Origin of the sequence: Lysinibacillus sp. CD3-6 (genome assembly GCF_006351725.2) — a bacterium.
Classification (GTDB): domain Bacteria; phylum Bacillota; class Bacilli; order Bacillales_A; family Planococcaceae; genus Lysinibacillus.
The window spans coordinates 4,554,263-4,669,605 of record NZ_CP085880.1 but is presented as its reverse complement, the minus strand read 5'-3'; the positions used below and the strand labels follow the sequence as shown (position 1 = coordinate 4,669,605).

123 protein-coding genes, 6 tRNA genes, 3 rRNA genes, 2 pseudogenes and 2 other annotated features (1 of these 136 cut by a window edge) are annotated in these 115,343 nt (G+C 38.9%); of the genes and pseudogenes, 119 read left to right on the top strand and 15 right to left on the bottom strand.

Annotated elements, in window-relative coordinates; genetic code table 11:
• Positions 1 to 87 precede the first annotated feature (87 nt).
• Positions 88 to 690, top strand: a complete 603-nt coding sequence (locus tag FH508_RS23225) for a class I SAM-dependent methyltransferase (RefSeq protein ID WP_173479227.1) — start codon at positions 88 to 90, stop codon at positions 688 to 690.
• A gap of 180 nt (positions 691 to 870) precedes the next feature.
• Here FH508_RS23225 and FH508_RS24020 read toward each other — a convergent pair whose 3' ends face one another.
• Both FH508_RS24020 and FH508_RS24015 read right to left on the bottom strand, forming a co-directional pair.
• On the bottom strand, positions 871 to 1,800 hold the full coding sequence (locus tag FH508_RS24020; RefSeq protein WP_370635745.1) for a cryptochrome/photolyase family protein: 930 nt from the start codon (positions 1,798 to 1,800) through the stop codon (positions 871 to 873).
• Positions 1,801 to 1,827: 27 nt separating this feature from the next.
• A pseudogene (locus tag FH508_RS24015) lies at positions 1,828 to 2,217 on the bottom strand (deoxyribodipyrimidine photo-lyase); the annotation flags it as partial.
• Between the two features lie 131 nt (positions 2,218 to 2,348).
• On the opposite strand from FH508_RS24015, the gene FH508_RS23215 reads away from it, so the two are divergent.
• The 7 genes from FH508_RS23215 to FH508_RS23185 all read left to right on the top strand — a co-directional run bounded on the left by FH508_RS23215 (position 2,349) and on the right by FH508_RS23185 (position 8,455).
• Positions 2,349 to 2,792 (top strand): hypothetical protein, encoded by a 444-nt coding sequence (locus FH508_RS23215; RefSeq protein WP_173479229.1) that lies wholly within the window; start codon positions 2,349 to 2,351, stop codon positions 2,790 to 2,792.
• A gap of 297 nt (positions 2,793 to 3,089) precedes the next feature.
• A complete protein-coding gene (locus FH508_RS23210) occupies positions 3,090 to 4,310 on the top strand; it encodes an ABC transporter substrate-binding protein (protein ID WP_173479230.1) in 1,221 nt (406 codons plus the stop codon).
• Between the two features lie 214 nt (positions 4,311 to 4,524).
• On the top strand, positions 4,525 to 5,400 hold the full coding sequence (locus FH508_RS23205; protein ID WP_173479231.1) for a branched-chain amino acid ABC transporter permease: 876 nt from the start codon (positions 4,525 to 4,527) through the stop codon (positions 5,398 to 5,400).
• A gap of 13 nt (positions 5,401 to 5,413) precedes the next feature.
• On the top strand, positions 5,414 to 6,349 hold the full coding sequence (locus FH508_RS23200) for a branched-chain amino acid ABC transporter permease (RefSeq protein WP_139859971.1): 936 nt from the start codon (positions 5,414 to 5,416) through the stop codon (positions 6,347 to 6,349).
• Entirely contained in the window at positions 6,349 to 7,128 is a 780-nt protein-coding gene (locus tag FH508_RS23195; RefSeq protein WP_139859967.1) for an ABC transporter ATP-binding protein, read from the top strand. Before FH508_RS23200 ends, FH508_RS23195 begins: the two co-directional genes overlap by 1 nt.
• The gene (locus FH508_RS23190) at positions 7,128 to 7,835 is read left to right on the top strand and encodes an ABC transporter ATP-binding protein (RefSeq protein WP_139859965.1); all 708 of its coding nucleotides are present in this window, start codon (positions 7,128 to 7,130) and stop codon (positions 7,833 to 7,835) included. Before FH508_RS23195 ends, FH508_RS23190 begins: the two co-directional genes overlap by 1 nt.
• Before the next feature lie 122 nt (positions 7,836 to 7,957).
• Positions 7,958 to 8,455 carry a cupin domain-containing protein gene (locus FH508_RS23185; protein ID WP_139859962.1) on the top strand — a complete coding sequence of 166 codons (498 nt, stop codon included), beginning with the start codon at positions 7,958 to 7,960 and terminating at the stop codon, positions 8,453 to 8,455.
• A gap of 289 nt (positions 8,456 to 8,744) precedes the next feature.
• Here the strand turns inward: FH508_RS23185 and FH508_RS23180 are convergent, their stop codons facing one another.
• Both FH508_RS23180 and rluF read right to left on the bottom strand, forming a co-directional pair.
• On the bottom strand, positions 8,745 to 9,464 hold the full coding sequence (locus FH508_RS23180) for a DUF6904 family protein (RefSeq protein ID WP_173479232.1): 720 nt from the start codon (positions 9,462 to 9,464) through the stop codon (positions 8,745 to 8,747).
• 22 nt (positions 9,465 to 9,486) lie between these two features.
• Positions 9,487 to 10,188, bottom strand: a complete 702-nt coding sequence (gene rluF / locus FH508_RS23175) for a 23S rRNA pseudouridine(2604) synthase RluF (RefSeq protein ID WP_173479233.1) — start codon at positions 10,186 to 10,188, stop codon at positions 9,487 to 9,489.
• Between the two features lie 242 nt (positions 10,189 to 10,430).
• Between rluF and adh the strand changes: the two genes are divergently transcribed.
• The 6 genes from adh to FH508_RS23145 all read left to right on the top strand — a co-directional run bounded on the left by adh (position 10,431) and on the right by FH508_RS23145 (position 15,510).
• Entirely contained in the window at positions 10,431 to 11,951 is a 1,521-nt protein-coding gene (gene adh, locus FH508_RS23170; protein ID WP_173479234.1) for an aldehyde dehydrogenase, read from the top strand.
• Between the two features lie 21 nt (positions 11,952 to 11,972).
• The gene (locus FH508_RS23165; protein ID WP_173479235.1) at positions 11,973 to 12,335 is read left to right on the top strand and encodes a DUF779 domain-containing protein; all 363 of its coding nucleotides are present in this window, start codon (positions 11,973 to 11,975) and stop codon (positions 12,333 to 12,335) included.
• A gap of 440 nt (positions 12,336 to 12,775) precedes the next feature.
• A complete protein-coding gene (locus FH508_RS23160) occupies positions 12,776 to 13,120 on the top strand; it encodes a DUF3969 family protein (protein ID WP_173479236.1) in 345 nt (114 codons plus the stop codon).
• Positions 13,121 to 13,240: 120 nt separating this feature from the next.
• A complete protein-coding gene (locus tag FH508_RS23155) occupies positions 13,241 to 13,432 on the top strand; it encodes a DUF4003 domain-containing protein (RefSeq protein WP_228134203.1) in 192 nt (63 codons plus the stop codon).
• A gap of 101 nt (positions 13,433 to 13,533) precedes the next feature.
• On the top strand, positions 13,534 to 14,961 hold the full coding sequence (locus tag FH508_RS23150) for an aldehyde dehydrogenase family protein (RefSeq protein WP_173479237.1): 1,428 nt from the start codon (positions 13,534 to 13,536) through the stop codon (positions 14,959 to 14,961).
• 69 nt (positions 14,962 to 15,030) lie between these two features.
• On the top strand, positions 15,031 to 15,510 hold the full coding sequence (locus FH508_RS23145; RefSeq protein WP_173479238.1) for an acyl-CoA thioesterase: 480 nt from the start codon (positions 15,031 to 15,033) through the stop codon (positions 15,508 to 15,510).
• A 55-nt stretch (positions 15,511 to 15,565) separates the two neighbouring features.
• Here FH508_RS23145 and FH508_RS23140 read toward each other — a convergent pair whose 3' ends face one another.
• Entirely contained in the window at positions 15,566 to 16,876 is a 1,311-nt protein-coding gene (locus FH508_RS23140) for a globin-coupled sensor protein (protein WP_173479239.1), read from the bottom strand.
• Positions 16,877 to 17,210: 334 nt separating this feature from the next.
• Between FH508_RS23140 and FH508_RS23135 the strand changes: the two genes are divergently transcribed.
• A complete protein-coding gene (locus FH508_RS23135; RefSeq protein WP_139860492.1) occupies positions 17,211 to 17,420 on the top strand; it encodes a hypothetical protein in 210 nt (69 codons plus the stop codon).
• A 181-nt stretch (positions 17,421 to 17,601) separates the two neighbouring features.
• On the opposite strand, the gene corA is transcribed toward FH508_RS23135, so the two are convergent.
• Together corA and FH508_RS23125 are read right to left on the bottom strand one after the other, a co-directional pair.
• Positions 17,602 to 18,564 carry a magnesium/cobalt transporter CorA gene (gene corA / locus FH508_RS23130; RefSeq protein WP_139860491.1) on the bottom strand — a complete coding sequence of 321 codons (963 nt, stop codon included), beginning with the start codon at positions 18,562 to 18,564 and terminating at the stop codon, positions 17,602 to 17,604.
• A gap of 115 nt (positions 18,565 to 18,679) precedes the next feature.
• Entirely contained in the window at positions 18,680 to 19,357 is a 678-nt protein-coding gene (locus FH508_RS23125) for a class I SAM-dependent methyltransferase (protein WP_139860490.1), read from the bottom strand.
• Between the two features lie 124 nt (positions 19,358 to 19,481).
• On the opposite strand from FH508_RS23125, the gene FH508_RS23120 reads away from it, so the two are divergent.
• The 75 genes and pseudogenes from FH508_RS23120 to FH508_RS22750 all read left to right on the top strand — a co-directional run bounded on the left by FH508_RS23120 (position 19,482) and on the right by FH508_RS22750 (position 81,332).
• Positions 19,482 to 19,787, top strand: coding sequence for a DUF4870 domain-containing protein (locus FH508_RS23120; protein WP_139860488.1), 306 nt, complete (start codon positions 19,482 to 19,484; stop codon positions 19,785 to 19,787).
• A 301-nt stretch (positions 19,788 to 20,088) separates the two neighbouring features.
• A complete protein-coding gene (locus FH508_RS23115; RefSeq protein WP_173479240.1) occupies positions 20,089 to 20,559 on the top strand; it encodes a CtsR family transcriptional regulator in 471 nt (156 codons plus the stop codon).
• Between the two features lie 13 nt (positions 20,560 to 20,572).
• Positions 20,573 to 21,115, top strand: a complete 543-nt coding sequence (locus tag FH508_RS23110; protein WP_173479274.1) for a UvrB/UvrC motif-containing protein — start codon at positions 20,573 to 20,575, stop codon at positions 21,113 to 21,115.
• A complete protein-coding gene (locus FH508_RS23105; protein WP_173479241.1) occupies positions 21,112 to 22,221 on the top strand; it encodes a protein-arginine kinase McsB in 1,110 nt (369 codons plus the stop codon). The genes FH508_RS23110 and FH508_RS23105 overlap by 4 nt, the downstream gene beginning before the upstream one ends.
• Positions 22,211 to 24,655: an ATP-dependent Clp protease ATP-binding subunit gene (locus tag FH508_RS23100; protein ID WP_173479242.1), complete on the top strand. Its 2,445-nt coding sequence runs from the start codon at positions 22,211 to 22,213 to the stop codon at positions 24,653 to 24,655. The genes FH508_RS23105 and FH508_RS23100 overlap by 11 nt, the downstream gene beginning before the upstream one ends.
• A 111-nt stretch (positions 24,656 to 24,766) precedes the next feature.
• A complete protein-coding gene (gene radA, locus FH508_RS23095; protein WP_173479243.1) occupies positions 24,767 to 26,143 on the top strand; it encodes a DNA repair protein RadA in 1,377 nt (458 codons plus the stop codon).
• 347 nt (positions 26,144 to 26,490) lie between these two features.
• Positions 26,491 to 27,576 carry a PIN/TRAM domain-containing protein gene (locus FH508_RS23090; protein ID WP_173479244.1) on the top strand — a complete coding sequence of 362 codons (1,086 nt, stop codon included), beginning with the start codon at positions 26,491 to 26,493 and terminating at the stop codon, positions 27,574 to 27,576.
• 12 nt (positions 27,577 to 27,588) lie between these two features.
• The gene (gene ispD, locus FH508_RS23085; RefSeq protein ID WP_173479275.1) at positions 27,589 to 28,281 is read left to right on the top strand and encodes a 2-C-methyl-D-erythritol 4-phosphate cytidylyltransferase; all 693 of its coding nucleotides are present in this window, start codon (positions 27,589 to 27,591) and stop codon (positions 28,279 to 28,281) included.
• 221 nt (positions 28,282 to 28,502) lie between these two features.
• Entirely contained in the window at positions 28,503 to 28,979 is a 477-nt protein-coding gene (gene ispF / locus FH508_RS23080) for a 2-C-methyl-D-erythritol 2,4-cyclodiphosphate synthase (RefSeq protein ID WP_024364393.1), read from the top strand.
• A 124-nt stretch (positions 28,980 to 29,103) separates the two neighbouring features.
• Complete coding sequence (gene gltX, locus FH508_RS23075; protein ID WP_217270327.1) at positions 29,104 to 30,564, top strand: glutamate--tRNA ligase; 1,461 nt, start codon at positions 29,104 to 29,106, stop codon at positions 30,562 to 30,564.
• A gap of 49 nt (positions 30,565 to 30,613) precedes the next feature.
• Positions 30,614 to 30,831 (top strand) — a binding site (T-box leader).
• Between the two features lie 189 nt (positions 30,832 to 31,020).
• A complete protein-coding gene (gene epsC / locus FH508_RS23070; protein ID WP_139859448.1) occupies positions 31,021 to 31,671 on the top strand; it encodes a serine O-acetyltransferase EpsC in 651 nt (216 codons plus the stop codon).
• On the top strand, positions 31,668 to 33,068 hold the full coding sequence (gene cysS / locus FH508_RS23065) for a cysteine--tRNA ligase (protein ID WP_173479246.1): 1,401 nt from the start codon (positions 31,668 to 31,670) through the stop codon (positions 33,066 to 33,068). Before epsC ends, cysS begins: the two co-directional genes overlap by 4 nt.
• Complete coding sequence (locus tag FH508_RS23060; protein WP_173479247.1) at positions 33,053 to 33,493, top strand: Mini-ribonuclease 3; 441 nt, start codon at positions 33,053 to 33,055, stop codon at positions 33,491 to 33,493. Before cysS ends, FH508_RS23060 begins: the two co-directional genes overlap by 16 nt.
• Positions 33,493 to 34,245, top strand: a complete 753-nt coding sequence (rlmB, locus tag FH508_RS23055) for a 23S rRNA (guanosine(2251)-2'-O)-methyltransferase RlmB (protein WP_139859443.1) — start codon at positions 33,493 to 33,495, stop codon at positions 34,243 to 34,245. Before FH508_RS23060 ends, rlmB begins: the two co-directional genes overlap by 1 nt.
• Before the next feature lie 2 nt (positions 34,246 to 34,247).
• On the top strand, positions 34,248 to 34,760 hold the full coding sequence (locus FH508_RS23050; protein WP_139859441.1) for an NYN domain-containing protein: 513 nt from the start codon (positions 34,248 to 34,250) through the stop codon (positions 34,758 to 34,760).
• Positions 34,761 to 34,828: 68 nt separating this feature from the next.
• The gene (gene sigH, locus FH508_RS23045; protein ID WP_139859439.1) at positions 34,829 to 35,476 is read left to right on the top strand and encodes an RNA polymerase sporulation sigma factor SigH; all 648 of its coding nucleotides are present in this window, start codon (positions 34,829 to 34,831) and stop codon (positions 35,474 to 35,476) included.
• Positions 35,477 to 35,552: 76 nt separating this feature from the next.
• Positions 35,553 to 35,699, top strand: a complete 147-nt coding sequence (rpmG, locus tag FH508_RS23040; RefSeq protein ID WP_139859437.1) for a 50S ribosomal protein L33 — start codon at positions 35,553 to 35,555, stop codon at positions 35,697 to 35,699.
• Positions 35,700 to 35,747: 48 nt separating this feature from the next.
• Positions 35,748 to 35,933, top strand: coding sequence for a preprotein translocase subunit SecE (secE, locus tag FH508_RS23035; RefSeq protein ID WP_004233589.1), 186 nt, complete (start codon positions 35,748 to 35,750; stop codon positions 35,931 to 35,933).
• A 313-nt stretch (positions 35,934 to 36,246) separates the two neighbouring features.
• A complete protein-coding gene (nusG, locus tag FH508_RS23030) occupies positions 36,247 to 36,780 on the top strand; it encodes a transcription termination/antitermination protein NusG (protein ID WP_139859436.1) in 534 nt (177 codons plus the stop codon).
• A 231-nt stretch (positions 36,781 to 37,011) separates the two neighbouring features.
• On the top strand, positions 37,012 to 37,437 hold the full coding sequence (gene rplK, locus FH508_RS23025) for a 50S ribosomal protein L11 (RefSeq protein WP_004233593.1): 426 nt from the start codon (positions 37,012 to 37,014) through the stop codon (positions 37,435 to 37,437).
• Between the two features lie 116 nt (positions 37,438 to 37,553).
• Positions 37,554 to 38,252, top strand: a complete 699-nt coding sequence (rplA, locus tag FH508_RS23020; RefSeq protein WP_173479248.1) for a 50S ribosomal protein L1 — start codon at positions 37,554 to 37,556, stop codon at positions 38,250 to 38,252.
• A 54-nt stretch (positions 38,253 to 38,306) separates the two neighbouring features.
• Positions 38,307 to 38,453, top strand: a sequence feature (ribosomal protein L10 leader region).
• 32 nt (positions 38,454 to 38,485) lie between these two features.
• Complete coding sequence (gene rplJ, locus FH508_RS23015; protein ID WP_173479249.1) at positions 38,486 to 38,986, top strand: 50S ribosomal protein L10; 501 nt, start codon at positions 38,486 to 38,488, stop codon at positions 38,984 to 38,986.
• 73 nt (positions 38,987 to 39,059) lie between these two features.
• Entirely contained in the window at positions 39,060 to 39,419 is a 360-nt protein-coding gene (gene rplL / locus FH508_RS23010; protein WP_010860618.1) for a 50S ribosomal protein L7/L12, read from the top strand.
• 74 nt (positions 39,420 to 39,493) lie between these two features.
• Positions 39,494 to 40,096 (top strand): class I SAM-dependent methyltransferase, encoded by a 603-nt coding sequence (locus FH508_RS23005; protein WP_173479250.1) that lies wholly within the window; start codon positions 39,494 to 39,496, stop codon positions 40,094 to 40,096.
• A 241-nt stretch (positions 40,097 to 40,337) separates the two neighbouring features.
• On the top strand, positions 40,338 to 43,913 hold the full coding sequence (gene rpoB, locus FH508_RS23000; RefSeq protein ID WP_228134202.1) for a DNA-directed RNA polymerase subunit beta: 3,576 nt from the start codon (positions 40,338 to 40,340) through the stop codon (positions 43,911 to 43,913).
• A 205-nt stretch (positions 43,914 to 44,118) separates the two neighbouring features.
• Positions 44,119 to 47,805, top strand: coding sequence for a DNA-directed RNA polymerase subunit beta' (gene rpoC, locus FH508_RS22995; RefSeq protein ID WP_173479252.1), 3,687 nt, complete (start codon positions 44,119 to 44,121; stop codon positions 47,803 to 47,805).
• Between the two features lie 138 nt (positions 47,806 to 47,943).
• The gene (locus tag FH508_RS22990; protein ID WP_024364379.1) at positions 47,944 to 48,192 is read left to right on the top strand and encodes a ribosomal L7Ae/L30e/S12e/Gadd45 family protein; all 249 of its coding nucleotides are present in this window, start codon (positions 47,944 to 47,946) and stop codon (positions 48,190 to 48,192) included.
• A 98-nt stretch (positions 48,193 to 48,290) separates the two neighbouring features.
• Complete coding sequence (gene rpsL / locus FH508_RS22985; protein WP_010860613.1) at positions 48,291 to 48,710, top strand: 30S ribosomal protein S12; 420 nt, start codon at positions 48,291 to 48,293, stop codon at positions 48,708 to 48,710.
• A gap of 149 nt (positions 48,711 to 48,859) precedes the next feature.
• Positions 48,860 to 49,330 (top strand): 30S ribosomal protein S7, encoded by a 471-nt coding sequence (gene rpsG, locus FH508_RS22980; RefSeq protein WP_024364378.1) that lies wholly within the window; start codon positions 48,860 to 48,862, stop codon positions 49,328 to 49,330.
• Between the two features lie 42 nt (positions 49,331 to 49,372).
• Positions 49,373 to 51,451, top strand: a complete 2,079-nt coding sequence (gene fusA, locus FH508_RS22975) for an elongation factor G (protein ID WP_139860379.1) — start codon at positions 49,373 to 49,375, stop codon at positions 51,449 to 51,451.
• A 136-nt stretch (positions 51,452 to 51,587) separates the two neighbouring features.
• On the top strand, positions 51,588 to 52,775 hold the full coding sequence (gene tuf / locus FH508_RS22970) for an elongation factor Tu (protein WP_173479253.1): 1,188 nt from the start codon (positions 51,588 to 51,590) through the stop codon (positions 52,773 to 52,775).
• Positions 52,776 to 52,876: 101 nt separating this feature from the next.
• Complete coding sequence (locus FH508_RS22965; protein WP_173479276.1) at positions 52,877 to 53,560, top strand: response regulator transcription factor; 684 nt, start codon at positions 52,877 to 52,879, stop codon at positions 53,558 to 53,560.
• The gene (locus FH508_RS22960) at positions 53,561 to 54,583 is read left to right on the top strand and encodes a sensor histidine kinase (RefSeq protein WP_228134201.1); all 1,023 of its coding nucleotides are present in this window, start codon (positions 53,561 to 53,563) and stop codon (positions 54,581 to 54,583) included.
• A gap of 96 nt (positions 54,584 to 54,679) precedes the next feature.
• Positions 54,680 to 55,441, top strand: a complete 762-nt coding sequence (locus FH508_RS22955) for an ABC transporter ATP-binding protein (protein WP_173479254.1) — start codon at positions 54,680 to 54,682, stop codon at positions 55,439 to 55,441.
• Positions 55,431 to 57,410, top strand: a complete 1,980-nt coding sequence (locus tag FH508_RS22950) for an FtsX-like permease family protein (RefSeq protein ID WP_173479255.1) — start codon at positions 55,431 to 55,433, stop codon at positions 57,408 to 57,410. Before FH508_RS22955 ends, FH508_RS22950 begins: the two co-directional genes overlap by 11 nt.
• Positions 57,411 to 57,609: 199 nt before the next feature.
• The gene (locus tag FH508_RS22945) at positions 57,610 to 58,926 is read left to right on the top strand and encodes a Na+/H+ antiporter family protein (RefSeq protein ID WP_139859735.1); all 1,317 of its coding nucleotides are present in this window, start codon (positions 57,610 to 57,612) and stop codon (positions 58,924 to 58,926) included.
• A gap of 367 nt (positions 58,927 to 59,293) precedes the next feature.
• Positions 59,294 to 59,602, top strand: a complete 309-nt coding sequence (gene rpsJ, locus FH508_RS22940) for a 30S ribosomal protein S10 (RefSeq protein WP_004233624.1) — start codon at positions 59,294 to 59,296, stop codon at positions 59,600 to 59,602.
• A gap of 46 nt (positions 59,603 to 59,648) precedes the next feature.
• Positions 59,649 to 60,278 carry a 50S ribosomal protein L3 gene (gene rplC / locus FH508_RS22935; protein ID WP_139859733.1) on the top strand — a complete coding sequence of 210 codons (630 nt, stop codon included), beginning with the start codon at positions 59,649 to 59,651 and terminating at the stop codon, positions 60,276 to 60,278.
• Positions 60,279 to 60,304: 26 nt separating this feature from the next.
• Positions 60,305 to 60,928 carry a 50S ribosomal protein L4 gene (gene rplD / locus FH508_RS22930; RefSeq protein ID WP_139859731.1) on the top strand — a complete coding sequence of 208 codons (624 nt, stop codon included), beginning with the start codon at positions 60,305 to 60,307 and terminating at the stop codon, positions 60,926 to 60,928.
• Positions 60,928 to 61,212 carry a 50S ribosomal protein L23 gene (rplW, locus tag FH508_RS22925; RefSeq protein ID WP_036205532.1) on the top strand — a complete coding sequence of 95 codons (285 nt, stop codon included), beginning with the start codon at positions 60,928 to 60,930 and terminating at the stop codon, positions 61,210 to 61,212. The genes rplD and rplW overlap by 1 nt, the downstream gene beginning before the upstream one ends.
• A 47-nt stretch (positions 61,213 to 61,259) precedes the next feature.
• Positions 61,260 to 62,090 carry a 50S ribosomal protein L2 gene (gene rplB / locus FH508_RS22920; protein ID WP_173479256.1) on the top strand — a complete coding sequence of 277 codons (831 nt, stop codon included), beginning with the start codon at positions 61,260 to 61,262 and terminating at the stop codon, positions 62,088 to 62,090.
• 60 nt (positions 62,091 to 62,150) lie between these two features.
• On the top strand, positions 62,151 to 62,429 hold the full coding sequence (rpsS, locus tag FH508_RS22915) for a 30S ribosomal protein S19 (RefSeq protein WP_004233637.1): 279 nt from the start codon (positions 62,151 to 62,153) through the stop codon (positions 62,427 to 62,429).
• 22 nt (positions 62,430 to 62,451) lie between these two features.
• Positions 62,452 to 62,796 carry a 50S ribosomal protein L22 gene (gene rplV, locus FH508_RS22910; RefSeq protein ID WP_004233639.1) on the top strand — a complete coding sequence of 115 codons (345 nt, stop codon included), beginning with the start codon at positions 62,452 to 62,454 and terminating at the stop codon, positions 62,794 to 62,796.
• 3 nt (positions 62,797 to 62,799) lie between these two features.
• Positions 62,800 to 63,453 (top strand): 30S ribosomal protein S3, encoded by a 654-nt coding sequence (gene rpsC / locus FH508_RS22905; protein WP_069514333.1) that lies wholly within the window; start codon positions 62,800 to 62,802, stop codon positions 63,451 to 63,453.
• A 1-nt stretch (position 63,454) separates the two neighbouring features.
• Positions 63,455 to 63,889: a 50S ribosomal protein L16 gene (gene rplP / locus FH508_RS22900; RefSeq protein ID WP_010860599.1), complete on the top strand. Its 435-nt coding sequence runs from the start codon at positions 63,455 to 63,457 to the stop codon at positions 63,887 to 63,889.
• Complete coding sequence (rpmC, locus tag FH508_RS22895; protein ID WP_004233646.1) at positions 63,879 to 64,079, top strand: 50S ribosomal protein L29; 201 nt, start codon at positions 63,879 to 63,881, stop codon at positions 64,077 to 64,079. The genes rplP and rpmC overlap by 11 nt, the downstream gene beginning before the upstream one ends.
• An 18-nt stretch (positions 64,080 to 64,097) precedes the next feature.
• A complete protein-coding gene (gene rpsQ / locus FH508_RS22890; RefSeq protein WP_008181723.1) occupies positions 64,098 to 64,361 on the top strand; it encodes a 30S ribosomal protein S17 in 264 nt (87 codons plus the stop codon).
• Between the two features lie 43 nt (positions 64,362 to 64,404).
• On the top strand, positions 64,405 to 64,773 hold the full coding sequence (gene rplN, locus FH508_RS22885) for a 50S ribosomal protein L14 (protein ID WP_004233650.1): 369 nt from the start codon (positions 64,405 to 64,407) through the stop codon (positions 64,771 to 64,773).
• A 35-nt stretch (positions 64,774 to 64,808) separates the two neighbouring features.
• The gene (gene rplX / locus FH508_RS22880; RefSeq protein WP_004233652.1) at positions 64,809 to 65,117 is read left to right on the top strand and encodes a 50S ribosomal protein L24; all 309 of its coding nucleotides are present in this window, start codon (positions 64,809 to 64,811) and stop codon (positions 65,115 to 65,117) included.
• A 29-nt stretch (positions 65,118 to 65,146) separates the two neighbouring features.
• Positions 65,147 to 65,686 (top strand): 50S ribosomal protein L5, encoded by a 540-nt coding sequence (rplE, locus tag FH508_RS22875; RefSeq protein ID WP_024364365.1) that lies wholly within the window; start codon positions 65,147 to 65,149, stop codon positions 65,684 to 65,686.
• Positions 65,687 to 65,707: 21 nt separating this feature from the next.
• Positions 65,708 to 65,893: a type Z 30S ribosomal protein S14 gene (locus FH508_RS22870; RefSeq protein ID WP_004233656.1), complete on the top strand. Its 186-nt coding sequence runs from the start codon at positions 65,708 to 65,710 to the stop codon at positions 65,891 to 65,893.
• A 29-nt stretch (positions 65,894 to 65,922) separates the two neighbouring features.
• Positions 65,923 to 66,321: a 30S ribosomal protein S8 gene (gene rpsH / locus FH508_RS22865; RefSeq protein ID WP_008181717.1), complete on the top strand. Its 399-nt coding sequence runs from the start codon at positions 65,923 to 65,925 to the stop codon at positions 66,319 to 66,321.
• 30 nt (positions 66,322 to 66,351) lie between these two features.
• Complete coding sequence (gene rplF / locus FH508_RS22860) at positions 66,352 to 66,891, top strand: 50S ribosomal protein L6 (protein WP_079562361.1); 540 nt, start codon at positions 66,352 to 66,354, stop codon at positions 66,889 to 66,891.
• A gap of 32 nt (positions 66,892 to 66,923) precedes the next feature.
• A complete protein-coding gene (gene rplR, locus FH508_RS22855; RefSeq protein WP_173479257.1) occupies positions 66,924 to 67,283 on the top strand; it encodes a 50S ribosomal protein L18 in 360 nt (119 codons plus the stop codon).
• A 21-nt stretch (positions 67,284 to 67,304) separates the two neighbouring features.
• A complete protein-coding gene (rpsE, locus tag FH508_RS22850; RefSeq protein ID WP_024364362.1) occupies positions 67,305 to 67,808 on the top strand; it encodes a 30S ribosomal protein S5 in 504 nt (167 codons plus the stop codon).
• Between the two features lie 13 nt (positions 67,809 to 67,821).
• The gene (rpmD, locus tag FH508_RS22845) at positions 67,822 to 68,004 is read left to right on the top strand and encodes a 50S ribosomal protein L30 (protein ID WP_024364361.1); all 183 of its coding nucleotides are present in this window, start codon (positions 67,822 to 67,824) and stop codon (positions 68,002 to 68,004) included.
• Between the two features lie 34 nt (positions 68,005 to 68,038).
• Positions 68,039 to 68,479, top strand: a complete 441-nt coding sequence (gene rplO, locus FH508_RS22840) for a 50S ribosomal protein L15 (protein ID WP_173479258.1) — start codon at positions 68,039 to 68,041, stop codon at positions 68,477 to 68,479.
• Entirely contained in the window at positions 68,479 to 69,774 is a 1,296-nt protein-coding gene (gene secY, locus FH508_RS22835; protein ID WP_173479259.1) for a preprotein translocase subunit SecY, read from the top strand. The genes rplO and secY overlap by 1 nt, the downstream gene beginning before the upstream one ends.
• Before the next feature lie 69 nt (positions 69,775 to 69,843).
• Complete coding sequence (locus tag FH508_RS22830; protein ID WP_173479260.1) at positions 69,844 to 70,497, top strand: adenylate kinase; 654 nt, start codon at positions 69,844 to 69,846, stop codon at positions 70,495 to 70,497.
• A gap of 249 nt (positions 70,498 to 70,746) precedes the next feature.
• Positions 70,747 to 70,824 (top strand): annotated as a pseudogene (locus tag FH508_RS22825) (type I methionyl aminopeptidase); the annotation flags it as partial.
• Between the two features lie 88 nt (positions 70,825 to 70,912).
• Positions 70,913 to 71,131: a translation initiation factor IF-1 gene (infA, locus tag FH508_RS22820; RefSeq protein ID WP_004233690.1), complete on the top strand. Its 219-nt coding sequence runs from the start codon at positions 70,913 to 70,915 to the stop codon at positions 71,129 to 71,131.
• A 37-nt stretch (positions 71,132 to 71,168) separates the two neighbouring features.
• Positions 71,169 to 71,282: a 50S ribosomal protein L36 gene (rpmJ, locus tag FH508_RS22815; protein WP_000868344.1), complete on the top strand. Its 114-nt coding sequence runs from the start codon at positions 71,169 to 71,171 to the stop codon at positions 71,280 to 71,282.
• Positions 71,283 to 71,306: 24 nt separating this feature from the next.
• Entirely contained in the window at positions 71,307 to 71,672 is a 366-nt protein-coding gene (rpsM, locus tag FH508_RS22810) for a 30S ribosomal protein S13 (RefSeq protein WP_024364357.1), read from the top strand.
• A gap of 25 nt (positions 71,673 to 71,697) precedes the next feature.
• Positions 71,698 to 72,087: a 30S ribosomal protein S11 gene (rpsK, locus tag FH508_RS22805; protein ID WP_004233731.1), complete on the top strand. Its 390-nt coding sequence runs from the start codon at positions 71,698 to 71,700 to the stop codon at positions 72,085 to 72,087.
• A 139-nt stretch (positions 72,088 to 72,226) separates the two neighbouring features.
• Positions 72,227 to 73,171 (top strand): DNA-directed RNA polymerase subunit alpha, encoded by a 945-nt coding sequence (locus FH508_RS22800; RefSeq protein WP_004233733.1) that lies wholly within the window; start codon positions 72,227 to 72,229, stop codon positions 73,169 to 73,171.
• A 56-nt stretch (positions 73,172 to 73,227) separates the two neighbouring features.
• On the top strand, positions 73,228 to 73,608 hold the full coding sequence (gene rplQ, locus FH508_RS22795; RefSeq protein ID WP_010860588.1) for a 50S ribosomal protein L17: 381 nt from the start codon (positions 73,228 to 73,230) through the stop codon (positions 73,606 to 73,608).
• 385 nt (positions 73,609 to 73,993) lie between these two features.
• On the top strand, positions 73,994 to 74,839 hold the full coding sequence (locus FH508_RS22790) for an energy-coupling factor ABC transporter ATP-binding protein (RefSeq protein ID WP_139859716.1): 846 nt from the start codon (positions 73,994 to 73,996) through the stop codon (positions 74,837 to 74,839).
• Complete coding sequence (locus FH508_RS22785) at positions 74,815 to 75,687, top strand: energy-coupling factor ABC transporter ATP-binding protein (RefSeq protein ID WP_139859718.1); 873 nt, start codon at positions 74,815 to 74,817, stop codon at positions 75,685 to 75,687. Before FH508_RS22790 ends, FH508_RS22785 begins: the two co-directional genes overlap by 25 nt.
• Entirely contained in the window at positions 75,684 to 76,481 is a 798-nt protein-coding gene (locus FH508_RS22780; protein ID WP_139859720.1) for an energy-coupling factor transporter transmembrane component T family protein, read from the top strand. Before FH508_RS22785 ends, FH508_RS22780 begins: the two co-directional genes overlap by 4 nt.
• 12 nt (positions 76,482 to 76,493) lie before the next feature.
• Complete coding sequence (gene truA, locus FH508_RS22775; RefSeq protein ID WP_139859722.1) at positions 76,494 to 77,234, top strand: tRNA pseudouridine(38-40) synthase TruA; 741 nt, start codon at positions 76,494 to 76,496, stop codon at positions 77,232 to 77,234.
• Positions 77,235 to 77,504: 270 nt separating this feature from the next.
• On the top strand, positions 77,505 to 77,942 hold the full coding sequence (gene rplM / locus FH508_RS22770) for a 50S ribosomal protein L13 (RefSeq protein ID WP_173479261.1): 438 nt from the start codon (positions 77,505 to 77,507) through the stop codon (positions 77,940 to 77,942).
• Between the two features lie 25 nt (positions 77,943 to 77,967).
• Positions 77,968 to 78,360 (top strand): 30S ribosomal protein S9, encoded by a 393-nt coding sequence (rpsI, locus tag FH508_RS22765; protein ID WP_004233744.1) that lies wholly within the window; start codon positions 77,968 to 77,970, stop codon positions 78,358 to 78,360.
• A gap of 687 nt (positions 78,361 to 79,047) precedes the next feature.
• Positions 79,048 to 79,341, top strand: a complete 294-nt coding sequence (locus FH508_RS22760; protein ID WP_139860809.1) for a YxiG family protein — start codon at positions 79,048 to 79,050, stop codon at positions 79,339 to 79,341.
• A gap of 149 nt (positions 79,342 to 79,490) precedes the next feature.
• Complete coding sequence (locus FH508_RS22755) at positions 79,491 to 80,204, top strand: N-acetylmuramoyl-L-alanine amidase (RefSeq protein WP_139860807.1); 714 nt, start codon at positions 79,491 to 79,493, stop codon at positions 80,202 to 80,204.
• A 72-nt stretch (positions 80,205 to 80,276) separates the two neighbouring features.
• On the top strand, positions 80,277 to 81,332 hold the full coding sequence (locus tag FH508_RS22750; protein ID WP_173479262.1) for a P-loop NTPase: 1,056 nt from the start codon (positions 80,277 to 80,279) through the stop codon (positions 81,330 to 81,332).
• A gap of 56 nt (positions 81,333 to 81,388) precedes the next feature.
• Here the strand turns inward: FH508_RS22750 and gerD are convergent, their stop codons facing one another.
• Positions 81,389 to 81,997: a spore germination lipoprotein GerD gene (gene gerD, locus FH508_RS22745; RefSeq protein WP_173479263.1), complete on the bottom strand. Its 609-nt coding sequence runs from the start codon at positions 81,995 to 81,997 to the stop codon at positions 81,389 to 81,391.
• A 151-nt stretch (positions 81,998 to 82,148) separates the two neighbouring features.
• On the opposite strand from gerD, the gene FH508_RS22740 reads away from it, so the two are divergent.
• Positions 82,149 to 82,823 carry a KinB-signaling pathway activation protein gene (locus FH508_RS22740; RefSeq protein ID WP_173479264.1) on the top strand — a complete coding sequence of 225 codons (675 nt, stop codon included), beginning with the start codon at positions 82,149 to 82,151 and terminating at the stop codon, positions 82,821 to 82,823.
• A 46-nt stretch (positions 82,824 to 82,869) separates the two neighbouring features.
• Here the strand turns inward: FH508_RS22740 and FH508_RS22735 are convergent, their stop codons facing one another.
• Entirely contained in the window at positions 82,870 to 83,526 is a 657-nt protein-coding gene (locus tag FH508_RS22735) for a hypothetical protein (protein WP_228134200.1), read from the bottom strand.
• Positions 83,527 to 83,795: 269 nt separating this feature from the next.
• On the opposite strand from FH508_RS22735, the gene FH508_RS22730 reads away from it, so the two are divergent.
• The 3 genes from FH508_RS22730 (at position 83,796) to rrf (ending at position 88,797) form a co-directional block, all read left to right on the top strand.
• Positions 83,796 to 85,347, top strand: a 16S ribosomal RNA gene (locus tag FH508_RS22730).
• Between the two features lie 303 nt (positions 85,348 to 85,650).
• A 23S ribosomal RNA gene (locus FH508_RS22725) occupies positions 85,651 to 88,578 on the top strand.
• Between the two features lie 103 nt (positions 88,579 to 88,681).
• Positions 88,682 to 88,797, top strand: a 5S ribosomal RNA gene (rrf, locus tag FH508_RS22720).
• Together the 16S, 23S and 5S rRNA genes form the textbook arrangement of a ribosomal RNA operon.
• Positions 88,798 to 88,917: 120 nt before the next feature.
• Here rrf and mbcS read toward each other — a convergent pair.
• The gene (gene mbcS, locus FH508_RS22715) at positions 88,918 to 90,495 is read right to left on the bottom strand and encodes an acyl-CoA synthetase MbcS (protein WP_173479279.1); all 1,578 of its coding nucleotides are present in this window, start codon (positions 90,493 to 90,495) and stop codon (positions 88,918 to 88,920) included.
• Positions 90,496 to 90,767: 272 nt separating this feature from the next.
• Here mbcS and FH508_RS22710 point away from each other — a divergent pair.
• The 14 genes from FH508_RS22710 (at position 90,768) to glmS (ending at position 100,726) form a co-directional block, all read left to right on the top strand.
• Positions 90,768 to 90,844, top strand: a tRNA-Asn gene (locus FH508_RS22710).
• Between the two features lie 118 nt (positions 90,845 to 90,962).
• Positions 90,963 to 91,037, top strand: a tRNA-Glu gene (locus FH508_RS22705).
• A 74-nt stretch (positions 91,038 to 91,111) separates the two neighbouring features.
• Positions 91,112 to 91,187: transfer RNA gene (locus tag FH508_RS22700), tRNA-Val, on the top strand.
• 14 nt (positions 91,188 to 91,201) lie between these two features.
• Positions 91,202 to 91,285: transfer RNA gene (locus tag FH508_RS22695), tRNA-Tyr, on the top strand.
• 16 nt (positions 91,286 to 91,301) lie between these two features.
• Positions 91,302 to 91,376: transfer RNA gene (locus FH508_RS22690), tRNA-Gln, on the top strand.
• 12 nt (positions 91,377 to 91,388) lie between these two features.
• Positions 91,389 to 91,461: transfer RNA gene (locus FH508_RS22685), tRNA-Lys, on the top strand.
• A 181-nt stretch (positions 91,462 to 91,642) separates the two neighbouring features.
• Entirely contained in the window at positions 91,643 to 92,548 is a 906-nt protein-coding gene (gene rocF, locus FH508_RS22680) for an arginase (RefSeq protein WP_173479280.1), read from the top strand.
• A gap of 134 nt (positions 92,549 to 92,682) precedes the next feature.
• The gene (gene sigW, locus FH508_RS22675; RefSeq protein ID WP_004225410.1) at positions 92,683 to 93,246 is read left to right on the top strand and encodes an RNA polymerase sigma factor SigW; all 564 of its coding nucleotides are present in this window, start codon (positions 92,683 to 92,685) and stop codon (positions 93,244 to 93,246) included.
• Positions 93,247 to 93,259: 13 nt separating this feature from the next.
• Complete coding sequence (locus tag FH508_RS22670) at positions 93,260 to 93,883, top strand: zf-HC2 domain-containing protein (RefSeq protein ID WP_173479281.1); 624 nt, start codon at positions 93,260 to 93,262, stop codon at positions 93,881 to 93,883.
• Between the two features lie 149 nt (positions 93,884 to 94,032).
• Complete coding sequence (gene cdaA, locus FH508_RS22665) at positions 94,033 to 94,869, top strand: diadenylate cyclase CdaA (protein ID WP_173479282.1); 837 nt, start codon at positions 94,033 to 94,035, stop codon at positions 94,867 to 94,869.
• Complete coding sequence (locus FH508_RS22660; protein WP_173479283.1) at positions 94,862 to 95,938, top strand: CdaR family protein; 1,077 nt, start codon at positions 94,862 to 94,864, stop codon at positions 95,936 to 95,938. The genes cdaA and FH508_RS22660 overlap by 8 nt, the downstream gene beginning before the upstream one ends.
• A gap of 324 nt (positions 95,939 to 96,262) precedes the next feature.
• Entirely contained in the window at positions 96,263 to 97,615 is a 1,353-nt protein-coding gene (glmM, locus tag FH508_RS22655) for a phosphoglucosamine mutase (protein WP_173479284.1), read from the top strand.
• A gap of 118 nt (positions 97,616 to 97,733) precedes the next feature.
• Complete coding sequence (locus tag FH508_RS22650) at positions 97,734 to 98,255, top strand: type 1 glutamine amidotransferase domain-containing protein (protein ID WP_139859488.1); 522 nt, start codon at positions 97,734 to 97,736, stop codon at positions 98,253 to 98,255.
• Positions 98,256 to 98,923: 668 nt separating this feature from the next.
• Positions 98,924 to 100,726 carry a glutamine--fructose-6-phosphate transaminase (isomerizing) gene (glmS, locus tag FH508_RS22645; RefSeq protein ID WP_139859490.1) on the top strand — a complete coding sequence of 601 codons (1,803 nt, stop codon included), beginning with the start codon at positions 98,924 to 98,926 and terminating at the stop codon, positions 100,724 to 100,726.
• Positions 100,727 to 100,901: 175 nt separating this feature from the next.
• Here the strand turns inward: glmS and FH508_RS22640 are convergent, their stop codons facing one another.
• A complete protein-coding gene (locus tag FH508_RS22640; RefSeq protein ID WP_139859492.1) occupies positions 100,902 to 101,348 on the bottom strand; it encodes a helix-turn-helix domain-containing protein in 447 nt (148 codons plus the stop codon).
• A 561-nt stretch (positions 101,349 to 101,909) separates the two neighbouring features.
• Here FH508_RS22640 and FH508_RS22635 point away from each other — a divergent pair.
• Positions 101,910 to 102,797, top strand: a complete 888-nt coding sequence (locus FH508_RS22635; RefSeq protein ID WP_139859494.1) for an AraC family transcriptional regulator — start codon at positions 101,910 to 101,912, stop codon at positions 102,795 to 102,797.
• 345 nt (positions 102,798 to 103,142) lie between these two features.
• Here FH508_RS22635 and FH508_RS22630 read toward each other — a convergent pair whose 3' ends face one another.
• Positions 103,143 to 103,613: a DUF2975 domain-containing protein gene (locus FH508_RS22630; protein ID WP_139859496.1), complete on the bottom strand. Its 471-nt coding sequence runs from the start codon at positions 103,611 to 103,613 to the stop codon at positions 103,143 to 103,145.
• A gap of 424 nt (positions 103,614 to 104,037) precedes the next feature.
• On the opposite strand from FH508_RS22630, the gene FH508_RS22625 reads away from it, so the two are divergent.
• The 3 genes from FH508_RS22625 (at position 104,038) to FH508_RS22615 (ending at position 105,522) form a co-directional block, all read left to right on the top strand.
• On the top strand, positions 104,038 to 104,547 hold the full coding sequence (locus FH508_RS22625; protein ID WP_173479285.1) for a GNAT family N-acetyltransferase: 510 nt from the start codon (positions 104,038 to 104,040) through the stop codon (positions 104,545 to 104,547).
• A 260-nt stretch (positions 104,548 to 104,807) separates the two neighbouring features.
• Positions 104,808 to 105,293, top strand: a complete 486-nt coding sequence (locus FH508_RS22620) for a DUF2975 domain-containing protein (RefSeq protein WP_173479286.1) — start codon at positions 104,808 to 104,810, stop codon at positions 105,291 to 105,293.
• Between the two features lie 10 nt (positions 105,294 to 105,303).
• Positions 105,304 to 105,522 (top strand): helix-turn-helix domain-containing protein, encoded by a 219-nt coding sequence (locus tag FH508_RS22615; RefSeq protein ID WP_173479287.1) that lies wholly within the window; start codon positions 105,304 to 105,306, stop codon positions 105,520 to 105,522.
• A gap of 116 nt (positions 105,523 to 105,638) precedes the next feature.
• Here FH508_RS22615 and FH508_RS22610 read toward each other — a convergent pair whose 3' ends face one another.
• Both FH508_RS22610 and FH508_RS22605 read right to left on the bottom strand, forming a co-directional pair.
• Positions 105,639 to 107,084, bottom strand: coding sequence for an MDR family MFS transporter (locus FH508_RS22610; protein ID WP_173479288.1), 1,446 nt, complete (start codon positions 107,082 to 107,084; stop codon positions 105,639 to 105,641).
• A 188-nt stretch (positions 107,085 to 107,272) separates the two neighbouring features.
• A complete protein-coding gene (locus FH508_RS22605; protein ID WP_173479289.1) occupies positions 107,273 to 107,980 on the bottom strand; it encodes a DUF421 domain-containing protein in 708 nt (235 codons plus the stop codon).
• A 357-nt stretch (positions 107,981 to 108,337) separates the two neighbouring features.
• Here FH508_RS22605 and FH508_RS22600 point away from each other — a divergent pair, with 357 nt between their 5' ends.
• From FH508_RS22600 to FH508_RS22575, 6 genes are all read left to right on the top strand, one after another.
• Positions 108,338 to 108,859, top strand: coding sequence for a GNAT family N-acetyltransferase (locus FH508_RS22600; protein WP_139859892.1), 522 nt, complete (start codon positions 108,338 to 108,340; stop codon positions 108,857 to 108,859).
• 369 nt (positions 108,860 to 109,228) lie between these two features.
• Positions 109,229 to 110,509, top strand: a complete 1,281-nt coding sequence (locus FH508_RS22595) for a histidine--tRNA ligase (protein ID WP_139859895.1) — start codon at positions 109,229 to 109,231, stop codon at positions 110,507 to 110,509.
• Entirely contained in the window at positions 110,478 to 111,047 is a 570-nt protein-coding gene (locus FH508_RS22590; RefSeq protein WP_370635697.1) for a GNAT family N-acetyltransferase, read from the top strand. The genes FH508_RS22595 and FH508_RS22590 overlap by 32 nt, the downstream gene beginning before the upstream one ends.
• Positions 111,048 to 111,549: 502 nt before the next feature.
• Positions 111,550 to 112,092, top strand: coding sequence for a cupin domain-containing protein (locus FH508_RS22585; protein WP_139859888.1), 543 nt, complete (start codon positions 111,550 to 111,552; stop codon positions 112,090 to 112,092).
• Between the two features lie 254 nt (positions 112,093 to 112,346).
• Complete coding sequence (locus tag FH508_RS22580) at positions 112,347 to 113,285, top strand: ring-cleaving dioxygenase (protein ID WP_173479290.1); 939 nt, start codon at positions 112,347 to 112,349, stop codon at positions 113,283 to 113,285.
• Between the two features lie 21 nt (positions 113,286 to 113,306).
• On the top strand, positions 113,307 to 113,915 hold the full coding sequence (locus FH508_RS22575; RefSeq protein ID WP_173479411.1) for a flavin reductase family protein: 609 nt from the start codon (positions 113,307 to 113,309) through the stop codon (positions 113,913 to 113,915).
• Between the two features lie 123 nt (positions 113,916 to 114,038).
• Here FH508_RS22575 and FH508_RS22570 read toward each other — a convergent pair whose 3' ends face one another.
• Complete coding sequence (locus FH508_RS22570; protein ID WP_173479291.1) at positions 114,039 to 114,431, bottom strand: RidA family protein; 393 nt, start codon at positions 114,429 to 114,431, stop codon at positions 114,039 to 114,041.
• A gap of 466 nt (positions 114,432 to 114,897) precedes the next feature.
• On the opposite strand from FH508_RS22570, the gene FH508_RS22565 reads away from it, so the two are divergent.
• Positions 114,898 to 115,343 carry the 5' end (the start) of an AI-2E family transporter gene (locus FH508_RS22565; RefSeq protein WP_173479292.1) on the top strand. It continues 598 nt past the right edge of the window, so the window shows 446 of its 1,044 coding nt (coding positions 1-446); it begins with the start codon at positions 114,898 to 114,900; its stop codon lies beyond the right edge, outside the window.

Here is a 115,343-nt window from a genome sequence, read left to right as displayed (position 1 = left end):
AAGACTGAAGCCAATCTTTTGCATATGGTGTTTGCTTATATTCATGCTAAAATAAAGCATTCTTTTTTTCGAGGAGTATCTAAATAAATGAATGAACAACAGTTTGATAAACTTTTGCACATTAATACGATTGGGGAACAATATGGCTTTCCTAAACTAGCTCATTACCATCGATATGAGCCAACCCCCTATGCTGGATTAGAGCAATTATTTACACAATATGATTTGCCAGAAAATCCAGTGTTTATTGATATGGGTTGTGGAAAAGGAAGGGTCCCTATATATATTCATCATAAATTCCACACTCCAGCAATCGGAATAGAAATGGACGCAGGTTTTTACGCGGAAGCAGAGCATAATAAGGAGAGCTATTGCCGAAAAAATGGCTCGCAAAATGCCATTTCTTTTGTTCATACTATTGCGGAAAACTACAAGATACAGCCATGTGATAATGTTTTTTTCTTTTTTAATCCGTTCTCCATTAATATATTTCGAACTGTCATTCATCATATATGGGAGTCTTTTGAGCAAAATATGCGTGATATTCATATTATTTTATATTACCCACCATATGATTATTTGCAGTTTTTACATCACGGTACACCTTTTGAATTAATACATGAGGTACATCTAGAAAATGAAACAAATATAAATGAACGTCTTTGCGTGTTTGCCTTAAAAAAGGCTTAACTTTTCTTTCGCAGTATGACTGGCGGACGCCAAAAAAACAATTGTTGTAATCGGGTTATTCTGCCACAAGCGTCGCGTCTTTTCCTCCGCTCAACAAAAAAACAACATACAGGCAGCAAAGGATGCTCCTAGTATGCTGTTACTTAATTTTAATTCGAAGCTTAGGGCCGCATGATGGCTCTAAGCTTTTTTTATGGCGTTGTATCGCTCTAATGCACGGGCTCGTGCTGTTTTATGGTCAACGATGGGCAATGGATAGGTATCGCCTAATGTGATATTAGCCTGCTCTAAAATAGCAGTGGGTGCTGTTTGCGGTGCATGTATATATTTTGAAGGTAGGTTTGCTAATTCTGGTACCCATTTTTTTATATATATACCATCTATATCAAATTTCTCTCCTTGTAAGGAAGGATTGAAAATACGGAAATAAGGAGCGGAATCGATACCCGTGCCGCTTACCCACTGCCAACCCATTGCATTATTAGCTGCATTAAAGTCAAGTAGTGTATGTTCAAACCAGTCATAGCCTTCTTGCCATGGTTGTAGTAAATGTTTTACTAGAAATGAGGCAACGACCATTCTTACTCGGTTATGCATATAGCCAGTCTCCCAAAGCTCACGCATACCTGCATCCACTAAAGGGTACCCTGTTTGGCCTTTTTTCCATGCATGAAGATAAAGAGAATTAGGTTCCCATTCAAAATGCTGAAAATTACTACGTAATGAGAGGGTAGTAAATGAAGGATAGGACAGTAGCTGATAAATTGAAAACTCTCGCCATATAAGTTGTCTTAAAAAACTTTCGATTTGTTGAGCGAACGCAGGGTCAGCCTCAACTTCTATTAACTCCTGACAAGAGGCCCACAGAAAACGAATACTAATATTACCTAGTGCAATAAATGGGGACATTTTAGAAATGGTTTCCTTGGTTAAATCATCTCGCTTGTCCTTGTAGTCATATAAGCCACCCTTTATGAAAAGCTCCCATTGGTCCAATGCACCATCCATTCCAGGGCGCCAATAATTGCGAAACTTGCTATACCAGTTTCCATTCAGCAGCTGCAATTGATCTAATGTTAAAGATGATACATTGATAGGAAAAGCGCGCATATTAGCAGGACGTCCAAGTGGCTTTCGAGCTTGCTCCTGTAAACAGCGTTTATAAAATGATGTGAAGATGGCATATGGTTTGTTTTGTTGATTTCGAATGGAAGTGACATCAAATAATGTATCACCATAAAATGCTTTTACTTCAATATCGTTTGCTTGTAATATATTGGCTAAACGCTCATCTTCAGCACGCTCAGTTTGACTAAATCGCTCATTAAAATATACAGCGTTAGCATGCGTATCTAATGCCAATTGAAGTACTTGTGAAATGACATCCCCCTTTCGTAAAATGAGCGGGACGTCATAATTACTAAATGTAGATTGAAGATTTTGAAGCGAATAGTACGTCCAATATTCTTGAGCCGAGTTTTGCTCTTGCGTTTGGTCATGTTGAATATAAAGAGGTAAGATGGCCCCTGTATTGGCTGCATGTCATAGAGCTGGGTGATCATCTAGACGTAAATCATTGCGAAATAGCACAATTGTTTTTTTTATCATTTGGATTCATCCTTTTATGGATTTATTAAGATGGAAGCAAGGAGGAGCATATGAAAGTACTCATCAATTCTCAAGTAATAATAGCGTCCTTTGTTGCAGGGTGTATATTGGGGGCTTTCTTCAAAGTTGTTGAAAATCTAACAGGCAGCCGTGTATATACATTACTATTAAATGTCGATTATATACCGATTTTAAATAACTTTCGATTTCCTGAAGTAATAGAATTCTTTTTTCATCTCATTATATCGTGGGTAATAACAGCCGTATTATGCGCGATTGGTAATAAGTATAAATGGAATCATGCATTGTTGATTAGAAATAGTATTTTGTTACAAATTTTCATAGGTTGTATATTATTCCCTACAACAATTTTCTCAAAACAGACACCGATTATAAGTGATCCTTATGCTTTCGGTTGGTGGCTTATTGGTCATGTTATATACGGAACATTGGTAGGTATCCTTTTACAAAGAAAAATATATAAATTGAAATAGTAAGCAATTTTCGCAAAAAGGATGTTAGTTGTATAGTTACAAAAAAATTTTTCTTAATAGCTTTCTATTAATTTAGTCCTAATTAATAGATAATTCAAAAATAACTAATTATACTGAAAAATCACTCTAGACTAAATATAAAGAATGTTTTACAATGTAAAAGGCTTAATTGAATATTATCTTGCTTCAAAAATAGATAGTTATAAATAATTATTTTTGCTATTGAGCATTAGCGAAAGATTGTTTATAATTATCAGAAATATCTAACATTTGAGAATTTTCAGGGGGAATTTAATTATGAGAGAATACAATAAGCTTAAAAAGTTCGGTTCGCTTCTAGTAGCTTCTTCACTTCTTGCAGGTGTACTTGCAGGTTGCGGTGCTGGAGACGGTGATACAAATTCAGGAGGCTCTTCATCAGGTGGTGGCTCAAAAGATGGAGATACAATTAAAATCGGTGCCAACTTGGAGCTTTCAGGTAACGTAGCTTCATACGGTTCATCAATCGGCTTAGGTGCAGAATTAGCGGTAAAAGAAATTAATGATGCAGGCGGTATTGATGGCAAGAAGATTGAACTTATTAAAGTAGATAACAAATCAGAAAACTCAGAGGCAACTGCGGCAGCTATTAAACTAGCAACGCAAGATAAAGTAGTAGCGATGCTAGCTCCTGCAACATCTGGTAATACCGTTGCAACTGTTCAAATCGCAAACGATAATAAAATTCCGATTGTTACTGGTTCAGGTACAGCTCCAAATATTACAGTAAATGACGATGGCAGCATTAATGAATATGCTTTCCGTACTTGTTTCATTGACCCATTCCAAGGGATTGTGGCTGCAAACTTTGCATCAGGTGAACTAGGTGCGAAAAACGTAGCCATCTTTGGAGATAATGCTTCTGATTATGCAAAAGGTTTAGCAAAATCATTTAAAGATACAATCACTAAAAGCGGTGGGAAAGTTGTAAAAGAGGAAGCTTATGTAGCGAAAGATACAGACTTCCGTACACAATTAACGAATATTAAATCAGCAAATCCAGACTTTATCTTTATTCCTGGATACTATGAAGAAGTTGGTCTGATTGTAAAACAGGCGCGTGAAATGGGTATTACAGTTCCACTTATGGGAGCAGACGGTTGGGATTCTCCAACTTTAATTGATTTAGCTGGAGCAGATGCACTGAATAATACGTTTATTACAAACCACTACTCTGCAGAAGACCCAGATCAAAAAATTCAAGACTTTGTAAAATCATTTAAAGCAGCGAATGGCGATAAAGCACCAGATGCATTTAACGCACTTGGCTATGATTCAATTTACTACATTGCAGATGCTATTAAACGTGCAGGCTCTACTGACGGCGAAGCAATTAAAAATGCATTAGCTGAAACAAAAGATCTTTCTTTAGTAACAGGTACTTTCTCAGTTGACGAAAACCATAACCCAATTAAAACAGCAACGGTTCTTGAATTTAAAGACGGTAAACAAGTGTTCAACTCTAAAGTAAATCCTTAATTTTTTTCTAAAAGGCAAGGGGGAGGCGGGCAACCCGCCTTCTCTTTTATTTTTTAACAGACAACTAGACTAATAAAAAAAAGCATAGATTCTAGCATAAGGAATCGGAAATAACTTTTAATGAGGGACACGAGTTTTTCTGCATTCAATTCAGCTATGTAGAAATAGGTCCCGTTTTTGCATTCCTCAAAAAATAACAAAGGAGTGAACGCTCATGGAATGGATACAACAGCTTGTGAATGGTGTTTCACTAGGTAGTATCTACGCGTTAATAGCGTTAGGGTATACGATGGTATACGGTATTATTAAGCTTATTAACTTTGCCCACGGTGATGTTTTCATGATAGGGGCATTTATCGGCTTTTACGCAATTGCTAAGTGGGAGCTGGGCTTTTTACCAGCATTATTATTAGCAATGGCAATTTGTGCAATCTTCGGTGTGTTAATTGAACGTATTGCATATAAGCGATTACGAAATGCTACGCGTATCGCAGCGTTAATTACAGCAATTGGTGTGTCGCTATTAATTGAATATACGACAATTTTCTTCAGAGGCGCGCAGCCAGCAGCATACCCTGAAGTGATTAAAAATCGAACATTCGATGTATTCGGTGTTCAAATTAGCAGTACGTCTATTTTAATTTTATCTGTCGCTATCGTACTGATGATTTTATTACAGTTCATCGTACATAAAACGAAAATTGGGAAAGCGATGCGTGCGGTTTCCCATGATGCGGATGCAGCGCGCCTAATGGGCATTAACGTCGATAATACAATTTCAGCAACATTTGCAATTGGTTCTGCCTTAGCTGGTGCTGCGGGTGTTATCTTCGGTGTGTATTATACAAAAATTGACCCGTTAATGGGTGTTATTCCAGGGGTTAAAGCGTTCATCGCTGCCGTTCTTGGTGGTATTGGTATTATTCCAGGTGCAATGGTTGGCGGTATGTTACTAGGTGTCGTGGAATCAATGGTAAGTGCACTCGGCTTCTCTTTATGGCGCGATGCAGCGGCATTTGTCATTTTGATTTTAATCTTGATTTTCAGACCATCGGGTATCTTCGGTAAAAACGCCCGCGAGAAAGTGTAGGTGAGCGGTAATGATGAAGAAGTCTAAAGTTTTCTGGGGCTACGCCGTATTAGCGCTAGTCATCTATGTAGTTGTTCAGGCTCTTATTACAACGGAAGTCATTGACTTATATTATAAAAATATGTTAATCACAATGTGTATTAACATAATGCTAGCTGTCAGCTTGCACATCGTTATCGGGGTTACTGGCCAATTCTCTATTGGGCATGCTGGTTTCCTTGCAGTTGGTGCTTATATTTCAGCTATTATTACAACAAAACTAATGCTTCCATTCCCGTTAGCCATTTTGTTAGGAGCACTTGCAGCAGCGGTAGCTGGTTTAATTGTAGGTATTCCAACACTACGATTAAAAGGGGATTATTTAGCCATTGCAACGCTTGGTTTTGCAGAAATTATTCGTATTGTGTTTTTAAATACGGATTATGTTGGTGGAGCAGCGGGGATGCAGGTTAAATATTTATCGAACTGGACATACGCTTTCATTGGTGTTGTTTTAACGATTTTAGTAATTTCTAACTTTACTAATTCTCGTCATGGACGTGCTTGTATTTCCATTCGAGAAGATGAAATTGCTGCGGATGCCATGGGGATTAATACAACTTACTATAAAGTTGTAGCATTCGCGATTGGATCTTTCTTTGCTGGTCTTGCAGGGGCCATTTTTGCACATAACTTCTACATTATTCAGCCAACAACATTCGGTTTCTTAAAATCATTTGATATTTTAATATACGTTGTTCTTGGTGGCTTAGGTAGTCTTTCGGGTTCTGTTATCGCAGCTGTATTCTTAACGTTAATATCAACATACCTAGCGAATTTCCCAGAAACACGAATGATTATTTACAGCTTAGTATTAATTATTGTTATGCTATATCGTCCAACTGGTTTAATGGGCACAAAAGAAATTACAGACTTCTTTAAGTTTGGTAAAAAGGGAGGTACAAAATAATGACTGGAAACCTTCTGATCAAAGTAGAAAATATGGGCATTCAATTCGGTGGTTTAAAGGCGGTACAGGGCGTTAATATGTACCTAAATCAAGGTGAATTAGTAGGCCTCATTGGACCAAATGGTGCTGGTAAAACAACAAGCTTTAACATGTTAACAGGGGTATATACACCAACTGAAGGTACGATTACCTTTGACGGCCTAAAGATCAATGGTCTTGCACCATATCAAGTAACACAAAAAGGTATAAGCCGTACGTTCCAAAATATCCGTCTATTTAAGGAATTATCTGTTTTGGACAATGTAAAAGTAGCGAACCATTCACTAGCTAAACATTCAATGTGGTCATCTATTTTTCGTTTACCGAGTCACTTTAAAGGTGAAGAAGCAATGGAAAAGCAATCCACGGAATTTTTAAAAATATTTGGCTTAGATATTTATAAGGATGAACTAGCAAAAAACTTACCTTATGGGATGCAGCGCCGTCTAGAAATTGCGCGTGCATTAGCTGCAAATCCAAAGCTATTATTACTAGATGAGCCAGCAGCAGGGATGAACCCGCAAGAGACACATGACTTAATGGAGTTAATAGCGTTTATTCGTAAAGAGTTTGGTTTAACGATTTTGCTTATTGAGCATGATATGAGCTTAGTAATGGGAATTTGTGAACGTATTTACGTACTGGATCACGGGCAATTAATCGCTGATGGGACACCAGAGGAAATTCGCAACAATCCAAAGGTAATTGAAGCTTACCTTGGTGAGGAGGTTATCAGCTAATGCTAAAAGTACAAAACATTGATGTATTCTACGGAAATATTCAAGCATTAAAGGGCGTCTCTTTAGAAGTAAACGAGGGAGAGATTGTAACATTAATTGGTGCAAATGGAGCTGGTAAAAGTACATTATTAAAAACCTTGTCAGGCTTACAAAAACCTAAAGGGGGCATTATCGAATATGAAGGCTTCTCGATTGCAGGTAAGGCTGCACAAACAATCGTAAAATCAGGTATTTCACATGTTCCTGAAGGTCGCCGTGTATTCGCTAATATGTCAGTAGAGGAAAATCTAGAGCTTGGGGCATATCTTCGTAACGATAAGGCGGGGATAAAGAAAGATATGGACCATGTCTTTGAGCTATTCCCTCGTCTACTGGAGCGCCGTAAGCAACAGTCTGGGACATTATCTGGTGGTGAGCAGCAAATGCTTGCAATGGGTCGTGCATTAATGGCAAAACCAAAGCTATTACTAATGGATGAGCCATCGATGGGGCTTGCGCCGCTTATGGTAAAAAATATTTTCAATATAATTGAAAAGGTCAATAAAGAAGGTACAACGGTATTGCTAGTAGAGCAAAATGCTAATATGGCATTATCGGTAGCTGACCGCGCTTATGTACTTGAAACAGGGCGTATTGTGTTATCAGGTACTGCGAAAGAATTGCAAGAAAGTGAACAAGTGAAAGCGGCTTATTTAGGCGGCTTGTAATAGGAGGAGGTGTCTCGATATTAATTCGAGATGCCTTTTTTGTTGAACACCGTAGTAATGATAGATAGAAGTAGCGTTTGACCTTTACTTTTTGGTAAGGTGGAAAAAAGGAGTGAAGTTTGATGCAATATTCTGCACAATATTTTATTGATAAATTAGGGTTAGATCAACATCCCGAGGGAGGATACTATATTTCTTCGTTTCGATCAACAGAGGAGATAGCTGTACGAAATGTAACAAGACCAATTTATACAAGCATTTATTTTTTATTACAATCTCAGGATATTTCACATTTACACCGTTTAAAATCAGATGAACTTTGGTATTATCACGCTGGTAGCCCATTAACTGTTCATATGATTTACCCTGATGGTACATATGAGGCGAAAAAGTTAGGGTTAAATCTAGAAGCAGGTGAGGTTCCTCAAGTGGCAGTGCCAAAAGATACGATTTTTGGATCTTCCGTTGATGATGCAAATACATTTAGTTTAGTAGGCTGTATGGTAGCACCAGGGTTTGATTTTGAGGACTTTGAGCTATTTACACAAGGTGAACTTTTAGCTGATTATCCGCAACATGAGACAGTTATTCGTAAAATGGCATACGAAAAGATTGACTAACAATAGCAGTTACTTTATGTGAAAAATACTTAGCTATGCTAGCTGTTGTGATAAATAAAAGTTAGAAAGAACACTAGTTGATGGTAGCGAAGGCGATGACTCCTGCGGGAACGCACGCAGCGTAAGACGCAACAGTCCGCGCGCAAGCGAGGGTTGCGGCTTACGGTGTGCCCGCGGAAAGCAACCGCCGTAGCGGACATCAACGGCATAGCAAAAAAGAGTTAGCGTGACTGCAGTCATGCTAACTCTTTTTCTCCTAGCATTTTTTGAAATGAAGAAACATTAGCACCTACCACCAAATTTCTTCAGGGTAGTTTGCGTTGATTGGGATTTCGTGTAGTGCTTTTTTGGTCGTACTGGCGACTTCGATTAGCTGAGATTTTAGTACGGTGTATTCTTCATCCTCAAGCATTAAGCGAAGAGCAAAGGAGGCTAATTGAGCTTTACGTGCTTGTGTATTCAATTGTATGTATTCTAAATTTAGAACATCTACATACTGCGTGGCGTAACGGAATGTCAATGGACTTTTTGTATGAAGCATCCTTAAAAAAACTAAGTATTGATCATCGCTCAGCTCTTGCTCTAGGCAATCAGCAACCGCTGCTTGGAAATTACGAATAGTGGCGACATAACTATTCCAAGCAGAGGAATCGATTAGCTCCTGATGTAGACGAATAAAATCATTTAAGGCAATAGCTGTGAAAAGAATTTCTGGCCAGAGAACTTCCGCAGCGAAATAGACATTTTTGTTTGGAAAAATAATTTCATGTCGAGTAAGGATATTTTTGTTAAGCCCATTGCTCACAAATTCAAGCTGTTGCTCCCCTTGCAAGGCTTGACGAAGATTGTGACAAAAACCGAGGATACGAAGACGTGCACCTTGGTAATCATAATATTTGTTTTCATCTCCAGTCACTTTATAAATAGCATGTATGAGCGTATCTAAATCCCAAAAATCACCGCTTATTCGTACACCTGTAAGCTGTTCAGTACTTTGAATGGAAAGCATCTCCCTATCCCCTCCAAATGCATTATTTTGCTGTGTAATTAAGTAGTTGGAATAATTCTGTCCGCTCTCTATCAGTTAAATCGCGCCATTGCCCAACCTTTAAATTTCCAAGCTTAATGTTCATAATTCGTACTCGTTGTAATCGTTTAACTGAATAATCTAATGCTGAACACATACGACGAATTTGACGATTTAAGCCTTGTTCCAAAATAATTTTAAAAACTTTATCTGAAATTTTTTCAACATGGCAAGGCAATGTTGTTGTATCTAAAATATCTACTCCTGCGCTCATTTTTTTTATGAATTGATCAGTGATCGGCTTATCCACTTGTACGATATATTCTTTTTCATGATGGTTTTCTGCACGTAAAATTTTATTAACAATATCGCCATCATTTGTTAGTAATAATAATCCCTCTGATTCCTTATCGAGTCGCCCGATATGGAAAATGCGTAGAGGGTGATTAACAAAATCAACAACATTTCCTTTGATATGGCGCTCTGTCGTACTTGTAATACCAACTGGTTTGTTTAAAGCGATATAAACGAGTTGTTCTTCTTTCTTTACCTCTTTTCCATCCACACAAACAATATCACCAGTCTCTACTTGGCTGCCAACAGTAGCAGGTAGACCATTAATCGTTATTTTACCTTCTTCAACCCATTTATCAGCACCCCGACGAGATACGATGCCTGTTTCACTTAAGTATTTGTTAATTCTCATATTGTTCTCCTATACATTTTATATTAGCTTAAGTATACCCTATCGATGTAATTACCGTGAATTCTATAAACTTTTCTACTAAAAATAAATATTATAAAAATTTATTTTAAAAAGTTGAAATAAACATTAATTTCTGACAATATATTGGGTAAGAGAGTCTCTATGAAAATATCGTTATTTCGATATTAAAATACGATTTTTCTAGAAAGTTCTCATTATTTTGTGTAAAGGGGAGAAGTAAAATGGTTTATGCATTTCCAAACACTGAAGGATCGGTAGTTCAATTCAAAGAGAGATATGATAATTACATTGGTGGAGAATGGACACCCCCAGTGAAAGGTCAATACTTCGATAATGTTACTCCTGTTACTGGACAAGTTTTTACACAAGCAGCACGTTCCTCTGCTGAGGATATTGAACTTGCACTTGATGCGGCACATGCAGCAAAAGATGCATGGGGACAAACATCCGCTACAGAGCGTGCTAACATTTTACTTAAAATTGCGGACCGTATTGAACAAAACTTAGAAAAGTTAGCCGTTGCCGAAACATGGGATAATGGTAAGGCGGTTCGTGAAACATTAAATGCAGATATCCCTCTAGCAATTGATCATTTCCGTTATTTTGCAGGTGCTTTACGTGCACAAGAAGGTGCGTTAAGTCAAATTGATAATGATACAGTTGCTTATCATTTCCATGAGCCAATTGGGGTAGTAGGTCAAATTATACCTTGGAACTTCCCAATATTAATGGCTGTTTGGAAACTAGCTCCTGCTCTTGCAGCTGGTAACTGTGTTGTATTAAAACCAGCAGAGCAAACGCCAGTTTCTATTATGGTGTTAGTGGAGCTAATTGGTGATTTATTGCCACCAGGCGTACTAAATGTTGTAAATGGTTTCGGTTTAGAAGCAGGGAAACCGCTTGCATCAAACCCGCGTATTGGTAAAATTGCCTTTACGGGTGAAACGACAACAGGTCGCTTAATTATGCAATATGCGTCACAAAACCTTATTCCAGTTACATTAGAATTGGGCGGAAAGTCACCAAATATTTTCTTCGAAGATATTATGGATGAAGATGATGCCTTTTTAGATAAAGCAGTAGAAGGCTTTGTACTATTTGCGCTTAACCAAGGCGAAGTATGTACGTGTCCTTCACGAGCATTAATTCAAGAATCTATTTACGATAAGTTTATGGAGCGTGTGTTACAACGTGTCGAAGCGATTCAAGTTGGAAATCCACTTAATCCGAATACGATGATGGGGGCACAGGCTTCAAGTGAGCAGATGGAAAAAATTCTGTCTTATTTAGATATTGGTAAGCAGGAAGGCGCTGAATGTCTAATTGGGGGCGAGAAAAATAATGTAGGTGAAGGCTTTGAAAATGGCTACTACATTAAACCAACTGTCTTTAAAGGGCATAATAAAATGCGTATATTCCAAGAAGAAATTTTTGGACCAGTTGTGGCAGTTACAACATTTAAAACAAAAGAAGAAGCATTAGAAATTGCGAATGATACATTATATGGACTAGGCTCTGGTATTTGGACGCGTGATATGAATACAGCATATCGCTTCGGTCGTGGTATTCAGGCAGGACGTGTTTGGACAAACTGCTACCATGCATACCCTGCACATGCAGCGTTTGGTGGCTACAAAATGTCAGGTATAGGCCGTGAAACGCACAAAATGATGTTATCGCATTACCAACAAACGAAAAACTTATTGGTGAGCTATAACGAAAATAAACTTGGTTTCTTCTAATCAGTGAGGAGGTGCTAGAGCGTGGTTGAACGTGTTTTAGCAACGGAAGAAGCGCTGGCACTAATTGAATTGTTAAAGGAAAAGCACGGACCAGTTATGTTTCATCAATCAGGCGGATGTTGCGATGGCTCGTCTCCCATGTGTTATCCTGATGGAGACTTAATATTAGGTGATCAGGATGTATGCTTAGGTAAGATTGGAGATACACCATTTTATATGCACAAAAACCAGTATGATTATTGGAAACATACGCAAATTATTTTAGACGTAGTGGATGGTAGAGGCGGTATGTTCTCGCTTGAAGGCGTTGAGGGTAAACGATTTTTAACAAGGTCTAGAGCTTTTTCTACAGAGGAACTAAAAGAGTTAGGCTTAATTAAATAGTTTAATGACAGCGGCAAAAGCTTTTTTGTCGCTGTTTTTTTATGCTAATTTTTTTGGAAAAGTAGTTGTAGGTTTACGTTATTTGGGGAGTTTCGCAATAATAAATAATGCTGTAATCGTTCTTGTAGGGTCTGGGTTAATAGTAATTTTCTGATTGTCCGTTCAATCATAATATAGCCCCCGTTCATCTTTGTTTATATTAATTAAACCATATAATACCTATTTACAAACATTAAATTATGTTTACTTTTTATGTTAATTATTACAAAACGATTGAATCTTTTCGACAGAATGTTACGTAAATAGTGAAAAAGAGTGTGTTGAACATGGATGTTGTTATAATTGAAAACCAATTTACACAAACTGTGGAGGCTGTATCGAAAATTGCAGGCTGGTCAGTAGATCGAGTTAAGCAAGGTTGGCGTGTAAAATAATTAAATATGAATAAATTATTATTGAATACTACAAATACCGAAGAATTAGAAAAACTACTACTCATAAATGTAATAGGTTTAATTGAGGCGTTAAAAAAAGATTTATTAACAATCGAAGAAACTGAAAAAGTTTTATTTAACCCTTATACTATGGATTTATTACAGTCTAAAGGAATTTCAAAAGAAATATTAGAAATTATTCATTTAGGCACTGAATTAGAAGATATAGTGAGTCTAATGTCTGAAAAATTATTTGAAAGTTTAAGCGAAATTGAATATGAAAGTATTGCTCAATTAGAACAAAGAAAAGCATATAAATTTCGAAATAAAGTTATTGAATCAATAAATTGATTCATTTGATTTTAAGTAGTAGTTGAAAGAGGACAATTGGTACTTCTCTAGAGCAGCTCGTTTTAACATGCTAAACGAGCTGCCTTTTCTATATTGTGTTATACAAAGATTAATTTTTAAATGAATAAAGCTCAGCTTCAGCAAATTGTTGATTTGTATCAAGAATTAAAGGGAATGAAATTGTTGAAGTGGCATCGCGAATTCGTATTATTTATGGCCGTGCAAATTGCTATCTATGATATGGCAAAAGTTCAACAATCTCTATCAATGGCCATTATGACTTCTATTGAATTACTAATACAAGCACAATAGGCTGTGATGATATCCACAGTTACAGCGGCCGCAATAGCGTCAAATTCGAGCACTTCATGATAAACTAAAGAGGAACAGATTATTTGGAGGTGTATTTGAAGATGAACGAAACAAAGCTTTGGATAAATGGACAGTGGCAAGATGCTAAGGAATCTTATGAATTAACGTCACCTTATAACGGTGAGGTGATTGCAAAGATAGCCAAGGCATCTGTTTCAGATGTTAAGCAAGCCATAGAAGGTGCCCAAGATGCATTTCTTTCATTTAAAAAAACAACCGCCTACGAACGTGCCGAAATTTTATATAAAGTAGTCGACATTATGCGACGTCGAAAAGACGAATTGGCGGAAATCTTAGCGCAAGAAGCGGGTAAACCTATATCAGCAGGTTTGCCAGAAATTGAACGTACGATAGCGACTTATCAGTTTGCAGCAGAAGGTGCTAAGCAGGTGAAAGGTGAAACGGTACCGATGGATGCCGCACCAGGAGCTGGTGATCGAATTGGCTGGACAAAGCGTGAGCCATTAGGCGTTATTTCTGCTATTACTCCGTTTAATTTCCCTTTTAATTTAGTCGCACATAAATTAGGACCTGCCTTTGCGGTAGGGAATACAGTGGTGTTAAAGCCCGCAACACAAACACCACTTAGTGCCATTGTGATGGCGGAAATATTTAAGGAAGCTGGACTACCAGATGGTGCATTACAAATCGTTACAGGTAGTGGTGGCGAACTAAGCGATACACTCGTAACGCATCCATATGTGAAAAAGGTTACCTTTACTGGAAGTGGTAAAGTGGGATTAGGTATTAAAGAAAAAGTAGGATTACGAAAAGTAACATTAGAGCTAGGCTCAAATGCAGCAGTTATTGTAGAGCCATCGACACCAATTGATAAAATTATTGCGCGTTGTGTTAGCGGCGCTTTTAGCTTTGCTGGACAAGTATGTATTTCTTTACAACGCATTTATGTACATTCCTCGATTATAGATGTATTTACAAAGGAATTTGTAGCGCAAACTGAAAAGCTTGTTGTCGGTGATCCACTTGATAAAAACACAGATGTTAGCGCGATGATCAACCCAAATGAGGTTAGCCGAATTCGTGAATGGATTGAAGAAGCAAAAGCTCAAGGTGCAGTTGTTGCTACAGGTGGAACATTTACAGAACGTACATTAACACCGACAGTTATGACAAACGTAACTGCTGATATGAAAGTTGTTTGTCAGGAAACATTCGCGCCAATCGTCTCAATTGTTTCATATGAAACATTAGACGACGCAATTCGACTAGTGAATGAGTCGGAACTTGGCTTAAATGCAGGGATTTTTACGAATGTACTACCTGATGCACTGTACGCAGCTGATGAATTGCAAGCAGGTGCTGTTATAATAAATGATATTCCGACATTCCGAGTAGATAACATGCCTTATGGCGGCATAAAAATGAGTGGCTATGGTCGAGAAGGTATTAAATGGGCGATTGAAGAAATGACCGATATGAAGTTTATTACGATGAAAAAAACCTTCTAAATTTGCATCAATTCTTTTTCTACGATACGATGACGAAAGAATAATACATGAAGGGAAGTTACAAGAACTATGACAACCAATGCTGTACCAATGAGCCAATCGCGTACACTTCAGACGCGTCTCGTGTTACCACCAGATACTAATAATCATAATTCCATTTTTGGTGGAAGAGTGTTAGCTTATATTGATGAAATTGCTGCAATTACAGCGATGAAGCATGCAAAAGGGCATGTTGTAACAGCTTCCATTGATTCTGTTGATTTTTTATCGGCAGCACATGTAGGTGATATTCTTGAAATTGAAAGTATTGTTTCATCCACAGGTCATTCATCTATGGAAGTCTATGTCCGCGTTATTTCTCGTAATATTGAAACAGGTGAGGAAAAGTTAACAACCGAATCATTTGTAACGATGGTTGCAGTAGATGATCATGGCAAACCAAAGGCTATTCCTGCAATTTACCCTGAAACGGATGCTGAAAAGCGCCTGTTTGAAACAGGTCCTGCTCGACGAGAGCATCGCAAACAAAAACGTGCTTTGGCACATTAATTAAATAACAAAAAGGAAATTGACACGATGCAGTCAATTTCCTTTTTTTAGTTTGTTATATATTTAATTCATTTACAACATTTATTAATGAGTCTGATGAAGAGGAAACGAGTGTAGCCCCTTGTGATAGCTCTGTAATTAAAGTGGAAATTGCTGAAATATCTCTTGCCGTGTTTACATATTGCTGTTGAATACCTGATACAGCATCCGCGATATCATTAAATGATTCAGACAAACTTGTTTGTGTATCAACGCTATGTTGGATTTTCTGGTCTACATTAACGACAGAACTTGCCATTGTTGAAATATTACTTTCTGTTTCTTTAATAAGGTGTGACACATTTTGCACAGCATTTTTTGTTTCTTCTGCAAGCTTACGGACTTCCTCGGCTACAACAGCAAAGCCTTTACCATGTTCACCTGCACGAGCAGCTTCAATTGAAGCATTAAGTGCTAATAAATTTGTTTGGTCAGCGATACCTGTGACAAGCCCGACAATTTCAGAAATTTTTTGTGAAGATGTACGCAACTGGTTCATCGTCACTTCAAGGCCGTTGACACTTTGCAAAATATCGTGGATTAATTCATTTTGCTCTTTTAACTGATGCTGACCACGTTTAGATTTATCCTGTGTATCTGCAACGAAGTTTAATCCTTGTTTAGTTGCTACAGCGATATCATCTGTTTGAGAAGAGATGACTAAAAGGGAAGCGGCTGTTTCCTCGCTTATCGCATTTAACTCCTCGGCAGTACTTTGAATTGTAGTAACAAGTGCATGCTTTGTTTGATCTGCCACACTACGTATACGGTCTTCTTCCTTCTCGTATGCTTCAATAACGAGCTGCTGTTCGAAGTTAATGATTTTACAGAAGGCATTGATGGCACGTATAGCGTCATGCTTTGAAATATCTAAATCATTTGCAAAGCTTGTAAAAGTCGAAGTTAGTGATTGGAATGAAGCGATATACCATTTTGATTGGAGTCCAATTCGAACATGTGTCTCAGCGATTGCTTTTCTTTCTTTAATGTAGTCGTCATTGATGTGACTCTCGAAAATATCGCTTAAATGCTTATGTAAAGTCACTTTTAAACGATCAATTTGGGATGTTCTATTAATAATATCTAGTAAGTTTTGACTTAAGCTAATCGCTGCATAAAATTGATCGACCATTTCAGGAATAACATTTTTTACTAAAGGTTGTAATTGTTTAATGATTGCTAAATCTTCAGTTGTTAAGTCTAATAACTGTAATTGTTTTTGTAGTTTAGGATAGTTTGAAACATCTAATTGTACATGTTGTTTAAATTCCTCAGGTGTAAGTGTAATTGAATAACCATAATTGTTCTTCTTTGTAAACCAACTCATTGTGTCTGCTCCATTCTTTATAAATCCATAATAATGATAGTAATTGAAGACTCTTTGTGTATTTATTGTTAGGTTTGTAAATTTGGTGAATATATGGTATTAAATCTATTCTACTATTTTTTGTACTATATTTGGTTAAAAATTTCCGATATTTCTATATTTTTTTATTATTTTTTTACTTGGGAAGCTGACATTAGTCGGATTACCTATGACACGCTAATTTTTCATGGCATTAGGGCAATTTGAATTTCAAGTAGGAAACCTGTAAAATACGAACTGTTTAGTTTTACAAAAAATTGCATGTGAGATAAAAATAGTATTGAGGAGGTATTACATGGAGAAAAAGCGTTTTAAGTTTGTAATTCCTGTGATGGTAATTGTAGCAATTGGCTCTGTTTATATGTTAACTAAATATTATGCAGATGTACCAGATCTAAACCAACTATTAATAACGATTTGTGCAACAATAGTATCGGGTGTGCTCGCATACTTCTTATTCCCGCAACAAGGTGAAAATAAAGTGGATGATCGAGGTCCATATTAATTCATCATCGAGACATGTAAGTAGATCCTTAATTTTTTATATGTTAAAAATCCGCGTTTGCCTTCTGAGGGCAAAGCATGAGTCAGGCTATTTGCCTAAGCATTTCGCTGACCTTCGTGCCTTATTTCTCCTTAGAAGTTTGCGCGGATTTTTTTGAAAGCTAGTAGGGTAGCTTAGCAGTTTATGGTTTAAATAGTTTGAACCAGCCTTTGTGTTTAAATAATGCTAACATAAATAGTCCAAGTAATAGCATAATACCAAGTACAATAAAGTAGCTGTAGCGCCCATGAAGTTCGGGCATATTATCGAAATTCATGCCGTAAACACCCGCAATAAACGTTAATGGGATAAAAATGGTGGAGACGATTGTCAACATCATCATAATGCCGTTCATACGGCTAGAGGTCATAGCCATATAACTATCGCGCATATCTGCTGTAAGCTCTCGATTAGATTCGACCATTTCTGTAAGCTTTGCTAAATGATCGTGGATATCACCGAAATAAGCTCTTTCCGATTTTTTCAGTGCAAAGCGATATGAGCTAAGTATTCGATACAATAAGTCACGCATTGGTAAAATAGTGCGCCGTAGATGGAGCAAATCACTACGGAATTCAAACACAATTTGCATTGCATTTACATTATTTTGATAAGTTAGTTCATCTTCAAGCGCATTTAAATGATCCTCGATTTTATATACAAGCGGGAAATAACTATCGACTATTTTATCGATTGTTTGATACGTCAGGAAAACGGCGCCTCGTTCCCAATACTTTGGCTGATCTTCTAAAAGCTTCTGAACCTTTTCAATCTCGGTTGTTTCGTTTTTGTGGAAAGTAACAATGAAATGGTCAGAAAGAAAAATATTTAATTCCTCAGCAATTAACGTTTCTTCATTTAATTTGTGAATAACGAAGAAATGATAGTCATCGTAAAAATCGAGTTTTGGTCGCTGTAGACGCATTAAGCAGTCTTCAATTGCAAGTGGATGAAAATGAAAAAATGTATCGAGCAAAAGTTCTTCTTCTGCAGTAGGGCAATTAAAATCTACCCAATACCACTCATAATCGTTTTGCTTAAGGTCTTCAAGTGGAAAGTCCTTAATTAATTGTTGATCTTTCGTCATGGCCATCGTGCGAATCACGGCAATCACCTCATATCTGTTTATCTCGTTTTAAGTACGTAAGAGGAGACATATCACCGCAAGATCATTACCTCATTTACTTATCGTACATTACTATATATTATAGGGATTCAAGTTACTCTTTATAGCATATCCAACCGCCGAATAGTGTTGTAGCAAAAAACCTCGAAGGCTGTGAAAAACCTGCCTGTTGTAACAGCGTAACAATCGCCTCCTCACGAATAAATGAAAGTGAGCGAATAGATTGCTCCATAGTCGCTATTTCCGTGCTTGAAAGTTTTGTGTGCTGTTGCCAATATGCGCGCCATAGGTCAAATTGGAGCTCTGTTTCAGCGGAGTTAAGTTGTCCGTATTTAGAAACAAGAACAAATGGTGCACCAGATTTTAAACGTTGTGCAATTTCTTTTAAGGTAGCAAGTTTCTCCTCGTAGGATTCAATAAAATGGAGTACTAATATACAGCTCGCCGCATCAAAGTGCATTGCTGGAACCGATGCAGTTAGTATTGTGCCTTGTAGTAGAGAAATATCATTTGGTAATGATTGCAGACGGTTTTCTGCAATTTTCAACATTGCTTCAGACGGATCTATACCGACAAATGACCAATCGGGTCTATGCTCGGCTAACTGTATAATTTCATTACCACTACCTGAGCCTACAACTAAAAAACTTGCTTGCTCTTGCAGTGTGGATTGATAAAAAGCTTTCGTTAAACGTAGCATGGCATCGTAACTTGGTAATGTCCTTCTTATACCCTTTTCATATTCGTTCGCAAGCGTGTTATTAAATTCCATCTAGTATCACATACCTTTCAAAAAAGTTTTAAAAATTTAAGCAGCTTTTGAAACTATTTTGCGTATAGTTCCGTAAATAGAAGTATTAATCATAATGACACACCATAAAGGAAGGTTGATATATATGGAAACAAAATGGTCTAAGGTAATCATACATGCCAGTGCGTTTTTTGCGCCATTTTTAGTGCCGATTTTATTTTTCCTAATTAGTTCTGATGAAGAAGTGAAAAGTTTTTCGGTGCAAGCGCTATTGTTCCAAATCGTGATGGGCATATTGATTGTAATTGCTGGTATCCTATCATTTGTATTAATCGGTTTACCGTTCTTACTAATATTCATCGCTATGGTATACATCGTACCTATTATCGGAATCGTGAAGGCCTTTTCAGATGAACCTTGGCGTTATCCAATCGTTGGTCGCTGGGTATAATTTTTAACGACGCAAGTATATGCTATGAGCATATGCTTGCGTTTTTTCTTTAAGCAAAAAGGGTACATTATAGACAAGAACGAGTAATATTTTTAGCGGACAAGTATTTTCTTAGTAGTCCATGCGCTTTTTTACACACAACTAAAAGCACGTCATGATGAAGGCAATATGTCATATCCATGCGCTTTACACAAATCTTTGTGCGAAATAATTGCAATTATTTTCAAGCGTTTTGTATAATATACTCAAAGATAGTCAAAGATAGTCAAAGTCAGTGAGGTAAGCGAGGTGTATTCTTAAAGTGCGTAATATTTCAGACATCATAGAAGGCTACTTAAAGCAAGTACTTGAATTAGGTGGAGAAGGGCATATTGAAATCAAACGTAGTGAAATTGCTGATAAATTTCAATGTGTGCCCTCACAAATAAATTATGTAATCAATACAAGATTTACAGCCGAGCGGGGTTACCTCGTTGAAAGTAAACGGGGTGGCGGTGGATACATTCGTATTTTACGTGTCCGTGCAAACTCACAAATTGATCTAATAGATGATGTGCTCTTGCAAATTGAAAGAGGAGCCTCGCAAACGGTTGCAGAAGGTTTAGTATATCGTTTAATTGACGAGCAGGTAATTTCAAAGCGAGAAGCGAAATTAATGTTAGCAGCGGTTGATCGTTCGACTTTAGATTTACAACTACCTTTACGGGATAGCATTCGTGCGAAAATTTTGCGAGCGATGTTAACAACCATTAAATATGAAAAGCAAAAATAAAGAGGTGATGGAAATGATTTGCGAACATTGCAAGCAGCGCAATGCAACAGTAACTGTGACACAAGTACAAAATGGGCAGAAGATGGAACACCATTATTGCGATGTCTGTGCCTCACAGTTCCATCCGTTCCATGCAGAGTTTAAACAAGAGCCTGTATCGATTCAACAATTATTATCCAACTGGTTTGGCTCACCTACATGGCAAAAAGTCGGTGAAAAACAGCAAGCGCCACCTCAGCAACAAACATGTCCACAATGTGGATTTACGTATAAGCGATTTTTGAAAGAGGGTAAATTCGGTTGCCCTAGTTGTTATGACACATTTAGCGAGCATTTGCCAAAGCTGTTTAATCGGATTCAAGCTGGACCGCAGCATATCGGTAAAATGCCTGGTGCTCAAAACAATGTTTTTGTCATTAAAAAACAGATTGAAGATATTCGGAAACGCATGAAGGATGCGGTGGACGAGGAACAATTTGAGGAAGCGGCGAAGCTTCGTGACAAGGCAAAAGATCTTGAGCAGCAGCTACAATTCGAAGGTGGTGATGTGTCATGATGATTGAATCGTTTTTAGAGCGTGCTACACCTGCATGGATGGATATGGAGGATGACTATTCAGATATTGTCATTAGTACACGCATCCGCCTTGCTAGAAACTTAGATGGATTTCGTTTTCCTTTAGTGTTCTCGGAAAACGAGGCTTTACAGGTAGAGCAGGCTGTCACCCACGCAATACAGGACAGTTCCAAGCTTCAAGAAAGATATTCTTACTTTTCTATAAAAGATTTAACAACGTTACAACGACAAATTTTAGTTGAAAAGCATTTAATTAGTCCGCAGCTAGCCAAAAAAGAGCAAGTCGGCGCAATGTTGTTATCTGAGGATGAATCTATTTGTATTATGGTGAACGAAGAAGACCATTTACGCATTCAATGTATGACGGCAAGTTTTCAACTTCAGAAGGCATATGAGCAAGCAAATAAGATTGATCGAGCCCTAGAAGGAGCCTTGCCGTATGCGTTTCGTGATACTTTTGGATATTTAACAAGTTGTCCTACAAATATCGGCACGGGATTACGTGCTTCTGTAATGATGCACCTTCCTGCGCTTACATTGACAGGTCAGATGAATCAAATCATCAATGCAATGACTCGTTTAGGGATGACCGTTAGGGGTATATACGGTGAAGGTAGTGAGAATCTTGGAAATATTTATCAAGTGTCAAATCAGATTACATTAGGAAAAACAGAAGAAGACATTTTAGCAGACATCCAAAGTGTTGCAGAAAAAATTATTCAAAAAGAACGACAAGCAAGAAGTAAGCTAATGGAAAAAGCGGAACTTGCATTAGAAGATCGTGTATACAGAGCTTTAGGAACACTAACGCATGCTCGAATTTTAACAAGTGAAGAAGCTGCTACTTGCATATCAAATGTGCGTTTAGGGGTCGATTTGCAGATGATTGATAATATTAAAGCAACCTCTTTAAACGAGTGTGTTGTCAGCATGCAGCCAGGATTTCTACAGCACTATGCAGGAGAGGTTTTACCGCCTGCTGAGCGAGACAGAGCAAGAGCAAAAATGCTGCGAGAGGCATTATTTCTAGAAGTTAAGAGTAAGCCTATTATAGGGGGAAAAGGAGAGGATTCATATGATGTTTAATCGTTTTACACAACGCGCACAAAAAGTATTACAGCTTGCACAGGAAGAGGCAATTCGTTGGAAGCACGAATCAATAGGAACAGAGCATATTCTTTTAGGGCTTATTCGTGAAGGCGGTGGTATAGCTGCGAAAGCATTAGAAGCCATCGATATTAGCCCTCAAATGATTGAAGCAGGTATTGAAGAGTTAGTCGGTAAAGGAACTGAGGATGTTGGACCAATCGTTCACTACACGCCTCGTGCGAAAAAAGTTATTGAATTATCGGTTGATGAGTCGCGTAAATTAGGTCATTCCTATATTGGCACAGAACATTTACTATTAGCGCTTATTCGTGAAGGCGAAGGGGTAGCTGCTCGTGTATTAAACAATGCTGGTGTGGGCTTAAACAAAGCTCGTCAGCAAGTATTATTGTTGTTGGGTAATAATGACAATGCACAATCTGGACAACAGGCTACACAGGCTGCAAATACGCCTACATTAGATAGCTTAGCGCGTGATTTAACACAGATTGCTCGTGAAGGTTCACTAGACCCTGTTATTGGTCGAAGTAAAGAAATTACACGTGTGATTGAAGTGCTATCACGTCGTACGAAAAACAACCCTGTGCTTATTGGTGAACCAGGGGTAGGTAAAACGGCGATAGCAGAAGGCTTAGCGCAACAAATTATTAACAACGAGGTACCAGAAATTCTCCGCGACAAACGTGTTATGACGCTTGATATGGGGACAGTTGTTGCGGGTACTAAATATCGTGGTGAATTTGAGGATCGTTTGAAAAAGGTAATGGATGAAATTCGCCAAGCAGGCAATGTCATTTTATTCATTGATGAATTACACACGCTTATCGGTGCAGGTGGGGCAGAAGGTGCCATTGACGCTTCTAACATTTTAAAACCATCTTTAGCACGCGGTGAATTGCAATGTATTGGTGCGACAACATTAGATGAGTACCGCAAATACATTGAAAAAGATGCAGCTTTAGAGCGTCGTTTCCAGCCTATTCAAGTTGATGAGCCAACGGTTGAAGAAGCTATTCAAATTATTCACGGCTTACGTGATCGCTATGAGGCGCATCACCGTGTGAAAATTACAGATGAAGCAATTGAGGCAGCGGCAAAAATGGGTGATCGTTATATTTCAGACCGCTTCCTGCCTGATAAAGCAATCGACTTAATTGATGAAGCTGGTTCAAAAGTACGCTTACGTTCATTCGCAGTGCCACCAAATTTAAAGGCATTGGAAGATAAACTTGAAAATGTGCGCTCTGAGAAAAATGCGGCTGTATCTGGTCAAGAATTTGAAAAGGCTGCGTCTTTAAGAGATACAGAGCAAAAGCTAAAAGACGAAATCGAAACAACGCGTAAAACATGGAAAGAAGAACAAGGTAAAGCCGAATCAAAAGTAACGGTAGACGATGTGGCAGCTGTCGTGTCGATGTGGACGGGAATTCCTGTTGCAAAAATTGCACATGAAGAATCATCTAAACTATTACAGCTTGAGGAAGAATTACACAAACGTGTTGTTGGGCAAGGTGAGGCTGTTGAGGCAATCTCTCGTGCCATTAGACGCGCAAGAGCAGGTTTAAAAGATCCGAAGCGTCCAATTGGTTCATTTATTTTCCTTGGTCCTACAGGGGTCGGAAAAACAGAACTTGCAAGAGCTCTTGCAGAAGTAATGTTTGGTGATGAAGATGCGATGATTCGCGTTGATATGTCCGAATATATGGAGAAACATTCGACTTCACGTTTAGTTGGTTCACCTCCAGGTTATGTAGGGTTTGATGATGGTGGTCAGCTGACTGAAAAAGTACGACGCAAACCATATTCTGTTGTGCTACTTGATGAAATTGAAAAAGCTCACCCAGATGTTTTCAATATTTTACTTCAAGTACTTGAAGATGGTCGTTTAACGGATTCTAAAGGACGTGTCGTTGATTTCCGCAATACGGTTGTCATTATGACTTCCAACGTCGGCGCAGACGCGTTAAAGTATCAGAAAAATCTTGGTTTCAGCTTAGGAAGCTCAGAGTCGAAGCACAAAGATATGAAGGGTACAATGCTAGAAGAACTGAAAAAAGCATTCCGTCCAGAATTTTTAAACCGTATCGACGAAATGATCGTGTTCCACTCACTAGAGAAAGAACACTTAAAAGAAATCGTATCAATGATGGCTAAGTCCTTAACAAAACGTCTACAGGAGCAGGATATTACGTTAGAGTTAACCGATGCTGCACTTAATAAAATTGCGGAGGAAGGCTATGATCCTCAATATGGTGCACGTCCATTACGTCGTGCATTGCAAAAACAAGTGGAAGACCGTCTATCGGAAGAACTGCTTAAAGGCAATGTAGAAAAAGGAAACCAAGTTGTAATCGATTATGCGAATGATGAATTCGTTGTTCAGAAAAAAGAGGGCGTTTCAATTTCTAAATAAGCAGGTCGTTTATTGTTAACAAGATGATTTACAAAGACAGCGAGGCCTATAGTGCCAAGCTGTCTTTTTTTATGTAAAATGAATATAAGAACAAATATTCGAGGTGGTACTATGGCGAAGAAAAAAACTAAATTTGTCTGTACGGGTTGTGGTTATGAATCTGCAAAATGGATGGGCCGTTGTCCAGGATGTGGAGAATGGAATAAGATGGTTGAAGAAGTGGAGGTCGTTGCAAAAGGTCCCCGTGGAGCATTCCAACATTCGGCGACAGTAACACAGAAGGCTATACCTATTATACAAGTGGAAGCAGCTGAGGAGTCTCGGGTAGCTACAGAAATGGGCGAGCTCAATCGGGTTTTAGGTGGAGGCATCGTGCCAGGTTCCCTTGTATTAATCGGTGGTGATCCTGGGATTGGGAAATCAACGCTTTTATTACAAGTATCAGCGTTGCTATCAAATAAAGGTCACCGTGTGCTGTATATCTCTGGTGAAGAATCTATTCGACAAACGAAATTGCGTGCAGAGCGTTTAGGAGTAATTTCACAAGAGCTTTATATTTATTCGGAGACGAATTTAGAGCTATTAAACCAAACAATAGAGGATGTACAGCCGAAGTTTGTTATCGTGGACTCCATACAAACAGTTTTCCATCCTGAGGTGACGAGTGCACCTGGTAGTGTCTCGCAAGTACGTGAATGTACAGCAGAGCTTATGCGAATTGCCAAAACGAAAGGCATTGCTATTTTCTTAGTAGGGCATGTAACGAAGGAAGGGCAAATTGCAGGGCCGCGTATATTAGAGCATATGGTGGATACAGTGCTGTATTTCGAAGGAGAGCGCCATCACAACCACCGTATTTTGCGGAGTCAGAAAAACCGCTTCGGTTCAACAAATGAAATTGCTATTTTTGAAATGCTTCAAGGTGGATTAAAGGAAGTATTGAATCCATCCGAGTTGTTTTTACAGGAGCGCTCACAAGGTGCGGCAGGCTCAACAATTGTGGCATCGATGGAGGGAACACGACCGATTTTAGTAGAAATTCAATCGCTTGTGACGCCGACGAGCTTCAATTATCCAAAACGTATGGCTACAGGCGTAGACCAAAACCGCGTGCAATTGCTGATGGCGGTGCTTGAGAAGCGGATGGGCCTCATGCTACAAGCACAGGATGCATATATTAAAGTTGCTGGCGGTGTGAAGCTAGATGAGCCTGCAATTGATCTAGCGGTGTTGACGAGTATTGTTTCTAGTTTTAAAGATCAGGCAGTGCGTGCTACAGACTGCTTTATTGGGGAAGTAGGTTTAACAGGAGAGGTTCGTCGTGTAACACGTATTGAACAGCGTGTAATTGAAGCAGCAAAACTAGGCTTTAAACGAGCGTTTATTCCAGCCTCTAATATAGGTGGCTGGGACTTCCCACAAGGCATCGAGATTGTTGGTGTAGAGACGATTAAGGATGCATTAAATGCCTGCTTTAGAGAACTATAAATAAAATAATAGTTTTCCAAAAAGAACACCAACATTTTTTAGCAGTGTAAAATTAGCGTCTAAGTGCTTGTGCGTGGAGGCTTTATTCTATAGTGGAACATTCTAAATGATGTAATTCAATAAATTAGTGCATGTTGGGACACCCTAGCATGCACTTTTCCTCCCCTATGACAGTAGTCATAAAATTTCATAAAATTGGCTAACAATTATTGTGGAAATAATGCATCTCTCTAGGCTTTAATAACGTCCTATAAAATGCAGTTAAAATAATAATGTTTTGATGGGCTCAAAAAAGATTTTCTACTGAAAAATATGTATAATCGATTATAAGAATTGGAGGTGACAGTATGAAAAAATTTATTCAAATTGCTTTTTTACTGATTGGAGGAGCTTTAGGCCTTGTTTTCTTACCGCCATTATACGAATTGCTTCATTTATCATCTAATCCTTGGCTTGATAATCCTTATGTATCAGTTGCTTTAGGGGCGCTTTTACTATTTACATTATCATTTGCATTTTCCGACTATTTCGTTCGGCTTATTAGCTGGATGGAAGAGGTACTATTTAAAGTACCTGTTGGAGATTTATTATTTGGTACGCTTGGGCTAATTATAGGACTTATCGTTGCCTATTTCCTAGGCTTTGCGATTGATAGTGTTCAGTTACCTGTTATTACAGAAGTAATACCAATTATCCTTTCGTTTGTGCTTGGATATTTGGGCTTCCGTGTAGGCTTTAAGAAGCGAGATGAGCTATTACAGTTATTTACATTGCGTGGACATAATGCGAAGAAAAAAGCAGCTGAAGGTATTGAAGTTCCAGAAATTCGTGGTAGTTATAAATTGCTAGATACGAGCGTTATTATAGACGGGCGTATAGCGGATATTTCAGAAACGGGCTTTATCGAAGGTGTCCTAGTGGTGCCGCAGTTTGTGCTAACGGAGCTTCAGCATATTGCAGATTCCTCAGATACATTAAAACGTACAAGAGGTCGCCGTGGTTTGGATATATTAAAAAAACTGCAAGATGAACGTATGACAAAAGTAGAGATTACCGAAGAAGATTTTGAAGATGTGCAGGAAGTCGATTTAAAACTTGTGCGTCTTGCAAAGAAAATGGGTAATGATACGCAAATTGTTACGAATGATTTCAACTTGAACAAAGTATGTGAGCTACACCAAGTGCAAGTGTTAAACATCAATGATTTGGCAAATGCGGTAAAACCAGTGGTGATTCCTGGTGAGGATATGCAGGTTGTCGTTATTAAAGATGGGAAAGAGTATAACCAAGGTGTCGCTTATTTGGATGATGGCACGATGATAGTTGTAGAAGGTGGCCGCAGTTATATAGGACAGGCGATTACAGTAACGGTAACGAGCGTGCTACAAACATCAGCAGGTCGTATGATTTTTGCCAAGCCAAAGGATGATTAGGAAGTGGGAAATGTGCAGTATGAAGTAGTACTTCCAGCAGCAGGTAGCGGGAAGCGAATGGGAGCAGGACAAAATAAATTATTTTTAGAGCTTTTAGGGAAACCAATTTTAATACACACATTGGAAGTATTTGAACAACATGAAAACTGTACAGGAATTTGGCTTGCAGTGAAGCCAGAGGAGCGAGCGTTTATTCGAGAAATGCTTGCGAGCTACGGTATCTCTAAAGTCAAGGGCTTGCCTGATGGTGGAGCAGAGCGTCAACATTCGGTTCATTCCTGCATGAAGGAAATGGAGCAAGTGGATATTGTTTTAGTGCATGATGCAGCACGTCCATTTATTACGCATGCTATTATTGCAAACCTTGTGCAAAGTGCTCATGATTTTGGTGCTGCTATTGCTGGTGTTCGTGCGAAGGATACGATGAAAAAAGTCCGTGACGGTATCATTGAAGAAACAGTGGATCGTGAAAGCCTGTGGATGATACAAACACCGCAAGCCTTCCGATTTGATTTGATTGTAGAGGCCGAAGATGTTGCCGAGAAAGTTGGCTTTTTAGGCACAGATGAGGCAATGCTAGTTGAACGTCTTGGTCATGCCGTTCATATCGTAGAGAGTACTTACGAGAATGTGAAGATGACAACTAAAGAAGATTTACTATTTGGTGAAGCAATTTTGCGTCGCCGAGTGGCGGAAACTTATTAAAAAAACTTTGAAATCTCATCAGTTGATTGTAGCTGATGGGATTTTTTTTATTAATCTTGACCAAACTATTAAAAACATTAAGTTTGTTGCGTATGTAAAGAGTATTGATCATGAGGTAGAGAGCTCAATTTCCTAGGAAATATGGTAAACTGTCTATAAATATAAAACATAAAGGCAGGTGAATGCTGTTACAATTATTTCAGTTGTAACGGCAGTATTGTATGTTTCGAGTAGGACAAGGTTTTGACGTACATGCTTTTGAAGAAGGGCGTCCACTAATTATTGGTGGTATTACAATTCCTCATGAAAAAGGTTTAGTAGGGCATTCGGATGCAGATGTATTATTACACACAGTAACTGACGCAGCACTTGGGGCAATAGGTGAAGGTGATATTGGGCGTCATTTTCCAGATACAGATCCTGAATGGAAAGATGCTGACTCAGCAAAGTTGCTAGAGTATATTTGGAAAATCGTTGAAGACAAAGGCTATGTGCTAGGCAATGTGGATTGCACGATTATGGCACAACGTCCAAAAATGGCACCATATATTGAACAGATGAGAAATCGTATTGCAACGCTATTAAACGCAGATGCATCACAAGTAAATGTCAAAGCTACAACTACTGAAAGATTGGGCTTTACTGGTCGAGAAGAAGGCATTGCATCGATGGCAACGATTTTATTGATAAAAAAATAAAAAATGGCGCGTGTTCAATTCCTATAGCACGCGCTACTTTTATTTCCTATACTACAGTGGTAAAATGAACAAAGTTAAAAAAGGTCGGAATTATTTTCAGACGAACATTAGGAGGCATTTAATTATGACGAAAGAAGTTCGCGTTCGTTACGCGCCATCACCAACAGGATTTTTACATATCGGTGGTGCACGTACAGCGTTATTCAACTATTTATATGCAAAACATCATAACGGTAAATTCATCGTGCGTATTGAAGATACGGATATTGAGCGTAATGTAGAAGGTGGAGAAGCGTCTCAGTTAGATAACTTAAAATGGTTAGGTATCGAATATGATGAATCAATCGATATCGGTGGTCCATATGCACCTTATCGTCAAATGGAACGCCTAGATATTTATAAAGAGCATGCTGAAAAGTTATTACAAGAAGGTAAAGCTTATAAATGTTTCTGTTCATCAGAAAAATTAGAAGCATCTCGTGAAGAACAAAAAGCTCGTGGCGTTGCAGCACCAACTTATGATGGTACTTGCCGTCATTTATCTGCGGAAGAAGTAGCGGCTAAAGAAGCGGCTGGTGAACAATATACGATTCGTATGCGTGTTCCTGAAAACGTAACATATGATTTTGACGATTTAGTGCGTGGACAAGTATCGTTCGAGTCAAAAGATGTGGGCGATTGGGTACTTGTGAAAGCAAATGGTATTCCAACATACAATTATGCGGTAGTATTAGATGATCATTTTATGGAAATCTCACACGTATTCCGTGGAGAAGAGCATTTATCAAATACACCAAAACAAATGATGATTTTTGATGCGTTTGGCTGGGAATATCCTCGCTTTGGACATATGACATTAATCATTAACGAAAACCGCAAAAAATTATCAAAACGTGATGAGTCAATTATTCAATTCGTAACACAATATAAAGACCTTGGTTATTTACCAGAAGCTATGTTCAATTTCTTCGCTTTACTAGGCTGGTCTCCTGAAGGGGAAGAAGAGATTTTCTCAAAAGAAGAATTTATTAAACTCTTTGATGAGAAACGTTTATCAAAATCGCCATCTATGTTTGATAAGCAAAAACTTACTTGGATGAATAATCAATACATCAAAAAATTATCTTTAGAAGAAGTAGTGGCTTTATCTTTACCACACTTACAAAAAGCTGGCTTATTACCAGAAGAGTTAACAGCAGAAGAGCATGCTTGGGCAACGGATTTAATCGCACTTTACCATGAGCAAATGAGCTTTGGTGCTGAAATTGTAGAGCTATCTCGCCTATTCTTTAACGATCATATTGAATATGATGAGGAAGCAAAAGCAGTTTTAGCTGGTGAGCAAGTGCCAGAGGTAATGGCTGCATTTAAAGCACAACTTGAAAATTTAGAAGAATTTACACCTGAAGCTGTTAAAGCGGCTATCAAAGCTGTACAGAAAGAAACAGGTCATAAAGGTAAAAATTTATTTATGCCAATCCGTGTAGTGGCGACAGGTGAAACACATGGTCCAGAGCTTCCAAATGCTATTTGTTTAATCGGTAAAGAGAAAACAATTGACCGTGTAGAAAAATTCGCGAAATAATAGAAATTAATTGACAATCTGTTTCTTCGATGTAAAATGAATGTACATTGAGAAAGCGTTGATAAGGAGAAGTACGTGGCGCATGCTCTAAAGAGAGGACCATCACCGGCTGAAAGTGGTCTGAGCCAAGGCAAAACCGAAATGCACCTTTGAGCATAGAGCTGAACATAAGTAGGCTTTATCGAATCGTTCCCGTTATAGGACGTCCAAAGTGGAAGGCTTGTGCCTTCAATCAGAGTGGAACCGCGCAAATTCAGCGTCTCTGTCATTCCTTTTTAGGAATGATAGGGGCGCTTTTTATTATTTTTTTATGATTTTCAAGTGTTAGATGGAAAAGGGAAATCATTACTAATAACAAATAGGTTTAAAAGAAATTTTTGCTTGGGGTTATTGTAAGGTTTGAAATAACGTAGTCGAGTCGCAAACACACATTGAATCAAAAAGGGGGAGTTTTTGATGTTTAAAAGAATAAAGGAAGATGTAGAGACAATTTTTGAAAATGATCCAGCAGCGCGCAGTGTACTTGAAGTTGTGTTAACATATTCAGGTCTGCATGCTACATGGGCACATCGTGTTGCACACTGGTTTTTTAAAAGACGTTTTTATTTTATCGCACGTGTGATTTCACAAGTAAGTCGCTTCTTTACAGGAATTGAAATACACCCTGGTGCTAAAATTGGTCGTCGCTTCTTTATTGACCACGGCATGGGCGTTGTTATAGGGGAAACGTGTGAGATAGGTGATAATGTAACACTTTATCAAGGTGTAACGCTTGGTGGTACAGGGAAAGAAAAAGGCAAACGCCATCCGACATTAGAAGATAATGTGTTAGTTGCCACTGGTGCAAAAGTATTAGGTTCTATTACAATTGGTGAGAATAGTAAAATTGGTGCGGGTTCAGTCGTCTTAAAAGAAGTACCACCAAATTCTACTGTAGTCGGTATCCCTGGTAAAGTAGTCATGAGAGATGGGGTTCGTTTGGAGAAAAAACTAGACCATCAAAATATTCCTGACCCAGTAGAGGAACGTTGTCAAGGTTTCGAAAAGCAAATAGCAGCATTGCAAAAAGAAATCGGACGCTTACAAAAGGAGAGAGAAACACAATGAGTATTCAAATTTTTAACTCATTAACAAGACAAAAAGAAACTTTCGTACCGCTAGAAGAAGGAAAAGTGAAAATGTATGTTTGCGGTCCGACTGTTTATAACTATATTCATATTGGGAATTCACGTCCTGTCATTGTGTACGATACGGTACGACGATATTTTCAATATAAAGGCTACGATGTGAAATTTGTATCAAATTTCACAGATGTGGACGATAAAATTATTAAAGCAGCAAATGAACTTGGTGAAGAAGTGCATGAGCTTACAGACCGTTTTATTGCTGCTTATTTTGAGGATGTTACTGCATTAGGATGCAAAAAGGCAGATGTACACCCTCGTGTCACAGATCATATGGATGACATTATTGAATTTATTAAAGTGTTAATCGAAAAAGGATATGCGTATGAATCTGCAGGTGATGTTTATTACCGAACTCGGAAATTTAATGGCTACGGTAAGCTTTCACATCAATCGGTGGACGATTTAAAAATCGGCGCACGTATCGAAGCAGGCGAGAAAAAAGACGATGCATTAGATTTTGCTTTATGGAAAGCGGCAAAACCAGGTGAGATATATTGGGAAAGTCCTTGGGGCAACGGACGTCCAGGCTGGCATATTGAATGCTCTGTTATGGCACGTGAGCATTTAGGTGATACAATTGATATACATGCAGGTGGTCAAGATTTAACATTCCCGCACCATGAAAATGAAATTGCACAATCTGAAGCGCATAACGATACAACATTTGCGCGCTACTGGATGCATAATGGATATATTAATATTGATAATGAAAAAATGTCTAAATCCCTTGGTAATTTTGTACTTGTAAACGATATTCGTAAACAAATCGATCCGCAAATTTTACGTTTCTTTATGTTATCTGTACATTATCGTCACCCAATTAACTTTGCTAAAGATTTGGTAGATGCTGCTGCTACTGGTTTAGAGCGCATTCGTACTTCCTACAATAACGTTAAGTACCGCCTGTCTGCTACTGCTAGTCTAGGTGATCACTCGGATGAATGGCTCCAACAAATCGCTACACAAAAAGCGCAATTTGAAGAAGCGATGGATGATGATTTCAATACAGCAAATGCTATTTCAGTATTATTTGAATTAGCTCGTATTGCTAATATTTATTTGAATGAAACAAATACTGATGAAAAAGTTTTAGTCACTTTTGTTGAAACTTTTGAGGTATTAGGTGACGTCTTAGGTATTGAATTTGCAAAAGAAGTTGAACTGCTAGACGAAGAGATTGAAGCACTCTTGCAAGAACGCGTTGAAGCACGTAAAAACCGTGACTTTGCTCGTTCAGATGAAATCCGCGACCATTTACAGGCGCAAGGTATCATTTTAGAGGATACACGCCAAGGGACAAGATGGAAACGAGGGTAAGTAACTTGGATAAACTCCGAAATGAAGATGTTAAGCAATTAAATGCATTAGCGCTCGCATATATGGGAGATGCGGTTTTAGAACAAAAGGTCCGCGAGTATTTACTGCGTAGTGGCCGTGTAAAGCCGAATACACTCCATAGAGAAGCAACACATTATGTATCAGCAAAGGCACAGTCTACGATTGTACATCGAATGATGGATGAAAACTATTTAACAGAGCAGGAATTGGCGGTGTTCCGACGTGGACGCAATGCCAAGTCCGGTTCTGTTCCGAAAAATACCGATGTCCAAACATATCGGAATAGCTCTGGCTTTGAGGCTGTACTTGGAAGCTTGTACTTACTAGGTGAATTAGAACGCGTTTATGACATCATTGCATACGCTATTCAAATAATCGAGGAATTAAAAGGAGTGTCAAAATAATGGCAGAACAAAATGGTGAAATTATTGCCGGTAAAAACCCAGTGTTAGAAGCACTTCGTTCAGGCCGCGATATGAATAAAGTATGGATTGCAGAAGGTGTTAAAAAATCAGGGGTCAATGAACTGCTTGATTTGGCGCGAGAACGTGGCATCATTGTTCAATTCGTACCGAAGAAAAAGGTCGATCAATTATCAGATGCTAATCATCAAGGAATTGTTGCTTCTGTTGCAGCGTATAGCTATGCGGAAATAGATGATTTATTTGCAGCGGCACAAAAAAAACAAGAAGATCCGTTTTTCTTAATATTAGATGAGTTAGAAGACCCGCATAATTTAGGCTCTATTATGCGTACAGCAGATGCAATTGGTGTACATGGTATTATTATTCCAAAGCGTCGCTCAGTAAGTTTAACAGCGGTTGTGGCGAAGGCTTCTACAGGAGCGATTGAGCATGTACCTGTCGTGCGTGTTAATAACCTGGCCCAAACAGTTGATGAATTAAAAGAGCGTGGCGTATGGATTGCTGGTACAGATGCAAAAGGTTCTGCGGATTATCGAAAAATGGATGCAACCTTACCACTTGCCATTATTATTGGTAGTGAGGGTAAAGGAATGGGGCGCCTGTTAAAAGAGAAATGTGACTTTTTATATCATCTACCTATGGTCGGGCATGTCACATCATTAAATGCTTCTGTAGCTGCCGCACTTTTAATGTACGAAGTGTATCGTAAACGTCAAGAAGCGAATGAGTAACGATGAAAAACATTTTGCTTGTTGACGGCTATAATATGATTGGAGCTTGGAAAGAGCTACGTCCATTACGTGACACAAATTTTGAAGATGCCCGTAAGCGATTAATTGAGCTTATGGCTGAATACAAAGCGGCGATAGGGTGGCGCGTAATTGTAGTTTTTGACGCCCATCTTGTGCCTGGTGTGGAACAATCTTATATAGAGAATGGTGTCGAAATCATTTATACAAGGAAAAATGAAACAGCAGATGAACGCATTGAAAAGATGACACATGAACTTAAGGCAAGACATGTACAAATTCATGTTGCGACTTCCGATATGGCAGAGCAAAGTGTTATTTTTGGTAATGGTGCACTACGCAAATCGGCAAGAGAGCTTGAAATTGATATGAGCATTATTCAGCATAAAATTTCTCATGATGTAAAACGAAAGCAAGATAGCAAGCCACCTTCGCGCATTGAACTGAAGCCGGATGTGGCACTTGCATTCGAAAAGTGGCGTCGAGGATTAAAATGATTGATTGACGCATATTTTCCAATTCCGTTATACTGTTCCTAATTATCTGTTGCAGCTGAGGTGATACCATGTTTAAAAATAGTATTGTACAAGTGACACAAGATTTTGAACGATTCAATGATGAAGAGCTTATTGAAATGGTGCATCAAGGTAATACAGATGCGTTAGATTTTTTAATTACAAAATACCGTTTGCTAGTAAGAGCAAAGGCAAGGTCCTATTTTTTAATTGGGGCTGATAAAGAAGATATTGTGCAAGAAGGTATGATTGGCTTGTATAAGGCAGTCCGCGACTTTAAAGGGGACAAGCTGGCTTCTTTCCGAGCTTTTGCAGAGTTATGTATTACAAGACAAATTATTACAGCTATTAAAACCGCAACAAGGCAAAAACATATTCCGCTAAATTCCTATGTTTCTTTAGATAAGCCTATTTTTGATGAGGAATCAGATCGCACATTGATGGATGTGTTAACGGGCGCTATTATGGATGATCCAGAAGAGTTAATGATTCATAGAGAAGAGTTTGGTTATTTAGAAGAGAAAATGAGCGAAATTTTGAGTGAATTGGAGCTACAAGTATTAGCTCTATACTTAGATGGACAATCTTATCATGAAATTTCTGCAAAATTGAATCGGCATGTGAAGTCAATTGATAACGCTTTGCAACGAGTTAAGCGGAAATTAGAGCGTCATTTAGTGCTCGAGGAAATGTTATAGAGCGCATGTACCCTTGTTGACATTGACAATTTTAGGTGTTAGTCTTTAAAAGACAAAGTGCCGAAAAGGTGATTTCATGACAAAGAAAGTCGTGCTAAATTGCGAAAAATGCGGATCGAGAAATTACACATTTCCTGCTAAGGGAGATACTACTGTACGTCTCGAATTAAAGAAATTTTGCTCGCATTGCAATGAACATACAGTGCATAAACAAACGTTATAAAATATTTTGTAAATAGACAGATATGATTGATTCGGAGGTTAGGCTAGAATGGGCAAGATTAAAAGTTTTTTCAGCGACGTAATGTCGGAAATGCGAAAAACTAGCTGGCCAAAAAGTAAAGAACTGACGAAATATACAGTCGTTGTAATTTCAACTGTAGTAATTATGGCTTTATTTTTTGTGTTAGTAGACTTAGGTATTTCATCATTATTCCGCTGGTACTTAGATTTATAATTTAGAAAAGAGCATGTTAATACTTTTGAAAATAGCCCGTCCATTACAATAACGGGTTTTTTCGTTTGTTTTATGAAGTGAAGAGCAGTAAAATGTTCTCATTATGATAAGTGTGGCTACCAGTATAAGTATGTTGGTAACGATAGATGACTATGCTAATTAGGTATATATCATCGAGCTTTCGCTTGCTATGGCGAAAGCTATGTTTTTCTATTGGGAAGTTTGTGAAAAAGAATAAAGGATGCACTTTGCATATCGCGATCATTTTCACTTTTATTTGTAAGGGAGGGACGGACGAATAGTCCTAGCAGTTATGGAGAAAAATTGGTATGTTGTTCATACGTATTCGGGGTATGAAAACCGTGTAAAAGCAAACCTAGAAAAACGTGTTGAAACAATGGGGATGCAAGATAAAATCTTCCGTGTGATCGTGCCTGAGCACGAGGAAACAGAAATGAAAGACGGCAAAAAGAAGACAATGATGCGTAAGGTCTTTCCTGGTTATGTTCTAGTAGAGCTAATTATGACAGATGATTCTTGGTATGTTGTCCGCAATACACCAGGCGTAACTGGCTTTATCGGCTCATCAGGTGGTGGGGCAAAACCAACACCTTTATTACCAGAAGAAGCAGATCGTCTATTAGAGCAAATGGGTATGACTGATAAAATTGTTGAAATCGATATTACTATTGGTGAAGCAGTTGAAGTATTAGAAGGACCGTTTGCGCACTTCCAAGGACGTGTTGAAGAAATCGACGCTGAAAAAGGAAAACTGAAAGTATCTGTAGATATGTTTGGTCGCGAAACGATTATGGAACTGGATTTTGAGCAAATTCAAAAATTATAGTTTTACTTTCTAGTTAACATATTACGTATGATTAAGCGTATATCGCAGATTTTGTTAATTACTACTTGCTTAAAAAAATTAAAAGTGGTATCATTTCAAAGGTCAGACTGTCATACTTCGGATGACGTCTGTAATGATAATTTTAATGTTATCGGCACTTAGCTGACAGACAGATATTGAGTGGGAGGGGCAACCCAATTACCACATCACGGACTTAAGGAGGTGTGTCTCGTGGCTAAAAAAGTTATTAAAGTTGTTAAACTTCAAATCCCTGCTGGTAAAGCAAACCCAGCTCCACCGGTTGGTCCTGCATTAGGTCAAGCAGGTGTGAACATCATGGGATTCTGTAAAGAATTCAATGCGCGTACTGCTGATCAAGCTGGTCTTATTATTCCAGTTGAAATTTCAGTATTTGAGGACCGTTCATTTACTTTCATTACGAAAACTCCACCTGCAGCAGTTTTACTTAAAGTAGCAGCTGGTATCCAATCTGGATCTGGTGAACCAAACCGTAAAAAAGTTGCAACGGTTAAACGTGATAAAGTTCGCGAAATCGCTGAAACTAAAATGCCAGACCTTAACGCTGCTTCAGTTGAAGCTGCTATGTTAATGGTTGAAGGTACTGCACGAAGCATGGGTATTGTTATCGAAGACTAATCCCAGTTACTTGATGTTTTTGTTTTTGGAAGGTTGCGGAGTTTCTTTGTGAACGCGCAACCTTTATTCGTGGGAGGTAAAATCCGCTATAACCACAATCAAGGAGGAAATATATAATGGCTAAAAAAGGTAAAAAACTGCAAGATGCAGCGAAATTAATCGACCGTAACAACGTATACGGCGCACAAGAAGCAATCGAACTTGCTCAAAAAACTAGCTCAGTAAACTTCGACGCTACTGTAGAAGTTGCTTTTCGTTTAGGAATCGATACTCGTAAAAATGACCAACAAATCCGTGGAGCAGTAGTACTTCCAAACGGTACTGGTAAAACTCAACGCGTATTAGTTTTCGCTAAAGGTGAAAAACTTAAAGAAGCAGAAGCTGCTGGCGCTGATTATGTAGGCGATGCAGAATACATCCAAAAAATCCAACAAGGTTGGTTTGACTTCGATGTAATCGTAGCAACTCCTGACATGATGGGTGAAGTTGGTAAACTTGGTCGCGTATTAGGACCTAAAGGTTTAATGCCAAACCCTAAAACAGGTACAGTTACTTTCGACGTAACAAAAGCAATCGAAGAAATCAAAGCTGGTAAAGTAGAATACCGCGCTGACAAAGCTGGTATTATCCACGCTCCTATCGGTAAAGTTTCTTTCTCTACAGAAAAATTAGTAGAAAACTTCTTAACTGTATTTGACGTTGTTCAAAAAGCAAAACCTGCTGCAGCTAAAGGTACTTACATGAAATCTGTAAATGTTACAACTACAATGGGTCCAGCTATCAAAATTGATGCTGCTAACGTAGTAGTAAAATAATTTATTATAAATCGGTTGACAGCTATCCGTATCTTTGGTAAGATGGATGCTGTTGTGAATCATCCATTTGTACCGTAGACAGTAGGAGTGACTTGTCACTTAATGATCCTACCGAGGACATCGGAATTCGGATTCTTATTTTAAAGATGATGACTTTCAGCCTCTGTGTCTATATGACCCAGAGGCTTTACTTTTGTCGGTATAAATGACCCATTCTAATAGGAGGTGTCATCATGAGCAAAGCAATCGAAAACAAACAATCACAAGTGCAAGAAATCACTGAAAAATTCCAAGGCGCTGCTTCTGTAGTAGTTGTGGATTACCGTGGTCTTAATGTTGCACAAGTGACTGAACTTCGTAAACAACTTCGTGAAGCTGGTGTTGAGTTCAAAGTTTACAAAAACACTTTAACTCGTCGTGCTGCTGAAGCTGCTGGCGTTGAAGGAATCAATGAAGTATTAACTGGTCCTAACGCAATCGCGTTCTCATCTGAAGATGTTGTAGCCCCTGCTAAAATCATCAACGAGTTCGCTAAGAAAAACGAAGCTTTAGAAATTAAAGCGGGTATCATTGAAGGTACAATCTCTTCTGTTGAAGATGTTAAAGCACTTGCAGAACTTCCATCACGCGAAGGTCTTCTTTCAATGCTTTTATCTGTACTTCAAGCTCCAGTGCGCAACTTCGCACTTGCAACAAAAGCTGTTGCAGAACAAAAAGAAGAACAAGGCGCGTAATTCCTTACGTCGCATAACTTCCGCGGCTTGACCGCAAAAAACTAAAACCATATCCAATTAGGAGGAAATTATAATGAACAAAGAGCAAATCTTAGAAGCTATCAAAGCTATGACAGTTCTTGAATTAAACGATTTAGTAAAAGCTATCGAAGAAGAATTCGGTGTAACAGCTGCTGCTCCAGTAGCAGTAGTTGCTGGCGGTGCTGCTGCAGCTGAAGAAAAAACAGAATTCGACGTAGTATTAGCATCTGCTGGTGCTGAAAAAATCAAAGTAATCAAAGTGGTTCGCGAAATCACTGGTTTAGGTCTTAAAGAAGCTAAAGAAGTTGTAGATAACGCTCCTAAAGCTCTTAAAGAAGGCGTTTCTAAAGATGAAGCTGAACAAATCAAAGCTAAACTTGAAGAAGTTGGCGCATCTGTAGAAGTTAAGTAATCTCGTATTACTTTTATACAAAAGGAAGCTCGTCATTGTGGCGAGCTTTTTCTTCATTCTGAGGAGGCGTGAAAATGTCAGATCACTATTATACAAGTAAGCCTCAAACTGAAAGTAAACCTCGTCACTGGACGTTCAAGTTACTTGGGCATACGTTTTCCTTTGAAACGGATGCAGGTGTATTTAGTAAAAGCGAAGTAGATTTTGGATCCCGTGTATTAATAGATGCGTTTCAAATGCCAGATGTAGATGGTGCGATTTTTGATGTAGGCTGTGGCTATGGACCAATTGGATTATCAATTGCCAAGACGAATCCTGAGCGCACTGTTTTAATGATGGATATTAATGAACGAGCGGTTGCGCTTTCTCAAAAAAATGCGCAAGTAAACGGTGTTCAAAATGTACGAATATTTGTCAGTGACGGACTATCGAATGTAGATGATGAGGCGAAGGCTGCAGCTATTTTAACCAATCCTCCAATTCGGGCAGGAAAGGACACGGTTTTCCGCTTTTACGATGGTGCTTATAACAAGTTAGTGACTTCTGGAGAGCTATGGGTAGTAATTCAGAAGAAGCAAGGTGCGCCATCAACGGTTAGCTATTTAGAAGAAAAATTTTCTGAAGTCGATGTTGTGGAGAAGAAAAAAGGATACTGGATAGTGCGTGCAAAAAAATAAATGAAATATGTATAAAATATTGACTTGACAAAACGGCTATGATAATATGATACAATGCAAAAATATTATTTTGAGGTCGTGTGCCCTTTTGGTATATGAATGATTTTATATGGGTATACTTGCCAAGATAAGTTTAGTTAACCGAAAATGAGATCTTTTGAAGACTCGTTTTCTTTTTGTCTTTCGAAATCATACACTATTTGGATGATTTTGCAAAGACCTAATATCGCTTTATTGAGGGGTGAATGAGTTGACAGGTCAACTAGTTCAGTACGGACAACACCGCCAGCGTAGAAGCTTTGCGCGTATTAAAGAGGTGCTTGAGCTTCCAAATCTGATTGAGATTCAAACGGCGTCTTACGAGTGGTTCCTTGAAGAAGGTTTACGTGAAATGTTCCGTGACATTTCGCCGATCGAGGACTTTACAGGTAATCTTTCATTAGAATTCATCGATTATTCTTTAGGTGATCCTAAATATGATGTCGATGAGTGTAAAGAGCGAGATGTTACTTACGCAGCTCCATTACGCGTGAAAGTACGTCTTTACAACAAAGAAACAGACGAAGTGAAAGAACAAGATGTATTCATGGGTGACTTCCCATTAATGACAGAAACAGGTACGTTCATTATTAACGGTGCTGAACGTGTTATCGTTTCACAATTAGTTCGATCACCAAGTGTGTATTTCCATGATAAAACTGATAAAAACGGTAAAAAAGGCTTCGGTGCAACTGTAATTCCAAACCGTGGTGCTTGGTTAGAATATGAAACTGACGCGAAGGATGTAGTGTATGTACGTATTGATCGTACTCGTAAGCTACCAGTAACAGTGTTACTTCGTGCATTAGGTTTCGGTTCAGATCAAGAGATTATCGATATTATCGGTGATAACGAGTATTTACGTAATACGCTAGAAAAGGATAACTCTGAAAGTACTGAAAAAGCACTTTTAGAAATCTACGAGCGTTTACGCCCAGGTGAACCACCAACAGTAGAAAGTGCGAAAAGTTTATTATATTCTCGTTTCTTTGATGCTAAGCGCTATGATTTAGCGAACGTTGGTCGTTACAAAATGAACAAAAAGCTTCACATTAAAAATCGTTTATTCAACCAAACGATTGCTGAAACGCTTGTTGATCCAGAAACAGGCGAAATTTTAGTAGAGAAGGGCACTGTGCTTGATCGTCGTACTTTAGATAAGATTTTACCTTACCTAGAGGATTCTTCTAAAGGCATTGGCTACCGCACTTTATCACAAGTTGGCGGAGTACTTGAAGATGACGTTACAATCCAATCTATTAAAATTTATGCTCCTAAAGATGAAGCGCAAAAAGAAATCAATGTTATTGGCAATGCCTACATTGACGAAGAAGTGAAGAATATTACACCTGCTGATGTATTATCTTCAGTAAGTTATTTCTTCAACCTACTTTACCAAGTAGGAGCAACAGATGATATTGACCATTTAGGTAACCGTCGTCTTCGCTCTGTTGGTGAGTTATTACAAAACCAATTCCGTATCGGTTTATCTCGTATGGAACGTGTTGTACGTGAGCGTATGTCTATCAATGATACAGCCGCTATCGTACCGCAACAATTAATCAATATTCGTCCAGTAATTGCATCTATTAAAGAATTCTTTGGTAGCTCTCAATTATCTCAATTCATGGACCAAACAAACCCACTAGCAGAATTAACGCATAAACGTCGTCTATCTGCATTAGGGCCTGGTGGTTTAACGCGTGAGCGTGCTGGTTTCGAAGTACGTGACGTTCACTATTCTCACTATGGTCGTATGTGTCCAATCGAAACACCTGAGGGTCCGAACATTGGTTTAATCAACTCGCTGTCTTCATTCGCGAAAGTAAATAAATTTGGTTTCATTGAAACGCCATATCGTCGTATTGATCACGAAACTGGCCAAGTAACAGATCAAATTGATTACTTAACAGCTGACGAAGAAGATAACTACTATGTAGCGCAAGCGAACTCGCCATTAAATCCAGACGGTACATTTACTAACGAAGAAGTTGTAGGTCGTTTCCGTGGGGATAACACAGTTTTCAATAAGGCTCAAATGGACTATATGGACGTATCTCCTAAACAAGTAGTTTCTGCAGCGACTGCATGTATTCCGTTCTTAGAAAACGATGACTCTAACCGTGCGCTTATGGGTGCCAACATGCAACGTCAAGCGGTTCCTCTTTTAAATCCAGAAGCTCCGTTTGTTGGTACTGGTATGGAACACGTAGATGCGCGTGACTCTGGTGCGGCTGTAGTAGCGAAATACGATGGTATTGTGGAGCATGTTGAAGCTCGTTCAATCCATGTGCGTCGCATTGAAACAGTTGATGGTAAAGAAGTTAAAGGCGATTTAACAAAATATAAATTACAAAAATTTATTCGTTCAAACCAAGGTACTTCATACAACCAACGCCCACTTGTAAAAGTTGGCGAGCGTGTGAAACCTCGCGATATTTTAGCAGACGGTCCATCTATGGAAAACGGTGAACTTGCTTTAGGTCGTAACGTACTTGTTGCGTTCATGACTTGGAACGGGTTCAACTATGAGGATGCTGTTATTATGAGTGAGCGCCTTGTAAAAGACGATGTATATACTTCAGTTCATATTGAAGAATACGAGTCAGAATCTCGTGATACAAAATTAGGGCCTGAAGAAATTACACGCGACATTCCAAATGTTGGGGAAGATGCACTTCGTAACTTAGACGAACGTGGTATTATCCGTATCGGTGCGGAAGTACGCGATGGTGATATTCTTGTAGGTAAAGTAACGCCTAAAGGGGTTACAGAATTAACAGCTGAAGAGCGCTTATTACATGCAATCTTTGGTGAAAAGGCACGTGAAGTTCGTGATACTTCATTACGCGTACCACATGGTGCGGGCGGTATCATCCTTGACGTTAAAGTATTTAACCGTGAAGACGGCGATGAGTTACCACCAGGTGTTAACCAATTAGTTCGTGCTTACATTGTTCAAAAACGTAAAATCCGCGTTGGGGACAAAATGGCTGGACGACATGGTAACAAAGGGGTTATCTCTCGTATCTTACCGGAAGAGGATATGCCATTTATGCCAGATGGTACTCCTGTCGATATCATGTTAAACCCATTAGGTGTACCTTCTCGTATGAATATCGGACAAGTTTTAGAGTTACACTTAGGTATGGCTTCTCGTTACTTAGGTGTTCATATGGCAACACCAGTATTTGATGGTGCCAACGAAGAAGATGTTTGGGAAACAATGGAAGAAGCAGGGATGAACCGTGATGGTAAAACAATCCTGTATGATGGACGTTCAGGTGAACCTTTCGATAACCGTGTATCTGTTGGGATCATGTACATGATCAAACTTGCGCACATGGTTGACGATAAACTTCACGCACGTTCAACAGGTCCTTACTCACTTGTTACACAACAACCACTTGGTGGTAAAGCGCAGTTCGGTGGACAACGCTTTGGTGAGATGGAAGTATGGGCACTTGAAGCATACGGTGCAGCATACACACTTCAAGAAATTTTAACTGTTAAATCCGATGACGTTGTTGGTCGTGTGAAAACATACGAGGCTATCGTTAAAGGTGAAAGCGTACCAGAGCCAGGCGTTCCAGAATCATTCAAAGTATTGATTAAAGAACTACAATCTCTTGGTATGGATGTTAAAATGTTAACAATCAATGATGAAGAAGTAGAGCTTCGCGATTTAGACGAAGAAGAAGATCTTCAACCTGCGGACGCACTTAATATTGCGCCACAACCAGAAACAGAAGAAGAGCCAGTAGAGTCTTTTGAATAATGGATAAGGTTAAGTTCACATTCGTGTGAAGGGTCAAACTTATTTTTCAAATTAGTCGGGCAGGATTTAACGCCCTGCTCGACTTTTCTTTATGAATGAAATCAATCTATTTTTAATCTTTTGTCAAAAGGTATTTTTGCAAACGATTGTCGAGCTGCGTAAAAGAGTCTTTATAAAGACCTATAACTAGAGGGAGGTAGGCTCCTTGATAGACGTTAATGAATTTGAATATATGAAAATTGGTTTAGCATCCCCTGACAAGATTCGTTCTTGGTCATATGGTGAAGTAAAAAAACCAGAAACAATTAACTATCGTACATTAAAACCAGAAAAAGATGGTTTATTCTGTGAACGTATTTTCGGTCCTACGAAAGACTGGGAATGTCACTGTGGTAAATACAAACGTGTTCGCTATAAAGGCGTAGTTTGTGACCGTTGTGGCGTTGAAGTAACACGTGCAAAAGTTCGTCGTGAACGTATGGGTCACATCGAATTAGCTGCACCAGTTTCTCATATTTGGTACTTCAAAGGTATTCCAAGCCGTATGGGTCTTATTTTAGATATGTCTCCACGTGCTTTAGAAGAAGTTATTTACTTCGCATCTTACGTTGTAATTGAACCAGGTGCTACTAACTTAGAGAGCAAGCAATTACTTTCTGAAAAAGAGTACCGTGCATACCGTGAAAAATTCGGTGCAACTTTCGAAGCAGCAATGGGTGCAGAAGCAATCAAAAGGCTTCTTGGTAAAATCGATCTTGAAGATGAAACTCATTCTTTAAAAGAAGAGTTAAAATCAGCACAAGGTCAACGCCGTACACGTGCGATTAAACGTCTTGAAGTAGTAGAATCATTCCGTAACTCAGGTAACTCTCCAGAGTGGATGATTTTGGATGTACTACCTGTTATTCCACCGGAGCTTCGTCCAATGGTTCAATTAGATGGTGGTCGTTTTGCAACATCTGACTTAAATGATTTATATCGTCGTGTAATCAACCGTAACAACCGTTTAAAACGTTTATTAGATCTTGGAGCACCAAGCATTATCGTTCAAAACGAAAAACGTATGTTACAAGAAGCTGTTGATGCATTAATCGATAACGGTCGTCGTGGTCGTCCAGTAACTGGCCCAGGTAACCGTCCGTTAAAATCTCTTTCACATATGTTAAAAGGGAAACAAGGTCGTTTCCGTCAAAACTTACTTGGTAAACGTGTAGACTATTCTGGTCGTTCTGTTATCGTAGTAGGTCCTAACTTAAAAATGTACCAATGTGGTCTACCAAAGGAAATGGCGATTGAGCTATTTAAACCTTTCGTAATGAAAGAATTAGTAGAACGTGGTCTTGCGCATAATATTAAATCTGCTAAACGTAAAATCGAACGTTTAAACAACGACGTATGGGACGTTTTAGAAGATGTAATCCGTGAGCATCCAGTATTACTAAACCGTGCACCAACGCTTCACCGTCTTGGTATCCAAGCGTTTGAACCAACACTTGTTGAAGGCCGTGCAATCCGTCTTCACCCATTAGTATGTACAGCTTACAACGCTGACTTCGATGGTGACCAAATGGCGGTTCACGTACCATTATCAGCTGAAGCACAAGCAGAAGCTCGTCTTTTAATGCTTGCTGCACAAAACATCCTAAACCCGAAAGATGGTAAACCTGTTGTAACACCATCTCAAGATATGGTATTAGGTAACTATTATTTAACACTTGAGCGCGAAGATGCTCGTGGTGAAGGTTCAATTTTCTATGGACCAAACGAAGTTTTAATCGCATATGATACAGGTCATGTTCACTTGCATACACGTATCGCGATCAAAGCAAGTTCACTGAACAACCCAACGTTTACAGAAGAACAAAATAACATGTTCTTACTAACAACTGTGGGTAAAGTAATCTTTAACGAAATCTTGCCTGAATCATTCCCGTTCATTAACGAACCTACTGATTTCAACTTAGAGCAAGTAACACCAGAAAAATACTTCGCTAACTTAACAATTGACGAAGAAACTTTAGCAGAGCTTGAAGCAGATGCTGCATACAGCCAATTAGATGAAAAAGGTAAAGTAGAGGCACAACGTTCAGCAGTACTACGCAAACATTTTGCATCAGTACCTGTTGTAAACCCATTCCGCAAGAAATTCTTAGGAAATATCATTGCAGAAGTGTTTAAACGTTTCCACATTACTGAAACATCTAAAATGCTTGACCGCATGAAAAACTTAGGTTTCAAATACTCAACTCGCGCTGGTATCACTGTTGGTGTATCTGACATCGTGGTATTACCAGACAAAGGTGAAATCCTAGCTGAAGCACAAGAGAAAGTAGATAAAGTTCAAGCGCAATTCCGTCGTGGTTTCATTACAGAAGAAGAGCGTTATGACCGTGTTATCTCTAGCTGGAGTGCAGCGAAAGATGAAATTCAATCAAAACTGATGAAGTCACTTGAGAAAACGAACCCTATCTTCATGATGTCTGACTCAGGTGCCCGTGGTAACGCATCTAACTTTACACAGTTAGCTGGTATGCGTGGTCTGATGGCCAACCCGGCTGGTCGTATTATCGAACTTCCAATCAAATCTTCATTCCGTGAAGGTTTAACAGTATTGGAATACTTCATCTCAACACATGGTGCTCGTAAAGGTCTTGCCGATACAGCCCTAAAAACTGCCGATTCAGGTTACTTAACACGTCGTCTTGTTGACGTTGCACAAGATGTAATCGTTCGTGAAGATGATTGTGGAACTGACCGCGGCTTAACTATCGGAGCGTTAATGGAAGGTACAGAACTAATCGAAGCGTTAGACGAACGTATTGTTGGTCGTCATACGAAGAAAACGATTTTCCATCCAGAAACAGGCGATGTAATTTTAGAAAAAGACGGTTTAATCGACCAAGATGTCGCGCGTGTTATTACAGAAGCAGGTATCGAGGAAGTAACAATCCGTTCAGCATTCACATGTAATACAAAACATGGTGTATGTAAAAAATGTTACGGCATGAACTTAGCAACTGGTGAAAAAGTTGAAGTTGGGGAAGCTGTTGGTATTATTGCTGCTCAATCAATCGGTGAACCAGGTACTCAGTTAACAATGCGTACATTCCATACAGGTGGGGTAGCTGGAGACGATATTACTCAAGGTCTTCCACGTATCCAAGAGATTTTCGAAGCACGTAATCCAAAAGGTCAATCTGTCATTTCTGAGATTGCTGGTACGGTTTCAGATATTACTGAAATTCGTGAAGGTCTAAAAGAAATTACAGTTCAAGGTGACGTAGAAACTCGTAAATACCAAGCACCATATAATGCACGTCTGAAAGTTATCGAAGGTGACTCAATCGAACGTGGTCAAGTATTAACAGAAGGTTCTATCGATCCAAAACAATTATTAAAAGTAAAAGACGTTTCAACAGTTCAAGAATATTTACTAAAAGAAGTACAAAAAGTATACCGTATGCAAGGGGTAGAAATTGGAGACAAACATATCGAAGTAATGGTACGTCAAATGCTTCGTAAAGTTCGTGTAATCGAAGCTGGTGATACAGAATTATTACCTGGTTCATTATTAGATATTCACCAATTCTCAGAGGCAAATGTAGATGCTGTTATGAACGGCAAAAACCCTGCAACTTGTCGCCCAGTAATTCTAGGTATTACTAAAGCTTCACTAGAAACTGAATCATTCTTATCTGCTGCATCATTCCAAGAAACAACTCGTGTGTTAACAGATGCTGCAATTAAAGGTAAACGTGATGAACTTCTAGGATTAAAAGAGAACGTAATTATTGGTAAACTTGTTCCAGCAGGTACTGGTATGCAACGTTATCGTCAAATCCGCATTGAAAAAGATGAGCTTGACGCAGAAGATTTAGTTTCTGCTGAATAACTTAAACAAAAGCTCCGAAGAGATGGTAAAAGCGCCCTCTCTTCGGACTTTTTAAAGATATTAGTTGACAGTAGAAATTGATAATGATAATATATTGAAGGTTGATAGTTAACTGTCTGTACTTCGGAGGATATGAAAATGTCTTATGATAAAGTAAGGGCTAGTCAAACAATCATTGGTACAAAGCAAGCAGTAAAAGCAATGCAAGCTGGTTTAGTGAAAGAGCTTTTTGTGGCACTTGATGCAGACAATTGGGTAACCGATTCGGCCATATCTTTCGCGAGAGAAATCGGTATACCAGTTATTCTTGTCGAGTCTAAAAAGGAACTGGGCAAAGCCTGTGGAATCCATGTTGGAGCTGCAGTAGTTGCGATTGCTGTAGATTAGTTTTTGTGTATAAAACACAAAGACTTTGTTTTTACCCAAAAAATGAACCACCTGGATGTGTGGTATTAACAAGGAATAAATGAAGGGAGGAAATACCGATGCCTACAATTAACCAATTAGTACGTAAGCCTCGTCAATCTAAAATCACGAAATCAAAATCACCAGCGTTAAACAAAGGATATAACTCATTTAAAAAATCTTTAACTGATGTTAAATCTCCACAAAAACGTGGTGTTTGTACTCGTGTAGGTACAATGACACCTCGTAAACCAAACTCAGCGTTACGTAAATACGCTCGTGTACGTTTAACTAACCAAATTGAGGTTACAGCTTATATCCCAGGTGAAGGCCACAACTTACAAGAGCACAGTGTTGTTCTTATCCGTGGCGGACGCGTAAAAGACTTAGCGGGTGTTCGTTACCATATCGTACGTGGTGCTCTTGATACAGCTGGTGTAAACGGTCGTTTACAATCACGTTCTAAATACGGAACAAAACGCCCTAAAGAAAAAAAATAATTTAACACGTTAAGTGTTAACTAATGTTGAGTCTTACGTTGATATCACCAAAACTGAAATCATGCTAGCTGATTTCGCAATAAGTGATAACTTCGTATAAGGCCAACGTATAAAAATAAATCGATAATTATTCGAAAGGAGGAAAACACATGCCTCGTAAAGGTCCTGTTTCCAAACGTGACGTGTTACCAGATCCAATTTATAATTCAAAACTAGTAACTCGTTTAATCAATAAAATGATGGTTGATGGTAAAAGAGGTACTTCTCAAAAGATTTTATACGGTGCGTTCGAACTAGTTAAAGAACGTTCAGGTGAAAATCCAATCGAAGTATTCGAAGCTGCTCTAAACAACGTAATGCCAGTTCTTGAAGTACGTGCTCGCCGTGTTGGTGGTTCTAACTACCAAGTACCAGTTGAAGTTCGTCCAGAACGTCGTACTACTTTAGGTCTTCGTTACCTAGTTAACTATTCTCGTCTTCGTGGTGAAAAAACTATGGAAGAGCGTTTAGCTAACGAAATTCTAGATGCTTCTAACAACACTGGTGCATCAGTTAAGAAACGTGAAGATATGCACAAAATGGCAGAAGCGAACAAAGCATTCGCTCACTACCGTTGGTAATCTAAACATAGCATAAGCCCAATATGGAAGGAGAAATACCTAATGAAACGCGAATTCTCTCTAGAGAATACTCGTAATATTGGGATCATGGCTCACATTGATGCTGGTAAAACAACAACAACTGAGCGTATCCTTTATTACACAGGTAAGATTCACAAAATCGGTGAAACTCATGAAGGCGCTTCTCAAATGGACTGGATGGAGCAAGAGCAAGAACGTGGTATTACTATCACTTCTGCTGCGACAACAGCTCAATGGGCAGGCCACCGTGTAAACATCATCGATACTCCTGGACACGTAGACTTCACTGTAGAAGTAGAGCGTTCTTTACGCGTACTTGACGGTGCTGTAACAGTTCTAGATGCTCAATCTGGTGTTGAGCCACAAACTGAAACTGTATGGCGTCAAGCTACAACATACGGTGTTCCACGTATCGTATTCATTAACAAAATGGATAAAACAGGTGCAGACTTCTTGTATTCAGTAGGTACTCTACATGACCGTTTACAAGCAAACGCTCACCCAATCCAATTACCTATCGGAGCTGAAGATCAGTTCTCTGCTATCATTGACTTAGTTGAAATGAAAGCAACTTTCTACGGAGACGAAAAAGGTACTGCAGTAACTGAAGGTGAAATTCCTGAAGAACACCGCGAAATGGCTGAAGAATACCGTGAAAAATTAATCGACGCTGTTGCAAGTGTTGATGAAGAAATCATGGAAAAATATTTAGAAGGCGAAGAAATCACTGTAGCTGAGCTTAAAGCGGCTATCCGTCGTGCTACAATTGCAGTAGAATTCTACCCAGTAATCTGTGGTACAGCATTCAAACACAAAGGCGTACGCCCAATGTTAAATGCAGTTATCGATTACTTACCATCTCCAGTTGATGTACCAGCAATCAAAGGTACTTCAGTTGATGGTGACGAAGAGTTAGAACGTAAATCTTCTGATGAAGAGCCATTCTCAGCTCTTGCATTCAAAGTTATGACTGACCCATTCGTAGGTAAATTAACTTTCTTCCGTGTGTACTCTGGAACATTAGATGCAGGTTCATACGTACAAAACTCTTCTAAAGGTAAACGTGAACGTGTAGGTCGTATCCTACAAATGCACGCTAACTCTCGTGAAGAGATTTCTAAAGTATTCGCAGGGGATATTGCTGCTGCAGTAGGTCTTAAAGATACTACTACTGGTGATACACTTTGTGACGAGAAAAACCTAGTTATTCTTGAATCAATGGAGTTCCCAGAACCAGTAATTTCTCTTTCTGTAGAACCAAAATCAAAAGCTGACCAAGATAAAATGGGTCAAGCTTTACAAAAACTTCAAGAAGAGGATCCAACTTTCCGTGCTCACACTGACACAGAAACTGGACAAACAATCATCTCAGGTATGGGTGAACTTCACCTTGATATCTTAGTTGACCGTATGCGCCGTGAATTTAAAGTAGAAGCTAACGTTGGTGCTCCAATGGTATCTTACCGTGAAACATTCCGTAGCTCTGCAAAAGTTCAAGGTAAATTCACTCGCCAATCTGGTGGTCGTGGACAATATGGTGACGTAACGATTGAGTTCTCTCCAAATGAAGAAGGTAAAGGCTTTGAATTCGAAAACGCTATCGTTGGTGGTGTTGTACCTCGTGAATACATCCCTGCAGTTGAAGCAGGTCTTCGTGACTCTCTTGACCGCGGTGTAGTAGCTGGTTACCCACTAATCGACATTAAAGCGAAATTAGTATTCGGTTCTTACCATGACGTTGACTCGAATGAGATGGCGTTCAAAATCGCAGCTTCTATGGCTCTTAAAGAAGCAGCTAAACAATGTGATGCTGTAATTTTAGAACCAATGATGAAAGTAGAAGTTGTAATTCCTGAAGAGTACCTTGGTGATATCATGGGTAACATTACTTCTCGTCGCGGACGCGTTGAGGGTATGGATGCTCGCGGTAACTCACAAGTTGTTCGTGCAATGGTTCCACTTTCGGAAATGTTTGGTTACGCAACAACTCTTCGTTCAGCAACTCAAGGTCGCGGTGTATTCTCAATGACATTTGATCATTATGAAGAAGTACCAAAATCAATTGCTGCTGACATCATCAAAAAAAATAAAGGTGAATAATTGAATTTTCATCTTGCATAAAGTATAACTAATTTGTAAGCTATGATTGCAGGATAGAGGATGGGCCCGTTCTCTATCAGCATTCATTCTATAAATTTTTAAAATAAAACATACAATTTCGAGGAGGCAATCTCTAATGGCTAAAGAAAAATTTGACCGTTCAAAAACGCATGCTAACATTGGTACAATCGGACACGTTGACCATGGTAAAACAACTTTAACTGCTGCAATCGCTACAGTTCTTTCTAAAAAAATGGGTGGTACAGCTAAATCTTACGCTGATATCGATAACGCACCAGAAGAAAAAGAACGTGGTATCACAATCAACACTTCTCACGTAGAATATGAAACAGAAACTCGTCACTATGCACACGTTGACTGCCCAGGACACGCTGACTATGTTAAAAACATGATCACTGGTGCTGCACAAATGGACGGCGGTATCTTAGTAGTATCTGCTGCTGATGGCCCAATGCCACAAACTCGTGAACACATCCTTTTATCTCGTCAAGTAGGTGTTCCATACTTAGTAGTATTCATGAACAAATGTGATATGGTTGATGACGAAGAATTATTAGAATTAGTAGAAATGGAAATCCGTGACCTACTATCTGAATATGACTTCCCAGGCGACGATATTCCTGTAATCAAAGGTTCTGCTCTTAAAGCTCTTGAAGGCGAAGCAGAATGGGAAGAAAAAATCGTTGAATTAATGGACGCTGTAGATTCTTACATCCCAACTCCAGAACGTCAAACTGACAAACCATTCATGATGCCAGTAGAGGACGTATTCTCTATCACTGGTCGTGGTACAGTTGCAACTGGCCGTGTTGAACGTGGTCAAGTTAAAGTTGGTGACGTAGTTGAAATCGTAGGTATCGCTGAAGAAGCTAAATCTACAACTGTAACTGGCGTTGAAATGTTCCGTAAATTATTAGACTACGCTGAAGCTGGTGACAACATCGGTGCTTTACTTCGTGGTGTAGCTCGTGAAGATATCCAACGTGGTCAAGTATTAGCTAAACCAGGCTCAATCACTCCACACACAAACTTCAAAGCTGAAGTTTACGTTTTATCTAAAGAAGAGGGTGGCCGTCATACTCCATTCTTCTCTAACTACCGTCCTCAGTTCTACTTCCGTACAACTGACGTAACAGGTATCTGTAACTTACCAGAAGGCGTTGAAATGGTAATGCCTGGTGATAACATCGAAATGACAGTAGAACTTATCGCTCCAATCGCTCTTGAAGAAGGTACTAAATTCTCTATCCGTGAGGGTGGCCGTACTGTAGGCGCTGGCGTAGTAGCTACTATCCAAAAATAATTTTTAGCATATGCTAATTTTAAAACCAATCTGTAGGGACGCTTACAGATTGGTTTTTTATGTTAAAATAAAAATGCGAAAGGAGTGACTGCAATATGGAAATGAAGGTTTTATTGATAGAAGATGATCCATCAATTTTTGCGATGATACAAGAGCGTTTTACGCAATGGTCTTTACAAGTAGTAGGACCGAATGATTTTCAAAAGGTGATGGATGATTTTATAGAAGAGAAGCCTCAACTTGTATTAATTGATATACAGCTACCAGCATATGACGGCTTTCATTGGTGTCGTGAAATAAGACATATTTCGAAAGTACCCATTCTCTTTCTATCCTCACGAGATCATCCGATGGATATGGTGATGGCTATGCAAATGGGTGCAGATGATTTTATTCAAAAGCCTTTCCATATGGAAGTGTTAATTGCAAAAGTACAAGCCATTTTACGTCGTACTTATGACTATGTTGAAGAAGCAATGGATGTTACTCGTTTTAATGGGGCTGTTCTTGATTATGCACGGGGTGAAATTATGTTTAAGGGCGAGCTCGTTTCCTTAACTAAAAATGAATTATTTATTTTACGAATTTTATTGGAAAAGGCCAATCAAATTGTATCGAGAGAAGACTTAATGAGGAAGTTATGGGACGATGAGCGTTTTGTCAATGACAATACATTATCGGTAAATGTTAATCGTTTACGTACAAAGCTAGAGGATATAGGTTTACAGGAAGTCATTGTGACAAAAAAGGGGCTTGGTTATATAGCCGTAACGCAGGGGTCATAAATGAAAATGCTATTATTGTTTTTAAGAGAACGGCTTGCCTGGATTGGGTTTTTCGTTTTTCTTATCATTATACTTAACATATTATTTTCTTTAGATGTAGGGTTAGTTGGTGTCTCTATTTGGTACGTCAATATTATCATGCTCGTTACTTTTTCATTATTTTTAATATGGCGTTATATAAGAGAAGTTGGCCAGTTGAAAGATTTCCTGGGAAATGTGGATAGTCGACTTGATGACCCGCATACTAAAAGTTTAGCTTTATCACCGTTTCAAAAAAAGTATTATAAAAAAATTGAAGATGTCTTTGATGACAAGGATACTGAATTAAATAATGCGAAGGTGCAGCTACAGGAGTATGCCGATGAGCTTCTTGCTTGGGTACATGAGGTGAAGGCGCCCCTAACAACGATTAATTTAATGTTAGACCATATTGAAGATTTAACTTTGCGTAGAAAATTAGAGAAGGAGTGGCTCAGGCTCCATCTATTGGTTGATCAGCAATTACATCAAACACGTCTGGCTTCTATAGAAAATGATAATTATTTAACAGAAATCGAGCTACGAACAGTTGTTTTTAAAGAAATCCGAGCAATGCAGGCTTGGTGTTTAGAGAAAGATATAGGTTTTGATATAGGAGAATTAACTGAAAACGTCATGACAGATAGTAAATGGATTGCATTCATTGTTAGACAACTCCTATCCAACGCCATAAAATACAGCCCTGTAAAATCCGAGATTTTTATTTTTACAGAAATTGATTCGTCGGGGGCAACATTGCTACATATTAAGGATGCAGGCATGGGTATTCGTGCAGAGGACCTACCTCGAATTTTTCAGAAATCCTATACAGGTACGGCTGGAAGAGAATCTGCACAATCAACGGGGATGGGCTTGTATTTAGCACAAAATATCGCGCAAAAAATCGGCGTCCGTATTAGCGTACATTCAGTTGTAGGGGAAGGCTCAGTATTTACGTTACGATTTCCATTACAAAATGAATATGTCAAACTAACAGGTAGATGACGAAATTGTCACCTACCTTTTTATATTGTCATGTAAAACGAACGAAAAGAATAAGCAGACGGGGTACACTTGGAGTATAGAAAGGGGAGTTAACCTGTGGCAGTTTTAATTGGACGTAAAGTAAAAAAAGTATATGGTAAAAAGTCAACGGCGCAAGAAGTGCTGAAAGGTATAGATTTAGAAGTAAATGAAGGTGAATTTGTTGGTATTATGGGTCCCTCGGGCTCAGGCAAGACGACACTATTAAATGTTTTATGTTCGATTGACTTTGCAACGGAAGGTGTCATTGAAATAAATGGCCAAAGTTTAAGAGGAATGAAGGAAAAGGCGTTAGCTAATTTCCGTCGTGAACAGCTCGGTTTCATATTCCAAGACTATAATTTATTGGACACATTAACAGTTAAAGAAAATATTTTATTACCATTAGCTATTGGTAAGCTACCAAAAGCTGTTGCAGAAAGCCGCGTAAAGGAGCTAACTTATCTACTCGGTATTGCAGATATTTTAAATAAATATCCGAATGAAATATCAGGAGGTCAGAAGCAAAGAACGTCGGCTGCTCGTGCGTTAATTACAAATCCGTCGATGGTATTTGCAGATGAGCCTACTGGTGCACTCGATTCAAAATCAGCAACAGCATTGCTGAAAAACTTACAAAGCATTAATGAAACGAAAAAGGCGACGATTATGATGGTTACGCATGATGCGGTAGCTGCAAGTTTCTGTACACGTGTTTTGTTTTTAAAAGATGGACTTATTTACAGTGAGTTGTATAAAGGTGATAAGACAAGACAGGCGTTTTTCCAAGAAATCATGCATACGCAAAGTGTGCTAGGCGGTGACGGTTATGAGTCTTAGTAAGCTTGTGTTCCGAAGCATGAAGAAAAATATGAAGCATTATTATTTATACTTTTTCGCACTTATTTTCAGTGTGACGCTCTATTTTTCCTTTGTGACATTACAGCACAATGGCGAAGTGTTCAATACAGTCCAGAAGAGTGGTACTGCATCAGCAGGATTTAAAGCTGCAACGTATATTTTGTACTTTATTATTTTATTTTTCGTTTTGTATGCTAACCATTTATTTATGAAGCGTCGCAGTAAAGAAATCGGGCTTTATCAGCTAATTGGAATGACGAAAGGTCTGATTGTGCGATTATTGGCGTTAGAAAGTATTTTATTATTTGTTGGAGCTGTCGTTGTAGGTATGCTAGTAGGTTTCTTTAGCTCTCGCCTAATCGCAATGATTTTATTGCGTTTACTTGAAAAAGAATCACTTGTGACGATGACCTTTAGTACACAGGCATTACAGCAATCGATTATCGTTTTCGCTATTTTACTAGTAGTTGTCTTGATTCAAATGACGTGGATGATCCACCGTGTATCGCTACTATCATTATTTAGCGCTGCTAAACAAGCCGATGAGCGTGTGAAACGATTCAATCCATTACAAATGATTATCGGATTTTTAGGGTTAGTGTTTATTGCATATGGCTACTATGCATCAACAAAGCTATTTGATATTAATAATGCAGGCAATTTATTTGTAAATATGATTATAATTTTAGCTACTACAATTGGTGGAACGTTCTTAGTTTTTCGTTTCTCCGTAGCGTTTATATTAAATACCATTCGTTTAAAGAAAAATGGACACTTGTCTGTCCACGATGTATTAGCGTTAACACCAATTATGCATCGCATGAAAAGTAATGCTAAATCATTGACACTCATTACTGTTTTAACAGGTGTATCTCTTGGGATTACAACACTAGCATATATTTCGTATTATTCTTCAGAAGCTTCTGCTTATAGCCAAGTACCTGGAGATTATATTTTGCATGAAAATCAAGGCCAGGCATTTTTAAATAAGCTAGAGGACAATCATATCGCTTATGATAAGGTTGAATATCGTTTACAAGGCGTTACAGCATCAATCGCCCAATTAATGGCGGATGAACAACAAGATAGCCCTTTTTATAATATGGAAGGAACGATTTATACAATTCCCCTTTCTGATTATCAAAAAAAATCACCGAATGCTTCAATTTCGGGTAATGACGTGATTTTAACTAATTACGGTGGCTATATGGCCGAGATGTTTCCTTTAGAAAAGGACCGTGATTTAGTAGTGTCTGCAGGTGACCTTAAAGAAACAGTGCATGTCAAAGCTATTCACGAGGAAAGTATTATTGGTGGGACAATAACGGCTGGAGGCGGAGGACCCATTTTTGTAGTATCTGACGCATTGTTTGATAAGTTGTCTACTCAGGCTAAGCTTTTCCCTTGGCATAAACAAACTTCTATTATGCTGCAGTCAAAGACTGACCTTGATCTAGCTGAAAGATTGTATAAAGAATCGGGCGCCAATGTTATTTCTATTGTAGATACTGATGGCAATTCTCAAAGCTATATAATTGATTCCTTTGAGGCTGAGCGTAAGGGAAATATAGAGTCACTTGGCTTAACAATTTTTACAACAGCATTTTTAGGTTTAGCATTTTTAATGACAACTGGTAGCATCCTATACTTTAAACAAATGTCTGAAGCAGAAGAGGAACGGGGAGCTTATACCATTTTACGAAAAATTGGCTTTTCTGAACGTGATATTATGAAGGGAATCTTTATGAAACAAGCATTTAATTTTGGTGTTCCATTATTAATCGGGCTACTTCATAGTTACTTCGCGGTGAAATCAGGATGGTTTTTATTTGGTACAGAGTTAACAACACCCTTATGGATTGCGATGAGCTGTTATATAGCGTTATATGCAATATTTGCGGTACTGTCAGTTGGTTATTATAAAAAAGTAATTAGAGAGTCTCTGTAGACATTTAAATAGGTAGAAACTCCAAAAAACAGTGTGGTCTGATAAAGATCATGCTGTTTTTTTGCTCATGGAACGAGAAAGGAGAGATTTCATACTTTTCGGCCTTTTTGTTATGAAGAAAGAACTGCTTGACTTTCGTTTGTCTGAATATTAAAGTTTAACATATTAACAATCTAGTGTGTGAAAGTGAAGTGTCTTTATGAATGCGGTAATTGTGGCAGTAGCTGTCATGTTAATATTGAGTTTGCTTCGAATCAATGTAGTTCTTTCACTTGTGTTAGGAGCCTTTGCAGGAGGCTTAGCAAGCGGCATGGGTATTCAAGCAACAGTCGAGTCATTTACAGAAGGATTAGGTGCAGGTGCCACGATCGCGCTAAGCTATGGATTACTTGGTGGTTTTGCGATAGCCATCTCGAAAACGGGAATACCTGAGTTGATGATTTCAGGTATATTAAATATGTTAAATAAAAATGGCTCTAGTAATAGGAAGGGCTTAGTAAAAGTACTCATTTTTCTTCTTATTTTTATGATGGCGATTTTCTCTCAAAATTTAATCCCAATTCATATAGCGTTTATTCCATTACTAATACCACCTATTTTAAAGGTTTTAAATATGCTGGAAGTAGATCGAAGAATTATCGCAACATTAATTGCGGTTGGTTTGATTGGTACTTATAGCTTCGTACCAGCTGGCTTCGGAGCGATTTTTCAAGAGATTGTGTCAACGCAAGTTACGAATGCTGGCATGGTGGCAAAGGCAAGTGATGTTCCAGCAGCAATGGCCATACCTATCTTAGGCATGTTGGTTGGATTAGCTATAGCGTTCTTTGTTTATCGTAAACCACGGAAATATCAGAATAATGATGTGGAAACAACAACTTTAAATGTGAAGGTAAGCAAATCGGTTATTATTTCAACTGTGATTGCGTTAATTGTTTCTTTATATGCACAAATCAGTACGGATTCTATGATTGTCGGCGCTTTTGCAGGAATAATGATTATGTATTTCACAGGCGCCCTTAAATGGAAAGAGGCAGATGAGATATTATCTGAGGGAATGAAAATGATGGCGTTCATTGGCTTTGTAATGATTGCAGCAAATGGGTTTGCATCAGTTATCAATGCAACAGGTGATGTAGAGAGCTTAATTACAAGCTCACTAGCGCTTCTTCAAGGCAATAAAAGCCTAGCGGTATTCCTAATGCTAGTAATCGGGTTAATAGTAACAATGGGAATCGGCTCTTCATTTGCTACTGTGCCGATTATTGCGACCTTATTTGTTCCTTTAGCTCAAGGGCTAGGGATGAGCCCTTTAGCGATTCTGTGTTTAATAGGTACAGCAGGCGCATTAGGCGACGCAGGATCACCTGCATCAGATTCAACGTTAGGTCCAACAGCTGGCTTAAATGTTGATGGACAGCATAATCATATTTGGGATACATGTGTACCGACGTTTATCTTTATAAACATACCACTTGTTATATTTGGTTGGATTGCTTGTGTATTCTTTCTATAATGCTTGAAAGCAGTTTCTAAACTTTAGAGACTGCTTTTTATCCTTTATAGATATACACTCATTATTAGAAATGTCCGAAAACGTTGATGGTATTAGGTTATCTGTTGCAAAATCATTAGAAATTATATATACTAGTAAACGGCTTAAATAAGCGAGAAATATTAGTAGTAAAGAAAATCTACAACATTTAAAAGAATTTAGCGAAAAGACTTGCTTATTCTTTTTTTATTGTATATAATGTTGAATGTTGGTCTTTGACTGCGATGAAACGAGAGGTTGCCGACACACCCGGCCGCTTTGCCATGGCGGTGCGTTGGAGAATTTTCGTGGAGAATGTCTAGAAAATAGGCGAGAAGGAGGGAAAATAATGGCAAAACAAAAGATTCGTATTCGTTTAAAAGCGTATGATCACCGTATTTTAGATCAGTCTGCTGAGAAAATTGTGGAGACTGCAAAACGTTCAGGTGCAAGTGTATCAGGTCCGATTCCACTTCCAACTGAGAAGTCTGTGTACACAATTCTACGTGCTGTTCACAAGTACAAAGACTCTCGTGAACAATTCGAGATGCGTACGCATAAACGTCTGATCGATATCGTTAACCCAACACCACAAACTGTTGATGCGTTAATGAAACTTGATTTACCATCTGGCGTTGATATTGAAATCAAACTTTAATGGTAAAAACAATATAACTTTTTAAAACTTACAGGAGGTGTGACAAATGGCTAAAGGAATCTTAGGTAGAAAAATTGGTATGACACAAGTTTTCGCTGAAAACGGCGATTTAATCCCGGTAACAGTTATCGAAGCTACTCCAAACGTAGTTCTTCAAAAGAAAACTGTTGAAACAGACGGCTACGAAGCGATTCAAGTTGGTTTCGAAGATAAGCGCGTTAAGCTTTCTAACAAACCAGAACAAGGTCACGTAGCAAAAGCGAATACTGCTCCTAAGCGCTTCATTCGTGAATTCCGCAACGTGAACGTTGAAGAATACGAAGTTGGTCAAGAAGTCAAAGTAGAAATTTTCGCAGAAGGCGATGTAATTGATGTAACAGGAGTTACTAAAGGTAAAGGTTTCCAAGGTGTTATTAAACGCCACGGTCAATCTCGTGGTCCTATGGCCCACGGTTCTCGTTATCACCGTCGTCCTGGTTCAATGGGTCCAGTTGCTCCGAACCGCGTATTCAAACAAAAGAAATTACCTGGTCAAATGGGTGGCACAGTAGTTACAATCCAAAACTTAGAAATCGTTAAAGTTGATGCGGACCGTAACCTACTACTTGTTAAAGGTAATGTTCCTGGTTCTAAAAAAGCTCTAGTTACAGTTAAAACTGCAATTAAAGCTAACTAATCACTTCAAGAAAGGAGGAAACAGGAATGACAAAAGTATCTGTACTTAGTCAAACAGGTGCTTCAGTTGGTGAAATCGAGTTAAACGAAGCGATCTTCGGAATCGAGCCAAATGAAGCAGTATTATTCGACGCAGTAGTTGCACAACGCGCTTCTCTACGTCAAGGTAATCATAAGGTTAAAAACCGTTCTGAAGTTGCTGGTGGTGGTCGTAAGCCATGGCGTCAAAAAGGAACTGGTCGTGCTCGTCAAGGTTCTATCCGTTCTCCACAATGGCGCGGCGGTGGTATCGTATTCGGTCCAACTCCACGTAGCTATTCTTATAAATTACCTAAAAAAGTTCGTCGTTTAGCTCTTAAATCTGCTTTATCAGCTAAAGTAGTAGAACAAAACTTCTTAGTTCTTGATGCTCTTACACTAGCAGCACCAAAAACAAAAGAATTCACAAAAATTCTTAAAGATCTTTCTTTAGAGAAAAAATCTTTATTCGTAACTGCTGACCTTGATGAAAACGTAGCTTTATCAGCTCGTAACATCCCTGGTGTAACAGTTTTAACTGCAAACGGAATCAACGTTCTTGATCTATTAGGTCACGAAAAAGTTGTATTCACTAAGTCTGCAGTAGAAAAAGTTGAGGAGGTGCTTGGATAATGGAAGCACGTGATATTTTAAAACGTCCGGTCATTACTGAGCGTTCTTCAGAACTTATGGCAGAGAAAAAGTATACTTTCGAAGTAGACACTCGCGCTAACAAAACTCAAGTAAAAGACGCTGTAGAAGAAATCTTTGGCGTAAACGTTGAGAAAGTAAACGTTCTTAACTACAAAGGTAAATTCAAACGCGTTGGCCGTTACGGTGGTTATACTAACAAACGTCGTAAAGCGATTGTTAAACTAACTGCGGACAGCAAAGACATCGAATTATTCGAAATGTAATCCTTTATGGATTTATGATTTGAACAATCAAGAAGGAGGGAAACACAATGGCGATTAAAAAGTATAAACCTACCTCTAATGGTCGTCGTAATATGACGTCTTTAGACTTTGCGGAAATTACAACAAACAAGCCTGAGAAATCATTGCTTGAACCAACTAAACGCAAAGCTGGTCGTAACAACCAAGGTAAAATCACTGTTCGTCATCATGGTGGTGGTCATAAGAAGCAATATCGTGTCATCGATTTCAAGCGTATTAAAGATGGCATTCCAGCGAAAGTTGCTACTATTGAATATGATCCAAACCGTTCTGCGAATATCGCATTAATCAATTACGCTGATGGAGCAAAAGCTTACATCTTAGCACCAAAAGGTCTAGAGGTTGGTCAAACAATCGTATCTGGTCCAGATGCTGATATTAAAGTAGGTAACACATTACCATTAGCAAACATTCCAATGGGTACAACAATCCATAACATCGAGTTAAAACCTGGTAAAGGTGGACAATTAGTACGTTCTGCTGGTACTTCTGCGCAAGTACTTGGTCGTGAAGACAAATACGTAATCGTTCGTCTACAATCTGGTGAAGTACGTTTAGTTCTTGCTACTTGCCGCGCTACAATCGGTCAAGTTGGTAACGAACAACACGAACTTGTACACATCGGTAAAGCAGGTCGTAGCCGTTGGTTAGGTAAACGCCCAACAGTTCGTGGTTCTGTAATGAACCCTAACGATCACCCACACGGTGGTGGTGAAGGACGTTCTCCAATCGGACGTAAATCACCAATGACTCCTTGGGGTAAACCAGCACTTGGTTACAAAACTCGTAACAAGAAAAACAAATCGGATAAATTCATCATCCGTAGTCGTAAAAAATAAAGTGGTTAAACTACGGTTCTATGTGAGAGCCGTGGTGGAATCACAGAGGGAGGTTCCTACATGGGTCGCAGTTTGAAAAAAGGACCTTTTGTTGACGACCACTTAATGAAAAAAGTGGAAGCACAAGAGGCTTCTGAGAAGAAACAAGTTATCAAAACTTGGTCTCGCCGTTCTACAATCTTCCCGAACTTCATCGGACTAACAATTGCTGTATATGATGGACGTAAACATGTTCCTGTATACGTAACAGAAGATATGGTAGGCCACAAACTTGGTGAATTCGCACCGACTCGTACTTATAAAGGTCACGGTGCAGACGACAAGAAAACAAGACGCTAATTTTGAGAGGAGGTAATTCCTAATGACACAAGCTAAAGCTATCGCTCGCACAGTACGTATCGCTCCTCGTAAAGTTCGTCTAGTTGTAGACTTAATCCGAGGTAAGCAAGTAGGTGAGGCAGTTGCAATTTTACGTCATACTCCAAAAGCGGCGTCTCCAGTCGTTGAGAAAGTATTAAAATCTGCAGTTGCTAATGCTGAGCACAACTACGATCTAGACATCAACTCTTTAGTTGTTTCTGAAGTATTCGTTGATGAAGGTCCAACATTAAAACGTTTCCGTCCACGTGCACAAGGACGTGCAAGCGCAATTAACAAACGCACAAGCCACATCACTTTAGTGGTATCTGAGAAGAAGGAGGGTTAATCCGTGGGTCAAAAAGTACATCCAATAGGACTGCGCGTTGGTATTATTCGTGACTGGGAGTCAAAATGGTACGCTGAAAAAGACTATGCAACTCTACTTCACGAAGACATCAAAGTGCGTAAATATATTGAAACGGCTCTTAAAGACGCTTCTGTTTCTAAAGTTGAAATCGAACGTGCTGCAAACCGTGTAAACATTACAATTCACACTGCTAAACCAGGGATGGTAATCGGTAAAGGTGGTACGGAAGTTGAAAACCTTCGTAAATACCTTGGCGAACTAACTGGTAAACGTGTACACATCAACATTATCGAAATTAAACGTGCTGATCTTGACGCTCGTCTAGTAGCTGAAAACATCGCTCGTCAATTAGAAAACCGTGTTTCATTCCGTCGTGCGCAAAAGCAAGCAATCCAACGCACAATGCGTGCTGGTGCAAAAGGAATTAAAACACAAGTATCTGGTCGTTTAGGTGGCGCTGATATCGCGCGTGCTGAACATTATAGTGAAGGAACTGTTCCACTTCATACTCTACGTGCTGACATTGATTATGCACACGCAGAAGCTGACACTACTTACGGTAAATTAGGCGTTAAAGTATGGATCTACCGTGGTGAAGTTCTTCCTACGAAGAAATCTGTGGAAGGAGGCAAATAATATGTTATTGCCTAAACGCGTAAAATACCGTCGTGAACACCGTGGCAACATGCGTGGCGAAGCGAAAGGCGGCAAAGAAGTATCTTTCGGCGAATGGGGCTTACAAGCTCAAACTGCTAGCTGGATTACTAACCGTCAAATCGAATCTGCACGTATCGCGATGACTCGTTACATGAAACGTGGCGGTAAAGTTTGGATTAAAATCTTCCCGCACAAACCTTACACGAAAAAACCTCTAGAAGTCCGCATGGGTTCTGGTAAAGGTTCTCCTGAAGGTTGGGTAGCAGTTGTTAAACCAGGAAAAGTTATGTTCGAAATCGCTGGTGTATCTGAAGAGATTGCACGTGAAGCACTTCGTTTAGCATCACATAAGCTTCCTGTAAAATGTAAGATCGTAAAACGTCAAGAAACTGGTGGTGAATCTAATGAAAGCTAATGAAATCCGTGACCTTGCCACTTCTGAAATTGAATTAAAAGTGAAATCACTGAAAGAAGAGCTTTTCAACCTTCGCTTCCAATTGGCGACTGGTCAATTAGAAAACACAGCTCGTATTCGTGAAGTGCGTAAAGCAATCGCGCGTATGAAAACTGTTATTCGTGAAAGAGAAATCAGTGCAAATAACTGATAAAGGAGGTTTTCAAGTATGACTGAGCGTAATCAACGCAAAGTTTACACGGGCCGCGTTGTTTCAGATAAAATGGACAAAACTGTTACTGTTTTAGTTGAAACTCACAAAAAGCACAAGCTTTATGGTAAACGTGTAAAGTACTCTAAAAAGTTTAAAGCTCATGATGAGCAAAACCAAGCGAAAATCGGTGATATCGTACGTATCATGGAAACTCGCCCGCTATCAGCTACTAAACGTTTCCGTCTAGTTGAAGTTGTAGAAAAAGCGGTTATTATTTAATAACTATTTCGGAACAACCAATTTCCGAAGGGAGGTAACCTAAGTGATCCAACAAGAAAGTCGTATGAAAGTTGCTGACAACTCAGGTGCACGTGAAGTTCTTACAATTAAAGTGCTTGGTGGCTCTGGCCGTAAAACTGCTAACATCGGTGATATCGTTGTTTGTACAGTTAAGAAAGCAACACCAGGTGGCGTTGTCAAGAAGGGTGACGTTGTTAAAGCTGTTATCGTTCGTACTAAATCAGGCGTTCGCCGTAAAGACGGTACTTACATCAAATTTGATGAAAATGCTTGTGTAATTATTCGTGATGATAAATCACCACGCGGAACTCGTATTTTCGGACCTGTTGCACGTGAATTACGTGACAGCAACTTCATGAAAATCGTTTCTCTAGCTCCAGAAGTTCTTTAATTTCATGACAGTGCCAATCAAGGAGGTGCGACAGCATGCATGTAAAAAAAGGTGACAAGGTTAAGGTTATCACTGGTAAGGACAAAGGCAAAGAAGGAGTAATCCTAGCTGCTTTCCCTAAACAAGATCGCGTTCTTGTTGAAGGTGTAAACATCGTGAAAAAACACGTTAAACCTAACCAATTGAATCCACAAGGTGGGATTGTAAGCCAAGAGGCTGCAATTCACGTTTCGAACGTAATGCTAATCGATCCTAAATCTGGCGAGCCGACTCGTGTAGGTTATAAAATCGAAAACGGTAAAAAAGTTCGTGTTGCAAAAAAATCAGGTGCAGTAATCGACTAATTAGTAAATAAAAGAAGGGAGGTACACACATGAGCCGCCTAAAAGAAAAATATTTAAATGAAGTTTCACCTGCTCTAATGAGCAAATTTGGATATAAATCAGTTATGCAACTTCCTAAAGTTGATAAAATCGTTATCAACATGGGTGTTGGCGATGCAGTTCAAAACTCTAAAGCACTAGATGCTGCTGTAGAAGAATTGACAATTATCACTGGTCAAAAACCAGTAGTAACTAAAGCTAAAAAATCGATCGCAGGTTTCCGTCTACGTGAAGGTATGCCTATCGGTGCTAAAGTTACATTACGCGGTGAGCGTATGTATGAATTCTTGGATAAATTAATCGCAATCGCATTACCTCGTGTACGTGACTTCCGTGGTGTTTCTAAAAAAGCATTCGATGGTCGCGGTAACTACACTCTAGGTGTTAAAGAGCAATTAATTTTCCCAGAAATCGATTACGATAAAGTTTCAAAAGTACGCGGTATGGACATCGTGATCGTAACGACAGCGAATTCTGACGAAGAAGCTCGCGAGTTATTGACACAATTCGGTATGCCGTTCCAAAAGTAATTAAACAAGGAGGGCGAAAACGTGGCTAAAAAATCTATGATCGTTAAACAACAACGTAAGCAAAAGTTTAAAGTGCAAGAATATACACGTTGTGAACGCTGTGGTCGTCCACACTCAGTATATCGCAAATTCAAACTTTGCCGTATTTGTTTCCGAGAACTTGCATATAAGGGACAAATTCCTGGCGTGAAAAAAGCCAGCTGGTAATCCCCTAATTTGGGAAGGAGGTAAATGTAATGACAATGACTGATCCGATTGCAGATATGCTTACTCGCATTCGTAATGCGAACATGGTTCGTCACGAGAAGTTAGAAGTACCAGCTTCCAACGTGAAAAAAGAAATCGCTGAAATTTTAAAGCGTGAAGGTTTCGTACGTGACGTAGAATACGTGGAAGACAACAAACAAGGTATCATCCGTATCTTCTTAAAATACGGTAAAGATAACGAACGCGTTATCACGGGCCTAAAACGTATTTCTAAACCTGGTCTACGTGTATATGCTAAAACAAATGAAGTTCCTAAAGTACTGAACGGTCTTGGTATCGCTTTAGTGTCAACTTCACAAGGTTTATTAACAGATAAAGAAGCTCGCGCTAAACAAGTTGGCGGCGAAGTTCTAGCATACGTTTGGTAATTAGCAATAAATGAATGGAGGTGCAACTAAATGTCTCGTGTAGGTAAAAAAATTATCGAGGTACCTGCTAACGTAACTGTTACTGTCGCTGCTGACAACACTGTTACTGTTAAAGGTCCTAAAGGCGAACTTGTTCGTTCTTTCCACCAAGATATGAAAATTGAGCAAGAAGGTAATGTGATCTCTGTATCTCGTCCTTCTGATTCAAAAGAACACCGCACAAACCACGGTACTACTCGTGCGCTTTTAGCGAACATGATTACTGGAGTTTCTGCAGGTTTCGAAAAATCATTAGAACTTATCGGTGTCGGTTACCGTGCGCAATTACAAGGTAAAAAGCTTGTACTTAACGTAGGTTACTCTCACCCAGTTGAGTTCACACCAGAAGATGGTCTTGAAGTAGAAGTTCCTTCTAATACAAAAATCATCGTTAAAGGTATCAGCAAAGAACGCGTTGGCGCTCTTGCATCTAATATCCGTGACGTTCGTCCACCAGAGCCGTATAAAGGTAAAGGTATCCGTTACGAAGGCGAATACGTTCGTCGTAAAGAAGGTAAAACAGGTAAATAATGCTGCTTAAGCATTAGAAAGGAGTGACCCTTGTGATTACGAAACAGGATAAAAATCAAGTTCGTAAAAAACGTCATGCGCGAGTACGTTCTAAAATTACGGGTACTGCTGAGCGTCCACGCTTAAACGTATTCCGTTCTAACAAGAACATCTACGCTCAACTTATCGATGACGTAGCAGGCGTAACTATTGTTAGCGCATCTTCTCAAGAAAATGGTTTTGAAGGTGCTGGTAACAACGTTGAAGCTGCATCAAAAATCGGTGAAACAATCGCGAAACGCGCTACGGAAAAAAATATTACTGCTATAGTATTTGACCGTGGTGGTTACTTATATCATGGACGTGTTAAAGCTTTAGCTGAAGCTGCACGTGAGAACGGTTTAGAATTTTAATAAGAAGGAGGGACACATTTCATGAGTCGAATTGACGCAAACAAACTTGGAGAACTTGAAGAACGCGTAGTTACTATTAACCGTGTTGCTAAAGTTGTTAAAGGTGGACGTCGCTTCCGCTTCACAGCATTAGTTGTAGTTGGCGATAGAAACGGACATGTTGGTTTCGGTACTGGTAAAGCTCAAGAGGTGCCAGACGCTATCCGTAAAGCTGTTGAAGATGCGAAGAAAAACTTAATCGAAGTGCCACGTGTTGGTGGAACAACTCCACACTTAGTGCTTGGTCGCTTCGGTGCAGGAGAAATCCTAATCAAACCTGCTGCTCCTGGTACAGGAGTTATCGCTGGTGGTCCAGTACGTGCCGTACTAGAACTTGCTGGTATTACTGATATTCTTTCAAAATCACTTGGATCTAACACACCAATCAACATGGTGCGTGCTACTGTTCAAGGTTTAACTGAATTAAAACGCGTAGAGGACGTTGCAAAATTACGTGGCAAATCAGTGGAAGAAATATTAGGATAAGGGGGGAATAATAATGGCTAACAAATTAGAAATCACCCTTACAAAATCTGTGATCGGTTCTAAACCGGCACAACGTAAAACTATTGAAGCTCTTGGTTTACGTAAATTAAATCAAACTGTTGAGAAAGCTGATAATGCAGCTACTCGCGGTATGCTTGATAAAGTAGCTCACTTAGTTACTGTAAAAGAAAATTAATTTTTAATTAATGAACAAGGAGGTGCCACCCACTATGAAACTGCATGAGTTAAAACCAGCAGAAGGTTCTCGTAAGCAACGCAATCGCGTTGGTCGTGGTATCGGTTCTGGTAACGGTAAAACTGCGGGTAGAGGTCATAAAGGTCAAAACTCTCGATCTGGCGGCGGTGTACGCCCAGGCTTTGAGGGCGGACAAAACCCGTTATTCCGTCGTTTACCAAAACGTGGCTTTACGAACATTAACCGTAAAGAATACGCTATCGTTAACCTTGACACATTAAACCGTTTCGAAGACGGTGCAGAAGTAACAACTGCATTATTACTTGAAACTGGTCTTGTGAGCAATGAAAAAGCTGGAATTAAAGTTCTTGGTAATGGAACACTTAACAAAAAGCTTACTGTAAAAGCTCATAAATTCTCAGCTTCAGCGAAAGAAGCAATCGAGAATGCCGGCGGAACTACTGAGGTGATTTAATGTTTCAGACAATCTCTAACTTTATGCGTGTTCGAGATATAAGAAATAAAATCATTTTCACTCTTTTAATGTTAATCGTATTCCGTATTGGTACATTTATACCAGTACCGAACGTTGACGCAAATGTATTAAAGGCAACTGATGAGTTTAACCTCGTTGGTTTCCTCAATACTTTTGGCGGTGGTGCTTTGAAAAACTTCTCTATCTTCGCGATGGGAATTATGCCATACATCACAGCCTCAATTATTGTTCAGTTATTGCAAATGGACGTAGTACCGAAGTTTGCTGAGTGGGCAAAGCAAGGTGAAGTCGGAAGACGTAAACTTGCACAATTTACTCGTTACTTTACAATTATTCTTGCCTTTATCCAATCGTTCGCGATGTCATTTGGTTTCAATAAAATGTATGGTGGATCTTTGATTAAAGAAGAGGGAATTCTAACGTATGTTACAATTTCAATTGTATTGACAGCGGGTACAGCTTTCCTTGTATGGCTTGCTGAGCAAATTACTGCACATGGTGTTGGTAATGGTATTTCTGTTGTAATTTTCGCAGGTATCGTTGCAGCATTACCTACAGGAATAAACCAAATTTATGCACAACAAATTGAGGGTGCTGGTGATAAACTGTTTATTAACATTATCATTCTTGCATTACTTGCTTTGATTTTACTTGCAATTGTCGTGGGTGTTATTTACGTGCAACAAGCACTTCGTAAAATCCCAATTCAATATGCAAAACGAGTTACTGGACGCAACCAACAAACTGGTGGTCAACAAACGCACTTACCGTTAAAAGTAAATGCTGCAGGGGTTATTCCGGTAATCTTCTCAGTAGCGTTCCTTGTTACGCCTCGTACGTTAGCAGCGTTCTTTGGTCAAAATGATGTAACAACATTCATTGAAAACACGTTCGATTATCAGAAACCTGTTGGGATGTTGATTTATGTTGCATTGATCGTCGCGTTCACATATTTCTATGCATTCGTACAAGTGAATCCAGAAAATGTGGCAGACAACTTGAAAAAACAAGGTGCTTACATTCCAGGTATTCGCCCGGGTGAAAACACTCAAACGTATTTAACAAGCGTGTTATATCGTCTGACTTTTGTTGGCGCGATATTCTTAACTGTAATTGCTGTAATGCCGATTATATTCATCAACCTTATGAATCTACCTGCTTCAGTGCAAATCGGTGGTACTAGTATAATTATCGTAGTCGGCGTAGCGCTAGAAACGATGAAACAGCTAGAATCCCAACTTGTTAAACGTCACTACAAAGGCTTTATGAAATAATGTTGATTTTTAGGGAACGTTCCTCGTTTCCTAAAAATCAGCAAACCTTTTGTGGGAGGACTATTTCCGATGAATATCGTTTTAATGGGTCTGCCAGGTGCTGGTAAAGGTACACAGGCAGATAAAATTGTAGAGAAGTACGCAATTCCTCATATTTCTACAGGAGATATGTTCCGTGCCGCTATTAAAGAAGGTACAGAACTAGGCTTACAGGCTAAATCGTTTATGGATCAAGGTGCTTTAGTACCTGATGAAGTAACGATTGGTATTGTTCGTGAGCGACTTGCTAAACCTGATTGTGAAAAGGGCTTCTTATTAGATGGATTCCCACGTACTGTTCCACAAGCTGAAGCATTAGATAGCATTTTAGCTAATCTTGGTAAAGCTATTGAGCATACGATTAACATTCAAGTTGAGAAAGATGAGCTTATTGCTCGTTTATCAGGTCGTCGTATTTGTAAAACTTGCGGTACATCATATCATTTAATTTTCAATCCACCTGCTGTGGAAGGTAAATGTGATAAAGATGGCGGCGAACTTTACACACGTGCGGATGATAATCCTGAAACGGTTGCAAACCGTCTGGAAGTAAATATGAATCAAGCACAACCTTTGCTCAACTTCTATGAAGCAAAAGGTGTGTTAACAAATATTGATGGACAGCAAGATATTAATAAAGTGTTTGCTGATCTTGATGCTCTTTTACAGAGCAGCCGCAGCTGATACCCGGCTCCGGGCGCAGAATACTGCTTCCGCGGGAGGCATGCGGGAGCAACACCGAAACATAATTTTTTTGAGAGTTGCAAAAGCATATTGTGCCCGGTATATATTTCTTTTAAAAAGTGCAACATTACTTTTGGGAGAGTATAATGGGTTTCGTGGAAGCATCTGTGTAACGGGTATGAATATCTCATCAAAGACATTCCGGTATTCGTGTAAACATGGGAGATTCAGTGCCCAGACTGGTCCTGTATATTCCGTGGATTGTGTGAAGCGAAACCAGACGAGCGTCTTTCAAACATCTCTCATACAATCCAAACATATGTTGAAACGAGGTTGCTTCTATAGTTGCAGCAGATATCCGTTTGATGTAACGATGAGAACTTTAATTTGCATATAGAGAGGAGAGACAGAGTAGATGGCGAAAGATGATGTAATTGAAGTCGAAGGAACAGTTGTTGAGACTTTGCCAAACGCGATGTTTAAGGTAGAATTAGAAAATGGACATGTGATTTTAGCACACGTATCTGGTAAGATTCGTATGCACTTTATCCGTATTCTACCTGGAGATAAGGTTACTATCGAGTTATCTCCTTATGATTTAACTCGCGGTCGTATCACATACCGTTTTAAATAATCTTTTGCGCTCCGGACTATTAAGGAGGTTAGGTTAGATGAAAGTGAGACCATCTGTGAAACCGATCTGCGAAAAATGTAAAGTAATTCGCCGACGCGGTAAAGTAATGGTAATCTGTGAAAATCCTAAACACAAACAAAAACAAGGTTGATTCTAAAGGAGGTGCACAACGTACATGGCACGTATTGCTGGTGTTGACATTCCTCGCGACAAACGCGTGGTAATTTCATTAACTTACATTTACGGTATTGGTAAAACTACAGCTCAGAAAGTATTAGCTGGCGCAGGTATTTCAGAAGATACACGCGTACGCGACTTAACTGAAGATCAGTTAAACCTAATCCGTGAACAATTAGATTCTTACAAACTTGAAGGTGACTTACGTCGCGAAACTTCATTAAACATTAAACGTCTGATGGAAATCGGTTCATTCCGTGGTATCCGTCACCGTCGTGGTTTACCTGTTCGTGGTCAAAATACGAAGAACAATGCGCGTACGCGTAAAGGTCCTCGTAAAACAGTTGCGAACAAGAAAAAATAATACGTAAAGGAGGTTCCTTCTTAACATGGCTCGTAAACAACAAACTCGTAAACGTCGTGTGAAAAAGAATATCGAATCTGGTATTGCACACATCCGTTCTACATTTAACAATACAATTGTAACGATTACAGATATGCAAGGTAACGCTGTATCTTGGTCAAGTGCTGGTGCTCTTGGTTTCCGTGGTTCACGTAAATCTACACCATTCGCTGCACAAATGGCTGCAGAAACTGCTGCTAAAACATCCCTTGAACATGGTCTGAAAACGTTGGAAGTAACTGTTAAAGGTCCTGGTGCTGGTCGTGAAGCTGCAATTCGTGCACTTCAAGCTGCTGGTTTAGAAGTAACTGCTATTAAAGACGTTACTCCAGTTCCTCACAATGGTTGCCGTCCGCCAAAACGTCGTCGCGTGTAATGGGTGCGTCTCATATTGTATGAGAACATCATTTTTTGTACAGACTGTCTTGTGCAGATATTAAACGATACGTCAATGACGATCGAATCTATGATGGAAAGAACCTATACATTCGATGTTTTGAAGGAGGGTAAATGAAATGATCGAAATTGAAAAACCAAAGATTGAAACGGTGGAGATCAGCGAAGATTCCAAATATGGAAAGTTTGTTGTAGAACCGCTTGAACGCGGATATGGAAACACTTTGGGTAATTCTTTACGTCGTATCCTTCTGTCTTCATTACCAGGAGCTGCTGTCACTTCAATCCAAATTGATGGTGTACTTCACGAATTCTCTACTGTAGAAGGCGTTGTAGAAGATGTAGCTTCAATTATTTTGAACGTGAAAAAGCTTGCTCTTAAAATCTACTCTGACGAAGAAAAAGTTATTGAGATTGATGTAAAGGGCGATGGTACAGTTACGGCTGCTGACATTACACATGACAGTGACGTAGAAATTTTAAACCCAGATCTATATATTGCAACAATCGCTAAAAACGGTCATTTACGTATGCGTATGTACGCTCAACGCGGCCGTGGTTACACTCCTGCTGATCAAAACAAACGTGAGGATCTTCCTATCGGCGTGATCCCGATCGACTCTATTTACACTCCAGTATCACGCGTCAATTTCCAAGTGGAAAATACTCGTGTAGGTCAGTCTTCTGACTACGATAAACTTTCTCTTGATGTGTGGACAGATGGTAGCATCGGTCCGAAAGAGGCGATTTCGCTCGGAGCAAAAATTTTAACCGAGCATCTAAACATCTTCGTTGGCATGACAGATGAGGCACAAACTGCTGAAATCATGGTCGAAAAAGAAGAAGATCAAAAAGAAAAAGTTTTAGAGATGACTATCGAAGAACTTGATCTTTCTGTTCGTTCTTATAACTGCTTAAAACGCGCTGGTATTAATACAGTACTAGAACTTGCGAATAAGTCAGAAGACGACATGATGAAAGTTCGTAACCTTGGACGTAAGTCATTAGAAGAGGTAAAAGCGAAGTTAGAAGAGCTTGGTTTAGGGTTACGCAAAGAAGACTAAGCGATTTAAACAAAACTTATAAGATCAGATATTTTTTATAAAGGAGGGAAACATCCATGGGTTACAGAAAACTTGGTCGTACAAGTTCTCAACGTAAAGCGATGTTACGTGACTTAGCTACTGATTTAATCATCAACGAGCGTATCGAAACTACTGAGGCTCGCGCTAAAGAAGTACGTAAAGCTGTTGAAAAAATGATTACTTTAGGTAAACGCGGAGATTTACACGCACGCCGTCAAGCTGCTGCATTCATCCGTCGTGAACTAGTAACAACTACTGACGAAGAAGGTAACGAAACAACTTCATTTGCACTACAAAAGCTATTTGATGATGTTGCACCACGTTACGCAGAACGTCAAGGTGGTTACACTCGTATTCTTAAAGTAGGTCCTCGTCGTGGTGACGGTGCACCTGTTGTTGTGATTGAATTAGTTTAATCATAAGAGAAAACAAGTGGTGAAGAGGGTGGAACCACCACCCTCTTTCTTTATAAAACGATTTATACGACAAATAATTAAGCTGAGCGTTATGATGAGCGGACACTTATGTGTGGCGTCTCGTTTAGCTCTCCGCACCTCATTCAAAAGAAGCTAGGGCTTGAGCACCCGTGTTTCTTGTAAATGTAACGACTAGCGCATTTCTATCGAATGAGGTGCGCGCTTTTTTATTATTAACAGCGCCAATTGATGGTGCTTTTTTTAATATATAGGAATAAGCGCTTAGGCACTTTTCTTATACCGACATATTGATTGTGGTAGAATTCATACATAAAAAAGTGTAAGTTAGTTAGTATAGCTGAGCATGTAGAGAGGAGTTCTAGAAATGCCCGAAATTTTATCGTTAAATAATGTGACGTTTTCATATACGCCTGAAAATCCTGAGATGCGAAATGCAGTCGAAAATGTAAGTTTTACCGTACAGGAAGGTGAATGGATTGCCATAGTTGGTCATAATGGTTCTGGTAAATCAACGATAGCTAAACTGATGAATGGTTTACTATTCCCGCAACAGGGAGATGTTCGTATATTACGAGAAGTATTAAATGAAGACAACCTATGGGAATGTCGTTCGCAAATGGGAATGGTTTTTCAAAATCCAGATAACCAATTTGTAGGTGCTACTGTACAAGATGATGTTGCCTTTGCTCTTGAAAATAACGGTATACCGTTTGAAGAAATGGTAAAGCGTGTGCATGCATCACTAGAACAAGTAAAGATGAGTAATTTTTTGGATCATGAGCCACATCATTTATCAGGTGGACAGAAACAACGTGTCGCTATTGCAGGGGCATTAGCTTTAAAGCCAAAGTTGCTCATTTTAGATGAAGCAACATCTATGTTAGATCCACAAGGCCGTATAGAAGTTTTACAAACTGTACAAACGTTACGTGCGGAAACAGGGCTAACGGTTTTATCGATTACACACGATTTAGAAGAAGCCATGTTGGCAGATCGTATACTTTTCATGAATGATGGCAAGAAGTTTGCAGAAGGTCCTCCTGCTGAAATTTTTTCGCTAGGGGACAAGTTAACGGAGTTAGGGCTTGATCTACCATTTGCCATGAAGTTATCAAAGTTATTGCAAAAGGAAGGTGTTCCGTTAATGGGGCAACATATGACAGAAGAAGAGTTGGTGAATGATTTATGGACATCAAACTTCAACAAGTAAGCTATGCATATTCTCAAGGAACACCTTTTGAAAAACGAGCGTTATTCGATGTGGACTTTGAGATTCCATCTCACACATACCAAGCAATTATTGGCCATACGGGCTCTGGGAAGTCGACCATTCTTCAGCATTTTAATGCACTGTTAAAGCCTACATCTGGCAAGGTGCAAATAGGTGAGCGTACAGTGGAGGCTGGTAAAAAGGCAAAGGATTTAAAAGCGGTTCGCCAACGTGTAGGTATTGTTTTTCAATTTCCAGAGCATCAACTGTTTGAAGAAACAGTATTAAAGGATATTATGTTCGGTCCTATGAACTTTGGTGTCTCAGAGAAAGAGGCTGAAGCACGCGCTAGAGAGCTTGTCCGTTTAGTTGGTTTGCCTGAAAATGTGCTCGAAAAATCACCATTTGATTTATCTGGTGGACAAATGCGTCGTGTCGCTATTGCAGGCGTATTGGCAATGGAGCCAGAGGTGATTGTATTAGATGAACCAACGGCTGGGCTAGACCCTCGGGGACAAAAAGAAATTATGGATATGTTTTATGCATTACATCAGGAGCGTAGTTTAACGACGATACTCGTTACGCACAGTATGGAGGATGCAGCCCGTTATGCTGACAATATTGTCATAATGCATGAAGGGAAAAATGTGTTGAGTGGGACACCGCGTGATATTTTTAAGGATGTTGAGACATTAAAGCAATTTCGTTTAGAACCACCCCGTATTGTACGGTTCCAGCAAAAGGTTGAAAAGATGATCAATACTCCACTAGCAAAGGTATGTTTAACGGAAGAGGAGCTTGCAATTGAAATGGCTCGATTATTGAGAGAGGAGCGTGCAGAGTCATGATGGAGAAGATGATTTTCGGGCGCTTCCTGCCAGGAGATTCTCCTGTCCATAGGCTTGACCCACGATCTAAACTCGTATTCGTTTTTGCATTTATCATTATTGTATTTTTAGCTAATAATACAATAACCTATGCAATGCTATTAGCATTTACGTTACTCATTGTTTTAGTGTCACGTATCCGCTTGTACTTTTTAATAAATGGCTTGAAGCCTGTTCTCTTTTTAATGGCGTTTACTTTCTTGCTACATATTTTTATGACAAAGGAAGGCGACCTATTATTTCATTGGAAGTTTATCTCCATCTATGAGGGAGGCGTTCGTCAAGGGATTTATATTTCGACTCGTTTCCTTGTTTTAGTGTTTATGACGTCCATTTTAACACTGACAACCTCCCCGATTTCCATTACAGATGGAATTGAGGTGTTGCTAAATCCATTGAAAAAAATAAAAGTACCTGTCCATGAGCTAGCACTAATGATGTCCATTTCACTGCGCTTTATTCCAACGTTGATGGATGAGACGGATAAGATTATGAAGGCACAAATGGCACGTGGCTCTGATTTATCTTCAGGACCGATAAAAGACCGCATTAAAGCGGTTGTGCCATTACTAGTACCGCTCTTTGTAAGTGCCTTTAAACGTGCAGAGGACTTAGCCACTGCGATGGAAGTGCGAGGCTATCGTGGCGGTGAAGGGCGTACGCGCTATCGTAAGCTAAAGTGGGATATTGGCGATTCGTTTGCTATTGCCTTACTAGTAGCCATGGCTGTTTTATTATTTTTCTATAGAAGTTAAAGGAGTAGCTTTATGCGACGATTAAAAGCAATTATTAGTTATGATGGAACGCAGTTTTCTGGTTATCAAGTACAGCCAGGAGAGCGAACTGTACAAGCAGAGGTTGAGCGTGTACTTGCTATTATGCACAAAGGTCACAATGTAAAAGTTACGGCAAGTGGTCGCACAGATGCAAGAGTGCATGCAACTGGACAAACACTGCATTTTGATACGCCGCTTGCAATACCAGTAGAAAAGTATATGAAGGCATTGAATGTTCAGCTTCCAAGAGATATCCGTGTATTATCGATTGAGGAAGTGGCAGATGATTTTCATGCGCGGTATAGTGTCACAGGAAAACGCTATCGCTATATATGGTCGTGTGAGTCTGTACAAAGCCCATTTCGTAGACATTACACTGTAGAGACGAATGGTGTGAAGCCAGACGTAAAAGCGATGCAGGATGCTGCCAAAGCTATAATAGGGACACATGATTTCTCATGCTTCTGTGCGGCAAATACGAGTGTGCAAAATAAAGTGCGAACAGTAAATGCACTTGAATTTGAATGGCATGGTGAAGAGCTGCATATGGTCATTGAAGGTAGTGGCTTCTTATACAATATGGTGCGCATCATTGCCGGCACTTTGTGGGAAGTCGGCATAGGACGCCGAGAAGTAAAAAATGTGGAGACTGTTGTTGCGTCGATGGATCGCGACAAGGCTGGCAAAACAGCACCACCACAGGGTTTATATCTTGAAAAGGTGTTCTATTAGGGAGATTTGTTTAAGCGAATATTGAATGTTATAGAGGGGCGGATATTCACTTTAAATGGAACAAAATACGAGGGGCAAAATGGCAATGTAAATGCCAAACGTTACCCTGTACAACTTCACCAGGTGTTTAATGAAATTACTTGACTTTAAAAGCCATTCATTATATGATAACAGATGGTATTTTCATTACCACCACAAAATAAGCCCCGAAACTTATAGTGTAGACTAATGAAAAATAACGGTAATCGAATCGATTAGGAGGATATATACATGCGTACAACATTCATGGCTAAAGGTCACGAAGTAGACCGTAAATGGTTAGTAGTTGATGCAGAAGGCCAAACTCTTGGACGTTTAGCTTCTGAAGTAGCTGCAATCTTACGTGGTAAACATAAACCAACATTCACACCAAACGTTGACACAGGTGATCACGTAATCATCATCAACGCTGACAAAATCCATTTAACTGGTAACAAATTAGAGGGTAAACTTTACCGTCACCATACTCAATTTGCGGGTGGTTTAAAAACTCGTACTGCTGGTGAAATGTTAGAAAAGTACCCAACACGTATGATCGAATTAGCTATTAAAGGGATGCTTCCTAAAAACTCTTTAGGTCGTAAAATGTTCGGTAAACTTAACGTTTACACTGGAACTGAGCACCCACATGCTGCACAAAAACCAGAAGCTTATGAGCTTCGCGGATAATATAAATTAAGAGGAGGATATTACTTTGGCACAAGTTCAATACATCGGCACTGGTCGCCGTAAAAGCTCTGTAGCTCGCGTACGTTTAGTACCAGGTACAGGTAAAATTGTTATCAACAAACGTGAAATCGAAGAATACGTACCATTCGCTGCATTACGTGAAGTAATTAAACAACCATTAGTAGCTACTGAAACTACAGGAAGCTATGACATCCACGTAAACGTTAACGGTGGTGGATACACTGGTCAAGCTGGAGCTGTACGTCATGGTATCGCTCGTGCTCTACTTCAAGTAGACCCAGATTTCCGTGCTGCACTTAAATCTGCTGGATTACTTACTCGTGATTCACGCATGAAAGAACGTAAAAAACCAGGTCTACGCGGCGCTCGTCGTGCACCTCAGTTCTCAAAACGTTAATCAACCGATTATATGCGTTTTCAAAACCCTTTCCCACTTTTGTGGGGAGGGTTTTTTTGTGTTTTTAATGAAGTTCACTTATTAAAAATATTGAAAATTCTTTGCAGTTTTTAATAAAATTTTAAAAAAAGAATATTAGATGCGAAGGGTATTTAGAGATTTAAAATTACATAACAAAGGATGTGTAAGTTTCTTATGGATATGGAAAGGAAGCAAGACCTTGCTTTCAAGTTTATTCTCGCCTACTTTATCGTTTTCATTATCTTAAAAGAAATATTTACATTTTCAGTTTTGGTTAATTATTCTGTACCCATCATTGGATTCCTCATCGCAGCATTTTTACGTTATAAATTGATTGTGAAAAATCGGAATAACTCTTAAGTATTAAAGTCTACGTGTCGTGCCCTTCAGTGTTTATGATTTACTTAATACCCCCAGACATAAAAATTTTAGAATATCCAAAAAAAGAGCGTGGACTTCAATTAAATAGACATAGGATGTGGAAATAATCTTATGAAGAAGAAGCGAGACATTACTGTAATATTTATTGTCACTTATTTTGGCGGGATTTCTATTTTAGCTAAACTATTCTCATTTTCGGTTTTGACTAATTATGTGCTTTGTTTCATTGGTGCAGTGATTATTTAAAAAAGGAAAAAACTTAAATCAATCTATTGTATTGTCGTCATGTGTCAGCTCGAAGATATAGAGGGCTTTCGTTTAAATGACTACGATTACGGAGATGAGCAATTGCTAACAGGGATTAGCTATCATCCAAATGGCTTGAACAAAATTACAATCGAAAGTTTAGATCCAGAATTAAAAGGTATTGAAGAAATTTCGTCTTCTACAAATTTTAGCTTCCACATTAACAATAAAGATTGTTTCTTTATAGAAGCGAATCGTTTCGTTTTTGAGGGAAAGGTGTTTAAAGATTTAATCGCCCCAGAACATGAGCTGAAATGGGAAGACGAAAGTTGATTGACTAGAAAAGGGACTTGCTACGCACCACATAACATAATTTATACATCCTAAACTCTTAAGCAAATGCTTGGGAGTTTTTTTGTTTACTTTCTAGCATAGTTCCATCACTAACTTCGTACACTACATATAAAGGGTGGTGGATATGGGTGAAGCGCTGGCTTGCACTAGGAGTAATTATGCTGATGAGTATAGTGGTCGTGGCATATGAAACGAATGCTTCGGACCGCAACTTCTTCTTACCTGACCCACTTGGTGGCATTAAAATTGTCATTGATGCGGGACACGGTGGTCAGGATGGAGGTGCTTCAAAGGGCGAAGTAATTGAAAAGGAAATTACGCTTGCAATTGCTCAGCATGTGGAGAAGCAATTAAAGAAGAAAGGCGCAACGGTCGTGATGACACGTACAACTGATGGAGATGTTATTGATGAACACGCGTCATCAGAAAAATTTGGCACACTAAGAGAACGGAAAAAGCAAGATATCTTCTTACGGAAAGATATTGTTGCTAAAGAACAACCAGATATTTTCGTTACAATTCATGCCAATGCAATTCCTGAAACAAAATGGCGTGGAGCGCAGGTGTTTTATCATAAAGACGGACATGCTGATGGGGAATTGCTTGCGAAGAGCATTCAGCAATCTATCCGTACGAACTTACAAAATACTGATCGGGAAGCTTTATCGATTAAACAAATCTACTTACTAAAGAAGGCTGAAGTGCCTGCTGCATTAGTGGAGACTGGATTTATCAGTAATGATGAGGAACGTGCACTATTAGTCGATAAAAAATATCAAGAGAAAATGGCAACTGCTATCGTTGAAGGTATTGAAGACTACTTACTGGGGAAAATTGAATAGAGCAACAGCCACTATGTAAATCAGAGCATTATGATATACTAACATTGACAGAAAATAAGGGGAGTGTTCGTCGTGATAACTGAACAACAAGTACGAGAAAAACTGGGACAACTACAAGATCCGTTTTTACATAAAACCTTAGCAGAAACTGACGGTATTACGAACGTATCAATCAAAGAAGAAAAAAACCATGTGAGTGTAAAAATTGCTATTGCTAAAACAAATACACCTGAACAAATGCAACTTCAAATGAAAATTGTAGATGTATTAAAAGAAGCGGGTGCTAACACTGTTGGTATTCGTTTTGAAGAGTTATCTGCAGAAAAACTACAAAGCTTCCGCGGAACAGCAACAGAAGCAGAAGCTCAAGATATTTTATCTCCATTAAGTACAGTGCAAGTAATTTCAATTGCATCTGGTAAAGGTGGCGTAGGGAAATCTACCGTATCAGTTAACTTAGCGGTAGCTTTAGCGCGACTTGGCAAAAAAGTAGGCTTAATTGATGCCGATATTTATGGATTCAGTGTGCCTGATATGATGGGTGTTACAGATATGCCGAAGGTAGTAGATAATCGTATTTACCCTGTTGATCGTTTTGGTGTAAAAATGATTTCAATGGGATTCTTCGTTGAGAATAACGCACCAATCGTCTGGCGTGGTCCAATGCTTGGAAAGGTGTTAGATCAATTTTTCCGTGATGTAGAATGGGGCGAATTAGATTACCTTCTATTAGATTTACCACCAGGAACAGGTGATGTCGCTTTAGATATACATCAAATGTTGCCTTCTTCAAAAGAAATTGTTGTGACAACGCCTCACCCAACAGCAGCATTCGTTGCAGCTCGTGCAGGGGCAATGGCATTACAAACAGAACATGAGATTTTAGGCGTTATTGAAAATATGGCGTGGTTTGAGTCAAAATCAGGGGAACGCGAATATGTATTTGGCCAAGGCGGCGGTGCAAAATTGACGGAAGAACTTCGTACAGAGCTACTTGGACAAATTCCACTAGGTCAGCCAGATTGGTCTGATGAGGATTTCGCGCCTTCTGTATATGCCGAGAACCATTCAACAGGACAAACATATTTAGATATTGCTTCGAAAGTCATTAATAAATTAAATAAATAAATAAACAAAAAGGATTTCCTCAACTAGTTGAGGAAATCCTTTTTTGTTTTGAAAAGCTATTTACTTTTGTCATCCTTATTTGCGCTGCCGTCACTTTCACCACTAGCCTCTTTTTTGCTGTCACTTTCCGAGGAAGTACTTTCACCGCTTTTTTTGATAAGCTCTAGCCATTTCGCCTGCATTAGTGGACTTTCAATCGTTTCCTTTACGACTTCCTCCATCTGCTTGCGAAGATTGGATGATTTTAAAATCGTCTCCATTTGCTTTTGCATATCAGGTTGACCAAAGAATGACTCCATATCCTTTTGGAATGTAGGGTCTTTCATTAGTTCCTTCATAATATCTTGTTGTTGCTTTTGCATACTTTTGGCTACAGTTTCTTTAAACTTTGGATCCTCGAATGTCTTTTTCCAAAAATCCTCAGCTTCCTTTGAAAGCAAAGTCTCTTCTGTCGCCTTTTTCACTTCGTCATGTTCTAATATCAATAATTCACGAAAACTCGGCTCCTCTAAAAGCTGTCGTAACGCCTTTTTACCATCCTCAGTTTGTAGAGAGTCGATCATAATTTTTTTTATCTCATCATAAGACATGTTAGAGGTTTTATCTTGTTGTGAGCAGGCAGCAAGAAAAAGCGTCAAAATCAGTAATAAAGTCCATTTTCGCATTCAACATCAGTCCTTTCTATAGATAGACTCTTTCAATTATTGTTCACATTTATGATGACTTTATGTATAGCTTGCGAAGAGAAATAGCTTTTTTAACAATGCATTGTTAAAATGATTACAGATATATGAAGAAATTGGGGGACTTTGAGTTGTGACGATACGAAATTGGGCAAAGTTTTTCTTCTTTGCAATGCTCGTTGGTGGCGTAGTCAACGGAATTTTTAGTTTATTTATTCGCTGGAGCTTCTTTCAACCATATGTAGAAAATGGTCAATGGGGTGAATTTTTCGCCGGGCTTTTATGGATGGTATTTTTAGGTTTTACAATGAGTGTTATTGCACAAGCTGGATTTTTCGCCTATTTAACACTTCATCAAGTAGGTGTTAACATCTTTAGAACACTAACTTTATGGAATTGGGTACAGCTATTATTAATTGTTATTACCGTATTTGATATTGTGTTCTTCCGTTTTGTACCAGGTGTAAAGGATGGACAAAGCTGGGTATTCTATTTAGGGCTGTTAATTGTGTTAATATTCGCTTCTATTGCAACAGCTGTACAAAAAGTTAAAATGACAGGAAAAAAACATGTTCTAGTGTCTGCATTATTTTTTATGATTGTTATTACAACATTAGAGTGGACAATCGCTTTAATGGGACGCGATGAAAATATTAACGAATATGTTGCACTATTGTTATTTCCATTACTAGCTGTAAATGCATATCAATTATTAGTATTACCAAAATACAATGCAAAATCCGATGAAGATCGCAAAAAATTAGAAGAACGTCGTAAAGCGCGCCTTAATCAGGCGAAAAATGCATAGTTATTATGAAAAATGAGTAGCCTCAAATATGTTGAGGCTACTTTTATTATGGAGTTTTTTTAGATTGTACTGAGTAACCGAATATATTTTCTTCAATCGACATAAATTTATTTTGTTGCAATAATGTATTTAACTCTTTAAAAGTAACCTTAGTGTCTTGATGTAAAGGGAGAAATAAAAAATCGCCTTTTTGTAATTCGGGTGTTTTTTCTCCTTGCCAAATGAGTGAAGGAGAAAGTATATTTATTTGCTTCTGAAATAAGCTTTTTTGTAAATCCTGAGAATACTGATGATTTCGTGTAGCAAACCAAAGCGGTGTGGTCTTTAAATATTTTTCATAAGTACTCACATCTTTTTGTAGTAATGCAATATCAATTGGTTCTTCTACTGAATCTTCGGGACCTAATAATCCTGTAGGTAGTTTTCGTTCTTGAATTACTTTTATATGCTCAGGTGATCGCTCAATCCATGCCGCATCTAAAAGAAGGAGCGGATAAGGTCCTTTTACATTTTTAAGCCAATCTAAAAGTTTATCATCAGAAAAAGAAATTTCGACAATAAGTGAAGTGCCATAATGCCCTTTTGTTACAACCGTTGGTGCGTTAGCAATATTAAATACAGAAATCATCGTAGAATTAATTGGTTTAATAAAGATAAACAATATTCCTATGACAACCAGTGATACCAACGTTTTACGAAGCATATTTAAAACCCCATTTCTATAATTTTAAACATAAAAATAAACTCCTTAAAAAAACTTATGATTTTGTGTTGACTTTCATGATTAATCGATGTTATTATGTATAAGTCGCCAAGAGATGACGCGACAAACGAAACAAAATGAACCTTGAAAACTGAACAAGCAAAACGTAATCAATATAGTTTTTAGTAGCTAACTTCGTTAGCGGACGAAACAAAATTTTGGACATCAAAATTGATGCCAGCAAAACAATTTGAGCTAATCAAATTTCTTTTATGGAGAGTTTGATCCTGGCTCAGGACGAACGCTGGCGGCGTGCCTAATACATGCAAGTCGAGCGGACAGATAAGGAGCTTGCTCCTTTGACGTTAGCGGCGGACGGGTGAGTAACACGTGGGCAACCTACCCTATAGTTTGGGATAACTCCGGGAAACCGGGGCTAATACCGAATAATCTTTTGTCTCTCATGAGACAATTCTGAAAGACGGTTTCGGCTGTCGCTATAGGATGGGCCCGCGGCGCATTAGCTAGTTGGTGAGGTAACGGCTCACCAAGGCAACGATGCGTAGCCGACCTGAGAGGGTGATCGGCCACACTGGGACTGAGACACGGCCCAGACTCCTACGGGAGGCAGCAGTAGGGAATCTTCCACAATGGGCGAAAGCCTGATGGAGCAACGCCGCGTGAGTGAAGAAGGATTTCGGTTCGTAAAACTCTGTTGTAAGGGAAGAACAAGTACAGTAGTAACTGGCTGTACCTTGACGGTACCTTATTAGAAAGCCACGGCTAACTACGTGCCAGCAGCCGCGGTAATACGTAGGTGGCAAGCGTTGTCCGGAATTATTGGGCGTAAAGCGCGCGCAGGTGGTTTCTTAAGTCTGATGTGAAAGCCCACGGCTCAACCGTGGAGGGTCATTGGAAACTGGGAGACTTGAGTGCAGAAGAGGATAGTGGAATTCCAAGTGTAGCGGTGAAATGCGTAGAGATTTGGAGGAACACCAGTGGCGAAGGCGACTATCTGGTCTGTAACTGACACTGAGGCGCGAAAGCGTGGGGAGCAAACAGGATTAGATACCCTGGTAGTCCACGCCGTAAACGATGAGTGCTAAGTGTTAGGGGGTTTCCGCCCCTTAGTGCTGCAGCTAACGCATTAAGCACTCCGCCTGGGGAGTACGGTCGCAAGACTGAAACTCAAAGGAATTGACGGGGGCCCGCACAAGCGGTGGAGCATGTGGTTTAATTCGAAGCAACGCGAAGAACCTTACCAGGTCTTGACATCCCGTTGACCACTGTAGAGATATAGTTTTCCCTTCGGGGACAACGGTGACAGGTGGTGCATGGTTGTCGTCAGCTCGTGTCGTGAGATGTTGGGTTAAGTCCCGCAACGAGCGCAACCCTTGATCTTAGTTGCCATCATTTAGTTGGGCACTCTAAGGTGACTGCCGGTGACAAACCGGAGGAAGGTGGGGATGACGTCAAATCATCATGCCCCTTATGACCTGGGCTACACACGTGCTACAATGGACGATACAAACGGTTGCCAACTCGCGAGAGGGAGCTAATCCGATAAAGTCGTTCTCAGTTCGGATTGTAGGCTGCAACTCGCCTACATGAAGCCGGAATCGCTAGTAATCGCGGATCAGCATGCCGCGGTGAATACGTTCCCGGGCCTTGTACACACCGCCCGTCACACCACGAGAGTTTGTAACACCCGAAGTCGGTGAGGTAACCTTTTGGAGCCAGCCGCCGAAGGTGGGATAGATGATTGGGGTGAAGTCGTAACAAGGTAGCCGTATCGGAAGGTGCGGCTGGATCACCTCCTTTCTAAGGATATTTTCGGAATACAAACCTTGGGTTTGTAAGATTACGTTTTGCGTTCAGTTTTGAAGGTTCATCATTAGATGAAACACTTCAAAACTTGTTCTTTGAAAACTGGATAAAACGACATTGAAATTGTAACAAACACATTTATTTTTTAAGTTTTTTTATAGGCTTAATAACATTAAAAGGTTTCGAGATACGAGTAAGACAAGGAAGCGATTGAGTGAGTGAAGGAGCGTACTTTCGTACGTGACTGATTGAACGAATGAAGCTGACGCTGTATTACGATGTATATCGGAAGCTGTAGGTTAAGTTATTAAGGGCGCACGGCGAATGCCTTGGCACTAGGAGCCGAAGAAGGACGGCACTAACACCGATATGCTTCGGGGAGCTGTAAGTGAGCTTTGATCCGGAGATTTCCGAATGGGGGAACCCACTACGTTTAATCGCGTAGTATCTTGACGTGAATACATAGCGTCTTGAAGGCAGACCCAGGGAACTGAAACATCTAAGTACCTGGAGGAAGAGAAAGAAAAATCGATTCCCTGAGTAGCGGCGAGCGAAACGGGAAGAGCCCAAACCAAGAGGCTTGCCTCTTGGGGTTGTAGGACACTCTATACGGAGTTACAAAGGAATGAGTTAGATGAAGCGACTTGGAAAGGTCCGCCAGAGCAGGTAAAAGCCCTGTAGTCGAAAGTTTATTCCCTCCAGAGTGGATCCTGAGTACGGCGGAACACGTGAAATTCCGTCGGAATCCGGGAGGACCATCTCCCAAGGCTAAATACTACCTAGTGACCGATAGTGAACCAGTACCGTGAGGGAAAGGTGAAAAGCACCCCGGAAGGGGAGTGAAAGAGATCCTGAAACCGTGTGCCTACAAGTAGTTAGAGCCCGTTAATGGGTGATAGCGTGCCTTTTGTAGAATGAACCGGCGAGTTACGATTACGTGCGAGGTTAAGCTTTAGAAGGCGGAGCCGCAGCGAAAGCGAGTCTGAATAGGGCGAATTAGTACGTGGTCGTAGACCCGAAACCAGGTGATCTACCCATGTCCAGGGTGAAGGTGAGGTAACACTTACTGGAGGCCCGAACCCACGCACGTTGAAAAGTGCGGGGATGAGGTGTGGGTAGCGGAGAAATTCCAATCGAACTTGGAGATAGCTGGTTCTCTCCGAAATAGCTTTAGGGCTAGCCTCGTGATGAGAATACTGGAGGTAGAGCACTGTTTGGACTAGGGGGCCATCCCGGTTTACCGAATTCAGACAAACTCCGAATGCCAGATATTTATACACGGGAGTCAGACTGCGAGTGATAAGATCCGTAGTCAAAAGGGAAACAGCCCAGACCACCAGCTAAGGTCCCAAAGTAATCGTTAAGTGGAAAAGGATGTGGCGTTGCACAGACAACCAGGATGTTGGCTTAGAAGCAGCCATCATTTAAAGAGTGCGTAATAGCTCACTGGTCGAGTGACGCTGCGCCGAAAATGTATCGGGGCTAAACGATTCACCGAAGCTGTGGATTGACATCTACGATGTCAGTGGTAGGAGAGCGTTCTAAGTGCGTTGAAGTCAGACCGGAAGGACTGGTGGAGCGCTTAGAAGTGAGAATGCCGGTATGAGTAGCGAAAGACGGGTGAGAATCCCGTCCACCGTATGACTAAGGTTTCCTGAGGAAGGCTCGTCCGCTCAGGGTTAGTCGGGACCTAAGCCGAGGCCGATAGGCGTAGGCGATGGACAACAGGTTGATATTCCTGTACCACCTCCTCACCGTTTGAGAAATGGGGGGACGCAGTAGGATAGGGTAAGCGCGCCGTTGGTTGTGCGCGTCCAAGCAGTAAGGCGTGTGTGTAGGCAAATCCGCACACTGTAACGTTGAGCTGTGATGGCGAGTCCGTATGGACGAAGTTCCTGATTTCACACTGCCAAGAAAAGCCTCTATCGAGGTGAGAGGTGCCCGTACCGCAAACCGACACAGGTAGTCGAGGAGAGAATCCTAAGGTGTGCGAGAGAACTCTCGTTAAGGAACTCGGCAAAATGACCCCGTAACTTCGGGAGAAGGGGTGCTCTTGAGCGTGCAAGCGCACGAGAGCCGCAGTGAATAGGCCCAGGCGACTGTTTAGCAAAAACACAGGTCTCTGCAAAACCGTAAGGTGACGTATAGGGGCTGACGCCTGCCCGGTGCTGGAAGGTTAAGAGGAGTGGTTAGCGCAAGCGAAGCTGCGAATTGAAGCCCCAGTAAACGGCGGCCGTAACTATAACGGTCCTAAGGTAGCGAAATTCCTTGTCGGGTAAGTTCCGACCCGCACGAAAGGCGTAACGATCTGGGCACTGTCTCAACGAGAGACTCGGTGAAATTATAGTACCTGTGAAGATGCAGGTTACCCGCGACAGGACGGAAAGACCCCGTGGAGCTTTACTGTAGCCTGATATTGAATTTTGGTACAACTTGTACAGGATAGGTAGGAGCCAGAGATCTCGGAGCGCCAGCTTCGAAGGAGGCGTCGGTGGGATACTACCCTGGTTGTATTGAAATTCTAACCCATGCCCCTTAGCGGGGCAGGAGACAGTGTCAGGCGGACAGTTTGACTGGGGCGGTCGCCTCCTAAAAGGTAACGGAGGCGCCCAAAGGTTCCCTCAGAATGGTTGGAAATCATTCGTAGAGTGTAAAGGCACAAGGGAGCTTGACTGCGAGACCTACAAGTCGAGCAGGGTCGAAAGACGGGCTTAGTGATCCGGTGGTTCCGCATGGAAGGGCCATCGCTCAACGGATAAAAGCTACCCCGGGGATAACAGGCTTATCTCCCCCAAGAGTCCACATCGACGGGGAGGTTTGGCACCTCGATGTCGGCTCATCGCATCCTGGGGCTGTAGTCGGTCCCAAGGGTTGGGCTGTTCGCCCATTAAAGCGGTACGCGAGCTGGGTTCAGAACGTCGTGAGACAGTTCGGTCCCTATCCGTCGTGGGCGTAGGAAATTTGAGAGGAGCTGTCCTTAGTACGAGAGGACCGGGATGGACACACCGCTGGTGTACCAGTTGTCTTGCCAAAGGCATCGCTGGGTAGCTATGTGTGGACGGGATAAGTGCTGAAAGCATCTAAGCATGAAGCCCCCCTCAAGATGAGATTTCCCATTACGCAAGTAAGTAAGATCCCTCAAAGACGATGAGGTAGATAGGTTCGAGGTGGAAGTGTGGTGACACATGGAGCTGACGAATACTAATCGATCGAGGACTTAACCAAAAAAGTTTGAAACATTCAATGAACCGTTTATCCAGTTTTGAAAGAACAACACTTTCAATTAAGAGGGTTTCAAGATACGATGTATATTGAAAGCCGAACATAGTCTAGTGATGATGGCAAAGAGGTCACACCCGTTCCCATACCGAACACGGAAGTTAAGCTCTTTAGCGCCGATGGTAGTTGGGGGCTTCCCCCTGTGAGAGTAGGACGTCGCTAGGCGCAAAAAGTCGCTGCTGATACACTCAGTAGTGGCTTTTTTTATTTCTATAAAATTAATTTAACTGAGATAAAATAGAAAAAAGACATTTCACCTATCAGGTGAAATGTCTTTTTAATTAATTAAACAGTTATAGCACGTAGCTCCACACGTCGAATCTTTCCTGATGTTGTTTTTGGCAGCTCATCGATAAAGACAATACTGCGAGGATATTTGTAAGGCGCTGTTAATGCTTTAACGTGCTCCTGAAGCTCTTTCGTTAGTTGTTCCTCATCATGGTCTCGGAAGCTCTCACGTAAGATTACAAATGCTTTTACAATATGCCCTCTAATTTCATCTGGTGCAGCGACAACAGCACATTCTTGTACAGCTTCATGCTTATTTAAAGCATCCTCTACTTCAAACGGACCAATTGTATAGCCTGAAGAAATAATAATATCATCACCACGTCCTTCAAACCAGAAGTAACCATCTTCATCGCATTTTGCTTGGTCACCTGTAATATACCAATCACCTCTAAAAGCAGCTTGTGTGCGTTCAGGTTCACGATAATACTCTTTGAATAGAGCTGGTGAAGATTTATGGACAGCGATATCTCCAACTTCTCCTACAGGTGCCTCATTGCCCTCATGGTCAATAATACGTACAATATTTCCTGGCGTAGGAACACCCATAGAGCCAGGGCGTAATTCGGTGTTTTCAAGTGTACCAATTAATAAAGTATTTTCTGTTTGTCCATAGCCATCACGTACTTTAAGGCCAAAATTTTTCATAAATGTTTCAATTACTGGACGATTTAACGGCTCACCAGCAGAAACGGCACTTCTTAATGAGACTAAATTGTAATCTTTTAGATTATCAATCTTTGCCATAATACGATATTCAGTAGGTGTACAGCAAAGAACATTCACTTTTTCGTCCTGAAGAAGCTGGAGATACGTATGAGGATCAAAACTTCCATGATAGACGAAAGCAGTTGCCCCTAACATGATTGTTGATAAAAATGGACTCCAGATCCATTTTTGCCAACCTGGTGCTGCAGTCGCCCATACGAGATCACCTTCGCGTACACAAAGCCATTTGGAAGCTGCTGTTCGAATATGTGCATAACCCCAGCCATGAGAGTGAACTACTCCTTTTGGTTTACCCGTTGTTCCTGAAGTATAAGAAAGAAATGCCATATCATCGCGTTTTGTAGCTACAGCCGTAAAGCTTGTAGGTTGCTTATCAGCTAATGCATCTAAAGACACCCAATTGCTTGTAGCATTGCCAATGACTAATTTATTGTTTAAAGCGGCAACAGAAGAAGTAATTTGATCAACCTCGCTAGTAAAAGCCTCGTAGGCAATCACTGCGTTTGCAGAAGAGTGTTCCATACGATATTCTAAATCACTTGCACGTAACATCTCTGAACAAGAGATAGGAACGATTCCCGCCTTTAAACAACCGAGGAAAACAAAATATGCTTCTGGTAGACGTGGGATAATCACTAGTACACGATCACCTTTTTGAAGTCCTCTCTCTGTAAAGGCATTCGCGTATTGGTTCATTTTTTGAATAAGGTCAGCATATGAAATTGTGCGGCGATTTTGTTTCGTATCTAGCCATCTTATAGCTTGACGATCACTATCTTGGGAAAACTTCTCTAATTCCTCTGTGATGTTATAAAGTTCAGGTGCAATTAAATCATTTGTTACCATATATGAACATTCCTCCCCCAAAACTAATTTAATAGAAAATTCTTAAAACTATTTTTATTTTAGCAATTACAATAATATACAGCAAGAATATTTGATGCGCAAAATAGAAATATTAGATTTAATAGAGAACTATTATGCTTTATTACCTACAAGTTAAAAATTATGCAATAAATTAAATAATTTTTTTTAAAAAAGTATTGCATAATTTAGAATGCTTGCTATAATAATAAATGTACTTAAGAGGTTGTTAAAACCAAATTGAATAGTATTGTTCCGAAGTAGCTCAGTTGGTAGTAGCACCTGACTGTTAATCAGGTTGTCGCAGGTTCGAGTCCTGCCTTCGGAGCCATTTTTTTGCCCTTTTTTAACTACATATTATATTTAAAAAGAAATTATTTTAAAAAAGGCTTGCATCATATTGAAAATGATGTTAATATAAATCTTGTCTTGTTTGAGACATAATAAATGGCCCCTTGGTCAAGCGGTTAAGACACCGCCCTTTCACGGCGGTAACACGGGTTCGAATCCCGTAGGGGTCACCATTTTCTAAGCATCGTAGTAATGCAAAGGCTTAAAAAGATAAATAAACTGTGAAGAAAAAAACACCTGTTTCTATGGAGGATTAGCTCAGCTGGGAGAGCATCTGCCTTACAAGCAGAGGGTCGGCGGTTCGAGCCCGTCATCCTCCACCATATAGTGTTTTTTCGGAGGGGTAGCGAAGTGGCTAAACGCGGCGGACTGTAAATCCGCTCCTTAGGGTTCGGCGGTTCGAATCCGTCCCCCTCCACCAGTTTTATTTATATGAATGGGGTATAGCCAAGCGGTAAGGCAACGGATTTTGATTCCGTCATGCCCTGGTTCGAATCCAGGTACCCCAGCCATTTTTCTTTTATGAGCCATTAGCTCAGTTGGTAGAGCATCTGACTTTTAATCAGAGGGTCGAAGGTTCGAGTCCTTCATGGCTCACTTTTCTATAATTCAAATTCAAAAGTGTAACATTAACTACAGATACTAATCTCTTGCTGAAAACAGCAGGAGATTTTTTTTTGTTATTTTAAAATGTATAAATATACGTATTTCTGTTAGGTTGAGCCAAGTACATTGTAGGCTTTACAATAGTCTTATTAAGAATAGGGGGTATAAAATAATGAATAAACATCAAGTATCAATTATTGGAGTTCCAACAGATTACGGTCAAACACGAAGAGGGGTTGATATGGGGCCAAGTGCAATCCGTTATGCGGGTGTTGTTGAGCGATTAGAGGCAATTGGTCACAAGGTAGTGGATCAGGGAGATATTCTTGTTAGTCAAGTACAAGAGAGTAAGGAAATTGATAAACAGCTATTAAATTTAGAAGAAGTTGTAGATGTTAGTACGTCATTAGCAAATCAAGTACATGAAGCATTAGAACAGAAAAAATTCCCGCTTGTTTTTGGTGGGGATCATAGTATTGCAATCGGTACACTTGCAGGACTTGGTGAGCATTTTAAAAACTTAGGTGTTATTTGGTTTGATGCACATGCGGATCTTAATACACCAGAAACTACTCCATCTGGTAATATCCATGGTATGCCACTTGCTGTTAGCATTGGCTTAGGTCATGAGCGCCTTGTGCAAATTCGTAATTTTGCACCAAAAGTTAAACCTGAAAATGTAATTATAATTGGAGCGCGTTCAGTAGATCCTGGTGAACGTGAGCTAATTCGCCAGCAAGGGATTAAAGTATATACAATGCATGAAGTAGATCGCCTTGGAATGACGCGTGTAATGGAAGATGCTATTGCTTATTTAAAAGAACGTAACGTAGATGGCTTACATTTATCGTTAGACTTAGATGGTCTAGATCCACTTTATACACCAGGAGTAGGTACGCCAGTGCCTGGTGGCATAACATACCGAGAAAGCCATTTAGCGATGGAAATGCTACAAGAATCAGGCATGCTAACATCTGCTGAATTTGTTGAGGTAAATCCAATACTAGATGAAAAAAATAAAACTGCAGATGTCGCTGTCGCATTAATCGGTTCTTTATTCGGTGAGACACTAGTTTAATTCCAAATTGTGAAAATATTGTTTATCACCACATTGGATAAAAATCTTTTGTTATAATTGAATATAAATTGAAACTTTTCTTATAGTCGGGCCGTATAGTATAAGACAGTTGTAAAGGTGGAGAAGTAAACACAATGGATGCGTTAGTAAATAAGAGAATAAAACAAGTGCTTAAAGGCGATCAAAACGCATTTGCCGATATTGTGAGTCTCTATCAGCACAAACTGTACCAAGTATGCTACCGAATGTTAGGAAACAAGCAAGAATCTGAGGATATTGCACAAGAAGCGTTTGTTCGTGCATATATGAATTTGCATACTTTTGATCAAAAAAGAAAATTTTCGACGTGGCTTTATCGCATCGCGACGAACCTCTGTATAGACCGTATTAGAAAGAAAAAGCCGGATTATTATTTAGATGCGGAGGTAGCTGGTACAGAAGGGCTGGATATGTATTCACAAATTGCAGCAGACGACCAGCTACCAGAAGAGCAGTTAGAGCAGATGGAGCTACAAGATCGCATTCAATATGAGATTGGACGTTTGCCGGATAAATATCGTTCAGTTATAGTATTGAAATATATTGAAGAATTATCGTTACAAGAAATTAGTGAAATTTTGGATATGCCTCTTGGGACAGTGAAAACGAGGATTCACCGCGGACGTGAAGCATTACGAAAGCAATTAAACAATCTGTAGGAGGGGGAGCATCATGAATATTTGTCCAGAGCATATTATAGATTATATGCATGATTACTTAGACGGTGACATTAGTCGTGAGCATGAACAAGAGTTGAAACAACATTTGCATTCATGCGGTGATTGCAAGCAATTAATGCAAGAATTGAGTGAGACGATCGCCTTTGTGAAGAGTGCTTCCCATATTACAGCACCTCCAGATTTTGAAGCTGCGGTGATGGCTCGTTTACCGAAACCAAAAAGTCGTGTAGGTATGCAAAAATGGATTCGCCGTCACCCGTTATTTGTTGCGGCAGCAGTCTTCTGTTTATTTATGAGTGCTACTTTATTGGGGAACTTTATGGATGATCAGCATTTCTCTGTTACCAAACAACCAAACCTAGTTGTAGAGGGACAAACGGTTATAGTGCCAAAAGGTGAAGTTGTTAAAGGCGATATTGTCGTAAAAAATGGCGACTTAATTGTTGAGGGTGAAGTAGATGGCGATGTAACGATTATTAATGGCCAGTATATGGCATCTTCCGCAGTCGTTTCAGGTAAGATAGAGGAAATAGACGAAGCGTTTGAATGGCTATGGTATACTATCAAAAATTCCGTTAAGGCTGCAATGACATTTGAGGAAAAAGAAACTAAATAGAACTCTATACGTCCTACATGGTAGTGCACGGGAGAGGATGAAAAGTCTACTCATATGGGTAGACTTTTCTTTTGAAAAAAGTTACATTTGAAAAGAATGTGCTATACTTAAATGTATATGGATTCGCAATGAAAAGTGGGGGATGCCACGTGCAAATTATCGAACAATTCACGGATTTAACACCAGTGAATATTGTTATTAACTTCATAGATGTACTGCTCGTTTGGTACGTTGTTTATAAAATTTTAACCCTCATTAAAGGGACGAAAGCTGTCCAATTATTAAAAGGCATTTTCGTCATTATTATTGCACGCATTGCAACAGACTTTTTGGGGTTAGAAACATTAGGATGGATGCTTAAGCAAGTAATCGAGTTTGGTTTCTTGGCGATCATTATCATCTTCCAGCCTGAAATCAGACGTGGTCTTGAGCAAATTGGTCGAGGCAAGTTGTTCCAACGTTCAACAAGCCAAGAAGAAGAAGAGCAAACTAGACTGATTGAGGCAATGAAGAAATCTGTTAGTTATATGGCTAAACGTCGTATTGGTGCGTTAATTTCTATTGAAAAAGACACAGGCCTGAATGAATATATTGAAACGGGTATTGCTTTAAATGCAGAAGTTTCATCTGAATTACTTATTAATATTTTCATACCGAATACACCACTTCATGATGGGGCTGTCATTATGCAGAAAGATAAGGTAACAGCAGCGGCTTGTTACTTACCACTTTCTGAAAGTCCGTTTATTTCGAAAGAACTAGGAACACGACATCGTGCCGCTCTTGGGCTTAGTGAGGTAACAGACGCGATTACGATTGTTGTATCCGAGGAAACGGGAGCGATTAGTATTACGTTAAACGGTAATCTACATCGCAATCTTTCTCTAGAGGAATTCGAAACACTGTTACGTAAAATGTGGTTCGGATCAGCGCAAGAATCGAATGCAGCCTCTAAGTTGACTTGGAGGGGGAAAAAGAATGGATAAAATGATGGATAGCCCTTGGGTATTGCGAATCATTGCGCTTTTTCTAGCGTGCTTATTATTTTTCTCTGTTCGGACTGAATTATCTTCTACTAATAAATCGGCAACGAATGAACAGATGGAAGTGATTCGAGACGTACCCGTAGAGGTTTATTATGATGACGATAATCTTATTGTAACGGGGATTCCGAAAACAGTTAATGTTACGATTAAAGGACCAAAACAAATTGCTTTAAATACAAAGTTAGTGAAGGATTTCTCAATATTTGTTGACTTAAATGACTTATTAATTGGTCAACATAATGTGCAACTTCAATATGAGAATATATCTGATAAGTTGCAAGTGACACTTGACCCAGCAACAGTGAATGTAAATATTGAGGAAAAAGTCACACAAGAGTTCCGTGTCGATCCTGAAATGAATAACCGTTTAATTGATGAAGGATATTATCTAAAAGGGATGTCTGCCAACCCAGCGACAGTATTTGTAACAGGTGCAAAAAGTGTAATTGAGAGCATTAGTTATGTGAAAGCAACTGTAACGGGTGAACAAGGTTTGAAACAGTCCTTCTCTCAAGAAGCGGCAGTTAAAGTGTTAGATCGGGATTTGAATAAATTAGATGTGACGATAGAACCAGAAAAAGTAAAAGTACGGGTAGATATTGCAGAATATAGCAAAGAACTACCAGTCTCGATAAAGGAAACAGGTAAAGCAGCAGAAGGTATTACTATAAACCAATTAACCCTTGGTACGCCTGCACTGAAGCTATATGGGAAAAAATCAATTATTGATGTTTTAACCGAAATACCTGTTGAGATTGATTTATCAAAAATTACCGAATCAAAAACGTATGAATTTGAGGTAAAATTACCAGATGGTGCGACTAAAGTTTCTGAACAAAAAATTAAAATTAAAGCAGATGTTACAAAGGTAGGTAAAGCAGCCGACAAGGAAGACAAGGTGGATAAGGTAGATAAAGAAACACCTACAAATGCTGAAACAAAACCTGAAGAGACAAAACCTGAAGAACCAAATCCTGATTCTGGTACAGAAGAAGATATTGATTCTTAAACAATAACTGACTATAATTTTAACTTGATTCATTAGAGATTTCCTGTCTCAACAAATCGTGCTTTCTAGCATATTTAAAAATGCTAACAAACAAGTGTGGCCCAGGCTAGCATGAGCGCAAGAGCAATTTTATTAGCTTAAACGAACAATGCCTGAGTACGAAAAGCTTGGAGCCATAGAGCCTCTGAAAGATAGTTAGAGAGGCCTAACTACTACTACATGAATGAAAAAGACTTTTCCAAAAGTAAGCAGACGAGCCGTCCGATTGTCCGCAGGAAACAAGCATGATGCGGTCGTCTTGCATTGAAGGAGAGAACAATTAAAATGGGTAAATATTTTGGAACAGATGGCGTCCGTGGCGTCGCGAATAGTGAATTAACACCGGAATTTGCATTTAAACTAGGCCGCGTAGGTGGCTATGTTTTAACGAAGGATGCAACAGGGCGTCCAAAGGTATTAATTGGTCGTGACACACGTATTTCAGGCGAAATGCTTGAAGGTGCACTAGTAGCTGGACTATTGTCAATCGGCGTAGAGGTAATGCGTCTTGGTGTCATTTCAACACCAGGTGTAGCTTATCTTTCCCGAATTATGAGTGCAGATGCAGGCGTCATGATTTCAGCTTCACATAACCCAGTTGCCGATAATGGCATTAAATTTTTCGGTCCAGATGGTTTCAAACTAACTGATGCACAAGAAGCAGAAATCGAAGCAATTCTTGATGCACCAGAAGATACATTACCACGTCCAATTGGTGCAGATTTAGGTATTGTAAGTGACTATTTCGAAGGTGGACAAAAGTATATCCAATACTTAAAGCAAACGGTAGATGAAGAATTTGATGGCATTCATGTAGCACTAGATTGCGCACATGGTGCAACATCATCACTTGCGACTCATTTATTCGCTGACTTAGAAGCAGACATTTCTACAATGGGTGCTTCACCAACTGGTCTTAACATTAATGACGGTGTTGGCTCAACACATCCAGAGGGTCTTGCAGCTTTTGTGACTGAAAAGGGTGCGGATGTTGGTTTAGCATTTGATGGTGATGGAGACCGCCTAATCGCAGTAGATGAAAAAGGTAAAATCGTTGATGGTGACCAAATTATGTTTATCATTGGTAAGCACTTAAATGCAGTCGGTCGTTTGAAAAAACAAACGATTGTCTCTACGGTGATGAGTAATATGGGCTTCTACAAGGCTGTTGAAGAAAACGAGATGCACAGTGTACAAACTGCTGTAGGTGATCGTTACGTTGTAGAAGAAATGCGTGCCAATGAATACAACCTAGGTGGCGAGCAATCAGGCCATATTGTTTTCTTAGATTTCAATACAACAGGTGATGGCCTGTTAACAGGTATTCAACTTGTCAATATTATGAAGGCTACTGGGAAAAAACTATCGGAGCTTGCAGCAGAAATGACGATTTTCCCACAACGTTTAGTCAATGTACGTGTAACAGACAAGCATGCAGTGACAGAAAATGCAAAAGTTGCAGCCGTAATTGCGGAAGTGGAAACAGAAATGGCTGGTAACGGTCGCATTTTAGTTCGCCCTTCTGGTACAGAGCCACTAGTTCGTGTTATGGTGGAAGCAGCTACTGAAGCGGACTGTGAACGTTATGTAGAACGTATTGCAAATGTAGTACGTACGGAAATGGGTTTAACTGAATAATAGTTAGTTCACTCGATCTCTCAAATAATGAGAGATTGAGTTTTTTTATGTTTGAAATAGATAAGGGAGGGAACAATACTATTGAGTCACAATAACAACAAGGGGTGTTTTATTGAATATGGCTAAAATAGCAACAGTAATAACAGATATGTTTGAAGATGTAGAGTACACAAGTCCTAAGGAAGCGTTAGAAGCAGCAGGTCATGAGCTAGTCACAATTGATACTGAGGCAGGAAAAGAAGTAAAAGGTAAACATGGAGAACAAGTAAAAATCGATAAAGGTATTGATGAAGTCAAAGCTTCAGAATTCGATGCATTGTTCATTCCAGGTGGCTTTTCACCAGATATCTTACGTGCAGATGATCGTATTGTAGCCTTTGTCAAAACGTTTATGGACGACATGAAGCCAACCTTTGCAATTTGTCACGGACCACAGCTTCTAATTACAGCGAAGACGCTAAACGGGCGTGATGCGACAGGTTATAAGTCTATTCAGGTGGACTTAGAAAATGCAGGTGCTAATTTCCATGACGAAGAAGTATTTGTTTGTCAAAAGCAATTAGTCACAAGTCGTACACCGAAAGACTTACCAGCATTTAATCGAGAAATTGTGAAATTACTTGCAAGTAAAGAGAGTTAATTATAAGGCCCTCTAAGCACTTATAACGTAAGATGCAACATGTAATCCATGTTGTGTCTTACGTTTTATGCTGCTTTATAAAATTACGCGTTTAATCTATATACGCATAATGCTTATTTTTTACGTCTTTGCGCTAAAATTCGTCTTAAAAAAAGAGGAAAAGAAGAAGTTTTTATAACGAAAATTTGACGAATAGCATATGATTGAGTATTATGGAGAAGCTGACGGCTTGGTTAAACCATGTCCGCTTAGCAAGTGCAAAAGGAGGAAAGATTGCACATAAATCGGAAAACAATTATAGCGCCTGAGCTGAGGAAATTGGACGAAGACATCTTCAGCAGACGAGGTGGAGGTTTATCGAAAATTCGGCGGATGCCTCCCGATCGACATACCCGATTGTCATTTTTCATTTTGAAAGCATTTAAGTGATTGAATGTACAGAAAATGGAGAAGGTATAAGTAAAGCAATAGATAAATAGGAAAACTTCACATATCGAAGCGAAGCACTATTTTAGATGGCTAAAATAGTACGAGGATGTGCGCGCATAAGTATGCTTATTTTTGAGATGAAAATAAGTGGTACGGTTTACGCCCACTGAAAAAATTTCGATAGGCTGAGGTCTAGTTTGTCATTGCGTCAATATGACAATATCGGAGGAAAAGTAATTATGTGTGGAATTGTAGGATATATTGGTGAATCAGATGCAAAGGAAATTTTATTAAAAGGGTTAGAGAAACTGGAATACCGCGGCTATGACTCAGCAGGTATTGCTGTGCGCAATGAAGAGGGCGTAACGATCTTCAAAGAAAAAGGTCGTATTGCTGACTTACGTGAGGCAGTAGACGAGGAAGTTGCGGCAAAAGTTGGGATTGGTCATACACGTTGGGCAACTCATGGTGTCCCAAACCGTTTAAACGCTCACCCTCATCAAAGTACATCAGGTCGTTTTACGATTGTGCATAATGGTGTTATCGAAAACTATCATTTATTACAAAAAACATATTTAAAAGGCATTCCTATGAAGTCTGACACAGATACAGAAGTTATCGTGCAGTTAGTGGAGCTATTTGTGAAAGATGGTCTGCAAACAGCAGATGCATTCCGCAAAACATTATCACTATTACACGGTTCTTATGCACTTGCATTGTTAGATGCTGAAGTGGCAGACACAATTTTCGTAGCGAAAAACAAATCACCACTTCTTGTAGGTGTAGGTGAAGGCTTTAACGTAGTTGCGTCAGACGCAATGGCAATGCTACAAGTGACAGACCAATTTGTGGAATTACACGATAAGGAAGTTGTAATCGTACACAAAGGCAGTGTTGAAATTACAAAATTAGACGGCACAGTAGTAGAGCGTGCACCATATACAGCAGAGCTTGATATGAGCGATATTGAAAAAGGTACGTACCCTCACTATATGTTAAAGGAAATGGATGAACAGCCAACAGTTATCCGTAAAATCATCCAAGCATACGAAGGCGAAAATGGCGATTTAACAATTGATGCAGACATTTTACAAGCATTGCAAGCTGCAGATCGTTTATACATTATCGCTGCTGGCACAAGCTATCATGCAGGTTTAATCGGTAAACAATACTTTGAGAAAATGGCAGGCATTCCTGTTGAAGTTCATATTTCAAGTGAATTCGGCTACAATATGCCATTACTATCAGAAAAACCGCTATTCATTTTCATTACACAATCAGGTGAAACAGCGGATAGCCGCCAAGTGCTTGTGAAAATTAAAGAGCTAGGCTACCCAACATTAACAATTACGAACGTACCTGGTTCTACGCTATCACGCGAAGCAGACCATACGCTATTATTACACGCAGGTCCAGAAATCGCGGTAGCTTCTACAAAAGCATATGTAGCTCAAGTAGCAGTACTTGCAGTAACAGCATATGTGACAGCAAAAGCAAGTGGTAAAGGGTTAGAATTTGATTTGAAACAGGAACTTGCAATTGCAGCAAACGGTATTCAAACAATTATCGATTCAAAAGATGTGTTAGAAGATATAGCAGAAGACTATTTGAAAATTGCACGCAATGCGTTCTTCATCGGTCGTAACATTGATTTCTGCGTAAGTCTTGAAGGTGCTTTAAAACTTAAAGAAATCTCATATATTCAAGCAGAGGGCTTTGCAGGTGGCGAACTAAAACACGGTACAATTGCCTTAATTGAAGAAGGAACACCAGTATTCGCCCTTGTCACACAGGAAGCGGTAGCATTAAATATTCGCGGCAATGTGAAAGAGGTAGCTGCACGTGGCGCTTACCCATGTATTATCGCAATGGCTGGCGTAGATGAAGACGGCGACCGTCTAATCATCCCGCATGTCAATGAATACTTAACACCACTCGTTTCAGTAGTGCCATTACAGTTGATTAGCTACTATGCGGCATTACACCGTCGCTGCGACGTTGATAAACCTCGTAACTTGGCGAAATCAGTAACTGTGGAGTAAGGCTAGAGCGTTATTATGGTTGTTGATTAAAGATCCTGCTATGTATGCAGGATCTTTTTTTTATTCCACATTAGGGCCATTTAATTGAATGAAGAAATATAATGAAAAAGCCCCTTCAGACTAGTTTGAAGGGACTTTCCTATATAATTAGTGCATAATGCTAAAACCAAAATGATTATTTGTATTTTTTGGCTAGAGATTCACTGCCAATTGCCCCAATGATCGTCATGAAAAACGGTATAATTTGAAATAACAAAGAACTTTGTAAGAACACGATGTTTAAATCAAATAATTTATTACCTATTACAATGACTATTTTAGTTAGTATGAATAAAAATCCAATTATTAGAAGAATATCAAAAAACACTTTCCACCGTGGATAGACTAATTTTTGACTGTCTTTTATGAGTTTCTCTCTCAAAGAATTATCCCCCTTTACTAATTCATCAAGAGTAATATCAAATATGTCACTTAACTTAATTAACAATTCAATACTAGGGTAACTTTCTCCACGTTCCCATTTGGAAACAGATTGTCTACTAATATTAAGTTTTTCTCCAAGCTGTTGTTGTGACATATTATGCTTTTGACGTTCTTCTTTTATTTTTGAAGAAAAATACATATGATCAACTCCTATCCACAGTATATTTAATTGCACTAAAAAACGAAAGAACCGCATCGTTGCAAGGGTGTAAACTATTAGTTTCCCCTAGGGAACGGCATTTATTATTGTTTATAGTCCTGCATTTACCTGTTGATTATTGATAAAGAGGGATTTAACAGACTTTAAGTAAAGTACTAAAGTGGCAGTTTAGTCTGTGACTTTTATGGGGTTTTCTTAATTATAAAAGTTCTATTGTTATCCCGCTATGAGCGAAATTTTGTAATAACTGATAGGAAATCTAGATTTTGAGAAGTAATGCATTTAAGCAAAGTCGGAAATAAATAAAGTAAAGTGAATATTAGGCACCATGATTTTAACTTTGATGCCTTTTTTAAATTGAGTTTATGTTTTAGTTATGCCATTATAGGCTGCGATTCTTTGTATCTTCCTTCATTAATATGTCATTTAATGAAATAAAAAAAATTATGACGTATAGGTACCCTACATAATTGTGCACGAATTATCGGACGGGTACATTCAATCCCTGCTATTCTTTTGATAAAGGAGGTCATCACATAAATGGATTTGCTTAAAAACATGAATGGAGCATTAAAATATATTGAAGAAAATCTTACGAATGAAATGGACTTCAAAGAAGTAGCTAGGATAGCTTTCTGCTCCGAATACCATTTCAAAAGGATGTTTTCCTTTCTTGCAGGTATTTCACTATCGGAATACATTCGTCGCAGAAGGCTTTCTCTTGCAGCATTTGAGCTTATAGATAGTAGCGTAAAGGTTATTGATATTGCAATAAAATACGGGTATAACTCACCTGATTCTTTTACACGAGCTTTTCAGAATTTGCATGGGATAACACCGTCAGAAGCTAGAAATAATGGCCATTCACTTAAAGCTTACCCACCAATGACCTTCCAATTGTCAATCAAAGGAGGAAATGAAATGAACTATCGTATTGAAGAAAAGGAAGCATTTCGCATTGTGGGTATTAAAAAAAGAGTGCCTATTATTTTCAGCGGGGTTAATCAAGAAATTGCTACAATGTGGGAAAGTTTAGATGATGAAACGATAAATAAACTAAAAAGCCTTTCTAATGTTACACCTTTAGGACTAATTAGTGCCTCCACGAACTTTTCTGAAGGCAGAATGGAGGAAAAAGGAGAGCTTGATCACTATATTGGAGTAGCTACAACAAAAGGATGTCAAAATAACCTTGTGCAACTTGAAGTTCCTGCCTCAACTTGGGCTATTTTCGAAGCAATCGGACCATTTCCAGATACGCTACAAGATGTGTGGGGGCGCATTTATTCAGAATGGTTTCCATCCTCAAACTATGAACAAATAGAAGGTCCAGAAATTCTATGGAATGAACATAAAAATGTAACCTCACGAACTTTCAAGAGTGAAATATGGATACCAGTTTTAAAAAGTAATAAGAATTCTAATTAAAATTTTAAATCATTAAGTGAATTTTCGTTTAACTTTTAGATAAGAGGAAGCTACATTTTGTTTACTTTTTTATATTAGTTGAGAGAAAGATTCTTATTCATCAATCGGCGCGATTCTGTAATAAGCATGAACTTGAACGGTATATTGAAAATACAAACGTATAAAGAAGAAATTAAAAAGATTGAGCTCGGTACAATACCGAGACCGAGTTCAATCCTTCATAACTGCTTAACTTAATAATGTCTAAATTTTGGGTGACCTTTCAAAAAAGAATGTGCACTCATATTTCATATAAGAGTCATCCTTCAGTAGGGAAAATAGGTATTAAACATGAAAAATAAACAGCTACATGTTTTCTAGTATATTTTTTATAGGCTTTTGAAGTACGTCTATAATGGCAGCGATGATAGCTGTTACTAAAATTCCTATTAGACCAAGGGCTATCGGACCTGCTGCGTCTTCACCCGTGAACATAGCAAAAATCCTTAGGTAAATTATTAATAACAAAATGAAGATAATAATTGTAAAAGCACACTTTTTAATAACCTTCAGGGATTTAATGGATAACTCAGAAATAGCATTGTTTATATTGATATAACTTAATAGTTTATATATTTGATACAACGCAACAAAAAACGTAATGCATACTCCATAGGCACATATTAACAATGGATATATCGAGTAATCTCCTGGACGTACTTTCGCATCACGTATAGCTGCTTGAGGTAACCAATATACACACACAGCAAGTACCGCAACTCCAATTAGAAAAGCAATGGTCTTTAAGAAAAAAATTGAACTTAGTTTAACATTCATTTGAAGCACCTCACTGATTTAATAATAAAATAATTAAATACGATATTAGTCTATTTTTTATCGTTTATCAATATATTTATTTTGCTTTTCATTAAATTATTATTGTTATTCAAAAGTTTGTTTAATAATCATATAGGAATCGTACTTCAGTCAGGGGGTGCTGCAAAATCAGATGTGATTGGCGCGAGAGATTTAATTTTATTTCAAGCCATATTGTGGCGTATATTAAAAGCCCGATAATTTATAAAAAAGTTTAATCTAATTACTTTTATAAGATGGTCTATGAATAGGCAATTTTCGCAGAACACAAAAAGAGTTAGTAGTGGTGAATATTTTGTGGTTACCTATTTGAGGTATATTTGCAATTGTATTTGGTATGTTTTAGGATATGTATAATAGTAGATATTCTTGGGAGGGCTGTAAAATGCTTGAATTACGGAAAATAAGCGGGGATAACATAGATGAAGTAATGGCACTGAGAGTGGGAGAAAATCAGAAAGACTTTATAGAAACGACTAACCTTAAAAGCTTTGGAGACGCTCATATGTTGAATGATGACGGGATACCAGCGACTCCCATTGCCATTTATGCAGATGGCGTTGCGGTTGGATTTTTGATGTACATTTACGATACGATGGATCATGAATCATTTGAAAATGAGGTTTTTTACGGAAAGAAGAGCTATTTTATTTGGCATATGATGATTGATGAAAGTTATCAGGGGAAAGGATATGGCAAACTAGCCTTTGAAAAAATGTTGATGGAAATTGAAACTTTGCCAGATGGTGAAGCAGAATATGTAGCTCTCTTTTATCGAACAAATAATATCATAGCTAAAACATTATACGTTTCATTTGGTTTCGTAGATACGGGAATCATTCAGGATAATTCGATGTTGGCGATTAAAAATCTAGAGGTCGAGTGTGATGCTTAAAATATTTAACATTACTTATAAAAACAACAACGGAATGATGTGAAATATCGCTTCTTTCCTGTTGCCCAGTTTTCTTTCAAATTGTAAATTTAATATTTTAAAGTAGAGGCATTTCTTTGTATTAGGAAATGCTTTTTAAATTTTATCTCAAGTCTGTGTAAGAACTATTTATTACATAATGATAAACAATCTATATTTATTGTAAAACAATAAATTTTATGTTAAATTTATTTTGTCATTACATAACTGAGGTGCTTAATATGAATATTAAACGAGGCTCAACTACTTTTTTAAAGGTATTTCTTTTTCTGGCTGGAATTGCAGTTCTTGCTCTATGTATATTTTTAGTGCCCCGAATAGCGAATTTCGCATCAACTTTGTATCCAAATATTGCACTGATGAAATATCTCATTTTCATTGTAATGTATGGAGCAGCAGTCCCTTTTTACTTTGCGCTCTATCAGACATTTAATCTTTTACGGTACATTGAGGAGAACACGGCGTTCTCAGATTTATCGGTAAAGGCGTTAAAAAACATTAAATACTGCGCAGTGACAATTAGTGGTTTTTATATAGTAGGTATGCCGCTTTTTTCGTTTATAGCGAAGAAAGTTGACCCTCCTGTTGGATTTATAGGACTTATTATCATATTTGCTTCGTTCGTTATCGCTGTTTTTGCTGCTATCCTCCAACGACTTCTACAAGAAGCGATTAACATAAAATCAGAAAATGATTTAACGGTCTGAGGTGAATGATATGGCGATTATTATTAATATTGACGTAATGTTAGCAAAGCGGAAAATGAGCGTCACGGAGCTTTCAGAGAAGGTTGGGATCACTATGGCGAATCTTTCTATACTGAAAAATGGGAAGGCAAAAGCAGTTCGATTTTCTACACTAGAAGCGATATGTAAGACTTTAGATTGTCAGCCTGGAGATATTTTGGAGTATAAAAGCGATGAAGATATACAATGAAAACAGGCAATAAATTTTCATGAACAGTTGTTGATAGAAATGCTAAAGGATAGCTACATTGTATTCTTTTATAAAATAAGCTATAAAGAGTAATCTCTTTATAGCTTATTTATTCGTTATTTATGCTCGTTCAATAGTTGAGTGGCTGGCTTTAAAAAGAACCAAACAATTAACAAAGTTATTAGTGCTAATATAAAAGTCCCCATATAAATGTAATGTACACTAGAAGCTAATGCCTCCTGGGAATCAGTTATTACATTTGTTGTCGTTCCTCCATGTGCGCCAGAGGAAACAAGATCAAGGTGTTGAATACCATGTGCATGGATCATCGTGTTGAACAGCGCTCCGAAAACTGCAGCTCCTAATGTTTGGCTAAACGTATTGATAAATGTATTTAAGCCAATTGCTGTACCGCGCGTTTGATTGGAAACAGCCGTTTGAATCGTTACCATGTAAATAGGTGATACAAGCCCCATACCTAATCCGAATAATCCGACGCCAACATAAATAAGGAAGGCTTGTGAATCTGCGGACAATGTAAATAATGTAAAGGCAGCTACTGATAGAACGCTAACCCCAATGAGAATGATCTGTTTCGTATTTAAGCGTCCAACTAATTTACCTGAAAAAATAGTCCCAACTGTCCACATAACAGGCAGTGGCATTAAAATGAGCCCTGCATCTGTTGCATTTTTCCCTAATACACCTTGGCTCCAAATTGGCAGATACATTGTAATACTAATAAGCATTGCACCTGAAATTAGTGTGAGTATATTAATAGTAGATAATGTTCGGTTAGAGAACAGTGCTAGCGGAATTAATGGCTCTGGAGATTTCTTCTCAATAAATAAGAAAATAATGAATGACACAACGGCAAAGATTAATAGACCGATAATGGTCATGTCTCCCCAGTTGTTCTTACTGCTACCAGTTAATAATGCATATAGTAGAGCAATTGCACTTAAAGAGAAGACAGTCGCACCAAGATAGTCGATATGATGCTTAGCAGGCTTAATAGATTCTTTGTAATAAATGACTATCATTATACAAGCGATAATGCCAAAAGGAACATTTAAAAAGAATATATAACGCCAAGAAAGAGAATCAACTAAAAATCCGCCTACTAATGGTCCGATAACACCAGAAATACCCCAAACGGCACTAATCCACCCCTGTGCTTTTGCACGGTCCTTCACTTCGCTATATAAGTCACCGATAATGGTCATTGTAATTGGCATAATAGCGCCTGCTCCTAGACCTTGAAGGGCACGGAAGATAATAAGCTGTTCCATTGAAGTCACGACACCGCAAAGAGCAGAGCCGACTAAAAATATTGTAGCCCCAATAAGTAAAACTTTTTTTCGACCGAATAAATCCGCTAGTTTCCCGTATATAGGCGTCGAAACGGCTGTAGCAAGCATATAAATGGCATATACCCAGCTAACAAGTTCAACACCTGATAAATCACTTGTTATACGGGGGATTGCTGTACTAATAATTGTTCCTTCTACAGCAGAAAGGAATGTCATTAACATTAATGACACTATAACTTTTTTTCTCATAAATTACCTCTATACTTCCATCTAGTTAAATTTCTTCCATATATAACTTACATTTAAATCTGCCAAATAACAAATCTAGTTTCCTAGTATGTCATACTGGAGGCTGCTAAAATTGTAGATAAAATGCAAAGAAAATCTAAGTCTAAAGGAAAACACGCGTATTTTCAATATGAGAATGAACGATTATTTTAATTCTCTTTGCTTAAATCGTCTTTTTGATCTGAATAGGTTTTAATAAAAAACCCATCGGTCTCTGACCATTCTGCATACAAAATATCTTGAATAATGGGATAGCCTTCCTTTTGCAATTCAGTATAAAGCCATTCTTTTGATTTGCCTGTATATCTTAAAATTTCTTCGTTAATTGCTCCATCATCTACAAATAGAAAATTAATTGAATCATCTTTTGGCTCTAAATTGAGCATTGCTGGTGTGACCGCATCGAATTTAGCATATTTTTTTAAGCTAACTGTACCACCTGGTTCCAAGTACAAATCACATACTTCTCGCAAAGAGAAGACTCCGTGTTGCCGTAGCATAATTCGTAATTGCTCCATCTCTAAGTGATTGGCTTCCAGTTCTTTTAAGTTGAATTCACCATCTCTAATGAGGATAGAAGATTCACCTTTCAGAAGAGCTCTTATTTTATCATAGCGTTGTGATACATTTTCGATGATAAACAGCATGACGCCCCATACAAAAACCGCAAACCAGACATGAAGCGGTGAAATTTTGTTATCATAGATGCTTTCTTCTAATATGCCACCAAGAACAATGGAATAAATAAAATCAAAGGGGGTGAGCTGTGATATTTCTTTTTTGCCCAACAAGCGCGTTACAAGTAATAAAGCAATAAACCCAAAAAATAACTTCAATCCAATATTCATATATGTCATAAAATCAACTCCTCTGTACTAAATTTTTTTAAGCAAAATAAGGATACGAATACCGTACCCCATCTAGTCATAGTCCAGTTCATTGCATAAGCGCCTATAGTGCGCATACAAATGGTTCTGGTTGTTCGTATTAACTTCTAGCAAACACCGAAGTATTGATTAACGCTTTGCCCATCTTCCTCTCATATTATAGGTAGTGTTCTATACCCAATCTGCGGAAATATTCAACCTCTGAAGCGGAGCATTAAAGCCATCATTTTAAATTCATTTTTAGCAATCGTTTACCAAATATTAATAAGGTATAATATCCATATAATTTAGGTTTTTTAAAATAACTAAATAGCAAAGGAAGAAATTATGAGGATTGAAAAGGGAACGGAACACGATCTTGAAGAAATTGAATCTTTATATAATGATTTAAATGATTACCTTGAGGCCCATATAAATTACCCAGGATGGAAAAAAGGGGTCTATCCAATAAAAGAAACTGCACAAAATGGCATACAGGAAGGCAATTTATATGTGTTGCAAGAAGGGGATCATATTGTGGGCACTGTCATCTTAAGACATGAACAAGAAGCAGCTTATTCTACAGCGAATTGGCATAATAATTTCGATGATGAAGACATATTGGTAGTAAATACTTTTGCTGTACATCCTACATATCTTAATAAAGGGCTTGGAACAAGACTTATGGATTTTATTATTCAACATAGTAAAGAAATGGACATAAAAGCTATTCGTTTGGATGTATATGAAAAAAATAAACCAGCGATTAAACTTTATAGAAAATATGGATTTGACTATATTGATACGATTGATTTGGGATACAGCGAATATGGTTTAGATAAATTTGAACTTTATCAAAAACTACTCTAAATCCAAGTTTTAACGAGCAGTTAGCTATACAGAGTAACTGCTTTTTTCTTTTTAAAGTAATTTAACAATGCAATCTGCGTGCACCTATTATTTTTGACTAAAGTCAGTATTAATAGAAAATAATGAATTGACAAAAAACATCAATTGATTTAAAGTAACGAATAATCGAATGGAGGAGATTATATGTCGATTTTAAATCGTCTACTGTCCACAACTACACATCATCATATCCATTAGTTTTGCTATCTTTATTAATTTTTTAATAATGAATAGGAAGACTATTTCCCATGAAATCGTATAACTAAGCCGAAGTTGGAGCTTATGTTGATACGGTTTTTTTATTTTAAAAAAAACGAAGGAGTGAAGATGATGAAGAAAATGGATTATCAAAATGTTAGAGGAACACAAGATTATTTACCTGAGCAAGAGTGTATTCGTCGTAAAATTCGCCGTACATTAGAAGATACGTTTATTGCATACGGGTGTAAACCACTCGAAACACCTATTTTAAACTATACAAGTTTAATGGCATCTAAATATGCGGGGGGTGCTGAAATTTTACAAGAGATGTATGTGCTATCAGATCGTGGAGAGCGTGAACTGGCACTACGCTATGATTTAACGATTCCATTTGCAAAAGTAATAGCGATGAATCCTACATTACCGATGCCATTTAAACGTTATGAAATAGGCAAAGTGTTTCGAGACGGTCCGATTAAGGCGGGAAGATTTCGTGAGTTTACACAATGTGACGTAGATATTGTAGGGGTGGATTCACAAGCAGCAGAGGCAGAATTGATGATAATGGCTTTAGATGCTTTTGAAAAGTTGGAACAAAATGTTGTGATTCAATATAACAACCGCAAGTTATTAGTAGGCTTACTTAGTATTTTCGGTGTAAATGCCGATGCCCAAAGTCGAGTAATTTTAATACTAGATAAAATTGAGAAAGTCGGGAATGCTGCTGTTCTAACGGAGTTAAAGGAATTAGGCTTAGACGCATTGGTACTAAAAAATATCGAAGATTTTTTATTGGATAATAGCAAAACTACACTTGCTTATTTTGCTCAATATAAGGAACCCTCCATTCAAGAAGGTTTAGCAGAAATGCTAGAACTAGAACGATACTTAAATATGCTGGGCATTTCGCAAAGTTGTTTATTTAATCCCTTACTAGCGCGCGGGCTAGAAATTTATACAGGTACGATTTATGAAATTTTCGTAAGCGATGGCCTTATGACATCGAGTATTGGAAGTGGAGGACGCTATGACAATGCAATTGGTGGCCTGTTGGGAGGAACAGAAAGGTTTGCCACGGTAGGAATTTCATTTGGTTTGGACGTTATATTTACTGCCATGATGTTGGGCGAACGAAAGAAACAGGAAACATTCGTTGATATTTATATTATTCCAATAAATACAGTAGCGGAGTCTCTTGTATTAGCAAGGGAATTGCGGAAAGCGTATCGTGTAGAAGTAGAGCTTAATGGAAAAAAAGTAAGAAAAGCAATGGATAAAGCGAATCGAGATAACACTCCCTTCGTCATTGTGTTAGGAGAGGAAGAAGTGAAGCAAAATCAATATGTTATAAAGAACATGGATACTGGAGAGACCTCTATTGAAAAATTTGTTTTCAATTCATACATTTAATATTTCTTCAATAACAGACGTAAGGGGAGACATGATGGAAATTCGTATTTTAAATAAATCAGATGCTCAGTTGTATCAAGAGGTGCGATTAAGTGCATTACAAATTAATCCAGAGGCATTTGGTTCAACCTATGAGCGTGAAGTAAACTTTTCATTGGATACCGTCGCAGAGCGATTAGAAACAACGAACGATAAATTTGTTCTTGGTGCTTTTAATGAAAACAATTTGTTAGTTGGAATCGTAACTTTTATGCGCGAAAGCAATATGAAAACAAGTCATAAAGGAAATGTTTTCGGCATGTATGTAGCACCAGAAGGTAGAGGGCAGGGAGTAGGGAAATTACTTATGCGTAAGCTTATAGACAGGGCAAAAAGTTGTGAAGGGTTGGAGCAAATTAAGTTAACGGTTGTCTCTGACAATATATCAGCAAAAAAATTATATATGTCTTTAGGCTTTAAAGTGTACGGAGTAGAACGGAATGCCCTTAAATTTAATGGACAGTATTGTGACGAGGATTTGATGGTTTTACATATGTAGGTGCTCCAAAAATGAGCTGAATGATTCCTTGAAGTACTTTGCTCTAAAGTATAGAGCAGCAGGAAAATGAAATACTAGATTCTTTTTTTAGTTTTGTAGTCATTTACTATAATAGAGCTATTTTTATACAACAAAGGGGGAGGATGAGTTGCAACTCTTTTTAGAGAACATAAAAGATCTATCTTTTTTAATCATATTACTTTCTAGTTTTATTTATCATAGGCAGCTTAAACTAACGAAATGGAAAAGGAAGCTGTCGAAGGGTGAAATGGTAATGTATGTACTCACATCCATAGCAATTCCGATTTATGGGATTATTTATTTGGCACAGCTTTTTGGGACGTGAAAGGTAGAATATTTATGCTTTTGCTGGTTGTGAGGGAAACAAGCACACAGATAGTGCACTCTATTGGCTTATAGTTTCACTCACTCCCTATAAAAGGGTACATTTCAACAAACAGAAGCATAGGATACTTTTATAATCTGTGAGAGGATTGAGAAAATGTACTATGTGCCTTATTATGTAAATGTTCCAATGTATAGCTACGGTAATCAGCCTATGCACTTGCCTGTTCCTTATGAGGCAGTCCTTCCTAATCAAGCAGGCTATGGTAATCATAAGCAATTGACTACCGATTTTGGAAAAAAACCTTTTGTGGTTGATATGGAAGAGGCAACTAAGCTTAATAATACGTACCGTACAGCTATTTGGTCAGGGGATCATTTGCAAATAACGGTTATGAGCCTCCATGTTGGGGAGGATATTGGTTTAGAAATGCATCCAGATGTTGATCAGTTTTTATATATAGAACAAGGGCAAGGGGTTACTCAAATGGGGAGTAGTAAAGATAATTTAACCTTTGCTAGAAATGTCTATGATGATTATGCCATCGTCATACCTGCTGGAACATGGCACAATGTAACCAATATAGGAAATGAGCCATTAAAGCTATTTTCGATTTATGCTCCTCCTAACCATCCATTTGGAACAGTTCATACTACAAAAGCAGATGCAATGGCTGCGGAAGCGGGTTATGGTCATTAGCAAATGATAGATATTTAATGATAGGCAAAGTTGTTGAAGCAACTTTGCTTTTTTATATGCTATGAAAAATCAATTTTAGCAGAGTGATTGACGAAACAAAAAATACCGTGTTATAATTATCTCGAATTCAAGATAAATTAATTCGAGATATTAACGTAGGTTTACAAATTGTTTCTTGTTAGAAGTTTGAAGTAACACATTCTTAGAAATTATTACAAGAGAAAGCAAATTATTTGCAGAGGAGAATTGTCATTATGAGCAAACATACAGAAGGTATTCACCATATTACAGCTATTGTTGGGCATCCACAGGAAAATGTTGATTTTTATGCAGGAATTTTAGGTTTACGATTAGTCAAACAAACGGTCAATTTTGACGACCCAGAAACATATCATCTTTACTTTGGTAACAGTGCTGGGAAACCAGGTACCATTATTACATTTTTCCCTTGGGCAAATGCTTATAAAGGACGAATCGGTGATGGACAAGTTGGCGTTACAACATATGTGGTACCAGAAGGGGCATTGCCTTTTTGGATTAATCGTCTTGCGAAATTTTCTATTCCATTCAAAAAAGCTGAACGCTTTGGCGAACAAGTCGTGCAATTTGATGATCCGCATGGACTTCATCTTGAATTAGTTGCACGTGCAGAAGGCGAATTGAATAATTGGACAATTGGCGAGGTTACGCAAGAGGTTGCAATAAAAGGGTTTGGTGGAGCAACACTTTATTCAAGTCGTCCTCAAGAAACAGAAAAGGTATTAACAGAGGTAATGGGGCTTGAAAAAATCGCAGCAGAAGGGGAATATGCCCGCTTTAAATCAAGCGCCGATATTGGAAATATGATTGATTTAAAAACGGTACCTGGCATACGTGGTCAAATGGGTGTTGGAACAGTTCACCATATTGCTTGGCGCGCAAAGGATAATACAGATCACTTAGAATGGCAAGAGTATGTAATGAATCAGGGACAACATGTAACAGAAGTAAAAGATCGTAATTATTTTAATGCGATTTATTTCCGTGAAGCAGGGGAAATTTTATTTGAAATTGCGACAGACCCTCCAGGATTCGCACATGACGAAACAGCTGAAACAATGGGTAGTCAATTAATGTTACCATTGCAGTATGAGCCACATCGTGAACAGTTGGAAAGAACATTAATACCAATCAAAGTTCGTTCGGTTGATTGATAAAAAGGGGGGATGGAACTTTTGATTTCGATTGATCCTAAGAAAAATACAGAGCGTGAAAACTATAAATTATTAACTGGTAGTATTATTCCGAGACCGATTGCTTTTGTGACGACAAAGTCAGAGCAAGGTGTTATAAATGGCGCACCGTTTAGTTATTTTAATATCGTATCATCTAACCCGCCGATGATTTCTTTAGCCATTCAAAGATCAAAAGGGTACTTAAAAGATACTGCTCGTCATATTCAGTATCAAGGGCAATTTGTTGTGCATATTGTAGATGAAGATAATGTTAGCCAGGTTAATGAAACAGCGGCTGCTCTGCCTGTAACTGAGAGTGAAATTGAAAAGGCCAACTTGAGTCTTATAGACAGTCATTGTATTAATGTACCTGGTGTTAAAGAGGCGAAAGTTCGGATGGAGTGTCGCTTAGTACAGACAATCCCTTTACTGAATGGGGAGGAGCGGACAGGCGATTTATTTATCGGCGAAGTCGTACATTTTCATTTAGACGACACGATTTATTTTGATGGCAAGATTAATCCAAGAGCACTAAAGGCTGTTAGCAGGCTTGCAGGATCGAGTTATGCAAAAATAGGAGAGCTTTTTGAAATAGAACGTCCTAATTAATCAGAATGAAAATTTGGACAAAAAAATATGCTTGTGAATGGAGTGTACGAGAAATCGACGGGTCTCCATTCATGAGCTATTCTTCTCCTTGAACGGATATGTTCAAGGTCCATTTAACCTCGGTTATTGCATTTCCTGGCATGCCCAAGCATCAATCTCCACCTTGAATACTGGCGCAGCAAGTGCTACTACATACAACATCGTCATACATGGGACGTGATCGCCAAAAAAGTCAGTCATCACTTTTTTTCTTTCTGTTAAGTCGAAATCCCCAACTAAGTAAAAAACTACTTTTGTTAGATCATCAACAGTCATGCTAGCACTTTCGAGATTTTTTTTAATATTGTTAAGTGCTAACTTCAATTGAGCTATTGGATTTTCAGGCACAGTGCCGTCAACTTCCATTCCTATTTGTCCTGATAATGTTAGCCATTTATTGGGCCCTGTAATTTCTATTTGGTGTACGTATGGTGCAACAGGTTGATGAACTTCCTTGGGATTTCTTGAGATTTTCATTTAATCAATCCTTATCTGGTCATATTTAGTGAAATTTCTAAAATATCGTACGAAAATTAACATAAAACCATTAATTTGATGCTGTTTACAAAAGAAGTTACTTTGGATATCGCAGTTTATAGGGTTATAATAGAAGTAATAAAAATAAGGCTTTAACGCTGGTATAGCTTTCAATACACTATGATTAATTGTATTGTCTTTCATTTTAATTTGAAAAGTGTAAAAAATCTATTATATATAGATTTACTTCTTGAATTAGGAATTGTTATGAGTAAGAAAACATCCTATTGTTATATTTTATAGAGTAATAGAAATACTCTTCTAGACAGAGATTTTTTCCAGTAGCTCAAATAATGACATGAAAATTATATATATTGATAACTACTATTTTGTCTGCTTGCTTTATAATATCCTATTTTGTAAGTAGGCAGTTGAGGCGGAGCCGTTTTGTGGAAGGAGCGAATGCATGAGTAATTTTTTTCGAAGTAATGGATTTAAACGTTTTATTATTCTAGCGGGAATCGCTGTTGCATTATATTTAATGCGCAGTATGATTAACCTTATTCTTCTCACATTCATTATGACCTACTTAATGAATGAGCTCTCTACTAAGGCGACTAAAGAGTTTAGACGTATTGCGCCAATCAATGAAAAAGCGATGATAGTTACGCTGTATTTATTACTTGTTGCTGGGATCATTGCTGTTATTTATAAGTATTTGCCTGTTGTGACCCAACAGATAACACAGCTGTTTGATTTAATTGCAGCCTTTAATCTCAATCCGAATGATAATGAGATTGCGAGATATTTAGCCCCAACATTTGAGAAGATTGAACTCGGTAAATATTTGGAGCAAGGTGTAGACATTACACTTAAAAATTTAACGAACATTGGTAAGGTCATTTTGCACGT

Excerpts from the sequence above, each read along its gene's own strand:
- FH508_RS23225 (WP_173479227.1), top strand. The coding sequence starts at position 88 with ATGAATGAACAACAGTTTGATAAACTTTTGCACATTAATACGATTGGG.
- FH508_RS24020 (WP_370635745.1), bottom strand. The coding sequence starts at position 1,800 with ATGCGCGCTTTTCCTATCAATGTATCATCTTTAACATTAGATCAATTG.
- FH508_RS23215 (WP_173479229.1), top strand. The coding sequence starts at position 2,349 with ATGAAAGTACTCATCAATTCTCAAGTAATAATAGCGTCCTTTGTTGCA.
- FH508_RS23210 (WP_173479230.1), top strand. The coding sequence starts at position 3,090 with ATGAGAGAATACAATAAGCTTAAAAAGTTCGGTTCGCTTCTAGTAGCT.
- FH508_RS23205 (WP_173479231.1), top strand. The coding sequence starts at position 4,525 with ATGGAATGGATACAACAGCTTGTGAATGGTGTTTCACTAGGTAGTATC.
- FH508_RS23200 (WP_139859971.1), top strand. The coding sequence starts at position 5,414 with ATGAAGAAGTCTAAAGTTTTCTGGGGCTACGCCGTATTAGCGCTAGTC.
- FH508_RS23195 (WP_139859967.1), top strand. The coding sequence starts at position 6,349 with ATGACTGGAAACCTTCTGATCAAAGTAGAAAATATGGGCATTCAATTC.
- FH508_RS23190 (WP_139859965.1), top strand. The coding sequence starts at position 7,128 with ATGCTAAAAGTACAAAACATTGATGTATTCTACGGAAATATTCAAGCA.
- FH508_RS23185 (WP_139859962.1), top strand. The coding sequence starts at position 7,958 with ATGCAATATTCTGCACAATATTTTATTGATAAATTAGGGTTAGATCAA.
- FH508_RS23180 (WP_173479232.1), bottom strand. The coding sequence starts at position 9,464 with ATGCTTTCCATTCAAAGTACTGAACAGCTTACAGGTGTACGAATAAGC.
- rluF (WP_173479233.1), bottom strand. The coding sequence starts at position 10,188 with ATGAGAATTAACAAATACTTAAGTGAAACAGGCATCGTATCTCGTCGG.
- adh (WP_173479234.1), top strand. The coding sequence starts at position 10,431 with ATGGTTTATGCATTTCCAAACACTGAAGGATCGGTAGTTCAATTCAAA.
- FH508_RS23160 (WP_173479236.1), top strand. The coding sequence starts at position 12,776 with ATGAATAAATTATTATTGAATACTACAAATACCGAAGAATTAGAAAAA.
- FH508_RS23155 (WP_228134203.1), top strand. The coding sequence starts at position 13,241 with ATGAATAAAGCTCAGCTTCAGCAAATTGTTGATTTGTATCAAGAATTA.
- FH508_RS23150 (WP_173479237.1), top strand. The coding sequence starts at position 13,534 with ATGAACGAAACAAAGCTTTGGATAAATGGACAGTGGCAAGATGCTAAG.
- FH508_RS23145 (WP_173479238.1), top strand. The coding sequence starts at position 15,031 with ATGACAACCAATGCTGTACCAATGAGCCAATCGCGTACACTTCAGACG.
- FH508_RS23140 (WP_173479239.1), bottom strand. The coding sequence starts at position 16,876 with ATGAGTTGGTTTACAAAGAAGAACAATTATGGTTATTCAATTACACTT.
- FH508_RS23135 (WP_139860492.1), top strand. The coding sequence starts at position 17,211 with ATGGAGAAAAAGCGTTTTAAGTTTGTAATTCCTGTGATGGTAATTGTA.
- FH508_RS23125 (WP_139860490.1), bottom strand. The coding sequence starts at position 19,357 with ATGGAATTTAATAACACGCTTGCGAACGAATATGAAAAGGGTATAAGA.
- FH508_RS23120 (WP_139860488.1), top strand. The coding sequence starts at position 19,482 with ATGGAAACAAAATGGTCTAAGGTAATCATACATGCCAGTGCGTTTTTT.
- FH508_RS23110 (WP_173479274.1), top strand. The coding sequence starts at position 20,573 with ATGATTTGCGAACATTGCAAGCAGCGCAATGCAACAGTAACTGTGACA.
- FH508_RS23105 (WP_173479241.1), top strand. The coding sequence starts at position 21,112 with ATGATGATTGAATCGTTTTTAGAGCGTGCTACACCTGCATGGATGGAT.
- FH508_RS23100 (WP_173479242.1), top strand. The coding sequence starts at position 22,211 with ATGATGTTTAATCGTTTTACACAACGCGCACAAAAAGTATTACAGCTT.
- radA (WP_173479243.1), top strand. The coding sequence starts at position 24,767 with ATGGCGAAGAAAAAAACTAAATTTGTCTGTACGGGTTGTGGTTATGAA.
- FH508_RS23090 (WP_173479244.1), top strand. The coding sequence starts at position 26,491 with ATGAAAAAATTTATTCAAATTGCTTTTTTACTGATTGGAGGAGCTTTA.
- ispF (WP_024364393.1), top strand. The coding sequence starts at position 28,503 with ATGTTTCGAGTAGGACAAGGTTTTGACGTACATGCTTTTGAAGAAGGG.
- gltX (WP_217270327.1), top strand. The coding sequence starts at position 29,104 with ATGACGAAAGAAGTTCGCGTTCGTTACGCGCCATCACCAACAGGATTT.
- epsC (WP_139859448.1), top strand. The coding sequence starts at position 31,021 with ATGTTTAAAAGAATAAAGGAAGATGTAGAGACAATTTTTGAAAATGAT.
- cysS (WP_173479246.1), top strand. The coding sequence starts at position 31,668 with ATGAGTATTCAAATTTTTAACTCATTAACAAGACAAAAAGAAACTTTC.
- FH508_RS23060 (WP_173479247.1), top strand. The coding sequence starts at position 33,053 with ATGGAAACGAGGGTAAGTAACTTGGATAAACTCCGAAATGAAGATGTT.
- rlmB (WP_139859443.1), top strand. The coding sequence starts at position 33,493 with ATGGCAGAACAAAATGGTGAAATTATTGCCGGTAAAAACCCAGTGTTA.
- FH508_RS23050 (WP_139859441.1), top strand. The coding sequence starts at position 34,248 with ATGAAAAACATTTTGCTTGTTGACGGCTATAATATGATTGGAGCTTGG.
- sigH (WP_139859439.1), top strand. The coding sequence starts at position 34,829 with ATGTTTAAAAATAGTATTGTACAAGTGACACAAGATTTTGAACGATTC.
- rpmG (WP_139859437.1), top strand. The coding sequence starts at position 35,553 with ATGACAAAGAAAGTCGTGCTAAATTGCGAAAAATGCGGATCGAGAAAT.
- secE (WP_004233589.1), top strand. The coding sequence starts at position 35,748 with ATGGGCAAGATTAAAAGTTTTTTCAGCGACGTAATGTCGGAAATGCGA.
- nusG (WP_139859436.1), top strand. The coding sequence starts at position 36,247 with ATGGAGAAAAATTGGTATGTTGTTCATACGTATTCGGGGTATGAAAAC.
- rplA (WP_173479248.1), top strand. The coding sequence starts at position 37,554 with ATGGCTAAAAAAGGTAAAAAACTGCAAGATGCAGCGAAATTAATCGAC.
- rplJ (WP_173479249.1), top strand. The coding sequence starts at position 38,486 with ATGAGCAAAGCAATCGAAAACAAACAATCACAAGTGCAAGAAATCACT.
- rplL (WP_010860618.1), top strand. The coding sequence starts at position 39,060 with ATGAACAAAGAGCAAATCTTAGAAGCTATCAAAGCTATGACAGTTCTT.
- FH508_RS23005 (WP_173479250.1), top strand. The coding sequence starts at position 39,494 with ATGTCAGATCACTATTATACAAGTAAGCCTCAAACTGAAAGTAAACCT.
- FH508_RS22990 (WP_024364379.1), top strand. The coding sequence starts at position 47,944 with ATGTCTTATGATAAAGTAAGGGCTAGTCAAACAATCATTGGTACAAAG.
- rpsL (WP_010860613.1), top strand. The coding sequence starts at position 48,291 with ATGCCTACAATTAACCAATTAGTACGTAAGCCTCGTCAATCTAAAATC.
- rpsG (WP_024364378.1), top strand. The coding sequence starts at position 48,860 with ATGCCTCGTAAAGGTCCTGTTTCCAAACGTGACGTGTTACCAGATCCA.
- fusA (WP_139860379.1), top strand. The coding sequence starts at position 49,373 with ATGAAACGCGAATTCTCTCTAGAGAATACTCGTAATATTGGGATCATG.
- tuf (WP_173479253.1), top strand. The coding sequence starts at position 51,588 with ATGGCTAAAGAAAAATTTGACCGTTCAAAAACGCATGCTAACATTGGT.
- FH508_RS22965 (WP_173479276.1), top strand. The coding sequence starts at position 52,877 with ATGAAGGTTTTATTGATAGAAGATGATCCATCAATTTTTGCGATGATA.
- FH508_RS22960 (WP_228134201.1), top strand. The coding sequence starts at position 53,561 with ATGAAAATGCTATTATTGTTTTTAAGAGAACGGCTTGCCTGGATTGGG.
- FH508_RS22950 (WP_173479255.1), top strand. The coding sequence starts at position 55,431 with ATGAGTCTTAGTAAGCTTGTGTTCCGAAGCATGAAGAAAAATATGAAG.
- FH508_RS22945 (WP_139859735.1), top strand. The coding sequence starts at position 57,610 with ATGAATGCGGTAATTGTGGCAGTAGCTGTCATGTTAATATTGAGTTTG.
- rpsJ (WP_004233624.1), top strand. The coding sequence starts at position 59,294 with ATGGCAAAACAAAAGATTCGTATTCGTTTAAAAGCGTATGATCACCGT.
- rplC (WP_139859733.1), top strand. The coding sequence starts at position 59,649 with ATGGCTAAAGGAATCTTAGGTAGAAAAATTGGTATGACACAAGTTTTC.
- rplD (WP_139859731.1), top strand. The coding sequence starts at position 60,305 with ATGACAAAAGTATCTGTACTTAGTCAAACAGGTGCTTCAGTTGGTGAA.
- rplW (WP_036205532.1), top strand. The coding sequence starts at position 60,928 with ATGGAAGCACGTGATATTTTAAAACGTCCGGTCATTACTGAGCGTTCT.
- rplB (WP_173479256.1), top strand. The coding sequence starts at position 61,260 with ATGGCGATTAAAAAGTATAAACCTACCTCTAATGGTCGTCGTAATATG.
- rpsS (WP_004233637.1), top strand. The coding sequence starts at position 62,151 with ATGGGTCGCAGTTTGAAAAAAGGACCTTTTGTTGACGACCACTTAATG.
- rplV (WP_004233639.1), top strand. The coding sequence starts at position 62,452 with ATGACACAAGCTAAAGCTATCGCTCGCACAGTACGTATCGCTCCTCGT.
- rplP (WP_010860599.1), top strand. The coding sequence starts at position 63,455 with ATGTTATTGCCTAAACGCGTAAAATACCGTCGTGAACACCGTGGCAAC.
- rpmC (WP_004233646.1), top strand. The coding sequence starts at position 63,879 with ATGAAAGCTAATGAAATCCGTGACCTTGCCACTTCTGAAATTGAATTA.
- rpsQ (WP_008181723.1), top strand. The coding sequence starts at position 64,098 with ATGACTGAGCGTAATCAACGCAAAGTTTACACGGGCCGCGTTGTTTCA.
- rplX (WP_004233652.1), top strand. The coding sequence starts at position 64,809 with ATGCATGTAAAAAAAGGTGACAAGGTTAAGGTTATCACTGGTAAGGAC.
- rplE (WP_024364365.1), top strand. The coding sequence starts at position 65,147 with ATGAGCCGCCTAAAAGAAAAATATTTAAATGAAGTTTCACCTGCTCTA.
- rpsH (WP_008181717.1), top strand. The coding sequence starts at position 65,923 with ATGACAATGACTGATCCGATTGCAGATATGCTTACTCGCATTCGTAAT.
- rplF (WP_079562361.1), top strand. The coding sequence starts at position 66,352 with ATGTCTCGTGTAGGTAAAAAAATTATCGAGGTACCTGCTAACGTAACT.
- rpsE (WP_024364362.1), top strand. The coding sequence starts at position 67,305 with ATGAGTCGAATTGACGCAAACAAACTTGGAGAACTTGAAGAACGCGTA.
- rpmD (WP_024364361.1), top strand. The coding sequence starts at position 67,822 with ATGGCTAACAAATTAGAAATCACCCTTACAAAATCTGTGATCGGTTCT.
- rplO (WP_173479258.1), top strand. The coding sequence starts at position 68,039 with ATGAAACTGCATGAGTTAAAACCAGCAGAAGGTTCTCGTAAGCAACGC.
- secY (WP_173479259.1), top strand. The coding sequence starts at position 68,479 with ATGTTTCAGACAATCTCTAACTTTATGCGTGTTCGAGATATAAGAAAT.
- FH508_RS22830 (WP_173479260.1), top strand. The coding sequence starts at position 69,844 with ATGAATATCGTTTTAATGGGTCTGCCAGGTGCTGGTAAAGGTACACAG.
- infA (WP_004233690.1), top strand. The coding sequence starts at position 70,913 with ATGGCGAAAGATGATGTAATTGAAGTCGAAGGAACAGTTGTTGAGACT.
- rpmJ (WP_000868344.1), top strand. The coding sequence starts at position 71,169 with ATGAAAGTGAGACCATCTGTGAAACCGATCTGCGAAAAATGTAAAGTA.
- rpsM (WP_024364357.1), top strand. The coding sequence starts at position 71,307 with ATGGCACGTATTGCTGGTGTTGACATTCCTCGCGACAAACGCGTGGTA.
- rpsK (WP_004233731.1), top strand. The coding sequence starts at position 71,698 with ATGGCTCGTAAACAACAAACTCGTAAACGTCGTGTGAAAAAGAATATC.
- FH508_RS22800 (WP_004233733.1), top strand. The coding sequence starts at position 72,227 with ATGATCGAAATTGAAAAACCAAAGATTGAAACGGTGGAGATCAGCGAA.
- rplQ (WP_010860588.1), top strand. The coding sequence starts at position 73,228 with ATGGGTTACAGAAAACTTGGTCGTACAAGTTCTCAACGTAAAGCGATG.
- FH508_RS22790 (WP_139859716.1), top strand. The coding sequence starts at position 73,994 with ATGCCCGAAATTTTATCGTTAAATAATGTGACGTTTTCATATACGCCT.
- FH508_RS22785 (WP_139859718.1), top strand. The coding sequence starts at position 74,815 with ATGGACATCAAACTTCAACAAGTAAGCTATGCATATTCTCAAGGAACA.
- FH508_RS22780 (WP_139859720.1), top strand. The coding sequence starts at position 75,684 with ATGATGGAGAAGATGATTTTCGGGCGCTTCCTGCCAGGAGATTCTCCT.
- truA (WP_139859722.1), top strand. The coding sequence starts at position 76,494 with ATGCGACGATTAAAAGCAATTATTAGTTATGATGGAACGCAGTTTTCT.
- rplM (WP_173479261.1), top strand. The coding sequence starts at position 77,505 with ATGCGTACAACATTCATGGCTAAAGGTCACGAAGTAGACCGTAAATGG.
- FH508_RS22760 (WP_139860809.1), top strand. The coding sequence starts at position 79,048 with ATGTGTCAGCTCGAAGATATAGAGGGCTTTCGTTTAAATGACTACGAT.
- gerD (WP_173479263.1), bottom strand. The coding sequence starts at position 81,997 with ATGCGAAAATGGACTTTATTACTGATTTTGACGCTTTTTCTTGCTGCC.
- FH508_RS22735 (WP_228134200.1), bottom strand. The coding sequence starts at position 83,526 with ATGCTTCGTAAAACGTTGGTATCACTGGTTGTCATAGGAATATTGTTT.
- mbcS (WP_173479279.1), bottom strand. The coding sequence starts at position 90,495 with ATGGTAACAAATGATTTAATTGCACCTGAACTTTATAACATCACAGAG.
- rocF (WP_173479280.1), top strand. The coding sequence starts at position 91,643 with ATGAATAAACATCAAGTATCAATTATTGGAGTTCCAACAGATTACGGT.
- sigW (WP_004225410.1), top strand. The coding sequence starts at position 92,683 with ATGGATGCGTTAGTAAATAAGAGAATAAAACAAGTGCTTAAAGGCGAT.
- FH508_RS22670 (WP_173479281.1), top strand. The coding sequence starts at position 93,260 with ATGAATATTTGTCCAGAGCATATTATAGATTATATGCATGATTACTTA.
- FH508_RS22660 (WP_173479283.1), top strand. The coding sequence starts at position 94,862 with ATGGATAAAATGATGGATAGCCCTTGGGTATTGCGAATCATTGCGCTT.
- glmM (WP_173479284.1), top strand. The coding sequence starts at position 96,263 with ATGGGTAAATATTTTGGAACAGATGGCGTCCGTGGCGTCGCGAATAGT.
- FH508_RS22650 (WP_139859488.1), top strand. The coding sequence starts at position 97,734 with ATGGCTAAAATAGCAACAGTAATAACAGATATGTTTGAAGATGTAGAG.
- glmS (WP_139859490.1), top strand. The coding sequence starts at position 98,924 with ATGTGTGGAATTGTAGGATATATTGGTGAATCAGATGCAAAGGAAATT.
- FH508_RS22640 (WP_139859492.1), bottom strand. The coding sequence starts at position 101,348 with ATGTATTTTTCTTCAAAAATAAAAGAAGAACGTCAAAAGCATAATATG.
- FH508_RS22635 (WP_139859494.1), top strand. The coding sequence starts at position 101,910 with ATGGATTTGCTTAAAAACATGAATGGAGCATTAAAATATATTGAAGAA.
- FH508_RS22630 (WP_139859496.1), bottom strand. The coding sequence starts at position 103,613 with ATGAATGTTAAACTAAGTTCAATTTTTTTCTTAAAGACCATTGCTTTT.
- FH508_RS22625 (WP_173479285.1), top strand. The coding sequence starts at position 104,038 with ATGCTTGAATTACGGAAAATAAGCGGGGATAACATAGATGAAGTAATG.
- FH508_RS22620 (WP_173479286.1), top strand. The coding sequence starts at position 104,808 with ATGAATATTAAACGAGGCTCAACTACTTTTTTAAAGGTATTTCTTTTT.
- FH508_RS22615 (WP_173479287.1), top strand. The coding sequence starts at position 105,304 with ATGGCGATTATTATTAATATTGACGTAATGTTAGCAAAGCGGAAAATG.
- FH508_RS22610 (WP_173479288.1), bottom strand. The coding sequence starts at position 107,084 with ATGAGAAAAAAAGTTATAGTGTCATTAATGTTAATGACATTCCTTTCT.
- FH508_RS22605 (WP_173479289.1), bottom strand. The coding sequence starts at position 107,980 with ATGACATATATGAATATTGGATTGAAGTTATTTTTTGGGTTTATTGCT.
- FH508_RS22600 (WP_139859892.1), top strand. The coding sequence starts at position 108,338 with ATGAGGATTGAAAAGGGAACGGAACACGATCTTGAAGAAATTGAATCT.
- FH508_RS22595 (WP_139859895.1), top strand. The coding sequence starts at position 109,229 with ATGAAGAAAATGGATTATCAAAATGTTAGAGGAACACAAGATTATTTA.
- FH508_RS22585 (WP_139859888.1), top strand. The coding sequence starts at position 111,550 with ATGTACTATGTGCCTTATTATGTAAATGTTCCAATGTATAGCTACGGT.
- FH508_RS22580 (WP_173479290.1), top strand. The coding sequence starts at position 112,347 with ATGAGCAAACATACAGAAGGTATTCACCATATTACAGCTATTGTTGGG.
- FH508_RS22570 (WP_173479291.1), bottom strand. The coding sequence starts at position 114,431 with ATGAAAATCTCAAGAAATCCCAAGGAAGTTCATCAACCTGTTGCACCA.